This is a genomic window from Niveispirillum sp. CC-CTL257 (assembly GCF_059489915.1).
The window spans coordinates 288,358-403,700 of record NZ_JCAJXE010000004.1 but is presented as its reverse complement, the minus strand read 5'-3'; the positions used below and the strand labels follow the sequence as shown (position 1 = coordinate 403,700).

The window sequence follows — 115,343 nt, the reverse complement described above, 5'->3', positions numbered from 1 at the left end:
CGGCATCCCGCCGCCCGCCGCCGCGCAGAATATCCCGCTCCCCGATCAGGGCCGCGATGCGGCAGGCCAGCCGCGTGCGGCCCAGTTCCTTACCGCGCAGCACCAGATGCGCCAGTCGTGGATGCACACCCAGGCCCGCCATGGCCTTGCCATGGGCCGTGATGCGCAAGGCGTCATCGATGGCACCCAGCTGTTGCAGCAGCTTGCGCGCCTGGGTCAGGGTCGCGGCGGGTGGACTGTCCAGCCAGGATAGTTCATCGGCATCGACAATCCCCCATTGCGCCAGCTCCAACGCCAGCGGCGTCAGGTCGGCGCGCGTGATCTCGGCAGCGGTGAAGGGGATCAGGGCACGGTCGCTGGCCTCTGACCACAGCCGGTAACAGACACCCGCCGACAGACGCCCGGCGCGGCCCCGCCGCTGATCCGCCGACGCGCGCGATGATTTCACGGTTTCCAACCGGCCCATGCCGCTGCGCGGGTCAAAGCGCTGAAGGCGCGACAGGCCGCTGTCGATGACGATGCGGATACCCTCGATGGTCAGGCTGGTTTCGGCAATGCTGGTGGACAGCACCACCTTGCGCTGACCCGCCGGGGCCGGGCGGATGGCAATATCCTGCGCCTCCAGGCTCATATCGCCATAAAGCGGGGTCAGCAGGACATTGGCGGGCAGGGGGCCTTCGGCCAGCAGCCTCTCCACCCGCCGGATTTCCCCGCTGCCGGGCAGAAAGGCCAGGACGGAGCCATCTTCATCAGCCAGCGCCCGGCGGATCGTGCGGGCCATATGCTCGTCCGGCCGGTCATTCGGCCCCGGCTCCACCCAACGGGTTTCCACGGGAAAGGCCCGCCCCTCCGACGTCACCAGCGGCGCGCCACCCAGCAGGGCTGCCACCGGCCCGCCATCCAGGGTCGCCGACATCACCACCAGCCGCAGATCATCACGCAGCAAGTCGCGCGTCTGCAGGCAGAAGGCCAGCGCCAGATCGGCATCCAGGCTGCGTTCATGAAACTCGTCAAACAGCACCGCCGACACACCGTCCAGCGACGGGTCGGACTGCAGGCGGCGCAGGAAAATCCCCTCCGTCACCACCTCGATCCGGGTGGCCGCCGACACGCGGGCATCCATGCGCACCCGATACCCGACCGTCTGCCCCACCTCCTCCCCCAGCATCTGCGCCATCCGCCGCGCGGCACCGCGTGCGGCCAGACGGCGGGGTTCCAGCATAATGATGCGGCCATGGGCGGCCCAGGGCTGGTCCAGCAAGGCCAGCGGCACCCGCGTCGTCTTGCCGGCCCCCGGCGGGGCCTGCAGCACGGCGGTCGTACCAGCGGACAGGGCCGACAGCAGCGCCGGCAGGGCATCATCAATGGGAAGGGCGGGGAAGTCAGGCATGGGGCGATGCTATAGCGGGACCGCCATGACTTGTGTAGCGCGGATTAGCGAAGCGTAATCCGCGGAAACCCCGCTGACGTTGGCCCCCGGATTACGCTTCGCTAATCCGCGCTACATCCCCTGCACACCCCTCCAGGCCGTGATATCAAAATAAACCTTCACCCGCTGCGCCTCGACATTTTCCAGCACCAGCGTCTCTATACTCTTGCCGTCTTGCTGGGCAAAGGCACTGCCCACGAGCTCCCAGCCCGGATAGAGCACTGAGACCACCTTTGCTTCCAGCGGTAGTCCTCCCTCCATGAGGTCCACAGGTGGGGTGAAGACGATGGGATTGTTGAAATAATCGCCGGTGCCCGTACTGGGCGGCAGTTCGCCCTTGGCGCGGTATTCGGCCAGCAGTTTGTCATAGACTTCCACTGCCGTGGCGTCGCCTGACCGCCGGGCGATGTTGAACCAGTAAGGCGCATGCTGGTTCAGATTGCCTGACCGGGACAGCTTGGAGAGCCGCCACAGTGACATGGCCGCCTGACCGTGGCCCTGCTTTGCCAGATCCAACAGCATGTCGAACCCGTCACCGACCTTGTCCGGTCCGGCGGCACCAAAGGACAGCATGGTGGCAAACTGATACCGTCCTTCGGGGCTGCCCGCAGCCGCAGCCTTTTGCCAAAGAGCAAGCTGTGCAGGGGGATCGACACGGGTGTTGGACCCGGCCTTGGCCTCCGCCAACGCGGCGGCTGCGGATTCCGGTTCGGCGGGTGGGGTGATGGGGCCGTCGGGCAGGTTTGCCACAAAGCGGCTGTCGGGCGGGCGCTCGACCAGCGCCGCCGGCCTTGGCGCGGAACCGCAACCGCCCAGGGACAGAAGGGCAACAACGGCCAGCAACGGGGCCACACGGATTGGCACGTGTAAAACCTCCCTACCATCACGACTATCGTGACTGTTGCCCGCCCGCCCGTTACGGTCAATACGCCCCAAAGCCTATCCCAATGGGACGGAAATTGGCTCTGTCCCAGGAGTTTGACCATGGCGCTTCAAATCCGGGTCCCGACTGTCTAGTATGGGTATCTTGGGTCCACCATTAGCGGGTAGCCGCGAAAGATATGTCCGCGCTGAAAACCGTCATCGTCCCGATCAACAAGGCCGGCTGGCCTTTTATCGCCCTGTTCGCCGTGGTCTCGGCCCTGCTGGCCACCATCTCCCCGGCGCTGGGCTGGATCGGGCTGGTCCTGACCGCCTGGTGCGTCTATTTCTTCCGCGATCCCGACCGCGTGACGCCGACCAAGCCCGGCCTTGTCGTCTCCCCCGCCGATGGCCGCGTCACCTTGATCACCAAGGTCGCGCCGCCGGCGGAGCTGGGCATGGGTGAGGAGAAGCTGACCCGCATCTCCGTGTTCCTGAACGTCTTTGACGTGCATGTGAACCGCTGCCCCACCGATGGCGTCATCAAGGCGGCGGAATACAAGCCCGGCAAGTTCCTGAATGCCGACCTGGACAAAGCCAGCGAAGAGAATGAGCGGATGTCCATCCGCTTAGGATTGCCCGACGGGCGCGAGATCGCCTTTGTGCAGATCGCCGGTCTGGTGGCCCGCCGCATCATCTGGTGGGTGGCACCGGGGCAGTCGCTGAAGGCCGGCGAACGCTATGGCCTGATCCGTTTCGGCAGCCGCTGCGACATTTACCTGCCCGATGGCGTGCATCCGCAGGTCGTTGTGGGCCAGAAGATGATCGCCGGCGAAACCGTGCTGGCCGATCTGAACAGCACCGAGGAACAGCGCGAGGGCGAGGTCCGCTGATGCCGCCGGAGGAGAACCCGCCCCGCGCGGGTCACCGGCACCGGGTCCGGCGGCTGCGGCCGCCGCGCCTGAAGGGCCTGTCCATCAACAATATGCTGCCTAACATGCTGACGATGCTGAACCTGGCATCGGGCATGACGGGCATCCGATTCGCCATGGAGGGCAAGTGGCAGGAGGCGGTGATCGCCATCGCCGTCGGTGCCCTGTTCGACATGCTGGACGGGCGCATCGCCCGCATGCTGAACGCCCAGAGCAAGTTTGGCGAGGAACTGGACAGCCTGTCCGACGTGGTCAGCTTCGGCGTGGCCCCGGCCATGATCCTGTATCTCTGGTCGCTGGATGATGCCCGCACCCTGGGCTGGATGGCGGCTCTGTTGATGGGTGTCTGTGCCGCCCTGCGTCTGGCGCGGTTCAACACCATGCTGGGGGCGGCGGCGGAAAAGCCGGCCTTTGCCTATAATTACTTCACCGGCGTCCCGGCCCCGGCGGGGGCGTTCCTGGCGCTGCTGCCGCTGATCGCGACGTTGGAGGCGGGGCCGGGCTGGTTCGACAGTCCCTGGATCGTCGCCCCCTGGACCGTGGCGGTGGCGGGCCTGATGATCAGCGCCGTTCCCACCTTCTCCATGAAGGGCCTGCGCATCCCGCAGCGTTATGTCGTGTTCGTGCTGCTGGGGGTGGGGGCGACCGCCGCCGCCCTGGTCAGTGCGCCCTGGATGACGCTGTCGGTGGTGGGGCTGATCTATATCGCCTCCATCCCCTTCTCCGCCCGCCGGTACAAGGAACTGGCGGAAGCGGCGGCGAAGTTGCAGGAAGCGCCACTGGCGGCGGAACCAGAGGCTAAGGGCTGAACTTGGCGTCAGCGGGGGGCGGCAATGAACAGCCGCAATCCCCGCACCCCGCGCACCGGCTTTTCCACAAAGCCGTGGACCATGGCATAATCCAGAAGCGGCTGTTCCAGCGTCTGGCTTTCCCGTCCGATCAGGATGGCGGTCGGTGGCCTTGCCGCCAGCAGGGCGGGAAGGTCCCGCCGCCCGACGCTGTTCAGCGCCCCAAGCCGTTCCGTGCTGTACCGGTCGGCGGTGCGGTAGAAGAAGGGGCCGGTTGACAGCTCTGGATAAATATCCAGCCCCGCCTCCAGAACGGGAATGGGCGACAGGGTGGCGACGGGGCCGGTCACATTCGCACCCTGCATGGCGGCCCGGATGCTGTCCCCCGCCATCGCAATCCGGCTGACCATCCACTTTTCCGGCTGTAACAGCCGGGGTGCATTGGCCAGAAGGACCAGCATGCCGGGCAGGGCACCCAGCAGCACCACCGACGTCAGTAAGGCCCCCCGTACCCGTCCCATGGCCTTCAGGGCGGGCCAGACCGCCGCCACGGCCAGCAGGGTGAAGGCAGCGAAGGGCATGAAATACTGGATATAGGGCGGGCGGGGCAGCAGCCCGAAGATCAGCGCCCCCAGCATCAGAGCGGCCAGCACCCCCATCTGCCGGTCCCGCATCGCCGCCCGTATCCCCGCATCGCGCCGGCCCAGCGCCCAGGCTGTGACCACGAACAGCAGGCCCGCCAGTACCGCATCGGTGAAGACCCGCCGGTTCAGGAATTCCGCTAGATATTCCACCCCGAACCAATCGCTCAGGCCCGCTTCGGCATGCCAAAGGGCCGGTGTGACACGGTGATAGGTGAACACCCCCTCCACAAACCCGTTCCACCCAATCAGCGGCCAGGGCAGCAGCAGCGCCCCACCCAAAGCCCCGCCAAGGATCAGGCCGGGCAGCAACGCCCGTCCCCGCCAGCACAGCCACAGGATCAGCAGGAAAGGGGCGAATGCGTAGGACAGTTTCATGCCCACCGCCCCGGCCAGCAGCAGGCCCGCCAGCGCGGTCAGGGCCTGCCTGGGCCTCGGGCGTTCTCCCTCCCAGAGCAGCAGGACGACCGCCCAGAGCGCCAGGGCACAGGGGGCCATGTCATTGCGCATACTGTCGATGGCGGGCTGGATCGCGGTGCTGGTGGCGAACAGCAGGGTGACGGCCAGTGCCGGCCAAGTCTCCCCCGCCTGTCGCCGGGCGAAGCACCAGAGGGCGGCCAGCGCTGCCAGGGTGAAACCTAGATTGACCAGCCTTGCGACCAGGAAATAACCCTCGGTCAAACCCAGCAGCCGGAACAGGCCGGACAGCAAGGCCGGATAGGCCGGTGGTTGCAGATAGACAAAGTCGCGGTACGGAACCTGATCCATGGCCAGCACGGCGGCGGCCAGGAACTGTTCCTCATCATGGTTGTAACCCCGCCCCAGCACGAAGCCGGTCAGCAGCAAGCCAAGCAGCAGCCAATAGGCCAGGATCAACCGGGTCTGATCCACCCTCAGGCCGCCAGACGCGGGGGCGTGGGCTGGGGTTGACCCGCGATGCTCGACGGGCGTCCCGCCAGGGCCAGCAGCGCCTGTTCATATGCTGCCGTGGCTCCCGCCACGGTGAAACCACGCACCCGGTCGCGCAGGATAGATGCCGCCACCGGGTGGGACAGGGCCGCGTCCATGCCATCGGCCAGGGCCGCTGCATCATCGACCGGCACCAGCGGACCCAGTGCCCCATGGCGCAGCAATTCACGCGAACCGCCGGGACAATCGGTGGAGATGACCGGGCAGCCCATGGCCATCGCCTCCACCAGCACGCCCGGCATCCCTTCCCAGCGGGATGACAGTACGAACAAGTCCGCCGCCGCCATCTGCGCGAACGGGTCGGTCACAAGACCGGGGAAACTGACCTGCCCCTCGATCCCCAATTCTCGCGCCAGCGCCGCTAGGGCGGCACGGTCCGGCCCGTCGCCCGCCAGGATCAGGTGAGCATCCGCACGCGCGCGCAGCAGGGCAAAGGCCCGCAGCAGCGTATCGAACCCCTTCTGCCGCACGAACCGGCCCATGGACAGGATACGCAGCGGACCGCCCGCGCCATCACGCTCCGGGGTCAGGCCCGGCAACCGGTCGGGCAGGATAGGGCTGGGCACCGAAAACACCCGCTCCCCCGCGATCCCCGTGGTACGCACCACATCGCGGGCGACATCGTCGGACACGGCCAGCACCCCATCCGCCCGCCGCCACAGCAGGGCCTCTGCCGCACGGTGCAGGCTGGCCCCGCCATCCCGCCGCCGCGACAGATGGTTGCTGGCGCGCAGGATCAGGGATGTCTCCCGCCGCCCGGCCAGCCCATGGGCGAGGATGGTCGGGATCACCGCATGATTGGCCATGCCAACCAGCATCTCGGGCCGATGATCCCGTAGATAGCGGGACAGGGGCCGCACCGCCTGGATCAGATCGCCCGACCGTGCCCCACCACTGGCCACCGCCCGACCTTCGCCCGCCGCCAGCGGCAGGCGCATGACCGTGCCCGCCACCAGACCAACCTGCGGCCCGCCATCAATGGCGGTGACCAGATCGACCCGATGCCCCCGCGCCGCCAGCCCATTGGCCAGCATGATGCTGCGCCGCTGGGCACCGCCGGTACTAAGGGAATGCAGGAACAGGGCGATATGCATGGCATGGGCCGGTCAGGGGATAACCGGCCTATGCTAGCAACCATCGCTGACAGATTTCTGACAGTGATCTTGCGGTTGCGAGACGGGTGTGCGTCACCCTTGTCCGCCGGCCTTCTGCTGCTGTCGGAATTCCGTCACGGGCAGGCCGCCGATACCCCAATCCGCCATCTCCACCTCGTCGATGACGACAAAGGTGGTGGCTGGGCTCTTGTTCAGGACACGGACCAGGACATCCGTCATCTCCTTGATGATGGTGGCCTTTTGTGCTGCCGTGGTGCCGCCTTCGCGGGTGATCTTCACATTGACATAGGGCATATCGACCTCCTGTTTACCAGTGCCCGGTGTGGGTGCCGCCATCGACATGCAGCACCTCGCCCGTCACGAACCCGGCAGTTTCCAGGTACAGGACGGCATCCGTGATATCCGCGACCTCACCCATGCGACCCATGGGGTGAAGGCTTGCCAGGAAATCGTGACTGTCCGGCGCGTGCATCGGTGTCTTGATCAGGCCGGGAGAGACTGCGTTTACCCGCACGCCCTTGTCGGCATATTCCAGCGCCAGCGATTTCGTGACGGCGTTCAGCCCGCCTTTGGTCAGGGATTGCAGGGCGGATGGCACCTGCTTCATCGGCTGGCTGACCAGAGAGGTGGTGATATTGACGATATGACCCGTCCTCTGGCGCAGCATGGGCCGCACCGCCGCCTGTGTGGCATGGAAGAACCCGAACAGGTTCAGGTCGATCAGGGTGCGGAAATCCGCCTCGCTGTAATCGGTGAAGGCATTGGGAATGAAGATGCCGGCATTATTGACCAAACTGTCGACCCGCCCGAACGCGTCCAGCGCCGTCTGGGTCAATTGCTGTGCCACCGCCTTGTCGGCGATGTCGCCAGCGACGGTCAGCAGCGTGCCGCCATTGCCCGGACCGATGGACCGGGAATTGGCAACAACATTCCATCCCTTGGCCAGATAGGCCTGGACCAGGGCGGCCCCGATCCCTTGTGATGCGCCTGTGATCAGCGCGACTTTGCGCTCCGTATCCACAATCCAATCTCCATCTTCAGGACGCCGCGCCGTCGGCGCGCGTGATGGGGATTTGTACAACGCATCCAAAGCCGGCAGAATGCCCGGCATGTGAAAGATAATCTGCCGATTATCGGCATAATAAGGATGGGCTGGAATGGACCGGATCGATGCGATGCGGGTCTTTGTGACCGCGCTGGAGGAGGGCAGCCTGGCGGCGGCGGGCCGCCGGCTGGGTCATTCGCCCTCTGCCATTAGCCGGGCTGTGGCCCTGCTGGAGGGGCATGTGGGCACGCCGCTTCTGCACCGGACAACGCGGTCCTTGCGCCTGTCAGAGGCGGGGGAGCGGTACGCCGCCGCCTGCCGCCGCATCCTGACCGATCTGGAGGAGGCGGACCTGACGGCGGCGGGGGAACGGACGGCCCCGCGCGGCATGTTGACCATCACGGCTCCGCTGACCAGCGGGCGCATGCTGGTGCGTCCGCTGCTTGAGGAGTTTTTGGACCGGCATCCGCAGGTCCGCGCCCGGCTTCTGTTGCTGGACCGGCCTGTCAGTTTGGTGGAGGAGGGGATCGATGTCGGCCTGCGCTTTGCGCACCTGCCCGACAGTTCCCTGATAGCCGTGCGCGTCGGCGAGGTACGGCGCGTACTCTGCGCAGCACCTTCATATTTGGCGAAGGCACCACGGCTGACCAGCCTGTCGGATCTGCCGCAGCACCGGCTGATCGCCTTGGAACAGCAGGGCCGGGAAAGCTGGACCTTCGGTCCGGCACAGCCCGGCGGTGCCCCCCGGGTGGTGCAGATCACGCCGCAACTGTCGATCATCGGGGTGGAGGGCGTGGTGGATGCCGCCATCGCCGGTTTTGGCATCGCCCGTCTCTATTCCTCCCATGTCGCGGCGGCGGTGCGGGCGGGACAGTTGCGCATCCTGCTGCCGGAGGCCGAGCCGCCGCCCTTGCCGGTGCATCTGCTGACACCGGAGGGGCGGCTGGCACTGCCCAAGGTGCGGGCCTTTGTCGATTTCGCGGTGCCCCGTCTGCGGTCCGCGCTGGCTGGGCTGACCCTTGCCGGATCAGATATCCCTTAACGCAGCCTTCACCCCGCCATCCAGCAGGCCGTAGGCCCGTTCCAGCGCGGACCGGAAGGCGGCATTGCCCGTCAGCGTGGCCGGAAACACCTGTGACAGCGCGAAGAAGCCGCAGACATCGCGGTGCGCGTCGCCGGTGCAACCCCGCCCGATGGTCAACAGCGCCTCGGACAGCGGATCGGTCAGTTTGGTGCCATCGGCCACCTTGCCCCGAATGAAATGCATCCAGGCCGCCACGGGCAGGGCCAGATTATCGACCGCCGCCCCCGCCGCCAGCCGTTCGGCGATGGTGCCGAACAGGCGGAAGGGCAGCTTGGCCGACCCGTCCCAGGCAATCTGCGACAGGAGATGCCGGATGCCGGGATTGGCGAAGCGGGCCAGGATGGCATCAATATAGGCGGGGTAATCGATCCCGGCATCCGGGCTGAGTGTCGGGCTTATATCGTCCAGCATCAGACGGTGGACAAACCCGGCCAGATCGGCATCAAGCATCGCCTCGGCTACGGTTTCATACCCCGCCAGGGACCCCAGATAGGCCAGTGTCGAATGTGGCCCGTTCAAGAGGCGCAGCTTGGCGCGGTCATAGGCGCTGACATCGCTGGTCAGCGTGACGCCGATGGACGCGAAATCCGGGCGGATATTGCAGAACTTATCCTCGATCACCCATTGCGTGAACCGTTCCCGCTGGATCGGCCAATTGTCCGACAGTCCCGTCTCGCCAGCCACGCGGGTGCGCAGCGCGTCGTCGGTGGCCGGCGTGATGCTGTCCACCATGGTGCGCGGGAAGGCGACCTGATCACGGATCCAGGCCGCCAGCGCCGCATCTTGCCGTTCGGCCAGGGCCGCCACGGCGCGGCCCAGCTTATGGCCGTTATCGACAAGGTTATCGCAGGAGATCACGGTGAAGGGCTTGGTCCGCGCCTTGAACCGGCGGCGCAAGCCCTCGACCAGATGGCCGATCAGGCTGACGGGGTTCAGCGGCTCCGCCACGTCATGGGCAATGTCGGCATGGTCGAAATCAAGGCTGCCATCGCCCTTCAGGCAATATCCCTTCTCCGTCACCGTCATGGTGACGATGGCGGTCTCGGGGTTGGCGAGCCGGTCCAGCAGGGCCGCACGGTCGCCCGGACCGGCCAGCGTCTCCTTGATCGATCCGATCACCCGATACCGCGTCTCCCGCTCCAACTCCGCCAGGATATAGAGATTATCCTGGGGCCGCAGGGCATCGCGCACATCGGTGCTGCGCAGGGCGGCGGCGCAGATGGCCCAGTTGCCGCCCTGTGCCAGCGCCTCATCGAAGAAAAAGGCCTGATGCGCGCGGAAGAAGGCGCCGGGGCCGAAATGCACCACACCGATGCCGGCCGCGTCACGGTCATAGGCAGGACGGGCCACATCGGCGTGCAGCAGGTCCAGATTGGCGGTGGACAGGGTCGGCATTACAGGGTCACTCCGTTCTTCCAGATGGCGATTTCACGCTGGCCGTTCTTTTCCGCGCGGGTTTCCTTGCCCGATGCCGTGTCCAGGATCAGGGACCACATCGCATCGGCGGCCCCGTCCAGTCCGGCATCGGTCAGGGCCAGGCCCGCATCGAAATCGATCCAGTTCGGTTTCTGCCGGGCCAGCGCGCTGTTGGACGCGATCTTCAGGGTCGGTGCCGGGAAGCCCAGCGGCGTGCCACGCCCCGTGGTGAACAGGATCACCGTCGCCCCCGCCGCCGTCAACGCCGTGGAGGATACGCCATCATTGCCGGGCGCTTCCAGCAGGGTCAGGCCCTTCACACGGCGCATCTGACCGTAGGCGATGACATCGCACAGGGGCGCGCGGCCCCCCTTCTGCACGGCACCCAGCGACTTCTCCTCCAGCGTCGTGATGCCGCCGGCAATGTTGCCGGGGGATGGGTTCTCATAGACGGGCTGGTTGTGGTCCAGGAAATATTGCTTGAAGCCATTGACCACGTTGACGACGCCGTCAAACACCGTTTGATCAACGGCCCGGCGCATCAGAAGTTCCTCCGCCCCGAAAATCTCCGGGATCTCGGTCAGGATGGCGCTGCCGCCCGCCGCCGTCACCCGGTCGGCCATGCGGCCCACCAGCGGGTTGGCCGTCAGGCCGCTGAATCCATCCGACCCGCCGCATTTAAGGCCGATGACCAGATCGGATGCGGGGCAGGGGACCCGCACGTCGCCCGCCGCGATCTCCACCAGTTCGGCCACCGCGTTGATCCCATCCTCCACCTCGTCACTGCTGGCCTGGGCCGTGAAGGCGCGCAGGCGTGACCGGTCGATGCCGGGCGCGTCGCGCAACAGCTTGTCCAGCTGGTTGCTCTCACATCCCAGGCCCAGCAACAGGACGCCACCGGCATTGGGATGCTGCGCCAGGGCGGCGATGATGGATTTGGTATGGGCCAGATCGTCGCCCAGCTGTGAACAACCGAACGGGTGCGGGAAGGCCACCACCCCATCGACCTTGCCGGCAAAGCGCTGGCTGGCCAGCGTCGCGATGCGCTCCGCCGTGCGGCTGACACAGCCGACGGTACACAGGATCCAGATCTCGTTGCGCGTGCCCACCCGCCCATCGGCGCGGCGATATCCCATGAAGCTGTGGTCAGCCCCGGGCATGGCCCCCCAGGCGGCATCCGTGCCCGCCGGCGCGTACTGATAACTCAGCGTGCCCGACAGGCCGGTCGCCAGATTATGGCTGTGAACATGCGCGCCGGCATCAATGCCAGCGGTGGCAACGCCAATCGGCCAGCCATATTTGCGCACCGCATCACCCGCCTTCAGCGGACGCAGCGCGAACTTGTGCCCGCGCGGAATGTCGGACAGCAGGGTGACGCCGTGCCCACCCAGCTCGATCCGCGTGCCGGCCTCCAGCGCCTTCACCGCAATCGCCACATCATCGGCGGGATCGACGATATGGGCGGGCGGAAGCTCGTCATGCAGCGGTGCGGGTGGTTGCACGCAACTCATCTTGGCGTCATCCTTGGCATGCGGACAGCCGGCACCTTTCCGGCGCGTCCCGCGTCTGGCTGATTGAAACTGACACCGGTTACCGGATAGATCAAGAGGACAGGTGGCATCCAAGGCTGTCATCGCCGAAGGGGCGACCACCGATAAAAGCAGGGGAGGGGGCGTGGCGAAGGGTCGGGTACTGCTGCAAGGGGTGGTGAAAAACTTCGGCGCCGTCGATGTGATCAAGGGCGTGGACCTGGAAATCGCGCCAGGGGAACTGACGGTCTTTGTCGGCCCGTCGGGCTGTGGCAAATCCACCTTGCTGCGTCTGGTGTCGGGCCTGGAACTGCCGACCGGCGGGTCGATCATGATCGGTGACCGCGATGTCACCCTGGTTCATCCGTCCGAACGCGGCATCGCCATGGTGTTCCAATCCTACGCGCTGTATCCGCATATGAGCGTGGCGGAGAATATGGGTTTCGGCCTTAAGATCGCGGGCCTGCCCAAGCCGCTGATCAAGGAAAAGGTCGCCAAGGCGGCGGAGATTTTGCAGCTGACCCAATTGCTGGACCGCAAGCCGCGGGCCCTGTCGGGCGGGCAGCGGCAGCGGGTCGCCATCGGTCGCTGCATCGTGCGCGAACCGGAAGTGTTCCTGTTTGACGAACCCCTGTCCAACCTGGATGCGGCCCTGCGCGGCCAGATGCGGGTGGAAATCGCGCGTCTGCATGCCAAGCTGGGCGCCACCATGATCTATGTGACCCATGATCAGGTGGAGGCGATGACGCTCGCCACCCGCATCGTGGTGCTGAATGCTGGGCGGATCGAACAGATCGGCGCACCCATCGACCTTTACCGCCACCCCGCCAACCTGTTCGTGGCCGGCTTCATCGGCTCCCCAGCCATGAATTTCATGGATGGGATTGTGGAGGCGGTGGAAATCGACAGTGTCAGTGTGCGCCTGAACGGCGCCACCCTGCGCCTGCCCCGCCATGACGCGGCGGTGAGGCCGGGGGCCAAGGTCACGGTGGGCATCCGGCCCGAACATTTCCGCGTTGGTCCTAAGCCGGCGGATATGGACGATGATCAGGCGGTGGAGTTTGACGCCATCATTGATCTGGTCGAACGGCTGGGCGGGGAAACATTGGCGCATCTGCGCATGCCGTCGCTGTCGGACGGGGTGCTGATCGTGAAGATCACAGGCGATGTGCCCTTGCGCATCGGCACCGGCGTGCGCGTCGGCGTGCGGCTGGCGCAATGCCACCTGTTCGACGCTGAGGGCAGGGCGGTGGGTGAGCCGGCGGCACGCGCCGCCGTGGCGGCGTGAGGGCCAGCCCATGTATGACAACCGCGTCTCCGGCTACCTTTACATCGCACCCTTCCTGATCGGTCTGGCGACCTTCACCCTGTTTCCCTTCCTCTCCTCCTTCCTGCTGTCCTTTTCGGATTATCAGCTGCAGGACCCGGTGGAACAGGCGCGATTCCTGGGCTTGGGTAATTACACGCAGATGGCGGGCGACGACACGTTCCACGGCTCCTTGGGCGTCACCTTCCTCTATGTGTTCATCACGGTGCCGTTGAAACTGGCCTTCGCCCTGTTCATCGCCTTCGTGTTGAATTTCAAGCTGCGGGGCATCGGGTTCTTCCGCACCGCCTATTACGTGCCTTCCATCCTGGGCGGGTCGGTGGCCATCGCGGTTCTGTGGCGCTATGTCTTCGCGGGTGACGGGCTGATCAATCAGGTGCTGGTCTGGGCGGGGGGGGAGCCGTTGAACTGGCTGGGCGAACCGGCCTATGCCCTGTTCACCATCGTGCTGCTGCGGCTGTGGCAATTCGGGTCGGCCATGGTGGTGTTCCTGGCGGGGTTGCAGAACATCCCCACCGACCTTTATGAGGCGGCGACCATCGACGGGGCCGGCAAGGCCCGCATCTTCTTCACCATCACCCTGCCGCTGCTGACGCCGGTGATCTTCTTCAATTTCATCATGCAGATCGTGCAGGCATTTCAGGAATTTAACGGCCCCTACATCATCACGGGCGGCGGACCCCTGAAATCCACCTACCTGCTGCCCCTGATGATCTATGAGGAGGCGTTCAAATATTTCAACGTGGGTTATGCGGCAGCGTTGTCCTGGGTCTTGTTCCTGATCATCGCGCTGTTCACCATCATCGCCTTTGCGTCCGCCAAATACTGGGTCTTCTATGGGAATGAGCGGGAGGATGGGGAATGAGCCTGATCACTGGCACCCGCCGCGACGTCGCCTGGATCGCCCGTTTCAGCGCCCTGCTGCGCTATGGCGTGCTGATCGGGGTGGGGCTGGTCATGCTCTATCCCCTGTTCTGGATGGTGGCCGCCAGCTTCAAGCCAAATCATGAGATTTTCGGATCGGTCAGCCTCTGGCCGCAGGAACCGACCATGGATGGGGTGGTGAAGGGCTGGCGCACCGGCACGGAATACAGCTTCGCGACCTACCTGCTGAACAGCTTCGCCTTCATCATGCCGAAGGTGGTGTTGACGGTCGTGTCCTCGGTGCTGGTGGCCTATGGCTTCGCGCGGTTCCGCATGCCGGGCAAGCAGCTATGGTTCGCGCTGATGGTCGCCACCATCCTGCTGCCGAAAAGCGTGCTGCTGATCCCGCAATATCTGATGTTCCGGGAATTCGGCTGGCTGGACACCTATCTGCCGCTCTATGTCCCCTGCGCCTTCGCCACCGATGGCTTCTTCGTCTTCATGGTGGTGCAGTTCCTGCGCGGCATTCCGCCCGATATGGAGGAAGCCGCCGTCATCGATGGCTGCAACTCGTTGCAGGTGCTGTGGCATGTCGTGGTGCCGGTGATCATGCCGGCCATCATCTCCGTCGCCCTGTTTCAGTTCATGTGGAGCCTGAACGACTTCCTTTATCCGCTGATCTATCTGTCATCGGTGGGCAAATATCCGGTGGCCCTGGCCCTGAAAATGGCCATCGACGTGACGGAGGCCACGGCCTGGAACGAGGTCCTGGCCATGTCCACCATCGCGCTGCTGCCGTCGCTGATCGTCTTCTTCCTGGCGCAGAAATATTTCGTCGAAGGGATCACGTCGGGGTCGGTGAAGGGGTGATCACCCCACCGGCTGCTGCTGCGTGATGCAATGGATGCCGCCGCCGCCGCGCACAATGTCCAGGGCCGGGACGGGGATGATCCTGCGGTCGGGGAACAGCTTGCCGAACAGGCTGATGGCTTCGGCATCCATCGGGTCCTCGAACAGCGGCATGACGATGCCGCCATTGGCCATGTAGAAATTCGTGTAGGACAGGGTCAGGCGCACGCCATGCTGTTCCTGACGTGCGGGCGTGCGCAGGGTCACCACCTCCAGCGTCCGGCCCGCCGCATCGCGCGCGGCCTTCAACCGGGCGACATTGTCCTGGAACACGGGATAGTTCGGGTCGGACGTATCATCGGTGACCATGGTCAGCACCACGCCCGGCTTCACAAAGGCCGCGATCTCATCGATATGGCCGTCGGTTTCATCCTGCTCATAGCCCTTGTTCAGCCAGATGAACTCCCGCACACCCAGATGCGACGCCAGATGCGCCTCAATCTCGCCCCGCGACAGATGCGGGTTGCGGTTAGGGTTCAGCAGACATTCCTCGGTCGTCAGAAGCGTGCCTTCGCCATCGACATGGAATGACCCGCCTTCCATCACCAGCGGGGCCGCAAAGCGCTTCAATCCCTGGTTCTCCAGGATCAGACGCCCGACTTCCTGATCCAGCTGGAAATCGTCATAGTTCCGGCCCCACGCGTTGAAGCCCCAATGCACGCCCGCCACATCGCCCTTGCCGTTCACCACAAAGCTGGGGGCATTGTCGCGCAGCCAGCTGTCCGAACAGGGCACCGGCAGCACCGACACGCCCGGCCCGCAGGCCAGCGAGACATCGGCCAGGGCCCCGTCCGGGCACAGCATGGTCACCGGTTCGAACTGCGCGATAGCCTTCGCTACCTCGGCATAGGCGGCGCGGGCGGCGGAAAGGCCATTGGGGAACGTCTCTTCCCGCACCGGCCATGCCATCCAGCAGCGCGCATGCGGCGCCCATTCGGCGGGCATGAAAAAGCCTTCGGCGGCGGGATGGGTCATGATGCGATCCTTACTGCTGATCTGGGCCAAACATGAAAACGCCCCGGCGAGGGTACCCGCCAGGGCGCTGTCATGACAACCATGCCGGTCCAAAAACGGGGGCCAGCTGATGATTTTTGGTCAGACTGAAAAATGGGAACTGCTAAAAGAAGCAGGCCTTTCCGCCTCAATCACGGCGGTTGGCCGGGTACTGCTCAACCGAAGCGGCATAACGGGAAAAAGCGCCGAGCCGCAGCATAGGAAGCAGGAAAAAGTACCGCATGATGTGTCTCCATCGTTGTTTTCGATGGACGTAATATAGTTGCGCAGCGGATTTTAAGCCATCCGGGGGCCGCGCCGGGGCAAGACTGCGTGGCGCGCATGGCTGGCGGTGCCGTTGTTCCGCGGATTACGCTACGCTAATCCGCGCTACCCATGGCGCTGGACCGTAGCGCGGATTAGGCGCAAGCCGTAATCCGCGGAACAACGGCAGGCCCTTTTCACCGCTTCACATCCAGCCCTTCCTCATTCACCAGACTCATCACATCGGCCACCGACACCAGATTGGCGTCGCCCGGCACCGAATGTTTCAGGGCGGCGGCGGCGGCGGCGAAATTGATGGCCTGATCGGCGGCCCAGCCCTTGTCCAGCCCATGGATCAGGCCGGCGGCAAAGGCGTCGCCGCCGCCGATCCGATCAACAATGCCGTTCAGCGTGTAGGTGCGCGAATAATGCACCCGGTGGTCACGCGCCGCGACACGACCCGTCAGTTCCTGATGGTCCACGTCATGATGGCTGCGGATGGTGGAGGCCAGCCATTTCAGGCCCGGCCAGGTCTTGAACGCCAGTTCCGCCGCCGCCAGGAAGCGTTCCGACAGGGGGATGGCATGAAAATCGGCACCCAGGATCAGGGCGATGTCGCGCTCATTCCCGAACATCAGATCGGCGCAGGATGCCAGTTTGGCAAACACCGCCGGCGCATTGCCGCCCCGGTCGGCCCACAGCTTGGCGCGGTAGTTACAGTCGAAGGACACCTTGACGCCGGCTGCCTTCGCGGCCTCCGCCGCTGCCACGACGGCCTTTTCCGCCTCTTCACTGACGGCCGGCGTGATGCCGCCGACATGCAGCCATTCCGCGCCCTTCAGCAACGTGGGCCAGTCATAGGCAGTGGCTTCCGTCAGCGCGAAGGCGGACCCGGCGCGGTCATAGATGATCTCCGACGGGCGCTGCATGGCGCCGACCGTCAGGAAATACAGCCCCATGCGGCCATGGCGCATCTGGATGCCGTGCGTGTCGATGCCGTGACGACGCAGTTCGCCCCGGCAGGCCTCGCCGATGCCCTGGTCGGGCAGGGTGGAGATGACGGCGGCGTCCCAGCCGAATCGGGCCAGCGACACGGCGACATTGGCTTCCGCCCCGCCGAAAGTGACGTCCAGACGCGGGCTTTGCAGCAGCAGCTCCCGTCCCGGTGCCGTCAACCGCATCAGCAATTCACCGAAACACACGATACGCCCGGTCATCGGGTCTCTCCCTTCCACCTTGCAAACCCGCCTACTGCGGGATTTGTGCCACATCCTGTGACGAACTTGGACATCTCAATGCAAAAACGTATTGCCACCGGTGTCAGATCGGATCATTAATAGCCCTGTCACCGGTGTCAACGCCAACCGGCGCAGATACCGGCATAAAGACCCAAATCGTTCGATCTATCCTGAACCTTCTGCCCCCGGCAGTGGGCCGGACAGGTGCGGCCAGAACGATAGAACTGAAGGGGAAGGAAGCAATGATGAAGTTCGCGGGTACGCCCTGCATTCGCCGCCGCCTCGCCGGTGCCTCTGCTCTTGTCCTGCTGGCCGGCCTGATCCCGGCTGGCGCGAAGGCCCAGGATGCCCTGGAAGAAATCGTCGTCACGGGCTTCCGTGGCTCGCTGGCCAGCGCCATCAACAAGAAGCGCAACGAGAATGACATCGTCGATGTCATCAATGCCGAAGATATCGGCAAGTTCCCGGACACCAACCTGGCCGAATCGCTGCAGCGTATCCCCGGCGTCTCCATCGACCGCGATGGCGGCGAGGGCCGTTCGATCACTGTGCGCGGCCTGTCCTCCACCTTCACCCGCGTGCGTCTGAACGGGCTGGAAGCGCTGGCCACCACGGGCGGCAAGGACGGGTCGGGCGGTGCCAACCGTGGTCGCGGCTTCGACTTCCAGATTTTCGCTTCCGAACTGTTCAACAGCCTGACGGTGCGCAAGTCCACCTCGGCACAGACGGAAGAAGGCTCGCTGGGTGCCACGGTCGACCTGCAGACGGCCCGCCCCTTCGATTATAACAAGTTCGTTTTCTCGGCTTCCGGTAAGATCGGCTATAACGACCTGTCCAAGTCGAAGGACCCGCGCGGCACCCTGCTGATCTCCGACACGTTCGCGGACGGCAAGATCGGCGCCCTGTTCTCCGTCGCCTATTCGGAGACCAACCGTCTGGAGGAAGGCTCCTCCACGGGTCGTTGGGAACGCGGCATCGACACGATCGGCACCATTCCGGCCAGCGGCAATGGCAGCGCCACCGCCAACTTCCTGTTCGGTGGTGGTGGTGCGTCCAACACGCCGGGCAACCGTGCCTTGCCGGAACAGTCGGCCTGGCACCCGCGCATTCCGCGCTATGGCCGCCTGGACTATGATCAGGAACGCCTGGGTGCCACCGCCGCCCTGCAGTTCCAGCCGTTCGAGACCACGCGCATCACGCTGGACGGGCTCTATGCCGATCTGAAGGGCACGCGCCAGGAACAGTATCTGGAAGCCATCTCCTTCAGCCGCAATACCGGTGCGGGCGGCATGGGCGGCACCACCGTCACCCAGGCCACCTATGATGATCTGGGCAACCTGATCAAGGGCACCTTCAACGGCGTCGATATCCGCACCGAACAGCGCCGCGACCGCCTGCAGACCGAATTCCTGCAATATTCCTTCAATCTGGACCAGGAATTCACCGACACGATCCGCTTCAAGGGCATCGCCGGCTGGTCCTCCTCGGTGCAGGACAACCCGGAACAGACGACCCTGTCGCTGGAAGCCTATAACGTCCAGGGCTACAGCTACGACTATTCCGGCAACAAGAACCTGCCGGCCTTCAATTACGGCTTCGACGTCACCAATCCGGCCAATTATATTTTCAGCCCCTCGACCCGTCTGGTCCGCAACGGTGCCGTTGTCGGTGACCAGTCGCTGATCCGTATTCGTCCCAACAAGACGAATAACGACTTCCAGACCTTCCGCGGTGAGTTTGAATGGGATGCCCAGGATTGGGTGACCCTGAAGGCTGGTCTCGCCCACAAGGATTACAAGTTCAAGACCCAGGAATGGCGCCGCTACGGCACGCTGGACCCGGTCCAGGGAACCGGCAACCTGACCGAGGCCGCCGTGCGACTGCCGGCAGGCACCAATCTGGCCAGCCTGACCGAGCTGGTGTCCGGTTTCGGTCGTCATTTGGCTGTCCCGAACGGTACGCCCACCGCCTGGATCGTTCCCTCTATCGACAAGTTCGAGGAACTGCTGGGCTTCTACTGTAACTGCGTCAACCAGTATGGCGATTTCCGTGTCGCCAAGGATGGTCAGGGTGCCATCGGCAGCAACCGTCAGGCCCGCGAACGCAGCCTGAGCGCCTTTGTTCAGGCCGATTTCAACACCGAACTGGCGGGCATGCCGTTCCGTGGCAATGTCGGTATCCGTCAGGTGAAGACCAAGCTGTCCTCCACCGGCTATGTCGGCACCACGCTGGCGACCGTGGAGCGTGAATATGACGACACGCTGCCGGCCCTGAATCTGTCGCTGGAACCGATTGATGATTTCCTGGTCCGCTTTGGTGCCGCCAAGGTGATGTCGCGTCCCGATCTGCCGCAGCTGACGCCCGGTGGTTCGATCACCAACGCCAACCAGACGTTGAGCAGCGGCAACCCCTACCTGAACCCGATCCGCGCCAATACCGTCGATCTGTCCTTCGAATGGTATCCGGAGAAGGAAACGCTGGTGTCGGTCGGCCTGTTCTATAAGGACATCAAGAGCTACATCCAGAACATCTCCGAGACCATTCCCTTCCGTGAAACCGGCCTGCCGGAAAGCCTGCTGGCCAACGGCAACACGATGGACAGCATCTTCACCATCACGCGCGCCGGCAACACCAAGGGCGGCCCGCTGAAGGGCTTCGAAATCTCCGTGCAGAAGCCGTTCACCTTCCTGCCGGCGCCGTTCGATGATTTCGGTGGTATCGCCAACTTCACCTATGTGACGTCGGATATCGACTATCGCGTCGGCACCCGCACCGTGCGCGAGCCGCTGGTCGGCCTGTCGCCCAAGTCGTTCAATGCCACCCTGTACTATGAGAACGACGATTTCAGCGCCCGCGTCTCCGGCTCCTTCCGTGACGAGTATCTGACCCAGATCTCGCCCGGCAATGCCAACGACATCCGTGGCAAGGCCTCGACCTTCAACCTGGACTTCTCGGCCAGCTACAATATCAACGAGCAGATCTCGGTCACCTTCGAAGCCATCAACCTGACTGACGAGTTCGACGAGCGCTGGGTCGGTACCAGCACCCGCCAGAACTCCGAAGAATATGTGCATTACGGCCGCCAGTTCTTCCTGGGTGCCAAGTACAAGTATTGATGAGCGCTGCTTCCCCCGGTTCGATCAGGCCCGGGGGGAGACCCCACGGGGCCGCATCGCGGCCCGGCGTGGAAACCGGTGGCAATGCATGATCGCCTCCGCTATTGCCTTGATCTCCTGTTCCGAACTCATCACGGCCCCACCGGTACAGGCGGGGCCGTTTTCCTGTTGATGGGAGCCTACGACGTGAATATCCAGGCCTTCACCCTGCTGCTGAAAAGCTCGCCCGTCATTCCGGTCCTGACCATCGAAAGGGTGGAGGATGCCGCCCCCCTGGCCGTGGCCCTGAAGGAAGGTGGCCTGTCGGTGGTGGAGGTGACCTTGCGCACCCCCGCCGCCCTTGACGCCATCACCGCCATGAAGCGGGCCGTGCCCGGCCTGATCGTGGGCGCCGGCACCATCCTGAAGCCCTCGGACCTGGATGCCGCCATGTCGGCGGGGTCCGACTTCATCGTGACCCCGGCGACAACGGCGGCCCTGGTGGCGCCCTTGAAGGCCTGCGGCGTGCCGGTCATCCCCGGTGTCGCGACACCCAGCGAGGTGCTGGAGCGTCTGGATGACGGGTTTGAGGTGCTGAAACTGTTCCCGGCGGAGCAATATGGCGGGGCCGGCACCATCGCCGCCCTTTCCGGCCCCCTGCCGCAGGCCCGCTTCTGCCCCACGGGCGGCATCGGTCGCGATAAGGTTGCTGGCTATCTGGCGCTGAAAAATGTGGTCGGCGTCGGCGGCTCCTGGATCGCCACCAACAAGCAGATCGCCGATGGCGACTGGGCCGGCATCACCGAGAATGCCCGCGTGGCGGCTTCGTTCGCGACGCCCGGCGTATAACACCAACGCCTCAAACGGGGTAAGCCTGGAACCAGGGGCAGGGTGGTATCGTTAAGGCTGCATCCACTAACCGGAGGATGCAAACCATGAAGATGCTTCTCGGCACCGCCGCCCTGTCCCTGGTCCTGGTCTCGCCTGCCCTGGCCGCCAGCTCCGACAGCGACATCGCCGCCTTCCGTCAGGCCAAGGTTTCCCTGACTCAGGCCATCGCCCAGGCTGAACAGCAGGGCAAGGGCAAGGCGGTGGATGTCGATTTCGACACGAAGAACAGCGTCGGCCTGTATCAGATCGACATCGTGTCCGGCGAGACCGTGACCCGCTGGGACGTCGATGCCTCCAATGGCAAGATCGCGTCGGCTGACAAGCAGACCCTGGCCACCTGGGCACAGCAGCTGGGTGCGGGCGTGGAGCCGCGCGAACTGACCGCCGCCTCCACCAGCCTGGCGCAGGCCATCGGCATCGCCGAAAGCAAGGGCGGCGGCAAGGCCATTGAGGCCGAGGTCGGGCACGACAATGACCGCCTGACCTATGATGTTGAGGTGCTGAACGGAAACGGCACCCGCACCATCCGCATTGATGGTGCCACGGGTCAGGTCATGGCCGACAAGAGCTGATGATAAGTGGGGGCGGGGTGACCCGTCCCCCCTCACAACCCGTTCAGATATTCTTCCAGATTGGTATAACCGTCGCCATTGCGGTCGGTCGCGCCGTCCACCGGATCGGTCGGGTTCAGGCCGTGGGCCTTTTCCCAGGCGTCGGGCATGCCGTCCCGGTCGCTGTCAGTCGGCGCTGTCTCTGCGGCCAGCACCGGCCAGCCGCCGACATCATCCTGATTGTCGATGATCCGGCCTTCGCCCTTGGCGACGCCGGCGATGATCCGCTCATCCACGCTGTCGCGCACCCGTCCCGCCCCGGCCTTGCTCAGAACGGCGCGGAAGGCGGCATCGGCTGGTTCCGTCGTCACCGGCGCCATCGGGATCGGGGCAGACTGGCGGTAGCCATCGGCCTGCACACCGGTCACCAGCGACCAGGGGTCCGTCGGCTCCGCATGGTTCATCCAATTGCCGGCGAAATACGCCTTGGCCACGGGGCTTTTCTCATCAAAGGCATGCGCGCCCTTCGAATCCGGCCCCGCCACATAATAATTATTCACGAAATTATAGGCCGTAACGGCATCCGTATCGGCGTTATAGCCGGACGCCCCGCCCTTGCCCGTCCCCTTCCAATTGAAGAAGACATTGTTGCGGAAATCCATGAAGGCACCGGTCGGATCGTCCGCCTGTTTTTCGAAATTGCCGGGGCGCGGCATGCGGGCCGTGTGGCTGGCCCACAGATTATGGTGGAAGCTGTATCGGGACCCGAACGACCCGCGCGCCAGCGTGCCATAACCATGGTCGCCCTTGGCATGGACCGATTTGTTCAGGCTTTCGGCGATCACCGACCATTGCACGGTGACATTGTCCAGCCCCGTCATCCCTTCTTTCCATTTGAAGGACAGCGACAGGCTTTCATCGGTGGACCAGCTGGCGGAGACATGGTCCAGGATGATGTGCTTGCCATCGAAGACCGTGACAGCATCCGCCTCCTGTCCCGCCGCACTGCCCAGGCGGGAACGGATATGCCGGATTACCACATGGCTGGCCGTCACGATCAGCGGATAATCACGAAGCGTGATGCCGCCACCGGGGGCCGACTGTCCGGCGATGGTGATGAAATCATTCTTGATGCGCAGGTCGGATTTCAGCTGGATGGTGCCCGACACGGCGAACACCACCATGCGCGGCCCCTTGGCCTGCACCGCCTCGCGCAGGCTGCCCGGCCCGTCATCTTCCAGGCTGGTGACGATGAAGACCCGTCCGGCCCGTCCGCCCATCGCATAGGCCCCGGCCCCTTCCGCCCCCGGAAAGGCCGGGATGGCGGCGGGTGCCACATCGCGGCCAATGGCAGCGGCGGGCAGGGTGGGCAGCAGCGACAGCAAGGCGGCAAGAACGGTCGGGCGCATCTTCATGGGGGGCACTCCCTTCATCGCAGGAGCCGGCACTGGCTTTTGCGTACCGTCTTTACACATGTTTTGACACCGGTTACCATCATTCGCCAGGGTCCGGCAAATGAAAAGCATGGGCTCGATACCATGAAACCGGAACCATGGCCGATTAGGGGTTGCGCCATCCTGGCGCACAGTGCAGTACATTCCTATTGTCCCCTGGGGGGACAATTGATGCCGATAAACACATCAATGATGGGACAGCACCCTCCATGCCCCGTGCCCGCACCGCCGACGCTGCCGCCGTGACTGAACAGGCCGAAAAGCCGGAAGCGCCGAAGACCTATGTCTGGGACCTGAAGCGCCGGCCCACCATCAATGATGTGGCCCGTCTGGCGGAGGTGTCGAAGAAGACGGTGTCGCGGGTCATCAACCAGTCGCCGCTGGTGAATGAGGAAACCCGACAGAAGATCACCAAGGTCATTGATGATATCGGGTATGAACCCGACCCGCAGGCGCGCGGTCTGGCGTCGCAGCGTTCCTTCCTTCTGGGCATCATCTATGACAATCCCAACAGCCAATATGTGGTGAATGTCCAGGCGGGCATTCTGGAGGCCTGCCGCAAAAGCGGGTTTGAACTGGTGGTGCATCCCTGCATCCGCACCAGCCCGACCTATATGAAGGAGATGCGGCAGTTCGTGGAGCGGCAGAAGCTGGATGGCGTCATCCTGCTGCCGCCCCTGTCAGAGGATGAGGCCCTGGCCGCCATGCTGGTGGAAATCGGCTGCCGCTTCATCCGGGTGGCCTGCGTGCCACTGGATGTCGCCGCCCATCTGGTCGTGTATGAGGATTACAAGGGGGCGGCGGAAGTGGCCGACCATCTGGTCGAACTGGGCCACCGCCGCATCGGCTATATCGCTGGCACGCCGCAATATAAGTCCGCACAGGAACGCCGCCGTGGTTTCGCCGACGGACTGGCCCGCCACGGTCTGTCGCTGGACCCCGAGCTGTCGGCCCAGGGTGCCTACACGTTCGAAAGCGGTCAGGAATGCGCCGAGAAGCTGCTGTCGATGGCGAACCCGCCGACCGCCATCTTCGCCTCTAACGATGAAATGGCCGCTGGCGTCTATCGAATCGCCTATCAGAAGGGCATCGCCATTCCCCAGGACCTGACCGTCGTCGGCTTTGACGACAGTCAGCTGGCCTCTCGCCTCTGCCCCGCTTTGTCCACCGTGCGCTCCCCCGTCCGCGACATGGGCCGTGTCGCGGCGGAAAAGCTGATCCAGCGCATCGCGCAGCCCGACGCCAAGCTGCGGGAAACGATTTTTCAGCCGCATCTGGTCGTCCGCGAAAGCAGCGCCCCGCCCAAGGCCTGAGGCACCGCCGTGGCTATCCACGGCGGCAGCGCCTTGCATGGAAACCGGTGTCATCATAGGATGGCACCCGACGTATCCTACATTCCAGGAGTTATGACGGTGTCCACCGCCCAGGAAATCGCCCAGCGTTTTGTCGCTGCCCGCCGTGCTGCCACATCCCTGCCGGATTATCCCGGCACCATTCCCGACCACCTGACCCAATCCTATGACATTCAGGATGCGGCGCGGTCGCTGTGGCCGACGCCGGTGCGCGGCTGGAAGATTGGCATGGTGCCGCCCGCCTTCCGGGAGAAACTGGGGGCGATGCGTCTGGCCGGTCCCGTGTTTGACGGCAATGTCTGGGACTACAGCGAAGGTCAGGTGATCGACCTGCCCATCATTCCCGGCGGCTTCGCGGCGGTTGAGGGTGAGTTCGTGGTGAAGCTGGGGGCCAATATGCCGGCGGAAGGCCCGTCGGATGAGGCGGAGGCGCGGGGCCTGATCGCCTCCATCCATGCCGGCATCGAACTGGCCGGCAGCCCGCTGGCCACCATCAACAAGTTGGGCCCCACCGTTGTGGTCAGCGATTTCGGCAATAATGCCGGCCTTATCGTCGGCCCGGAACTGACGGGCTGGCAGGATGCGGCCCCGGAAAGCCTGACCGTGGAAACCCGGATTGAGGGTGAAGTGGTCGGCACCGGCAGTTTCGCCAGCATTCCCGGCACGCCGGTTCAAGCCGTCGCCTTCCTGCTGGCCCATTGCCGCGCGCGCGGCATCGCCCTGCCGGCGGGCACCCTGATCACCACCGGGGCCGTCACCGGCATCCACGATGTCGCACTGGGCCAGTCTTCCACCGTCACCTTCGCGCCGGGCGGGGAGATTAAGGTGCGGACCGTCCTGGCACAGCCGCGCTGAGATTTGCACGCTGGTTGGGGGCAGGCCTGTCTGTCCCTAACCAGCGCTTGACTTTCCTTTCGCCGTGAACAACGTTCAATTCAGCGGGGCGCACCACCTTCCCGGAATTGGCGCTCTAAGGCCCGGACGTCGGGTGCTATAGTGCGTCTGTCGGTTGAAGGGGCGTTTGTTCCATGAAGAAGATCATTCTGCTTGTCCTGGCCTTGCTGGTGCTGATCGGCGCCGGTGTCGGCGGCTATGTCATGTTCGGGCCGAAGCCGCACAAGGAAGGGGAGCACGCGGAAGAAGCGCCCAAGAAGAAGGAACGCACGGGTCCCCCAGTCTTCGTCGCCATCGGCCCGATGATTGTGCCTGTCCTGGGTGCCAAGACCGTGGAACAGAACATTATGGTCACCGTCAGTTTGGAAGTGGATGACGAAGTCGCCCGTGAACAGGTGTCTCAGCAGAAAGCGCGTCTGGTTGATGCTTACGTACAAGCACTATATGGCGGGCTTGATAGGGGGCAGGTCATTGACGGACAAGTTCTTAACATCCCAGCGGTGAAGAACAAATTGATGGAAGCCACAGTGAAGGTAATGGGTCCTGACGTCGTGCATGACGTGCTGATCCAATCGGTGAGTCAGCGCCCGGTTTATTAGGGGGTGTCAGGTTTAACTGGAATCGATTTTCCCTGCCCTCGCCGTCATCCCCGCGAAAGCGGGGACCCAGCGAGAGCGGCGATAGCCGCGACATGACTCATATCGGCGCTAACCGCGCCTCACGCTGGGCCCCCGCTTTCGCGGGGGTGACTGTGGAAGCAGTAACAATCCGTCCCCCATAAATCTGACAGTCCCTAAGAACAGCCCCCGCCGCGTCGACACTGCTGACCGCTCGCCGCCTTTCTGTTAGACTGCATCCATCAACGCCATATCTGCGCCTGCCCCCTTTGAAGCCACCGGCTTTCAGAGCGGGAAAGGCGCGTGCCCGTGAAACACCCCCTGATTTTCTGTTTCACTTGGTTGCACGGATGCTCCCGCATCCGCGTCCGAATCATCCCGCACTGCAATGCCGCAGTGCAAAGTGCAAGTCTGGTTAATGGTGGCGTATTGCCGCATTCAAAAACGCATGGCATGCTTGCGCCCGCCTAATGCCGCCGGCCGTCCGGTCATCAAAACAGAAGCGGCATCTTCAACAGGGTAAGGAAACGACATGACCACGCAAGTGCTGTACTTCGTGCTGGCATGTGGGGTGCTGGCCATTCTTTACGGGCTGGTCACAGCCCGCGCCGTGCTCTCCGCCAGTCCGGGCAATGCCCGCATGCAGGAAATCGCCCAGGCCATCCAGATCGGCGCGGGTGCCTATCTGAACCGTCAATACACGACCATCGGCATTGTCGGAGTCGTGATTGCGGTGCTGGTCGGCGTGCTGCTGGGGGCCAAGGTTGCCATCGGCTTCATCATTGGTGCTGTCCTGTCGGCCGCCGCCGGCTATATCGGCATGAACATCTCCGTGCGCGCCAATGTCCGCACGGCAGAGGCGTCGCGTAAGGGTCTGGCGCAGGGCCTGTCGCTGGCCTTCCGCGCCGGTGCTGTGACGGGCATGCTGGTGGCGGGCTTGGCCCTGCTGGGTGTCGCCGGCTACTATTTCGTGCTGACCTCCATGGGCGTCACGGGGCGTGAACTGATCGACGCGCTGGTGGCGCTCGGCTTCGGTGCCTCGCTGATCTCCATCTTCGCGCGCCTGGGCGGCGGCATCTTCACCAAGGGCGCTGACGTGGGTGCTGATCTGGTGGGCAAGGTCGAAGCCGGTATCCCGGAGGATGATCCGCGCAACCCCGCCGTGATCGCCGATAATGTCGGCGACAATGTTGGTGACTGCGCCGGCATGGCCGCCGACCTGTTCGAAACCTACGCCGTGACCGTGGTCGCCACCATGGTGCTGGCTTCCATCTTCTTCGCAGGTCAGGGGCTTTTGGCTGCGGCGCTTGTCTATCCGCTGGCCATTGGCGGGGCGTGTATCATCACCTCCATCATCGGCACTTACTTTGTGAAGCTGGGTTCGTCCAACAACATCATGGGCGCGCTGTACAAGGGCTTCATCGCCTGCGGTCTGCTGTCCCTGGTCGCCATCGGCGGGGTCACCCATTACGTGCTGCCGGACGGGTTCCAGACCGTCTTCACCACGGGTGACGGGGTGACCTTCACGGGCCGGCACCTGTTCTATTGCGGCCTGATCGGTCTGGCCGTGACCGGCCTCATCGTCTGGATCACCGAATATTACACGGGCACCAATTACCGCCCGGTGAAGTCGGTGGCCCAGTCCTCTACCACGGGCCATGGCACCAATGTCATTCAGGGTTTGGCCGTGTCGATGGAATCGACGGCCCTGCCGGCCCTGGTGATCTGCGTGGCCATCATCGCCTGCTTCCTGCTGGCCGGTCTATTCGGCATTGCCATTGCGGTGACCAGCATGCTGGCCGTCGCCGGCATGGTTGTGGCGCTGGATGCCTATGGTCCCGTCACCGACAATGGCGGCGGCATCGCCGAAATGGCTGACCTGCCCAAGGATGTGCGCGTCACCACCGACGCGCTGGACGCAGTGGGCAACACCACCAAGGCCGTGACCAAGGGCTATGCCATCGGTTCCGCCGGTCTGGGTGCCCTGGTGCTGTTCGCGGCCTATAATGAGGATCTGAAGTTCTTCATCGCCAATGCTGCCACCTACCCCTATTTCGATGGGGTGACGGTGGATTTCAGCCTCGCCAACCCCTATGTCGTCGTCGGCCTGATCCTGGGCGGCCTGCTGCCCTATCTGTTCGGCGCGATGGGCATGACCGCCGTGGGCCGCGCCGCCGGCTCCGTGGTGGAAGAGGTGCGCCGCCAGTTCCGGGAGGATAAGGGCATCATGGCCGGCACGTCCAAGCCGGACTATGGCCGCGCTGTGGACATGCTGACCAAGGCCGCCATCAAGGAGATGATCATCCCCTCGCTGCTGCCGGTGCTGGCCCCGGTGGTGCTGTACTTCATCATATCCGCCATTGCGGGCAAGGGGGCGGCGTTCAGCGCCGTGGGTGCCATGCTGCTGGGCGTGATCGTCACGGGCCTGTTCGTCGCCATCTCCATGACCTCGGGCGGCGGTGCCTGGGACAATGCCAAGAAATATATCGAAGAGGGCCATCATGGCGGCAAGGGTTCGGATGCGCACAAGGCGGCCGTGACCGGCGACACCGTGGGCGACCCCTATAAGGACACGGCCGGTCCCGCCGTGAACCCGATGATCAAGATCACCAACATCGTGGCACTGCTGCTGCTGGCCATCCTGGCCCACGGCTAAGCGTTACGGACTTTATTCAAACCCCGGTCTGGTGACAGGCCGGGGTTTTTTCATGCCCGCCCGTCATGGTCGATGATCGGCCCCTTGGCGACATCCTCCGCCTTGGCTGTGCTGACCGAATGCCCCTCCAGCCAGGCACGGGCCTGCTGCCGGTGCTCCTCGCGGATGGACCCAGCCGCCGTGCGCAGGGCCAGCGTCAGGACGGCCAGATCGTCGGTGAAGCCCAGCAGGGTGACAAAATCCGGCACCGCATCCACCGGCATGATGAAATAGGCCAGCGCGCCCAGCAGCACGGCCTTGTCCCGGATCGGCGTGGCCGGGTCGGTGGCGGCATAGCGAGCGGCGATGACGCGGTCGGCAAAGGGAATGCGCGCCAGACTGCCGCGCAGCTTGTCCCAGAAGCGCCGGCGGACAAGGTCGGCATCGCTGCGCATCTTGATCGGATCAATGCGCAGGGCCTCGGTCGAATATTTATCGCCAGGATCGCTCATGCCCTGGATATGGCGAAGATGGGCGGCGGCGGCAAGGGGTCAGGCGGGCCGCACCCCCGTATAGCGGGCGCGGGGCCGGATCAGTACGCCCGACCGCACCTGTTCCAGCAGATGCGCCACCCACCCCGCACTGCGCCCCAGGGTGAAGATCGTGATGGGTGCGTGCGGCGGCAGGCCCAGCCGGTCGGCCAGCAGGACCAGGGCGAAATCGATGGTGGGCGGCGTCCCCGCCATCTCCGTGGCAGCCCGGGCCAATGCCAGGGCGCGGCGCATGCGCATATCCGCGCCCCAGGTTGCCGCCATGCGTTTCAACAGCCAGGCCGCCCGCACATCGCCCTTAACGTAAAGCGGATGGCCGAAGCCCGGCAGCTCATCCCCCCGCGCCAGATAGGCGGCCAGGGCCTGGGCCGGATCGGGCGCGTCCAGCAGGCCCGGCAGGATGGCCGCTACCCGCGCCGTCATCCCGCCATGACGCGGCCCGCGCAGCGCACCGATCCCCGCCGACAGGGCCGCATAGGGGCTGGCCCCGGTGGACGCCACACAGCGGACGGTAAAGGCTGAGGCGTTCAGCTCATGATCGGCACACAGGACCAGGGCCGCCCGGATCAGCTCCGCCCCCGGCCCCGCCACGCCCCAGGCGTTGCACAGCTGCTGATGCAGGGGCAGGGCGGATGGGCCGGTCCCCGTCAGGATCGCCGCTGTCAGACGCAGGATGCGCGCACCGGTCCGCGCCAAACCGGCGGGTGTGCGGTTCACGGAACGCAGGTCCGTGGCTGCGGCCAGCGGCAGCAGCGACAGCAGCCGGTCCAGCGGGTCCAGCCCCGGCGGTAGGCTGGCAAAGGCGGGCAGGGCGGGCGGTTCCTCCGCGAACGCATCCTCCGTACTGTCCCACAACAGGCTGGCCACCGCTTCCAGCGTCGCACCCGCCGCCAGATCGCCGGCATCCCGCCCGCGATAATACAGCCCTTCGCCCGTGATCAGGGTGATGGCCGATTCCAGGACGGGCGCACCCCAGTCCAGTGCCCTGTCATTGCCCGCTTCCGCCGGGCGGTCGCGCTTCGTCGCCAGGGCGCGGACATCATCGGCCCGGTACAGCCGCGTGCGCCCGCCCGCCGGTGCTTCCGATCGGATCAGGCCCCGGCTGACATAGGCGTAAAGCGTGGGCAGGCTGACGCCCAGCTCGGCGGCGGCTTCCTTGGCGGACAGGGTCAGGGGTGCGGTCATGATGATATATTGATTTATTGAATCAATATTGACTGTATATCCGTCCCGTCCAACCCTGTCCAGGATGCAACAAGCTGGAAGGAGCCGGAAATGACGACCGGACTGGATGGGATCATCGCCGCTGAAACCGTGTTGAGCCATGTCGACGGCGTTGCGGGCGAACTGGTCCTGCGCGGTCTGCCCGTGGAACGCGCGGCGCAGACCCTGGATTTCGAAGGGATCACGGCCTTGCTCTGGCAGGGCTTTCACCCGCTGGGCGGTCGGCCCGATGCCCTGCGGGTGGCCATTGGTCAGGCGCGTGTGGCCGTGGCCGCCCACCTGCCCACCCTGCTGCCCGCGACCAACGGGTTGAGCGATGTGGAGGCACTGCGCCTGATGCTGTCATCGCTGCCCGATGGCGAGGCATCGGATGATGCGGTGCGCGTGGTCGCCGCCGTGCCCGTCTTCATCGCGGCCCGTACCCGCCATGCCCGGGGCCTGCCCCCCGTCGCCCCGGACCCGACCGCCGGCCATGCGGCGGATTTCCTGCGTATGATGACGGGGCGGGCTGCCGATCCGGCGCTGGCCCGCGCGCTCGACACCTATCTGGTGACGGTCAGCGATCATGGGCTTAACGCCTCCACCTTTGCGGCCCGCATCGTGGCCTCCACCCGCGCCGGCATGGTCAGCAGCGTGGTGGCCGGTCTCTGTGCCCTGAAAGGCCCGCTGCATGGCGGCGCGCCGGGTCCCGTGCTGGATATGCTGGATGCCATTGGCAGCGCCGATGCCGCCCCCACCTGGATCGCCAACGAACTGGCAGCGGGCCGCCGCCTGATGGGTTTCGGCCACCGCATCTACCGCGTCCGTGACCCGCGCGCAGAGGTGCTGAAGGTCGCCGTCCGCCCCCTGCGCAGCCCGCGCATCGATCTGGCTGAACAGGTAGAGCGGGCGGCCCTGTCGGCGCTTGCCACCCACCGGCCCGACCGTCCGCTGGAAACCAATGTGGAATTCTATACTGCCCTGCTGCTGGACGCGGTCGGCCTGCACCGCGACCTGTTCACGCCCATCTTCGCCATGGGCCGTGTTGCCGGGTGGAGTGCGCATGTCATGGAACAGGAAGCCACGGGTCGCCTGATGCGCCCTGCCTCGCGCTATGTGGGGCCGATGGCGGCTTAGAGCCAAGCCGCGGACGCGGCGCCGGCGTCTGAGGAACCGTTAAGCCGGTCGCCGGATTCCCGCCTTCGTCACTGCGCGGTCGAATTCCGCGATGGCGCAGATGATGTGATAAAAGCTGCTGGCCGGGGCCGGCTCGTCCACGAAGGTTCCGTCGGGCGACAGCCGGTCCCACCACAGGCCTTTGACGGGGGTGTTCAGGTAAAGCGACAGCCCATCCGCCGCCTGTACGGCCTGGGTCCAGTATTTCTCCTCGCCCGTGACCTCCGCCGCCAGCACCGCCGCCTTCAACCGCTCCGTCTGCGGCCACAGGCGGGCGGTGTGGTCATGAATGGTGAAATCATCCAGCAGGCTGTTGAACGCCACGCCCCGCCCGGGATCGACCCCGTGCGTCTCACCGATCTCCAGCAGGCGCAGACCGGCGTGCGTGCCATCGGCCCGCCCCCGTGACCGGCCCCAGCGCAGCAGTAGCCAGGCCCATTCGAACTGGTGCCCCGGCTCCACGATCCGGCCCGCCTCGCCCGGTGCCGGGTGCCAGCCGGCATCGAAGAACTCTCGCAGCGCGCCTGTGACCGGGTCGATGAAGCGTGCCAGGGCCAGTTCGGCGATACCGTCGGCCATGGCGGTCCATCGCATGTCCCCGCCCGCTTCTTCCCAGGCCAGTGACGCCTCCAGCAGATGCATGTTGGGGTTGGATTGCTGGGGTAATGCGTCGGGGTCCAGCAGTGCAAACCCGCCCTGCCGGCTACATCGCCCGATCAGCATGTCGCGCAATGCGGTGGCCATCGGCTCCAGCGCCGCCCGCCTGTTAAGCGCGCGCGCCCCATGGGCCAGCGCGAACAGGGCGAAGGCCTGATCATAGAGATCGACCCCGTCATCCGCCACCCCGCCATCCGCCGTCACCAGGGTACGGAACAGGCCATCCGCGCGGCGGTAACGGACCAGATAGGCATCCAGCGCCCGGTGTACGACACTACCCGCCGGCCCTTCCCAGCCCAGGCTGGGGGCGGTGGCATAGGCATAGATCTGGCGTGGCTGCACCCGCGCCCGCCGGGGCAGGTCCAGCGGCTGCCCCGTCTGGCTCAGTTTCTCGTGGAAACCATCGCGGGCATGATCGTACCCGGCATCCCACCACAGGGGAAAGGCATGCTCCACGGCCCAGGTCACCAGGGCGTCGCGGCGGCGGGCGGCCTCATACAAGGGGGATGCGAACATAGGCGTTGGTCCTTCGGGCTTCCGGTCGGATGGCGGTTTCTCGCCATCAACGGTGCATCGGCCCCATTGTTGCCTATTCTTCGGCGGTTTTCATCAAAACCGAACGGCCCGGCAGCAGACGCTGGTTGAAGGGCAGGATGGCGGCCCCCACGGCGGGCGCGTCGGCGGCCATGGCGGCACGGCGCATGGGGGCCAGGATCGGCACCTGCCCCCGGCCCGCCTGCATGCGGGCATTGACCGCCACGGTCAGTTCATCGACCAGCGGGGCCGGCAGCCGCCCGCCGACGAACACGGCCTGCGGATTGATCAGGCCGGATATGGCCAGCATCGGCCCCGTCAGCAGGTCCGCCGACAGGGTGATCCACTCGGCCAGCGCCGCCTTGCCGGCATCGTTCAGCGACAGAAGATCGTCGGGCTGCGTCACCCGCTGGCCGCGCGCCTCCATATGGTCGAACAGGGCCGACAGCGATACGGCATCCTGCAAGGCCGCCGCCTTGGTCGCCGGATGCTGCACGGGCAGGAACCCGATCTCGCCGGCGCGCCCGTCGGCCCCCCGGAAATATTGCCCGTCCAGGACCAGCCCGCCGCCCAGCCCCCGGCTGATCAGCAGATAGAAGAAGCTGGGATGGCGCAGGCCCAGGCCGAACTGCGCCTCGCCCAGCGCCGCCGCCGTCGCGTCATTCTCCACAAAGATGGGCAGGGGGGGCAGGCCCGTGAACAGCGACGGGATGTCGGTCTGGTTCCAGACCTCATATTCATCCGGCTGATGCGGCAGATGCACCCGGCCCAGATCGTCGGGCAGTGCGACACCCAGTCCGATCAGGCGCTTGGCCTTGATGGCCCCCTTGGCGAGGATGGCCGACAGTTCGGTGCGCACAAACTCCGCCACCTCATCCGGCAGGGCGAAATCCACCTCCCGTGTGGCCCGCGCCCGCACCTGGCCCAGCAGGTCCAGCACGACCAGGGTGATGTGGTCGCGGTCGATATTGACGCCCACGGAAAAGCAGCCGTCGGGATTGATGGCCAGCTTCATCGCCGGTTGCCCCCGCTGCCCCAGCAGCCTTCCCGCCTCGATAATCAACCCCTCGGACAGCAGGCGCTTGGTGATATTGGCGATGGCCGGTGCCGTCAGCCCCGTGATCTCCGCCAGATCGGCCCGCGTGATCGGCCCACCCACCCGAACCGCCTGCAACGTCACCCGCTGATTATGATCCCCCGCCCGCTCCAGGTTGGTGCCCGACAGGCTGGCCCCCACGGCGGCGGGGATGGTGGGGGAGGGGGCGGACGGCTGCGACATGAGCGGGGAGGGGGCTTTCGGGCGGGTGCGGCGACGGGTGCTCCTGGAATACGCTGGCGGGGGATGGAGGGCAATGGGGGGCGTTGTTTTCATTGACGCCTGTCAGCTTCAGCGCCCATATCGATAGAAGCAATGTTTCACGGCTGGGTGAGCGTGATGACGCCGTTGAGCGATGCGGAACTTCTATCGCTGTTGGATGATCTGGAGTCCGACCGGAGCGAGCGCAAGCAGGACTGGAAGGGCGACGTTCCCAACAAGGCTCGCCAAGCCGTCTGTGCTTTCGCCAATGACCTGCCCAATCACGATCTGCCCGGCGTGTTGTTCATCGGTGCCCGCGATGATGGCAACCCGGCTGGCATCGCCGTGACCGATCAGCTATTGCAGTCGCTGGCCCATATGAAAACGGACGGGCAGATCGTACCGCCCCCTACCTTGATCGTGGAGCGTCGGGTATTGAAGGGCGCGGAGATGGCAGTCGTCACCATCTATCCTGCTGATGCGCCGCCCGCTCGTTATGATGGTCGCATTTGGGTGCGCACGGGGCCCCGCCGCGACATCGCCACAGCACAGGATGAGCGGATACTGAACGAAAAGCGCCGCTTCCGGGACCGGCTGTTCGAAGCGCAACCGGTGCGCGGCAGCAGCCTGGATGATTTGAGCCGCGTTGATTTTGAACATGAGTACCTGACCAATGCGGTGGCCCCGGATATCCTGGCTGCCAATGGTCGCACCTATGAACAGCGGCTGGCCTCCTGCGGCATGGTCATCGCGGCGGACGAGCCGGTGCCGACCGTGCTTGGTCATCTGGTGCTGGGCATCACCCCGCGCACCTGGATACCGGGAGACTATATCCAGTTCCTGCGCATTGACGGAACGGAGCTGAGCGATCCCATCATTGATGATGCGGAAATCGATGGTACGCTGTCGATGAAGCTGCGTCAGTTGGATGAGAAACTGCGGCTGCACCTGACCAGTCGTATTGACTTTACGTCTCAGGATCGCGAGGTGCGGACCAGCGCCTATCCGCTGGCAGCGCTGCAGCAACTCGCGCGGAATGCTGTAATGCACCGAACTTATGAGGGCACCAATGCCCCGGTTCGCCTGTATTGGTTCAATGACCGTATTGAGATATTGAACCCTGGCGGACCTTATGGCGTCGTCACGCGTGAAAATTTCGGGCGGCCGGGATTCACCGATTATCGAAATCCGCAACTGGCCGCCGCGTTCAAGATTTTGGGGTATGCGCAGCGTTTCGGCGCCGGTATCGCCAATGCCAAGGACTTGATGGCGAAGAACGGCAATCCGCCGCTGGAATTCAATGTACAGGACAATTTTGTCCTGGCGACCCTCAGGAAAGCACCATGAGCGTTCCGGTTCTGACCTTCTTCAACAACAAGGGCGGGGTGGGCAAGACATCGTTGGTCTTCCACCTCGCCTGGATGTTGTCGGAAATGGGCAAGAAGGTGGTGGCCATCGACCTGGACCCGCAGGCCAACCTAACCAGCGCCTTTCTGCCAGAAGAGGTGCTGGAGGAAATCTGGGACCCGGACACCCCGGTGGGCCGCGGCACTACGATCTATCAATGCGTGCGGCCCTTGCTGCGGGTAGGCGATATTCTGCCACCGCAAACACAGGAGATAACCCCGAACCTGCATCTGGTGCCGGGCGATTTGGCGTTAGCCGGGTTCGAGGGGCCGCTGTCGGATGAATGGTCAAAGGCTTTGGGCGACAATGAAGACCTGTATCGCCCATTTCGCATTTTATCCTCATTCTGGCAGGTCGCTCAGATGGCGGCACGCCAGCACGGGGCCGATATCATCCTGGCCGATGTTGGCCCCAATCTGGGGGCCATCAACCGGTCAGCCTTGATCGCAACGGATTATGTGGTTGTGCCGCTGGCAGCCGACCTGTTTTCTTTGCAGGGGCTACGGAATCTTGGTCCCACCTTAAATGGATGGCGGACGGAGTGGGACCGACGCCGGGACAATTGGAAACAGCCGGATTTCGACTTGCCCTCGGGTGGCATGAAGCCTTTGGGATATGTCCTCATGCAACATGGGGAAAGGGTAGATCGCCCGGTGAAGGCTTACCGGAACTGGGCGGAGAAAATACCTGCTGCCTATCGGGCGCTAGTCTTGGATATGCCAGGCTCACGAGGGGGGCTGTTGAGCGATTACCTCGCGCAAGTTAAGCACTATCGAAGTCTAGCACCGATGGCGCAGGAGGCGCACAAGCCGATTTTTAAGTTAACAGCGGCTGATGGTGCTATCGGCTCGCATGCAGAGGCTGTTCGTCGGGTTGCAGAAGATTTTCGCTCTTTAGCAGCATCAATTCTCTTAAGGCTTGATGTGCTGGAATCCCCTTTTGGGGATTGACCAACACCCCCCAAAAGGCGGAACCTCCTGAAACTACATAAATCCTGATGTTGTTCCATGAGGCCGCCCATGAGCGCCACCCCCATCCCGCTTGCCCGCGAGCTGCTGCCTAAGCTGGTCACCACCCTGCGTGAAGGCTATGGCCTCGCCGCGCTGCGGGCCGATGCCATATCCGGGCTGACGGTCGCCATCGTGGCGCTGCCGCTGGCCATGGCGCTGGCAATCGCGTCGGGGACAACGCCGGATAAGGGGCTGGTCACCGCCGTGGTGGCGGGGTTCCTGATTTCGGCGTTGGGCGGCAGCCGGGTGCAGATCGGGGGGCCGACGGGGGCATTTGTCGTCGTCGTGGTCGGGGTGATCAACCAGCATGGCTATGACGGGCTGGTGCTGGCGACCTTGATGGCCGGCATCATCCTGGTGGCCGCCGCGCTGCTGCGCCTGGGGCAGTGGATCAAGTATATCCCCGAGCCCGTGGTGACCGGCTTTACCGCCGGTATCGCCGTTATCATCTTTTCCAGCCAGATCAAGGACCTGCTGGGTCTGTCGATGGGGCCGGTCCCGGCGGAATTCATCGATAAATGGCCCGCCTTCTGGGCCGCGCGCGATACGGTGGGGGTGGCGGCGCTTGTCGGGCTGGGGGCATTGGCCCTGATCCTGGGGCTGCGCCGCTGGGTGCCGAAAATCCCCGGCTTTCTGGTGGCGGTGGTGCTGGGTTCCGTCCTGGCCTTTGCCCTGGGCCTGCCGGTGGAAACCATTGGGTCACGCTTTGGCGGCATCCCCGACCATCTCCCCATGCCGACCATGCCTGATGTCACATGGCTGAAGCTGCGCACGCTGCTGCCCGCCGCACTCACCATCGCCTTTCTGGCGGGGGTCGAGTCGCTGCTGTCCGCCGTGGTGGCGGATGGCATGACGGGGCGGCGGCACCGGCCCAATGCCGAATTGCTGGCCCAGGGGGTGGCCAATACCGCCTCTGCCCTGGTCGGCGGGTTGCCCGCCACGGGGGCCATTGCCCGCACCGTGACCAATATCCGCTCCGGTGCCCGGTCGCCCGTGTCGGGCATGCTGCATGCCGTTTTCCTGCTGCTGTTCATGCTGGGTTTCAGCGGGTTGGCCGCCTTCGTGCCGCTGGCGGTGCTGGCCGCCGTGCTGGTGGTGGTGGCCTGGAACATGAGCGATGCGGGGCGCTTCCTGCATGCCCTGCGCACCGCCCCCATCAGCGACCGGGTGCTGCTGCTGACCACCTTCACCCTGACCATCGCCATCGACCTGACGGTGGCCATCGAGGTCGGGGTGCTGCTGGCCGCCGTTCTGTTCATGCACCGCATGTCGGAAAGCGTGGCCGTGTCGGACAGTGGCGAACAGCCCGGCCTTGCCAAGGGCCTGCCCGCCGGGGCCGCCCTTTACCGTATCGACGGGCCAATGTTCTTCGGGGCCGCACGTAAGCTGCTGGATGTGCTGGACCGTACCGGCGGGGCGCCTGCCGTCCTGATCCTGGATATGACGGGGGTGCCCATGCTGGACGCCACCGGTGCCGACGCGCTGTCCACGCTGGTGGTCCGCGCGGGCAAGCGGGGGGCGCATGTGGTGATGGCGGGGGTACAGCGTCAACCGCTGGGCGTGCTGCGCGGCCTGGGCCTGCGCCACCGCAGGGGGCCGGTGATCTTCGCCCCTGACATCGCGCGCGCCAAGGCGGAGGCAACGCACCTCCTGTCCGAAGGTTCCGGCACCAACGCGGGGGGCAGCCCGGCGAGCGGGGCGGATTGACAGCCGCGCCGCTTTCGCAGTCAATGCCGCGCTTGTACCGATCCCGATCCGGTTGATGATGACCAAGCTTGTTTACCTGTGCGACTGGCTGCCGCCCGATTTCGGCGCCGTCGGCCAATATGCCGTGATGCATTGCCGCGAACGCGCCGCCCTGGGCTATGACGTCACCCTTGTGGGCCTGACCTCTGGTTCGACGGCGAGCCTGGAAGAAGAAGCGGTCGGCCCCGGCACCGTTCGCACCCTGCGCCTGCCGGCCCCGCCGCTGGACCGCGCCAGCCTGGGGCGGCGTCTGGCCTGGACCGTGCGCACCAATGCCATGCTGATCAGCCGGGCCTGGAAATATCTGTCGGCGGCGGATGAGATCCTGTTCACGGGATCACCACCCTTCCTGCTGCATTTCCTGGTGCCGCTGAATGTGGTGCTGCGCAAGAAGCTGATCTACCGGATCGCGGATTTCCATCCCGAATGCCTGATCGCCTCGCGGACAACACCGTCCAAGGTGCTGGACGCGGCCCTGGCTCTGACCATCTGGCTGCGCCGCCGGGTGCAGATGTTTGAGGCATCGGGAGAGGATCAGGTCCGCCTGCTGCGCCGCTACGGCATCCCCGCCGACAATATCGTGCTGAAGCGGGACCCGCTGCCCGTCGAACTGACGGGCGATGAGGTGCCGCTGGCCGTGCCGACGGAACTGACGGGCAAGAAAATCCTGCTCTATTCCGGCAATTGGGGCGTGGCCCACGATACCGACACCTTTATCGACGCCTATATCCGCCACCATCGTTCCGGCAGCGGTACGGTCGGCCTGTGGCTGAACGCCATCGGGGCCGGTGCCGATGGCGTGGAACAAAGGCTGAAGGCGGAAGGCCTGCCCGTGGCACGCGGCCGCCCCGTGCCATTTGGCGATCTGGGCCGCCTGCTGGTCACACCCGATGCACACCTGATCACCCTGCGCGACGGGTTCGTGGCCTATGTCATTCCGTCCAAGACCTATGGCTGCATCGCGTCGGGCAAGGATGTGCTCTATATCGGCTCGCCAGAATCCGACGTCGACCTGATCTGCCGTGAAGGGCAACGCGACGGCCAGCGCTATATCCGCACGGATGTCGGCGATACGGACGCCGTGTTCCAGGCGCTGGAGACGTTGGGGGCGTAACGGCTTCGCGTTCGGTGCGGGTTCACAATTCTGCCGCGACGCGGTAGAAGCAGGGATTATTCGCCGCTGGCGGGGCGGTCAGGCGGTTCCTTTAACGGCGGTGGGCCAACCACCGCCCCGGAGAGTAAAAGCATGTCGCGTAAGGTTGCCTTGATCACCGGCGTCACCGGCCAGGATGGTGCCTATCTGTCGGAACTGCTGCTGTCCAAGGGCTATATCGTCCATGGTCTGAAGCGCCGTTCCTCCTCGCTGAACACCGCCCGCATTGACCACTTGTATCAGGACATCCATGAAAAGGATGTGCGGTTTCAGCTGCATTATGGCGACCTGACCGACAGCACCAACCTGATCCGCATCGTGCAGGAGACGCAGCCGGACGAGATCTACAATCTCGCCGCCCAGTCGCATGTGCAGGTCAGCTTCGAGACCCCGGAATATACCGCCAATGCCGACGGCATCGGCACGCTGCGCCTGCTGGAGGCCATCCGCATCCTGAAGCTGGAAGACAAGACCCGCTTCTATCAGGCCTCGACCTCTGAACTGTATGGTCTGGTGCAGGAAGTGCCGCAGCGGGAGACGACGCCGTTTTACCCGCGCAGCCCCTATGCCGCCGCCAAGCTCTATGCCTACTGGATCACGGTGAATTACCGCGAGGCCTATGGCATGCATGCCAGCAACGGCATCCTGTTCAACCATGAAAGCCCGATCCGCGGCGAAACCTTCGTGACGCGCAAGATCACCCGCGCCGTGGCATCCATCCATCATGGCAAGCAGGATTGTCTGTATCTGGGCAATCTGGACGCCAAGCGCGACTGGGGTCATGCCCGCGATTATGTTGAGGGCATGTGGCGCATCCTGCAGCAGGAAAAGGCCGAGGATTTCGTGCTGGCGACCGGCGAGACGCATACGGTGCGCGAATTTGTCGAACGCGCCTTCGGTCATGTCGGCAAGACCATTGAATGGAGCGGGGAGGGCGTGGACGAAATCGGCCGCGACGCCGCCACCGGCACTGTCCTGGTCCGCATCGACCCGCGCTATTTCCGCCCGACCGAGGTTGATCTGCTGCTGGGCGATCCGGCCAAGGCCAAGGAAAAGCTGGGCTGGACCCACACCACCTCCTTCCCCGATCTGGTGAAGGACATGGTTCTGTCCGACGTCAAGCTCCTGGCCTGAGTGGTCGCGAACGCCAAGGGTGCGGATGCACCCGCCCGGCGTCTGAGGGAACGGAGTATCGATCATGAGCGATCTGAAGCCCTATGACCTGATGGGCAAGCGCGTCTGGGTGTCCGGCCATCGCGGCATGGTGGGCGGTGCCGTTGTGCGCCGGCTTCAGTCCGAAGGCTGCACCATCCTGACGGCGGGCCGCGACACGCTGGACCTGACGCGTCAGACGGCGGTGGAGGAGTGGGTTGCCGCCAACAAGCCGGACGCTGTGGTCGTCGCGGCGGCCAAGGTTGGCGGCATCCTGGCCAACAACAATTACCCGGCCGATTTTCTGTATGAAAATCTGGTCATTGAGACCAACATCATCCAGGCATCGTTCCGCAACAATGTGGAAAAGCTGCTGTTCCTGGGTTCGTCCTGCATCTATCCGAAGCTGGCACCGCAGCCGATGACGGAAGATGCGCTGCTGACCGGCCCGCTGGAGCCGACCAATGAATGGTACGCGATCGCCAAGATCGCGGGCATCAAGCTGTGTCAGGCGTACCGCAAGCAGCATGGCTGCGACTATATCTCCGCCATGCCGACCAACCTTTATGGCATTGGCGACAATTTCCATCCCCAGGGCAGCCATGTCCTGCCGGCCCTGATGTCGCGCCTGCACGATGCCAAGCGCGACAAGCTGCCCGAGGTCACCATCTGGGGCACGGGCAAGCCGCTGCGCGAATTCCTCTATGTCGACGATCTGGCCGACGGTCTGGTCTATCTCTTGAAGAATTACAGCGGCTATGAGCATGTGAATATCGGCACGGGTCAGGAAGTGTCCATCCGCACCCTGGCCGAACAGGTGGCGGCCACGGTGGGCTGGCAGGGCCGGTTCCTGTTTGACGCGACCAAGCCTGATGGCACCCCGCGTAAGCTGATGGACAATTCCCGTCTGGCAAAGCTGGGCTGGACCGCCAGGACCAGCCTCGCCGAAGGTCTGCGCCTGACCTATGAATGGTTCCTGGAAGAAGGGGCCAAGGGCGGGTTGCGCGGTATTTGACCGCCTGCTCACGTCAACGGCGTCTCCTGCTGGGGACGCCGTTTCCACATGACAAAAATTTAAACAATTTTCCCCGCAGGGTCTTCGCATGTGCGGCGTATAAGGTGGTACGACAACCTGTTTGCCGAAGAAGCGAAGATGCAGCCTGCCGCCGCCACGACAAAGCCTCCCGCAAAGCCGCCCGGCACCCGTTCCAAACGCTCCCTTTTGCGTCCCCGCAACATCCTGCTGGCCCTGGTGATTCTGGCTGCTGCCACCGGTGTCTACTGGTGGCGGTCGGGTGGGTCGGCGGGCGGTGACGCCGGGGCCGATGTCCTGACGGCACCCGCGGATCGCGGCAATATCGAAGACAGCGTGACGGCGGTCGGCAATTTGCAGCCGCGTGACTACGTCGATGTCGGCACGCAGGTGTCGGGCCAGCTGCGCAAGGTGCATGTGGAAATCGGGCAGCAGGTCAAACAGGGTGACCTGCTGGCGGAGATTGACCCCACCGTCTATCAGACCCGGGTGGAGGCTGACCGCGCGCAGCTGGAGAATCTGGGCGCGCAACTGGGCCAGCGTGAGGCAGAGCTGGCACTCGCCCAGCAGCAGTACAAGCGGCAAAAGAACCTGCTGGCCGAAAACGCCACCAGCGAGGACGCGTTCCAGAACGCGGAGAAGACCCTGCGCGCCGCTGAGGCAGCGGTGAAGGCGGTGAACGCGCAGATCCGCCAGACCAACTCCACCCTGCGCGGGGATGAGGCGAACCTGGGCTATACCAAGATCTACGCCCCCATGTCGGGCACAGTCGTGTCGCAGAATGCCAAGCAGGGCCAAACCCTGAACGCCAATCAGCAGGCGCCCATCATCCTGCGCATCGCCGACCTGTCGGTGATGACGGTGACGACGCAGGTGTCGGAAGCCGACGTGTCGCGCCTGCGCATCGGCATGCCGGCCTATTTCACCACCCTTGGCCGCCCCGACCGCCGCTGGCGCGGCACCCTGGCCAAGATCAATCCGACGCCGGAGGTGGTGAACAATGTCGTGCTCTACAACGCGCTTTATGATGTGGAGAATCCGGGTGGTGAGCTGATGACCCAGATGACGGCGCAGACTTTCTTTGTTGTCGCGTCGGCGGACAATGTCATCCGTGTCCCCGTCGCCGCCTTCCAGCGCCCGCCCATGCGGGGGCCGGGTGGTCCTGGCGGTCCCACTGGCCCCCAGGCTGCCGGGCAGCCGCAGGCCAATGCCCCGGGCGGCCCTCCGCCCGCCGGGGCCAATGGTGAGCGTCGCCGCCCTGCCGGGACACCGCCCGCCGATGCCGGTGGCCCGCGCGAACGGCCGCGCATGGTGCAGGTGCTGAAGGCCGATGGCACCATCGAGGATCGCCGCATCATGATCGGCGTCAGCGACCGCGTGAATGCCGAGGTCGTGTCCGGCCTGAACGAGGGCGATCAGGTGGTGGTGGGCCGCAAGCCGTCTGCCGGCCAGTTGAAGGCCCAGCAGCAACAGCAGCAGCAGAACATGCAGCGCATGCGCCCGCCGGGGATGCTATGAGCACGCCGCACAGCAGGGGCGACGCCACCCCCCTGATCGAACTGGTGGACATCACCAAGACCTATTCCAACGGGGAGATGGCGGTACAGGTGCTGAAAGGCATCTCGCTGAAAATCTATCCCGGTGAATTCGTTGCCATCATGGGACAATCGGGGTCGGGCAAATCGACCCTGATGAACATCCTGGGCTGTCTGGACCGGCCGACGACGGGCAATTACCTGTTCGACGGGCGCGACGTTTCCACCTTCGACCGTGACATGCTGGCCATGTTGCGGCGGGAAGCGTTCGGCTTCGTGTTTCAGTCCTACAACCTGATCCCCATGTCCACCGCGGTGGAAAATGTGGAGGTGCCGGCCATCTATGCCGGTCTTCCCCGTGATGCGCGGCGGGAACGGGCGGAGGAGCTGCTGTCCACGCTCGGCCTGTCCGAACGCATGGACCACCGGCCCAGTCAGCTGTCGGGCGGTCAGCAACAGCGTGTCTCCATCGCCCGCGCCCTGGTCAATGGCGGTCAGGTGATCCTGGCCGACGAACCGACGGGCGCCCTGGACAGCCGCAGCGGTGTGGAGGTGATGAAGCTCCTCTCCGATCTGGCGGCCAGGGGCCATACCGTTATCCTGATCACCCATGACCGCGATGTGGCCAACAATGCCCGCCGTCTGGTGGAGATCAAGGACGGCCAGATCGTGGCCGACCATCCGACCGACCATGCCCTGGAAAGCCCCGCCCCGCCCCCCGTCGCTGCCCGCACCATCCAGGTGCCGGAGGAGGGGGAGGATACGGGTTGGACAGGGCGGGAGGTGCTGGAAGCCTTCATGATGGCGCGCCGCGCCCTGTCGGCCAATCTCTACCGCACCATCCTGACCCTGCTGGGCATCGTTATCGGCGTGGCATCGGTGGTCACCATGCTGGCCGTGGGCAATGGCTCGCAACAGGCCATGGTGGAGCGGATCAGCGCCATGGGCACCAACCTGCTGGTCATCCGGCCCGGTGCGCCGGGGCAGCGGAATGCCAATGGCCTTGCGACCCTGGTGCCGGATGACGCGGCGGCCATTGCCAAGGTGCCCAATGTGGTGGTGTCCGTGCCCGAATATACCGGCGGCATGACGGCGCGGGCCGGCAATCTGGACTATCAGACCCAGATTACGGCCACCAGTCCCGATGTCATGGCGGCCCGGTCCTGGGAACCGTCCAGCGGCACCTTCTTCGATCAGGAAGCCATGGCGCAATATGCGCCCGTGGCCGTGATCGGGCAGACGGTGGCCAATATCCTGTTCCCCGGACAGGACCCGGTGGGCCGTTACATCCTGTTGCGCAATGTGCCGTTTCAGGTGATCGGGGTGATGTCGCCCAAGGGCGCCAGCCCTGTGGGCCAGGATCAGGATGATGTCGTTTTCGTGCCCCTGACCACCGGGTCCTACCGCCTGTTCGGGCGGCGCGACCTGCGTTCCATCACGGTCCTGGTCGATGATCTGACCCTGATTGATGAAACCCAGGCGCTGATAACGACGTTACTGACCACGCGCCATCAGGCGGAGGATTTCCAGATCCGTAACACCGCATCGGTCATCGATACCTTGTCGGCCATACGCGAGACATTGACCATTCTGCTGGGTTCTGTCGCTGCCATCTCCCTGCTGGTGGGTGGCATCGGGGTGATGAACATCATGCTGGTCAATGTCACCGAACGCACGCGGGAGATCGGCATCCGCATGGCGACCGGTGCCCGCGCCCGCCATGTGATGCAGCAATTCCTGCTGGAGGCGCTGCTGGTCTCAGCACTGGGAGGCGTGATCGGCGTGGCGTTCGGGATCGGGGTGTCATTGTTCCTGACCCTGTTCAAGATCGATATCCAATTGACCTTGCCGCCCATGCTTCTGGCCTTCTCCTGCGCCTTCGCTACCGGCCTGATCTTCGGCTATGCGCCCGCCCGCCGGGCAGCATTGCTGGATCCCGTCGTGGCCCTGGCCGCCGACTGACCCCCTATTCGGGTGACCCCATGATCGTCAGACATTCCCGCCTGTATCTGTCACTGCTGCTGTCCGGCACCCTCCTGTCGGCCTGCGCGCAGGGTGATTATGGCAGTACGGGCAGCCCCGTGGCCCCGCCCGCCGCCTGGAAGCAGGCCGACGGCGCCAGCACAACGAACCCCTGGCCCGCCGCCGATTGGTGGGGCGGTTTCGGGTCGGCGGAGCTGGTCTCCATGCTGGCCGATGCGCGCAAGGCCAATCCCGACCTTGCCGCCGCTGCTGCCCGCCTGGTGCAGGCCGACGCCCGCGCCCGTGCCGCCGGTGCCGATCTGCTGCCCACGGTCAATGCCAGTGCGGGCCTCAGCCGGCAGGAAACCGACCTGTCGGGCAGCGGTGGCCGCTCGGGCCGCAGCAGCGCCAACGCCGGCCTGTCCGCCAGCTATGAGCTGGATTTCTGGGGTGCCAACCGCGCCGTCGCCGACAGTGCCGCCATCGGTGCGGCGATCAGCCGGCTGGATCAGGAAACGGTGGCCCTGACCGTCACCTCCACCGTCGCCAATACCTATTTCCAGGTTCTGTCCCTGCGTGACCGTATCCGCAGTGCCCAGGAAAATCTGGCCCTGGCCGAACGGGTGATGGCGGTCGTCGATGCCCGCTTCCGCAACGGGGCCGCCACCGCGCTGGAGGTGGCGCAGCAGCGCACGGCCCTGACCAGTCAGCGCGCCACCCTGCCATCCCTGCGGCAGCAGGAGCTGGCGGCCTCCAACAGCCTCGCCGTCCTGCTGGGCCGTACCCCCGCCGACCTGTCATTGGCCGCAACCGGTCTCGGCGGCCTCGGCCTGCCCGCCACCGGGGCTGGTACCCCCGCCGATCTTCTGGAACGCCGCCCCGATCTGAAGGCTGCATCGAAGCAGCTGGAAGCCGCCGGTGCCGACATCGTGGCCGCCCGCGCCGCCCTCTACCCGTCCGCGACCCTCAACCTGTCCGGCAACCTGACGGGTGGGGGCCTGTCCAGTCTGGTGAATGCCCCCACCGCCGTCGCCAATCTGGGCTTGTCGTTGGCGCAGAGCCTGTTCGATGGTGGCCGCCGCAGCGCGCAGGTGGAGGTGGCGCAGGCCCGCCGGGTGGAGCTGGTTGAAAGCTACCGCAAGGCCATCCTGACCGGCTTCTCCGATGTTGAAACCGCCTTGTCCGCCGCCCGCAACGCCGAACAGCAGCGGGTGCTGCAGGAAGAGGCGGTGCGTCTGGCCCGCGAACTGTTCCGTCTGGCCGAAACCCGTTACCGCGAGGGGGCGACCGATCTCCTGACCCTGCTGGACGCCCAGCGTTCCCTGCTGTCGGCCCAGGATCAGTTGACGCAGGTCCGCCTGTCGGAGCTGCAGGCCGCCGTGTCGCTCTATCGTGCGCTGGGTGGTGGCTGGTCTACGACGTGACCGATCACGCCGCAACCACGCGGTTGCGCCCGCAATGCTTGGCACGGTACAGCGCTTGATCGGCCCGTTGCAGGGCCGGTTCCACGCTGGCCTCCCCCGGCTTCACGATGGCGGCCCCCAGGCTGACGGTGATGCGGATCGGGCCCTTATCCGTCTGGACGGCGGTCTGCTCCACGATGCGGCGCAGACGCTCCCCGGTCTCGACGGCCTGGCTCAGGCTTGTATCCGGCAGGATCAGGGAGAATTCCTCACCACCTAAGCGGGCGAACACATCCTGCACGCGGATGGTCTGGGCGATCTGGTCGGCGAACTGTGCCAGCACCCGGTCGCCCGCGCTATGGCCATGTGTATCGTTGATCTTCTTGAAATGGTCGATATCCAGGACCAGAACGGCGACATCGCCCCCTGTCCGCCGCCGCCGTCCCATCTCCCGCTCCGCCAGGGAAAAGAAGGTGCGGCGGTTCAGCGACCCGGTCAGCGGGTCTGTCTGCGCCAGCACCGCCAGTTCCCGGTTCGCCAGCCGTAATTCCAGCTCATCCATGACGATGGCGGCCAGATCGGTCAGCGTCGCGTGTTCATCATCGTCAAAGCTGCGGGGAACACGGTCGATGACGCAGACGGTGCCAAGTGCTTGCCCATCGCGGGTGATCAGCGGCGCGCCGGCATAGAACCGGATACCCGGTTCCCCGGTGACCAGCGGATTGTCGCGAAAACGGATATCCAGGCGCGCATCCTCCACCACCATCACCCCGCGCCGACGGATGGCATGGTCACAGAAGGCCAGGGAGCGCGGGGTTTCCTGCACCGAAAGTCCTTCGCGTGCCTTGAACCATTGCCGCTCCTCATCCACCAGGGAAATCAGGGCGATGGGCACACGCAACGCCCGCTTGGCCAGGGTGACGATACGGTTGAACTGTGGCTCCGGCTGGCTGTCCAGCACCTGATAGCGATCCAGCGTCCGCAGGCGTAGCGCCTCATCCGTCTCCAGCCCGCAGGCAGAGGCAAGGGGCGGCGCGCCCAAGGGCTGGGTATCGATGATGGCCGTCATGGTCGCCCCGCCTCCGCCGTGGAACCGTTTCTCCCTTCGAAATGTATATGCACTTACGGTAGGGGCGATAGCTATCCGTTCGCTGTGACCATGCCGGTATTGGGACTATGGCGGATGGGTTACAGGTGAATGAACAACTTCTAATATGTCATGAAAAGCAAAGACTTGTTACTTGTTTACAGTGATCGCTGCCAGCTTCGCCCCCAGGACCCGGACAATATCCGCTGGTGCCGCCGCGATCTGCAATCCCCGCCGTCCGCCATTCATGATCATCTCTGCCAAGGTTCCGGCGCTGGCATCGATCAGGGTGGGCAGGCGCTTGCGCATGCCCAGCGGGCTGATCCCGCCGATCACGTAGCCGGACACCCGCTCCGCTGCCTTGGGGTCGGCCAGCGCCGCCCTTTTGCCGCCCGCTGCATTGGCCAGCGCCTTCAGGTCCAGCCGGGCCGGTGACGGGATGACCGCACAGACCAGCCCCACCCCTTCCACATCCGACACCAGCGTCTTGAACAGCATGGCGGGATCAACGCCCAGCGCGGCAGCCGCCGCCATGCCGATCGCGTCGGCATCCGGGTCATAATCATATTCCAGTAGCCGGTGGGCGACCCCGGCGGATTTCAGGGCGTTGACGGCTGGTGTGGCCTTGGCGGACATGGGGCGGTGTTCTTCATCATGGGTAGGCAGCCATCTTTTCCGCCCCGTCTCGTCGGGTCAAGCCCGCATGCCGCCACAAACCGATACAATTTGGTACGCGGTCACGCCTTCCCGTGCATGCCCTTGCGTGCCATCTTCCTGTAATCTTCATCCAGCCATTACCGATCCATGCAGGCCGCTGACAATCCCCACATCTTCCTGGTCGATGACCATCGCGACATCCGTGAGACGCTGACCCGCTTCCTGGAAAAACACGGGATGCGCGTCACCGCGGCAGAGGATGCGGCGGTGGCCCGTCGCCGATTGCGCGCCTGTGCCGCCGATCTGATCGTGCTGGACGTCATGATGCCGGGGGAGGATGGGCTGAGCCTGTTCCGCCATATCCGTGAAACCATGGACACGCCCGTCATCTTCCTGACCGCCATCGGGGAGGCGACGGATCGTATCGTCGGGTTGGAAATGGGGGCCGATGATTATGTGACCAAGCCGTTCGAACCGCGCGAACTGCTGGCCCGCATCCGCGCCGTTCTGCGCCGCAGTCATTCACTGCCCGTGACCGGTGCGCGGAAAAAGGCTGATGAAAGCCGACTTTCGTTTGATGGCTGGATGCTGGACCTGAACCGCCGCGAACTGACGGGGGCCGATGGCGTCGTCGTCTCGCTGTCGACGGCGGAGTTTTCCTTGCTGGAGGCGTTTGTGCGCCATCCCAACATGGTGCTGACCCGCGAACAGCTGCTGGACCTGACCAAGGGGCGGGAGGCGGATGTTTTCGATCGGTCCATCGATAATCAGGTCAGCCGCCTGCGCCGCAAGATCGAACCCGATCCCCGCAACCCGACCCTGATCAAGACGGTCTGGGGCGGTGGCTATTGCCTGGCGACAGAGGTGAAGGCCGCATGAACCGGGTGTTGTCCATCCTGCGCCACCCGCGCAGCCTGTTCACCCACATGGTGGCGCTGTTGATTGGTGCCATGCTGGTGGCGAAATTCGCCAGCTGGACCGCGTCGCTGGATGACAAGGCCGCCACGGTCCGCCGCACCCATGTGGAAGAGACGCTGCTGCGCATCGCGGCCACGACCCGCGTCATGGACACCTTGCCGCGGGAGCATCGCGCCGGCACGCTCGCGGCCATTCGCGCCCGCGAAACCCGCTATTCGGTCGATGACGCGCCCGCCATCGCGCCCGATTACCAACTGACTGACCCGCAGGCCATGGCTGTGCGCGATCGGCTGATCGATCTTCTCGACCTGCCGCCCAGTGCGGTGCAGTTCAAGATGTGGAACCGGGCGGAGAATGCGGAACCCTCCTGGTTCCATAATCCCTGGGCCGCCATCGAACCGGTGGAAATGGGGATGAAATTCTCCGTCCGGCTTGATGATGGGCAATGGCTGAACGCCGTCAACCGCCGCATGGTACAGCCGACCGTCTGGTCTTCCACGTCCACCTGGACCCTGCTGACCTCCATCCTGATGGTGGTGGCCGCCACATTCTATATCTCCCGCCGCCTGTCGCGTCCCTTGCGCGATCTGGCCGACAGCGCAGACCGGCTAGGCCGGGGGGAGACGGTGCCCGCCCTGGAAACCGAACGCGGGCCGGAGGAGGTGCGCCGCGCCGCCCATGCCTTCAATGCCATGGCGGCCCGCATCCGGCGCTTCGTGGATGACCGCACCCGTATCTTGGCCGCCGTCTCCCATGATCTGCGCACCCCCATCACCAATCTACGCCTGCGGGTGGAGTTGCTGGAGGAGGGGGAGACCAAATCCCGTATGCTGGAAACCCTGGACGAGCTGCGGGCGACCGTGGAGGCCACCCTCTCCTTCACGCGGGAGGAGTTGGGGGAGGAGGCGGTGCGCGCCGATCTCTCCACCCTGGTGGAAAGTGTCTGCGATGATTATGCCGATACCGGCCGCCCGGTGCATTTCACCGTGGCCGACCGTCTGCCCCTGATCTGCCGCACCGGTTCCCTGCGCCGGGCGCTGCGCAACCTGATCGACAATGCCCTGGCCTATGGTGCCACTGCCCGTGTCTCCATCCGCAGCGATGGGGCCGGGGCCGAAATCACCATTGCCGATGATGGTCCGGGCATTCCCGTCCATGACATGGAACGCGTTTTCGAACCTTTCGTGCGGCTGGAGGCATCGCGCAACCGCCGTACCGGTGGTGTTGGCCTGGGCCTCTCCATCGCCCGTTCCGTGGTGCGCGGCCATGGCGGCGACATCCGTCTGTCCAATCGGCCTGGCGGCGGGCTGGACGCCATTATCATGATCCCAATTGTGACCAGTCCGGATAAGGAAGGCATTATTCTGCGCAAGGTGGCGTGATCAGTCACGTCATCGTCGCCTGAACCCCTGGTCCCAGCCCCCCGCCACCCTGGCGTAACCCGCCGCATGGCGCAGGTCCGAAAGGGTCAGCGCCCGGTCCAGCCGCTCGGCATATTCGCGCGCCAGGGGCCGTATTTTCAGCCGCGCCACCGTATCGACATGCTGGCCGAACCCGATCAGCGGCAGGCTCAGCGACAGGCCCAGCCGGCTGGTGCGTGTGGTCGCCGTCACGTCCAGCCCCAGTTCGACCCCCCACCCGAATTGCCGCGTCAGGGTGAAACCCGCCCCCAGATCGCCGCCCAGATAGCGGCCCAGCGACAGCTCGCTGCGGCTGCCGCCGTCCTGCCCCTCCCAGCCGACGCTGACAAAGCCGGTCGTATGTCCGCTGCCGCGATACAGCGTCTCCACGCTGGGTGGGCGTTTCCAGACATGGTGTGCCGCCAGCCCCAGCGACCAGCGCGCCTTCAACGGCTGATACCGCAGTTCCCCGCCCCCTCCGCCATACATCGGGTCCAGATGCCCGGCCTCCGCCAGCAGGTCCAGCGACGGTGTCAGGGCGCGTACATAGGCCATCTGCGCTCGCTCCAGGCTGAACCGGCGATAGAGATACAATGCCGCATCGTCGCGCCCCTTCGATGGCGGATACCAGCGGGGTGGGGGAATGTTGATGGCCGTCGCCGCCCGTCCTTCGCCGGTCAGGATCAGGCCGGGCCAAGGCAGCAGATGCAGCCGCGCCCCCGCCGATGCCCGGCTGGCCCAGGGATAGCCGCGCGGCCCCGGTTCGGCCTCCAGGGTGGCGTCCAGCGTCATTTCCCAATGGTTGGCCAGACTGTCCGGCGTCGCGGCCCGGTCAAACCGTGTGCCCTGGCGGATTTCGGCTGCACTGATGCGGTGGCGTTTCCATTTCTTCAGATCGGGCGCGTAAACCCGTGCCGATACACCGGGCAGACCCAGCCGGTGACCGGCCACCATCACCCTATCCGACGTCGGATGTTGTTCGGCCAGCGCCTCATGCAGGGCGGCCCCCGGCGACATGAACGGCCCGATATCGTTCCAAGCCGCGCCATCGGGGCGGCGCGCTTGCCCGAAATAGGGCTCGGACAGGTTGTCGCCGGCAAATTGCTGCACCACATTCACCAACAGCCCGCGGTCGCGCTGCCAGTTGACACTGACATGGCGGCCGGGCTTGGGGGACCAGCCGATGCCCAGCATCGGCCCATAGACCCCGCCGAACCCCGCCTGGACGTCGATCTCGCCAATAGGGTGGATTTTGACAGGCAGGCGCAGGTTCAGGACCGGTCGTACCTGTCCGTCTCCTGCCCGCCCGACCCCGGCGCTTACCTCCACCCCGCCCGGCTTCCAGCCCAGAAGCAGACTGTCCAGCCGCTCCGTCATGGTCGCCCCATGCCCCTGGCTGTCCAGCACCAGATTGGGCATTAATCCGCGCCCCTCGTGCAGTTCCAGGCTGATATCGGCCTGCGCGCCCCCATCCCCCTGCCGCATCGTCACGGACAGGGGCTTGACGGGCCGCATACCGGCGCTGATCCCCGCCACCTCGTCTTCCGGCGTCTCCAGCCCGACCCAGAATGTCCCCTCCGCCGGCTGAAAGGCACTGGGCTGTCCCGCAATGCCCGGCACCCCCGCCCAACCGGGCAGGGCCAGCAACAGCAGCAAAATCAGAACCGGAAACAGGCGCATGCGGACGGTGCGATGAATAGTGCAGGCACACTATCCACATCGCCGCCACCAACATCAATCAAAAGGCGATGTTCAAACCTGATGAAGATATAAATGGTAGTCTGTGTCGGGAATGGAACCCGCGACACGAAACAGCTCCGCACGTTTTATCGCGATAAAGGATCGGTGCAGGTCCGGTCCCAGCGCGGATTTCATAAAATCCGACCTCTCTGCCTGCGCGATGGCGGCCCGCCAATCGGCGGGCATGGTGCGGGCGAAGGGCGTTTCCTGGGTAAAGCCCTGATATTCCGCCGCCGGTCCCGGATCGATGCCCTGCACCATGCCGTGCCGCATGCCCGCCAGGACGGTGGTCCCCACCATATAGGGGCAGGCATCCACCCCGGCGGGCCGGTGTTCAATGCGCCTCGACGTGACCGGTCCTGCTGGAATCCGTAACGCAACAGACCTGTCATTACTGCCCCATGTGGGCTGGACAGGGGCGTAAAGCCGGGCCACGAACCGGCGCCAGGAATTGGCGTGCGGGGCAAAGGCCAGCATACCGTCGCCCATGGTCGCGGCCAGTCCCCCGATGGCGCGCCGCAACAACGGATTAGGCGCGTTCTCCCCGTCGGTCTCCGCGAACAGGTTCCGCCCCTCGGCGTCGTTCAGCGACACATGCAGATGCATTCCCGATCCGGCCTGCGCCGCGAACGGCTTGGCCATGAAACAGGCCACCATCCCCTGCCGCCGCGCCATGGCCCGCACCAGCCGCTTCAGCATGACCAGATCGTCGGCGGCGCGCAGCAGGTCGCGGCGGTAATGCAGGGTCAGCTCATATTGACCCGGCGCATATTCGGAAATCAGGGTCTCCAACGGCAGGCCCTGCGTCTGCGCCGCCTGATAGACAGGTCCGAAAAACGGCTGCATCCCGTCCAGATCGTCCAAGCCATAGACCTGCACCTGCCCGTGCCGCCGCCCGTCCAGCGCCATGGCCACCGGGCGCGGCCGTCCATCGGCGCCGGGTTCGGCATCAAGCAGATAGAATTCCAGTTCGAACGCCCCGGCCGGATACCGCCCCTCCGCCGCCATGGCATCAATCTGCGCCGCCATGGCGTGGCGCGGGTCGGCCCCGTGGGGGCGTCCATCCAGATGGTAGAGGCTGACCAGAACCTGGGCCCGCAATGGCACCGTCCAGGGCAGCAGGACCAGGGTCCCGGCCAGCGGCCAGGCGCGCAGATCGGCGTCGCCGACCGACCAGACCAACCCCGTTTCCTCCACATCCTCCCCCGTCACATCCAGACCCAGGATGGAGGAGGGAAGGTGACGGCCCTGCTTGTACAGCGCCTCCAATTCATGCCGACGGATGATCTTGCCGCGCCCGATGCCGTTGGCGTCGGTCAGGACGATGTCGACGGCCTCAACATCTGGATGTGCGGCCAGAAAGGCCTGGGCCTCCGCCCATTCGCCGATGCGCATACTCATGCTGCTTTCCCCTGCGCCAGGATGCCAGCCACCTCCGCAAACGCGGCGATCAGCCCGTCTACCTGTTCCGCATTCGTGGCCGGACAGACCAGCATCATATTGTGAAAGGGCGCGATCAAAACGCCCCGGTTCAGCAGCGCCAGATGGATGGCCTGTTCCAGCGGCCCGGCATGCGCCGCCTCCGCCTCCGTCCCGTTGCGCAAGGGGCCGGGCGCACAGATGAATTCCACCCGCGCCCCCACCCGCACCACATGCCAGGGAAGGTCCAGTGCCGCGATCACCGCCGACAGACCGTCGGCCAGCCGTCCGGCCAGCGCCTCCATATGGGCATAGGCCGCATCCGTCATCACCTGCTCCAGAGTGGCGCGCATGCAGGCCAGGGCCAGGGCATTGGCCGAGAGGGTGGTGCCCATGCCTGAATGCCCCGGCGGCGTCGCGGCCCGTACCTCATCCAGCCGGCGCGCGACCTCATCGCTGAAGCCCCAGACACTGGCCGCCACCCCGCCCGCCACTGGTTTGCCCAGCACGAACAGGTCGGGTTCCAGCCCATGGGCGGCGGTATAGCCGCCAGGCCCGGTGGAGATCGTATGCGTCTCATCGATCAGTAGCAGGGTGCCCGTCTCCCGCGTGATCCGCCGCAGCCCCGCATGAAACCCCGGATCGGGCAGGACCATGCAGCAGTTGGTCAGCACCGGTTCGGTGATGACACAGGCCACCTGACCGTCGGCCAGCGCCGCTTCCAGGGCCGGCAGGTCATTGAACTCCACGACCCGCGTACCATCGGTCAGGTCGGTGAACTGGCCCAGAAGACCGGGCCGGTTGACGGGTACACCATCGATCAGGCGCACGAATGTCTCATCCACCGTCCCATGGTAGCAACCATTGAAGACCAAGATTTTGGGGCGACCGGTCACGGCGCGGGCCACGCGTAGGGCAAAACGGTTGGCATCCGTCGCTGTCGTCGCCACCTGCCAGTGCGGCAGACCGAACCGGTGGCGCAGGAGCGCGCCGACGGCCAGCGCATCATCGGTGGGCAACATATAGGTGAGGCCGCGCCCGGCCTGTGCCATCAGGGCCTGACGCACTGGTTCGGGTGAATGACCGAACATCGACCCGGTATCGCCCAGACAGAAATCAGCCAGCACATGCCCGTCACTGTCCGTAAGGGTGGAACCATGTGCGCCGGTGACCAGCATGGGGAACGGCATGGGCCAATCCCGCATCCAATGCATCGGCACGCCCTGATAAAATCCGGGCATACCCTGGCCTATGCGGGCTGCGGCGTCGGGATGGGCTGCGATGAATCGGGCGCGCTCGGTCCCCATCAAAGCTTCGATTGTGGCTGCATCGATGCCGCCCGAACCGCCCGCCATTCACGCTCTCCTGCCGTCGCTGACGGTCAACTGCCGCGGCTGGGACGCGCCGCCGTCAAGGGGCGGGCGGCACCGGTTGTATTTCACGCCGAAAAATCATTGCAAGCCGCTGTATTATAGCGCAGACGGAAAATCATTCGCAGCAGTTTGATGTGGGAGCGTTCTTTGCCTCGTTTTTCCATCCTTGTACCCACGCGTCGTCGTCCTGATACGCTGCGATATACGCTTGAGACTGCTGTGACGCAGCGTTTCCAGGATTACGAACTGGTGGTCGCCAACAACACCGGCGACAAGGCCACTTCGGAGGTTGTCGACCATTTTCGCAGCCAGAATTATCCGATCCGTGAGGTCTGTTCCGACCAGCTATTGTCAATGTCCAACAATTGGGAGATGGGCATCAACGCCTGTACTGGCGAATATGTGACAGTTCTGGGGGATGATGATGCCCTGCTGCCGGAAACCCTTTCCTATGCCAATTATGTCATCCAGGAAACCGGGGTGCGGCTATTGAACTGGCCCACACATGAATATTTTTGGCCTGGCGCCGCCACCGCCAGGTCGCAGAATCATTTAATGTTGCTTCTGGGTGAAGAGAACATTGTGACTCAAAATTCTTATGCAAAACTCGTCTCGATGTATAATTACTCGACACCCTTTAATACATATCCTATGATTTACAATGGGGTTGTACACCGCGATGTTATTACTGCCACTCAACGTCATTGTGGGGCTTATTTTGCCTCCGACAATCCCGACGTCTTCTCTGCGATTGCCAATTTGCATTTCACAAAGGAGTTCATCCGGATTGGCCGCCCGTTGGGTGTGCGCGGGACATCCCGTTACAGCAACGGTAACGCCATGGTTGCTGGTGGGGCGAGACGTGAAGAAGCTATGATGCAGTTCCAGTCAGAGGCTGGGAAGCTCGGGCAGGGCGTGCATCCGCTCGTTTTCGAGTCACCGGTTCTTGATATTCCGGTTGCTGGGACCTTCCTGACCGCCGCTGACTTCTTCTTTCCGGATGATCCTGTATTGCGGATCAACATGCGTCTTCTGATAGAGGTTATCCTCATCAAGGCGGCGCGATCTCCAGACATCTATGATCTGTCAGTTGAACACGTGCATAAACTGGCGCAGATGCACAATATTCCCGCTGACTCCTACGTGGTCCCGCCACGGCCGCCGCCGAAGACCGCATCAATCGCCAGGACCGGCCCTATGTATAACGAGGAGGGGCGCGTAATCGGGCTTGTCATAAACGGCGAACCATGTGGTTTGCGTACAGTCGCTGACGCGGCCCGGATGATCACGGCATCAGTGACACAGCCTTTTATATGATAGATTGGCACCACGCTGCCGCGATTGACCGCCGAGAAGTTATTGAAAGTCTCTTCATTATAGCGCGGACGGAGAAAAATTTTTGGCAGTCAGTTGCGGGAGCGAATATTGTCTCGGTTTTGCATTCTTCTGCCCACGGGGCGCTGTGGGTTTTACTTCGCCTCAGACCATCCAGATGTTTTCTCGGCGATTGCCAATCTACATAGCACCCGCGATTTCATCCGGGTTGGTCGCCCGTTGGCCGTGCGCGGCACCTCCCGCCACTGCATTGGCAATGCCATGGTAGGTGAGAGCAACCGGCGCGAAGAAGCCCTGAAGCTGTTCCAGACTGAGGCCGGAAAGCAGGGGCGGGGGGTGACTGGCCTTGTCATCAATGGCGAACTGTGTGGTTTGCGCACGGTCGCGGATGCAACGCGGCAGATCTCGGCATCCATGCGGTTGCCACTGGTATGATTTCGCATCCGATGCGGCTCTGATCGTCACAACCGCATCGTGCGACGGCTTAGTGCGGAAACCAGATTCCCACGACCTTGTGCAGCTTTTCCACCTCGTCGATGGAAATCTCTACCCGTCGGCGTGACAGGGTCATGCCATAAATCACACCCTCGTCATCCTGGCGCAGATAAAAGGCCAGGGGGCTGAAGTTCAGCCGGTTGATCACCAGATCGCCAACATTGGCAGGCGCATTGGGATTGACCAGCAACGTGGCCCCGATGCCGATGGCCGGCGCGTTTGACAGGTCATGGACCGTCACCCCATAAGCGCCGGCAATGCTGCGCATCTGCGGCGGACGGGGGATGGTGCCGGCGTTCTTCGCCTCTACCCCGTCGCGCCCCAGCTCGCGTCCCTCGTAAAGCGGCAATTCAGTGTCCGCCTTGTTCTCGCTCAACATCGTGCGCAGGGGGCTGGCCGGCGACAGCATTTCCGTCGGGCCGACGCCAAAAATTTTCGCCAGACGAATGACATGGTCGGGCCGGAACGGGCGGACACCGTTCTCCAGCTTGGATATCTCGCTTTTCGACAACCCGGCGGAGGCGGCCAACGCCGCCAGACTCATGCCCCGCGAGGTGCGCATCATACGCAGATGCACGCCGTCATGATGTTGCACTTGTGATGTCTCCCCTGACAGACTTCAAAGGAAACATACAGCAGCATTGTCGCCCGGAAAGGTCGCAGGACTAGTCCAAACGGATAGGTTGGTTTTTACGAAAGTTGGATTTTGTGGGTCACGAAGGCGGCCGGTGATGCCGCTTGCATCGCCGGGGCCGCCACGCCACAATCCGGTCCGGTTAACCAGGGTTGCAATGACCTGGCCCATGATCGCCTTCAATAAGGACCGGGAACGGAAATGGACGCTGCTGATCTTGTTCAGAAATTCAATCAGGGCGTGGCTCTCCATACCCAGGGGCAATTGGAACAGGCGCTCGCCATTTATGAAGGGGTTTTGCAACTATACCCGCAATTGGCGATGGCGCAGCATCATGCTGGTATGATCCACTGGGACCTTGGCGACAAGACGCTTGCATTGGATATGCTGCGCAAGGCGGTGGCACTTGAGCCGCAGAGCAGCTCCTATCGCCATTCTTTGCTTCTGCGCCTGATGCAGTCGGAAAAGCCGTTTGAGGCGACGCAGGTGCTGGAGGCGGGTGCTGCCCTGCATGGCTTCGTCGGCCGTCCCCAGGTGGAATGGAGCATGACGCTGTCGGCAGAACGGCAGAAGCTGCTGCAAGGGCAGGTGCTGCCGCTGCCCGATGTCGAGGACCCGGAATTCTACGCTATCCTCTCCCAGTGCTGGCCCTATTCGATGTCCAGCGTCTATGGCATGGTCGATGCGTTTTACTCGCTTTATGAGACGGTCCGGTACATCACGAAGTATAAGATACCGGGCGATATCGTGGAATGCGGCGTCTATGCCGGCGGCATGACGCTGCTGGCGGCCCTGACCCTGCTGCATATGGGCGATACCAGCCGCGATATCTATCTCTATGACACTTACGAAGGCATGCCCCCGCCCACGCCGGAAGATGGTGCCGAGGTGCAGGCCGCTTATGAGCGCAACACCGCTGGCGGCCAGGCCTGGGCACCGAAGAGCCTGGAAGAGGTGACGGCGGTTCTCTACGCCTCTGGCTACCCGCGCGAAAAACTGCATTTCGTTAAGGGGATGGTGGAAGATACGATCCCCGCCGTCGCTCCGGAGCGGATCAGCATCCTGCGCATCGATACTGATTTCTACAGTTCTGTCGGCCATGTGCTGCGGGAATTCTATCCGCGGCTCAGCAGCGGTGGCAGCTTGATCCTGGATGATTATGGCTATATGCCCGGCGCCCGTCAGGCGACGGATGAGTATTTTGCGGGCGTTGACCGCCCCATCCTGTTCAACCGTATCAACCTGCAGGTACGGGCGGGCGTAAAGCCCTGAGGTCTCGGTTCCTGTCGGGATCGCGGTTTATCTCCGCGTCCCTGACAGGAACCACCCCTATGTGGTTTGGCGCACATCCATTTGCGCCAAACCGCGCCTTGTCGTGCGCACGGCCCCGTGCCACCTTCCTTGCCAATAAGCCTGAGGGAGGATCACTTGGTCGAGAAGCTGTACCATTTCATCGGCGGCACCCGTGTCGAGGGCAAGTCTGGTCGTTTCGCCCCCATCTTCACCCCCATGACGGGTGAGATCTCGGCCGAGGTGCCGCTGGCCAGTACGGTGGAGCTGGCTGAAGCCGTCGCCAATGCCAAGGCCGCACAGCCCGCCTGGGCCGCGACCAACCCGCAGAAGCGGGCCCGCGTTCTGATGAAGTTCCTGGAGCTGCTGGCCCGCGATTTTGAGAAGATCGCGCTGAAGCTGGCGCTGGAACATGGCAAGACCCTGCCCGACGCACGCGGCGACATTCAGCGCGGCCTGGAGGTGGTGGAATTCGCAATCGGCGTCCCTCACCTGCTGAAGGGTGAGTACACGGAGGGTGCCGGCCCCGGCATCGACATGTATTCGATGCGCCAGCCGCTGGGCGTTGTGGCCGGCATCACGCCGTTCAACTTCCCCGCCATGATCCCCATGTGGAAATTCGCCCCGGCCATCGCCTGCGGCAATGCCTTCATCCTGAAGCCGTCGGAACGCGACCCCTCGGTGCCGCTGATGCTGGCGGAGCTGATGTATGAGGCGGGCCTGCCCAAGGGCATCTTGAATGTCGTCAATGGTGACAAGGAAGTGGTCGATGCCATCCTCGACCATCCCGATATCAAGGCCATTGGCTTTGTCGGCTCCACCCCCATCGGTGAATATATCTACACCCGTGGCACGGCCAATGGTAAGCGCGTGCAGGCCTTTGGCGGTGCCAAGAACCACGCCCTGATCATGCCTGATGCCGACCTGGACATGGTGGCCGACGCCCTGATCGGTGCCGGTTATGGGTCCGCTGGTGAACGCTGCATGGCCATTTCCGTGGCGGTGCCGGTGGGTGAGAAGACGGCGGACGCCCTGGTCGAACGGCTGGCCCCGCGTGTGCGCACCCTGCGCGTCGGTCCCTCCACCGATGAAAAGGCCGATTTTGGTCCCGTCATCACCCGCCAGCATATGGAGAAGGTGAAGTCCTACGTCGATATCGGCGTGCAGGAAGGGGCAGAACTGGTGGTTGATGGCCGTGAGGTGAACCTGCAGGGCTATGAAGGCGGCTACTATGTCGGCGGCGTCCTGTTTGACCGTGTGACCACCAACATGCGGATCTACAAGGAAGAGATTTTCGGACCCGTCCTCTCCGTTGTCCGCGCGCCGGATTACGAGACGGCCCTGTCGCTGCCCACCGACCATGAATATGGCAATGGCGTCGCCATCTTCACGCGTGACGGCGACACCGCCCGCGACTTCGCGGCACGGGTTGATGTCGGCATGGTCGGCATCAATGTGCCCATCCCGGTGCCGCTGGCCTATTACACCTTCGGCGGCTGGAAGCGGTCGGGCTTCGGTGACCTGAACCAGCATGGGCCGGACAGCATCCGCTTCTACACCAAGACCAAGACGGTGACGTCGCGCTGGCCGTCGGGCATCCGCTCCGGCGCGTCCTTCGTCATCCCGACCATGGGTTGATGGCCGCCTTTGCGCTGATCGGGCGGCCCCGGCATCATTGTCCGGGGCCGCCGCCATTGGCCCGTCTTTCATTCCAAGAACAGGATCGCCCGATGGATTTCGATCTTTCCGAGGATCAACGCGCCATCCAGGATCTGGCCCGGGGCTTCGCGGCCGAACATATGGCCCCGTTCGCCGGTGAATGGGACGAACACCATATTTTCCCTGTCGACACACTGCGCAAGGCGGCGGAACTGGGTTTCGCCGGCATCTATTGCTCGGAAGCGTCCGGCGGCACGGGCCTTGGCCGGCTGGACGCCTCGATCCTGTTTGAGGAATTGTCGGCGGCCTGTCCCTCTACGGCGGCCTATATCTCCATCCACAACATGGCCGCCTGGATGATCGACACGTTCGGCGATGCTGATCAGAAGTCCAGATGGCTGCCCGACCTGTTCTCCATGGCGAAGTTCGCCAGCTATTGCCTGACCGAACCCGGCTCCGGTTCTGATGCCGCCAGTCTGCGCACCAAGGCGGAGCGGGATGGCGACCATTACATCCTGAATGGCTCCAAGGCCTTCATCTCCGGCGGCGGGGCATCCGACATCTATGTCGTGATGGTGCGCACCGGCGGGCCGGGGCCGAAGGGCATTTCCTGTCTGGTGGTGGAAAAGGGCACGCCCGGTCTGTCTTTCGGCAAGCAGGAAAAGAAGATGGGCTGGAACAGCCAGCCCACGTCCCAGGTCATCTTTGAGGATTGCCGCGTCCCCGTCGCCAACCGTCTGGGTGCCGAAGGCGATGGCTTCAAGATCGCCATGAAGGGCCTGGATGGCGGCCGCCTCAATATCGCCTCCTGCTCCCTCGGCGGTGCCCGCGCCTGCCTTGAAGCTGCGAAAGCGCATATGGAGGTGCGGCAGCAGTTCGGGAAAAAGCTGAACGAGTTCCAGGCCTTGCAGTTCAAGTTCGCGGACATGGCGACGGAGCTGGAGGCTGCCCGCCTCATGGTCCATCGGGGTGCTGCGGCATTGGATGCCGGACACCCGGACGCCACGCTTTACTGCGCCATGGCCAAGCGCTTTGCCACCGATGCCGGATTTGCCGTCGCCAATGATGCGCTGCAACTTCACGGCGGCTATGGTTACATCCGCGAATATCCGGTGGAACGCATCTTACGCGACCTGCGCGTCCACCAGATCCTGGAAGGCACCAACGAGATCATGCGCGTGATCATCGCCCGCCGCCTGCTGGGTGGATGATGACGTGACACCCATAACGACGGAAGATGGTTAAATGCCCTATGTGAACCTACAGATTACAAAGGGTGCCAGCCGCGCTCAGAAAGAACAGATCGTGCGCGAATTTACGGCTACCCTTGTCAATGTTCTAGGGAAGCGGCCAGAACACACCCATATCGTTATCCAGGAAATCGCCGACGAAGATTGGGGGTTCGCAGGTATGCTGACAGATGACTACCGTCGAACTCAGCAAGGTTGATGAACGGATCAAAGAAGCGGGAAGGCAAATGACCGAGAGCTACGAAAACATCCTGGTGGAGACCAAGGGCGCCGTCGGCATCATCCGGCTGAACCGGCCCAAGGCGCTGAACGCCCTGTCCGACGGTCTGGTGACCGACATGGAAAAGGCCCTGAACGCCTTCGAGGATGATGGGGCGATCAGCGTCATCGTCGTCACCGGGTCGGAAAAGGCCTTCGCGGCGGGGGCGGACATCAAGGAGATGATGAGTTTCTCCTACATGGACGCCTATCTGAACGATTTCATCACCAAGAAGTGGGGCCGTCTGGCCACCTGCCGCAAGCCGACCATCGCCGCCGTCGCCGGCTATGCTCTGGGTGGCGGGTGTGAGCTGGCGATGATGGCCGATTTCATCATTGCCGCCGACAATGCCAAATTCGGTCAACCGGAAATCACCATCGGCACCATCCCCGGTGCGGGCGGGACCCAGCGCCTGACCCGCGCCATCGGCAAGGCCAAGGCCATGGAAATGTGCCTGACCGGCCGCATGATGGACGCGGCGGAGGCGGAGCGGTCGGGTCTGGTGGCCCGTGTCGTGCCCGTGGCCGACCTGATGGACGAGGTGATGAAGACGGCAGAAAAAATCGCTTCCATGTCGCGCCCTGCCGCCATGATGGCGAAGGAAGCCGTCAACCGCAGCTTCGAAGCCACCCTGACGGAGGGTCTGCTGTTCGAACGCCGCGTCTTCCACAGCACCTTCGCGCTGGCCGATCAGAAGGAAGGCATGGCTGCCTTCGCCGAAAAGCGCCCGCCCAACTTCACGGGCAAGTAAGGGGTTGCAGCAAGGGCGGGACGGCGAGAGCTTTCCCGCTCTTTGTTTTTGTAACGGTTGCAAGGTCACTACCGACGTCTTATTTATTGCGACGCAAAATAAATGAAATCGGAGGGTCCCCCTGTGAGCGCGTTGAATGAAGTGGTCATCGTTGCCGGCACCCGCACCGCGATCGGCGGCTTCGGCGGCAGCCTGAAGGATCATAGCCCGGCTGATCTGGGCACCCTGGTCATCAAGGAAGCGGTATCCCGCGCCGGCATTACGCCCGCCGATGTGCAGCATGTGGTGCTGGGGCAGGTGATCCCCAGCGGCCCGCAGGATGCCTATCTGGCGCGCGTCGCGGCGGTCAATGCCGGCGTGCCGGTGCAGACCCCGGCCCTGACCTTGAACCGGCTCTGCGGGTCGGGCGTTCAGGCCATCATCTCCGCCGCCCAGATGATCACGCTGGGTGAATGCAATGTCGCCGTCGCGGGCGGCGCGGAGAGCATGAGCCGGTCGCCGCACATCATGCCCTCGGTCCGCTGGGGCCAGCGCATGGGCGATGCCGCCGTGGTTGACGCGCTGGTCACGGCCCTGACCGACCCGTTCCACAAGATCCATATGGGCATCACGGCGGAAAATATCGCCGCCCGCCATGATATCGACCGCGCGACCCAGGATGCGCTGGCCCTGGAAAGCCACCACCGCGCCGCCCGCGCCACCGCCGAGGGTCGGTTCAAGTCGCAGATCCTGCCCGTGGAAGTGAAGGTCAAGGGCGGCACCAAGCTGTTCGACACGGACGAGCATTTCCGCCCCGACGCGACCGAGGCGGACTTCGCCAAGCTGAAGCCCGTGTTCAAGAAGGACGGCTCCGTCACCGCCGGCAACGCATCCGGCGTCAATGATGGTGCCGCCGCCGTCGTGCTGATGTCCGCCGCTGAGGCCGCCAAGCGTGGGGCCAAGCCGTTGGCCCGTATCGTCAGCTGGGGCCATGCCGGGGTGGAGCCGGAAGTGATGGGCCTGGGTCCCGTCCATGCCGTGCCGATCGCCCTGGAACGCGCGGGCCTGACCGTCGCCGACATGGACGTGATCGAAAGCAATGAGGCTTTCGCGGCGCAGGCCTGTGCCGTGTCCAAGCTGCTGGGCTTCCCCGCTGACAAGGTGAACCCCAACGGTTCCGGCGTCTCGCTGGGCCACCCCGTCGGTGCCACCGGCGCCATCATCACCGTCAAGGCCCTGTATGAGCTGGAACGTATCGATGGCCGTTATGGCCTGATCACCATGTGCATCGGTGGCGGCCAGGGCATCGCCATGGTCATCGAACGGCTGTAATCGGGATCATCCGTCGGTTAAGATTGGCCCACCTCGCTAAATGGCGGGGTGGGCCGTTTCGTTTCGGCCCCACAATAATCAAGATAAAGGTTGGGTCCATGCGCATCCGTAGTACTCTGGCGTCGCTTTCCCTGCTGCTGTCCCTGCCCGTCGCCGCCGCCCCGGCGGATGATTTCCTGGCCGCGCTGCAGCCCCATTGCGGCAAGGCGTTTGAGGGCACCATCACCCTGAATGAGGGTGGGGCCGCCAATGACCCGTTCGTGGGCAAGCGGCTGGTCATGCATGTGCGCGACTGCAAGGCGGGGGAGGTGCGTATTCCCCTGCATGTGGGGGAGGATCGGTCGCGCACCTGGATCGTCACCCGCACCGCCACGGGCCTGCGCCTGAAGCATGATCACCGCCATGCCGACGGGACGGAGGATAAGCTGACCCAGTATGGCGGCGATACCGTCGCCCCCGGCACCGCCACGCGCCAGGATTTCCCCGCCGACACCTTCTCCAAGACCCTGTTCGCCGACAATAAGCTGCCGCCCGGCGCGCAGCAGAATGTCTGGGCCTTGGAGCAGGGGCAGGGAACCTTCACCTATGAACTGTCCCGCCCCGGTCGGGTGGTGCGCATGGTCTTTGACCTGACCAAGCTGGTCCCCGCGCCGCCGGCCCCCTGGGGGCATGAGTGAGGCTTCCACACCGTCCCCGGACGCGCTAGGAAGGATCGTTCAACCAAGAGGGAAAACCCATGGCCCAGGTCACCGTCATCGGCTCCATCAATTACGATATCCTGTCCACCATGAACCGCGCGCCTCGGGCGGGGGAGACGGTGAATGGCGACACGGTACAGCTGATGCCCGGTGGCAAGGGCCTGAACCAGGCGGTCGCGGCGCGTCAGCAGGGCGTGCCCGTCTCCTTCGTGGGCAAGGTCGGGCAGGATATGTTCGGTGACCGTATCCTGTCCTTCTTTGCCGAGAAGGGCATCGACGCGACCCATGTCGGGCGCTCCGCCGACGAGGCGACGGGATCGGCCCTGATCCTGGTGGATGCCACGGCGGAAAACCGCATCGTCGTCATCCCCGCCGCCAACCGGCAGATCGTGCCCGCTGACGCCGATGGCCTGGACATCTCGCCCGGCGACATTCTGGTCAGCCAGTTCGAGGTGCCGCGCGCCACCATCGCCGCCTTGTTCGCCCGTGGTCGGGCCGCCGGTGCCCGCACCCTGCTGAACGCCGCCCCGGCGCTGGATGACGCGCCCGACAGCCTGTGGACCGACACCGACATCCTGGTGGTGAACGAGACGGAACTGGGCCATTTCGCGGGCGTGGAACTGTCGGGCGATGCGCCCGTGGCCACTATCGCTGCCACGGCCCGCCGCCTGCTGCGTCGCCCGGATCAGGTGGTCATCGCCACCCTGGGTGTGCGCGGGGCGCTGGCCGTGACGGCGCAGGACGAAACCCTGGTCCCGGGGCGCAAGGTTGTGGCCGTGGACACGACCGGGGCTGGCGATTGCTTCGTGGGCAGCCTGTCGGCCCGGCTGGCGGCGGGCGATGATCTGGCGACGGCCATGCGCTACGCCAATGTCGCCGCCTCCATCGCCTGCACGCGCATCGGCACCGGCACCGCCATGCCACAGGCAGCAGAGGTCCTGGCCGCCCTTTGATTTTGCTTGGGGATGACGGGTGGGCTTCGCTACTCTGTCGGCGTGAGACATCCAGGAGGACCGGGCCATGAGCGACACCTATGTCACGCTCAAGATCCGTGAGGCGTTGAAGGCCGCACAGGGCAGCCGCAGTCAGGCGCAGCGTGTGCTGATCGCCTGGGCGCTGGATGATGAGCAATTGCTGCGCGGCCTGTGCAAGCCGTTTCTGAAGGCCATTGCCGGCAGTGCCGTGGACCGCGTGGCCCGTGGCGGTTCCATCACCACGGCGGCGCCGGCCCCCGGTCAGGGCGTGGTGCGCGCCGCACGCCCCTCTTCAGGCCCGAAAAAACTGTCGCCGCAGATGATGGATGCCATCATTGCCCGTATGGGCACGGGCGGGGGTGGGGCGTCGGCCCCGCCCGACGACGGGCAGGAACAGGCCGATAATCTGAAGGCACTGGCCGCCGCCTTCACCCAGCGCAAGAAGCCGTGATGCGCGTCGCGTCGGTGGCCCTTCTGCTTGCCCTGTGTCAGCTCTCCGCCCTGCCGGCCCAGGCGCAGCAGGCAGAGGCGCGGGAGGCGGCGCAATCCGCGAACTGCAAGCCCACCAAGCTGGAAGTGTTGAAACAGGTCACGGGCCGGCTCGGCGAAACCCTATATAAGGTCACCTGCGCCACGCCCAAGGACGGTTTCGTCCTGATCCAATGCCGCGATCGCACCTGCGCCGTGATGCGGTAATTGGTGATCACACGGGACTGACCACCGGTCAGGGCGGCCCTCCGGTCAGCCCCGATCGGTGCCCTTCGTCACGCCACCTGGCTTTCCATCAGGGCGGCGGCCACCAGTTCATGCCGGTGTTCCTCCAGATAGGATGCCACCGCGCGGTAGATGGCCAGACCCATGCCCTCGACGAATCGTTCGCCGGGTGTACGGTGGGCCGTGCTGCCCTCCACTTCCAGGGTGGCGATCATATGGCGGTAATCGCTGATCCGGTCGCCGATGATCCGGTCCAGATGGCGCGGCGGCAGCAGATGCCCGAAGCTCAGGATGAACATCAGGTCGGAACGCAGCTTGTCCGCCGACGGCGTCTTGATCAGCGACTGATACAGCGCATGCCGCCCGGCAGGTGTGATGCGGTACAGCTTCTTGTCGGGCCGCCCGTCGCCATTATGCGGCAGCATCACGATATGGCCGTCATCCAGCAGCCGTTTCAGCGCCGGATAGATCGACCCGAAGCCCGCGTCACTGAAATGGCTCAGCGGGCCTTCTTCGAATTCCTTGCGAATTTCATAGCCGGAAGCATCGCCACGGCTCAACACACCAAGGCATAAGGTCTTAACATCAATCATCACACACCCGTCTGACAGTACCGGCACGATAGGGATTACCGGCCCATAGTCAAGGGATGCATCGGATCGATATATAACATTCCGTTAATCATGTTTCCAAGCGCAGCAGATGCACCTCCATCCGCACGGCAAACCGGCCCTGCTCATCGGCCCCTGTGGCAAAGTCGGCGGCGATCCGTTCATGCAGGGTGGCGCGCTGGTCCGGCGTCATCGGACGGACCAGTGGACTGAACGCCATTTCCAGCGTGGGCAGCCAGAATGGATGTTCCACCTTGGCCGGATTGGTCAATGTTAATGTCTCCACGCGGGCATGGCAGAAACCGGCCTTGTCGGCCAGGGACAGCAGGTTTCCCGGATCGGCGAAACGGAAAAGCGGGGAAAGCAGGGCGTCCGCCCGTTCCCCATGGTCCGCTGTCAGAATGCGTCCCAGTCGGTCAAACAGGCTGTTGCCGCTGCGCTGGCCCCACACGGCCAGGGCGGCGGCCCCGCCGGGGCGCAGAACGCGGCGCATCTCCGTCAACGCTGCCATCAGGTCGGGCACGAACATCAGGCCGAACCGGCACAGGACGCGGTCGAATCCGCCATCGGCAAAGGGCAGGGCCGTCATGTCGGCAGCCACGGGGCAGGGCGGATGCGGATGGCCCGCCGCGCGCCGCCCGAGTCCCGTCAGCATGGCCGGCACCAGATCACTTGCCACCACCAGGCCGCTGGGGCCCAGACGCTGTGCCTGGGTCAGGGATGGCTCGCCCACCCCGGCGGCCAGATCCAGTACCCGCGCGCCCGCCGGCGCATCACCAAGGTCCAGAAGCGGCTGGTTGATCCGGTCGGCGGGATTGGCCATGCCATCGGCCCAATGATCCCAAGCATTGGCGCTTTCGGTCCAACGCCGACTTTCAACTATCGCGACAGTTTCGCTCATGCTGTCCTTTCCCAGACCTGTTCACTGCTTGTTTAATCTTTTGTTTACGCCAATCGTTTTTATTGGAAACCCACATCGCTTCATAGGGTAGCATGGTTACCAGCGCATGGGTCATCATGTTAACACTATATAAATATCAACCTGATTAAATGCCGCCGCACTGGGGAACGCTGAACTTATGCTTTGGGTGATAGTCTCAGTGCTTGCTTTCGCTGTCGGTATGACGATAGCTGTAACGGCAGACCCCGCTCGGGGCGGCCTTGCGCGGAACGCCTGAACCGATGTCGAAACCTCCTTCCAGCGGCAAATTTTATCGGTTTGATGGTCTGTCCGTGTTGGTCGCGGACGACAACCGTTTCGTGCGCTCCATCATGGTGACGATCTTTAAGGCGCTGGGGATCGGCAAGGTTCTGCAGGCCGATAACGGGGAGGAGGCGATGGCCATCCTCGACGTTGCGGCGCAGATGGATAGTGTGGCCGGTCGCGACGTTGATATCATTTTTGCTGACCACCTGATGGAACCGATGGATGGCGTCGGCCTGCTGAAATGGGTGCGGGAGCATGAAAGCGACAAGATCCGTTTCCTGCCCTTCGTGATGATGAGCGGTGAAGCCGATGAAGCGGCGGTGCGTCTGGCCCGCGACAGCGGCGTGACCGAATATCTGGCAAAGCCGATGTCGGTGATCAATGTCGCTTCCCGTCTGCTGGCCATCATCGACAAACCGCGCGCCTTTGTACGGGCGCCGAACTATTTCGGCCCCGACCGCCGGCGTCAGACTTTGCCCCATGACGGCTCGGATCGTCGCCTGATGAGCCCGGAGGATGTGCGGGTTGTTGATGAAGGCGCGCACATGGTTATCGACAGCCAGGGTGGTTCTGTGGAGAATCCCCCTGAGAATGTCGAAGGGGGGACTGATGCCTCGGCGGTGGCCGAGGCTCAGCGGGCAAGCGCATGAATGACAACCTGAAACCCGACGCCCGCGTACCGGCGGTCGAGATCATCAAGCGGCCGAACAAGCTGCGGGAGAAGGTGGGCGGTTCCGCCGATGGCAAGCCGGGTATGATCGACCCGGCCGCCCTGGCACGCGCCAGCACCCATGTCGCCCGCATGTCCGACGCCCATATCGCCCAGACGCGGGTCGATCTCACCGAATTGCAGGATGCCTATCGCCGCGCCATGACGGATGTGGATAACCGCCCGGCCCATCTGAAGCGTGTGATCAAGGTCAGCGACGGCATCATGACGCTGGGCAAGACCTTCGGCTATGATCTGCTGTCGGATTTTGCCAATTCGCTGAACCATTTCCTGGTGCCCATCCCCAACCCCAGCGTGGCGCAGCTGGCCGTCGTCGGCCTGCATATCGACGCCATGCATGTGCTGGTGCGCGATGACATCAAGGGCGATGGCGGTCAGATCGGACAGGCTTTGTCCGTGTCCTTGAACATGGCGCGGGCCAAGCTGGGGGCAAAGCGCGGGGCCTGAGGGGCGTTTCCCTTGTCCGGTCACGGGGTGGTTCTGGCGTTTTGTTTCACAACTTGGTTATTTTATGCCCTGCTGCCCCGAAGGGAGTATGGTTTTTGACTAGGCAGACGCCCGGTTCGTGATAAAAGGCGGTCGTTATCGCCGGTGAAGTTTCACGCACGCGGGCGCATGGGACAAAGGGAGATGGCATTGCGGCAACCCTATTACGACAGCATCCTGCTTATCGAACGGCTGCATCGCCATTTCCTGGAAGTGCTGAAGATTGAGCTGGATCGTCTGGGCATGCAGGACATCAACAATGTCCAAAGCCTGATTCTCTACAATATTGGTGATGACGAGTTGACCGTCGGTGAATTGACGGCACGGGGCTATTATCTGGGCTCCAACGTTTCCTATAATGTGAAGAAGATGCATGAGAACGGGTACCTGACCCAGGAACGCTCAACGCATGACCGCCGCTCCGTCCGTGTTCGTCTGTCGGACAAGGGGCTGAAGCTGCGTGACCGGGTCTCCGAACTTTTCTCCCGTCAGGTTGACGCGCTGGACAAGTCCGGCTTGTCGGCGGATGAGCTGGCCCGCGCGAATGAGACGATGCGCACGCTCGAACGGTTCTGGACTTCATCCCTGTCCTACGGCGCCTATGCGCCGTCGGGGCCGCTCTGATCGCGGGGTGGGCCCATGCCGCGGCCGCCCCTGAATGAAAAGGATGTGCTGATCGAATTCCATCCGGTCGGCAACATCGTGCGGGTCAGTGCCATTGACCCCGTGACCAATACCGAAATCATCATTCAGGGCCCGGCCAGCGCCGGTAAGACGGTACTGGCGCGCAATGCCCTGGCCAAACTGAACTATGTCTTGCGCAAGGGCTAGAGCTGTTTCCGGTCAACCGAAAACAGCTCCGGCGGCGACTGCCGCCGCGCCGCACGCGCGGCGCAAGCCAAGCTGCGGATGCAGCGCCGGCGAGTGAGGAAAACGAAAGCCTGGAGCGTGTTTCCAGTCAACGGAAACACGCTCCATACCTGAACACGCGGACGTTTCGTGTCAGTTGATGTCACAACTGTTGTTTGAAAGAAAAAGGCCGCGCAGGAGAGATATCCTGCGCGGCCGTTTCAGTATTCGAGACCGTTATTACCCGCGATGGCGGTTGGCGCTACGCGTGTCGCCACGGCCCAGACCGATCTTCTTGGCGAACTCCGAACGCTGCGCGGCATAGTTCGGGGCGACCATCGGGTAATCCGGCGGCAGGCCCCACTTGGCGCGATACTCGTCCGGGGTCATGTCATAGGTGGAGCGCAGATGCCGCTTCAGCATCTTCAGCTTCTTACCGTCTTCCAGGCAGACGATATATTCCGGCGTGACCGACTTCTTGATCGGCACGGCCGGGCGGGCCGGCTCGCTCGGCGCTTCAACAGGTGCGCCCTGCAGCCCCGTCAGCGTGACATAGACGGAGTTGATGACCTCCGGCAGCTGCTGCGTCGGCAGTGCGTTCTGGCCGACATAAGCGGACACGATCTCCGCCGTCATGCGCAGCAGTTCCCCCGTCAACACCTCATTCCCATGCTGTTCCATCGTACCCAACATTCCTGAACGGTTAATCAACTATGAACGGACGCTTCGCATGGGTGCGTCCGCATGTCAACAAGGAAGCATCAAAGAGTGTGAAGTTTTTTACTATGTCTCATTGTCAAACATCAAGTCAGTCGCGTTAATGCTCGATAAGTCATTGATCTTTCATCTATGCCATTCAAATCGGCGAATGAACATTAATATGTGTCTAAAAGTTTATCAAAAAAGCACAGATCGAACATTTCCAATGTTTCATCATAATTCTTAAGATGCCTTTTCGATGTCGGAAATCGACAACGGAAACCGGTTCCCAACCATTTGCCGCCGCCATGTTTCAATTATTTCTATTACAAAATTACTTTCAATAACGCAACAACCGGATAAGGCGCGCGCCGGGGGCAAGGCGGGGCTGCTTTTCAGGCTTTGGGCGGGAACTGGTGTGGCGGCGACACTTCTGCTAGGGTCCTGCGCGTCGGCGACCCCCTAATGATGGGGTCGCTTCTCTGTTTCCAGGGGTGCCGGGCGTCCTTGCCCGGTTGAGGGTGGAATATGGGTGTCCAGACCATCGCGATTGCCGGCGATCATGCCAGCCCGGAACTGAAATCCGTCCTGACCGAACAGCTGCGTGCCGCCGGCCACACCGTCCTTGACCTTGGCACCAACGGGCCGGAATCGGTGGATTATCCCAGCTTCGCCGATGCCGTCGCCGCCGCCCTGGCCGATGGCCGCGCCACATCCGGCGTGCTGATCTGCGGCACCGGCATCGGCATTTCCATTGCCGCCAACCGTCACCGCCATGTGCGCGCCGCCCTGTGCCATACACCAACAGAGGCGCGGCTGACTCGCCTGCATAATGACGCCAACGTGCTGTGCCTGGGTGCGCGCACCATCGGCGTGGAGGTGGCGAAGGATTGTGTCGCCACCTTCTTCACCACGGAATTCGAAGGCGGCCGTCATGCCCGCCGTGTCGCGATGTTGGGCTGAAACGCCCGACCGGTACCAGAGGACCAGACGAACATGAGCATCCAGGGTTTCTTCACCGATAAGCTGTCCGACGCCGATCCCGAACTGTACGCCTCCCTGCGTCAGGAGTTGGGCCGGCAGCAGGATCAGATCGAACTGATCGCCTCGGAAAACATCGTCTCCACCGCCGTGCTGGAGGCCCAGGGTTCGGTTCTGACGAACAAGTACGCCGAAGGCTATTCGGGCAAGCGCTATTATGGCGGTTGCGAGTATGTGGACATCGCCGAGACGCTGGCCATTGAACGCGCGAAGAAGCTGTTCGGCTGCGAATACGCGAACGTGCAGCCCCATTCCGGCGCGCAGGCCAACCAGGCCGTGTTCATGGCCCTGCTGCAGCCGGGCGACACGTTCATGGGCATGGACCTGGCCGCCGGCGGTCACCTGACCCATGGTGCCCCCGCCAACCAGTCGGGCAAGTGGTTCAAGGTCGTGTCCTATGGCGTGACCCGCGACACCAACCTGATCGATTATGATGAGGTGGAGGCCAAGGCGCGTGAGCATAAGCCCAAGCTGATCATCGCCGGTGGCTCCGCCTATCCGCGCCAGATCGACTTCGCCCGTTTCCGCAAGATCGCGGACGAGATCGGGGCCTATCTGATGGTGGACATGGCCCATTATGCGGGTCTGGTCGCCGCCGGCGTCTATCCCTCGCCGCTGCCGCACGCCCATGTCGTGACCACCACCACGCACAAGACCCTGCGCGGCCCGCGTGGCGGCATGATCCTGTCCAATGACCTGGATCTGGGCAAGAAGTTCAATTCCGCCGTGTTCCCCGGCCTGCAGGGCGGCCCGCTGATGCATGTCATCGCCGCCAAGGCCGTGGCCTTCGGTGAGGCGCTGCGCCCGGAATTCAAGACCTACGCCGCCAATGTCGTCGCCAATGCCAAGGTGCTGGCCGACCGTCTGATCGCCGGCGGCCTGGACATCGTGTCCGGCGGCACCGACAGCCATATCGTGCTGGTCGACCTGCGTCCCAAGAAGCTGACGGGCAAGGCCGCGGAGCATGCCTTGGAAAATGCCGGCATGACCTGCAACAAGAACGGCGTGCCGTTCGACCCGGAAAAGCCGTTCGTGACCTCCGGTGTGCGTCTGGGCACCCCGGCGGCCACCACGCGCGGCTTCGGCACGGCGGAGTTCGCGCAGGTCGGCGACATGATCGTGGAGGTGCTGGACGCGCTCGCGGTCAGCAATGGTGATAATGCAGCGGCGGAAGAGCGGGTGCGTGCGCGGGTACAGGAACTGTGCCGCCGCTTCCCCATCTACCCGACGCTCTGACATTGACAAAGACCCCGGTTCCGGCCATGTCGGAACCGGGGTTTCCAGGTAGCAAATATAACAATTCTGGAGGGGTTTCATGCGCTGTCCGTTCTGCGGGAATGACGATACCCAGGTGAAGGACTCGCGCCCCACCGATGACGGGTCCGCCATCCGCCGCCGCCGTTTTTGCCCGGCCTGCGGCGCCCGCTTCACCACCTTTGAACGGGTGCAGCTGCGTGAGCTTTATGTGGTGAAGGCATCCGGTCAGAAGGAACCGTTTGACCGGGAGAAGCTGCTGCGCTCCATGCGTATCTCCCTGCGCAAGCGGCCCGTGGATGCCGACCGGATCGACCGCGTCGTGAACTCCATCGTGCGACAGCTGGAAAGCAGCGGGGAAACCGAAATCCCCTCCACCCAGATTGGCGAGATGGTGATGAACCAGCTGGCCGGCATCGATAAGGTTGCCTATATCCGCTACGCCTCCGTCTATCGCGATTTCCGCGAGGCGGCGGATTTCAACGATTTCGTTGAAAAGCTGCGGCCCGAAGATAACGATTGAGCGGGGATGGCGTGACCGACGCGGCCCCGTCCTTCAGCGCGGATGACGAGGCGCATATGCGCGCCGCCCTTTCGCTGGCCCGGCGCAATCTGGGCCGTGTCTGGCCCAACCCGTCGGTTGGCTGTATCGTGGTCAAGGATAGTCAGGTTGTGGGCCGGGGCGTCACCGCCCCCGGCGGTCGCCCCCATGGCGAACCGCAGGCCCTGGCTCAGGCCGGTGATGCCGCGCGCGGCGCCACCGTCTATGTCAGCCTGGAACCCTGCAACCACCATGGCAAGACCCCGCCCTGCTCTGAGGCGCTGATCGATGCGGGTGTGGCCCACATCGTGGTGGCGTGCGAGGACCCGGACCCCCGCGTTTCCGGCGGCGGCATCCGCCGTCTGCGCGACGCCGGCATTCAGGTCGATGTCGGCCTGTGTGCGGGGGAAGCGCAGGCGGTCAATCACGGCTTCATCACCCGCATCCTGAAGGGCCGCCCTGGCGTCACCCTGAAACTGGCGACCAGCCTGGATGCACGCGTGGCGACCTCGACCGGCCACAGCCAGTGGATCACCGGCCCTGACAGCCGGGCGCGCGGCCACCTGCTGCGCGCCAACCATGACGCCATCCTGATCGGCATCGGCACCGCGCTCGCCGATGATCCCGAACTGACCTGCCGTCTGCCAGGGCTGGAGGCGGCCAATCCCGTGCGCGTCGTCCTGGACAGCCATCTGCGCCTGCCCGTGACATCCAAACTGGCCCAGGGTGCCGCCAGCACGGCCCCCACCTGGGTCGTGACGCGGGCCGACGCCGACGCCCTTCGCGCGACCGCCTTGGAGACCCTGGGCGTGCGCATCCTGCGCGTCGCGCCTGACGACATAGGTCACCCGCCCATCGCCGCCATCCTGTCGGCCCTGGCAGGGCAGGGGATCACCCGCCTGCTGGTCGAAGGCGGCCCCACGGTCGCCACTGCGTTCCTGAAGGCCGGCTTGGTCGATCAGATCGAATGGTTCCGCGCACCGATGCTGATCGGCGGGGATGGTCTGCCGGCGGTGGGTGCCTTGGGTGTGGACGCACTGGAACAGGCTCGGCACCTGACACCGACGGCAGACGAAAACCGCCTGTACAAACAACCCTCGTAGCGCGGATTAGGCGCAGCCGTAATCCGCGGAAACCCGTCCCCGTCGCTCCGCGGAATACGCTTCGGCAGCCTCTTTCTGATTATATGGAATCGGATTGAATCTGCCCTCCACCGTCATCCCCGCGAAAGCGGGGATGACGGATAAGGGTGATCACATCAAAACCTGACCGCCTCTCACCCCTATCCCTGGAATATTTTCCCAGTTCATGCTAGGATCGCACTCCCACCTCCCCACGGAGCGCGCACCATGCAACCCAACCTCTCCGGCCTCTCCCTGCGTCAGCGTCAGGACGCGATCCGCGCCGCCATGGCTGCGGCAGCGACCGAACCGGACAATTCCCGCCCCGCCCCCAACGATTACGCGGCCAGCAGCCCGCGCCTGATGGCAGGATATAATTCCCGCGCGGCGGATGAACCCACCTGGGCTAAGATCGCCTTTCACCTTGCTGCCGGCGTGCCCATCATCAAGATCGCGGAACATTACAAGCTGTCGCGCACCACCATCTGGCGCGCCATCAGCCAGTCGCCCAATCTGCGCCGCCGCATCGCCGAGGAGCGCGCCCTGATGCGGCGGGAGGCCGACAGCCGCTTCGTCGCCATGCGCGAGTTGGTGGTGGACACGATCTATCGCGCCGTGGCCGACGGCAATATGCGCGCCACGCTCTGGGCCGCCGAACGGCTGGGCATTGGCGAGACCCTGCTGCAACAGGCGGAAAAGCCACCCAAGCCCGGCTATGCCCGCATCCCTCAGGGCTGGTGGCCCAGCGCCGCCAAGGAAGCCGCCATCCGGGCCGACCTCTCCGCCCCGCCCGGCCCCGACACGCCCCTGCCGATCATGGAGGAAAGCCCGGAACCAGACCCCCCCACCGGCCTGCGCCCGCCGGGACCGATCCGACCGGCGGTGACATCCCCGCCTCACCCGTCATCCCCGCTTTCTTCGTCATCCCGGCGAACGCCGGGACCCAGGGGCCACACGCCCGACCTCTCCCCTCAAACCGCCCCACCCAGGGCCGACGCACCGGATAGCGATGGTACCCCTGACCCCGGGGTCCCGGCTTTCGCCGGGATGACGAAGGGGAATGGGGAGGCGGCGACGGCACGCCCCGCCACCACCGCAAAACCACCCCGAAAGCGCACTCAACCCTACCGCGCGACCACCCGCCCCACTCCCAACCCACCCGACAACCCCCGCCGTGCCGCACCCATCCGCCGCCCGCAAGGCTCGGTCCGCCTGCTGGCCTGGCTGCTGCACAACAGCCGCCCTGACGCTGACGGCCCCGACGGCATCCCCGGCCTCACCGCCGCCCGCCTCGTGGCGCATGCGCGCTGGCTCGCCATGAAAGGCAAGCATCGCGACGACTGAAACCCGCCATTACCCCCGTTCCACATGTTTCACAGGGTTAACAGAATGGAAATTAGTCCCGCGTCAGCATCCCATTAACCCCATCCCGCCATGCGCCCCGTGCATCTATCGCCCCCTCGCACAAAAGCGCGGTAAGCCCTAGGTTATGGCCCATGTTTACCGGAATCATCACCGATGTCGGCCGCGTCGTGGAGATCGAGCGCCGTGGCGACCTGAGACTGACCATCCAAACGCGGTTCGACCTGAACAGCGTTGCCATGGGCGCGTCCATTGCTTCCAACGGGGTCTGCCTGACCGTCGTGGAAAAACTGGCCGACGCCTATAAGGTGGATGTGTCCGCCGAAACCATCGCCAAGACCACCGTCGGCGATTGGGTGGTCGGCACCCCCTTGAACCTGGAGCGCTCCCTGAAGCTGGGGGATGAACTGGGCGGCCATCTGGTCTACGGCCATGTCGATGGCGTGGGGGAGGTGGTGTCCGTCACCCCGGATGGCGACAGTCACCGCTGGCGCTTCCGCGTGCCGCAGACCCTGAAGCGGTTCATCGCGGCCAAGGGCTCGGTGGCGTTGAACGGCGTGTCGCTGACAGTGAATGAGGTCGATGACGATGTCTTCGGCGTCAACATCATCCCGCATACGGCGGAACAGACGACCTTCGGCCTGATCGGGCCGGGGGCGAAGATCAATCTGGAAGTGGACATGCTGGCGCGTTATGTCGCGCGGCTGGTGGGGAAGGACGCTTAACCTATGTCGGCTATCGAAACCCGTCTGACCGAGGATGACCGTCCCGTGCTGTCCAGCACCGAGGAACTGATCGAAGAGGCCCGCCAGGGCCGGATGTTCATCCTGGTCGATGATGAAGACCGGGAGAATGAGGGCGATCTGGTCATCCCCGCCTCTGCCGCTACGCCGGAAGCCATCAATTTCATGGCGCGTTTCGGGCGCGGCCTGATCTGTCTGGCCATCGACAGCCCCATGAATGAACGTCTGCGCCTGCCTTTGATGGCGCAGCAGAACGGTACCCGTCATCAGACGGCCTTCACCGTGTCGATCGAGGCGCGGACGGGTGTCACTACGGGTATCAGTGCCGCCGACCGCGCCCGCACCATCCAGGTCGCCATTGATGAGAATGTCGACAGCCGCGATATCGTGACCCCCGGTCACGTCTTCCCGCTGCTGGCCCGCGATGGCGGCACCCTGGTCCGCGCCGGCCATACCGAGGCGTCGGTGGACCTGTCGCGTCTGGCCGGTCTGCCCGCCGCCGGCGTGATCTGTGAGATCATGAATGATGACGGCACCATGGCCCGCATGCCGGATCTGGTGAAGTTCGCGCAGTTGCACGGGCTGAAGATCGGCACTATCGCCGACCTGATCGCCTATCGCCGCCGCACGGAGACCATCGTCGAACGTTCCTACCGTACCGTTCTGGACAGCCATTTTGGCGGCCGGTTCGAAATGATCGTCTATCGCAACCGCATCAGCGGGGCGGAGCATGTGGCCCTGGTCAAGGGCGACATCCATGATGATGTACCGGTGCCGGTGCGCATGCATTCGCTGAACATCGTCAAGGACCTGCTGGCCGACAGCCGCCATGGCCCCGTGGGCAGCCTGGAAGCCGCCATGAAGGCGGTGGGGGAGGAAGGGCGCGGCGTCATCGTCCTGATGCGCGATGCTCAGCCCTTCTCGCTGGCCGACCGGCTGCGCGCCATTGATGACGGTAATGCCGACCTGAATGGCGAGCTGCGTGATTACGGCATCGGAGCCCAGATTCTGAACGACCTGGGCGTGAAGAAGATGGTGCTGCTGAGCAATACCAAAAAGACGGTGGTGGGCCTCGAAGGCTATGGCTTGACCATTGTTGGCCAAAGGGCCATACCCACCCCCTTCTGATCTTTCAACATGACGGACTGGATGGCCCCCATGGCTGACGCGCCCCATATCATGATCGTCGAGGCCCGTTTCTACGACGACCTCGCGGACGAACTGGTCAAGGGCGCCGTGGCGGCCCTGGATGCGGTGGGTGCCACCTATGAGATTTTCCAGGTGCCCGGCGCCCTGGAAATCCCCGCCGCCATTCAGTTCTCCGTCCGCTCCATGGATTTCTATTCCGGCCGCCGCCGTTTCGACGGTTACGTGGCGCTGGGCTGCGTGATCCGGGGTGAGACGACACATTACGACTATGTCTGTCAGGAAAGCGCCCATGGTCTGGCGCAGCTGTCGCTGAACCATACGCTGGCCATCGGCAACGGCATTCTCACGACCGAGAATTATGAACAGGCCTGGGCGCGTGCCGCCGTCAATCAGAAGAACAAGGGCGGGTTCGCCGCCAACGCCTGCCTTCAGATGATCGAGCTGAAGAAGCAGTTCCGTCTCTATTCACGCTGAGTTTCCAGGTTTCAATATGCCCCCGCGCAAGAAGATCACCCCCCCTGCCGCCACTGAACCGGCGCCGAAGATCAAGCCCACCGGGTCTGCCAAGGCCCGCCGTTCGGCTGCCCGACTGGCCGCTGTCCAGGGTCTGTACCAGATCGATCTGGCCGGGGCGTCAAGCGATACGGTGATCCATGAATTTGCGCGTCACCGCATCGGCCAGGAACAGGATGGGGAGGAGTTTGTGACCGCCGACCCGACCCTGTTCGCCGATATCGTGCGCGGGGTGCAGGGCCGTCTGGCGGAGGTGGATCAGCATCTGGGCGGGCTGCTGGACCGGCAATGGTCGCTGGAGCGGATGGAGCTGCTGCTGCGGGCCATCCTGCGGGCCGGTTCCTGGGAATTGCTGGCCAATACGGCTGTGGCCCCGCACATCATCATCAATGACTATATCGACGTGACCCACGCCTTCTTCGCGGGCCGCGAGCCGGGCATGGTCAATGGCGTTCTGGACAAGCTGGCCCGCACCTTGCGCGCCGCCGAAATGAACGCCAAGCCGGCGGGCAAGGGCGACGCGTCGTGAGCGGGCAGGGCGGTGCCGTCAGCTTGGGTGAATTCGGCCGGATCGAACGTTTCTTCCGGCCCTTGGCCGTGGGCGTCCCCGGTGCCTTCGACCTGACCGACGATGCCGCCGTCCTGGATGTGCCTCATGATCAGCAGCTGGTGGTGACCACCGATGCCATGGTCAGCGGCGTGCATTTCCTGCCCAATGACAATCCCGCCGACCTAGCCTGGAAGATCCTGGCCGTCAACATGTCGGATCTGGCCGCCAAGGGGGCTGAACCGCTCGCCTATTCCCTGGTCACCAGCCTGCCCAAGGCCATTGGCGATGACTGGGTGGAGGCGTTCGCCAAGGGGTTGGGGGAGGCGCAGCGCGCCTTCAAGGTCAATCTGCTGGGCGGCGATTCTGTCTCGACATCCGGTCCCTTGTCGCTGACCATCACGGCCCTGGGTCTGGTGCCGCGCAATCGCATGATCCGGCGCAAGGGGGCGAAGCTGGGCGATGCCCTGTTCGTCACCGGCTCCATCGGCGATGCCGCCCTGGGCTTGAAGCTGGCGCAGGGTGCCCTGACCCAGCCGGTGGCAGAGGCCGACCGCGCCTATCTCCTGTCCCGCCTGCGCCGTCCCACGCCGCGCCTGGACCTTGTCGCCTCGCTGCGCGTGTTCGGCACGGCGGCGCTGGATATTTCCGATGGGCTGGTCGCCGACCTGCGCCATCTGGCGCTGACCAGCAAGGTGCGCCTGGCCCTGGATGTGCAGTCGGTACCGCTGTCCGGCCCGGCCCTGCGCCTGCTGGTCGGCACGCCCGCCCTGCGCCGTACCATCCTGACCGGTGGCGATGATTACGAAGTGGCCTTCACCGCCCCTGCTGATAAGGCCGAAGACATCGCCGCCGCCGGTCAGAATGCCGGTATCAGCGTGACGCGTATCGGCAAGGTGGTGGAGGGCGAACCGGGCCTGGACATTCTGGGCCTGGACGGGGCCGAAACAGATCTCGGCCCCGGCGGCTGGCGTCATTTCTGAGGGCGCAGAACCAGCACCGCCCCGCCGGCCCCGGCCAACTGGACCGGTATCAAATCGCCGGCCGTCACCTTCCGGCTTTCGCGCGTGATCGCGGCAGGCTCCTTGCCATCCCTGATGATCTCCGCCCGGTAGTCGCCCTTGCCCAGGAAGGTCAGCGGCAAGTCCACCGCCCGCCCCTCCTCATTATTGATAACACCCAGGTACCAGACATCTCCCTTGCGCCGGGCCAGGGCGATATACTGCCCGACCTCGCCGGCCACAAACCGGACCTCATCCCAACTGGTGGGTACGGCGCGGATGAAGTCCAGCCCGTCTTGCCCCTGATAGGCCTCGGGACTGTCGGACACACAGGCAAACGGGCTGTCATAGACCACATACAGCGCCAACCCATGGGCCCGCGTCGTCTGGACCATCGGCCCCTTGAAGCGTGGCTCGAACGTCGTCGGGCTGGCATGGCGAAAGCCGCCGGGCGTATAATCCATGGGCCCCAGCAGCAGGCGCGTATAGGCCAGCATGACATTATGGCTGGGCGTGATCCGGCTCGACCATTTATTATACTCCGCGCCCAGCACCCCCTCCTGGGTCAGGTAATGCGGGTATGTCCTGATCAGGCCCGTCGGGTGATAGGCCCCGTGCAGGTCCACCATCAGCTTATGCTTGGCGGCCACGGTCAGCAGCCGGTGATAGAAATCCACCATCCATTGATCATCGCGGTCCATGAAGTCGACCTTGATGCCCTTGATGCCCATCCTCGCATAATGGGCCAGCACCGCCTCCATCCTGGGTTCCAGCAATTCCCAGTGCATCCACAGCCAGAGGCCGATCCCTTTCCTGCGGCCATACTCGATCATGCCGGACAGGTTCAGGCCTGGGGTCACCGTCATCAGGTCGGCCCCCGGCTTCACGCTGCCTTCCCCGCCGGAATTCAGATACCAGCCATCATCGACCAGCATATAGTCCAAACCCTGGGCTGCGGCCTGATCGATGAAGGCGGTGACGGTGGCGTCATTGGCCTGGACCTCATTCTGGGCACCCGCCGCCCGCCAGCCATTCCACCAGTCCCACGCCGCCTTGCCCGGCTTGATCCAGCTTGTATCCTTGAAGGCCGGGTCGGGGTTCAGCGTCGTTATCAGGTTTGTCTCGTTCAGCGCGCCGGCATGCCGCGCCAGCATGATGATCCGCCAGGGGCTATAGGCCCCTTCCGCCGGGATCGTCCGCCGGACGGCAATCTTCGGCTCGTCCAGGCGCGGTGACAGCACGCTTTCCACGCCCAGGCTGCCATCGCCGGGCCGTGTCAGATACAGGCCGGCATAATCCTTCAGGTCGGCCTCCGCGATGGCGAAGGCCGGGCCATTGGCCGATGTCTGGCAGACCAGCGGGGCGTCATACAGATGGCTGGGCCGGATACGCCCGGCGGGGATGGGGTCAAACTCCCCCTCATGCGCGGTGCGGAAATGCCCCAGGTTCAGGCCCCAGCAATCGAAATCGCCAGCAAAGCTGAAGCGGGTGCGTTCCTGCCGCAGGGCCATCTCATTCATCCCCGCCTGCTGCGGCAGACGATAGCGCAGGGCCACCCCATCATCATAGACGCGGATGATCACCTCCAGCTTGCGCCCCGGCGCGTCCTTCTCCGCCAGACTGACGGTCACCTCGTTGAAGTGATCCCGCGCCGTGGAGACCTTGCCGGCCACCAGCCGATAGGTGCTGTCACTGGTCCGCGTCGCGGTCCCGGTGACAGTCAGCCCACCCACCAGCGCTTTGCGCTGCCCCTCCATATCCAGCCCCAGGATGGATGGCGACAGGATCGCCACATCGCCATAGCGCACGGCATAGGTCAGCCGCTCGGCGCTATCCTGGTCAATACGGACCGCCACCTTGCCATCGGGTGATGTCAGGTCGATGGGGGCCGCCGCCACGGGGGCCGTGCTCAGCAGAAAGGTCAGCGCCAGGGTGCGCAATCGGCTCATTCGTTCCTCCCGTTTGGTTCTTATTCCGGCCTCAAACCAGACCCCGCCCGTTCAGGCGCAGGGCCAGCATCGGGGTCGTGTTGGGCTGTTCAGGCAGGGTGATCTCCAGCCCTGCTTCCGTCTGGCGAAAGGGCAGGGGGGTGCCATCACGGCCCAGCAGCTCCACCCGCTCCACCACGCCCTGGCTGCTGCCAGCCAAGCTTGCCACGATCAGCCGACCGTCAGCAGGCCAGGCCATGGCCAGCACATAAAGCGCCCCCGCCTTGGTGGTGAAGCGCAGGTCGGCGGCGGTAAAGGGCTCCTGCTTCGCCTCATCCTTCGCGAACTGCGTCGGCCCCTCACCAAACCGGCGCCACGGCCTTGTGCCGAAAATCGCCTCGCCATTGCTGGCGGTCCAGGCGGCCAGCCCGTCCAGAAAGCGGATTTCCAGATCATCCAGACTGCCATCACCACGCAAGGGCACCGACAGTAGCAGATTGCCGTTCTTGGAGACGATGTCCGTCAGGCTCTGGACCACCTGGGTGAGGGATTTGTAGCTGCCGCGGTCATAGAGGCCCCGGTCGTAATGCCATTGCCCGATGCAGGTACAGGTCTGCCAGGGATCAGGCCGGATATCGTCCACAAAGCTGCGTTCATGGTCCTCCACTATTGCCTTGCGCTGCCGGTCATCGGTTAGCCGCTTGCCATTGACCACCACCTCCATCCGGCCGTCATGCCACTGCCGGGACAGGTTGTAGTACCGGGCCGCCACATCCAGGCCGACTTGACCGAAGGGCAGGCCGTAATTGTCGAAATAGACCAGATCGGGCCGGTACTTCTCGATCACGTCCAAGGCGCGCAGGTACCAGGATTTGACAAAGGCCGGGTTGCCCGGCGGGGGCGTTTCCAACCACTGGCCGGTATGGGCGTCGTGCCATTCATCCATGGCCTTGATGGTGGTGATCCCTGCCGGCGGCACCATCATCGGGCCGCCATAGAGGTCCTGCGGGTCCAGCCCATCCCACCATGTGCCCTTGCCATCGGCGCGGGTCAGGCGGTGGGCGTCATAGCGGATGCCGGCCCGCGCCCCCTCCGGATCATAGCCATAGGCCGTCTGGAACCAATGCCAGGCATGGGCACCATGGTTGGAAATGCCAAAGCGCAGGCCGGCCCGCCGTGCCAGCCTTTCCCAGATGCCGACAATGTCGCGCTTTGGCCCCACCCGTGTGGCGTTCCAGGCGTGCCAGCGGCTGTCGAAATTATCGAAATTGTCATGATGCTGGGCCATTGCGACGAAGTAGCGGGCCCCCGCCTTCTGATATCGGGCCATCAGGTCGCGCGGGTCCCATTTCTCCGCCTTCCACCGCCCGATAATCTCCATGAAGCCCGTCTCGGCTGGGTGACCGTAGGTCTTCAAATGGTGGTCGTACATGCGGTGGCCCTGCATATACATGAAGCGGCCATACCAGTCGCCTGCCTCCGGCACGCATTGCGGCCCCCAATGCGCCCACAAACCCAGCTTGGCATCGCGGAACCAGTCGGGCGTGCGGTAACCGGCGGCCAAACTATCCCAACCGGGCTGGAACGGGACATTTTCATCCGCCAATGCGGGTAAGGCGGCCAGGCCGGCCGCCGGCATCGCCCCCAAAACGTGGCGTCTTGTGATCATCATCCCGTCGTTTCCCCGCCAATTTTCTTGATTTCGTGCCAAACGGCGTGCAGCGACATATTGATAGGATAAATCATTTATACACCCTTGCGCTCTGTCTTTGATAGCGCTATCATCGAATTAATAAAACAAACATCCGAATTCATGTCGGGTGTAATCGCGGGGGAAATCGGGCGCGGAAGGCGGCAACCGAGAAGGCCGCGCCGATGCCTGCTGGGAAGGCGTCCAATGAAGCTGCACTCCATCCTTATGGTCGGCATTGCCGGCGGACTGGTGGCAAACATGTTTATTGCTACCGGTATCATTGCATCCTCGGTGCCGCCCGGCTCCGATGGGCAGACCGGCATCGCCGACCCTGCGCGCTGGCCCACGGTCAAGGCACCGAAGCTGGCCGATGCCGCGACGGAGGCGAAGATCACCGATCTTCTGTCGCGGATGAGTGTGGAGGAAAAGGTGGGCCAGATGATCCAGGCCGACCTTCCCTCCATCAAGCCGTCGGATCTGCGCGATTATCCGCTGGGTTCCGTCCTAGCCGGGGGTGACAGCGCGCCGTTCAATGCGCCCGACCGGTCTGGCATCGGCCCCTGGGTCGATACGGCCCGCGCCCTGCGTGCCGTGGCCTTGGAAAAGCGGCCGGGCCACGAACCGATCCCCCTGATCTTTGGCATCGATGCGGTGCATGGGAACAGCAATGTCGTGGGGGCCACGCTGTTCCCGCACAATATCGGTCTGGGTGCCGCCAACGATCCCGACCTGATCCGCCGCATCGGTGCCGCGACGGCACTGGAAACGGCGGCGTCTGGTATCGATTGGGCCTTCGCCCCCACGCTCGCCGTGCCGCAGGATGATCGTTGGGGTCGCACCTATGAAGGCTATTCCGAAGACCCGGACCTTGTGCGCCGCTATGCCGGCGCCATGGTTGAGGGCCTGCAGGGCGCCTATGCTAATGCCGGCACTGACAGCGCTGTCCAGAAGGGAAGGGTCGCGGCCTCAGCCAAGCACTTCCTGGGCGATGGCGGTACCATCGGCGGCATCGATCAGGGCGACGCTGCCATCAGTGAGGAAGAACTGATCCGCGTGCATGCCGCCGGCTACTCGCCGGCCATTGAGGCGGGGGCCATGACGGTGATGGTCAGCTTTTCCTCCTGGCAGGGGGTGAAGATGCACGGCAATGGCCCGCTGCTGAACGGCGTGCTGAAGGATCGCTGGGGCTTTGACGGGTTTGTGATCAGCGACTGGAACGGCCATGCCCAGGTGCCAGGCTGCAAGGAGGATGATTGCGTCGCCTCAATCATGGCCGGCATCGACATGCTGATGGCACCCTATGGCTGGAAGGCGCTGTTCAAGAACATGGTTGCGCAGGTCAAGGCCGGGACCATTCCCAAGGCCCGCTTGGATGATGCGGTCCGCCGCATCCTGCGCGTGAAATTCCGGCTGGGCCTGTTCGAAGCGGCTCGTCCGCTGGAGGGGAGGGCGGAACTGCTGGGCAGTGCCGATCACCGCGCCCTGGCACGGGAGGCGGCGGCCAAGTCGCTGGTGCTGCTGAAGAACCAGGACAATGTCCTGCCCCTGAAAGCCAGCGCCCGGGTCCTGGTGGCCGGCAGCGGGGCGGATGATATCGGTCGGCAGTCGGGTGGCTGGTCTCTATCCTGGCAGGGAACCGGCAACAAGAACAGCGACTTCCCCAACGCACAGTCGATCTTTGCCGGCCTTAAGGAAACATTGTCCGCGCAGGGTGGGGACGCCATCCTGTCCGTTGATGGCAGCGCCAAGGACAAGGTCGACGCCGCCATCGTGGTGTTCGGCGAAATGCCCTATGCCGAGGGGCAGGGCGACATCCCGACGCTGGAATATCAGCCGGGGGATAAATCCGATCTGGCCCTGCTGAAAAGCCTGCGGGCGCGCGGTATTCCGGTTATTTCCGTGTTCCTGTCGGGCCGCCCGCTCTGGGTGAACCCGGAAATCAATGCATCCAACGCCTTTGTCGCCGCCTGGCTGCCGGGCAGTGAGGGCGGGGCCATTGCCGATCTCCTGATCGGGGACCGGACGGGCAAGCCGCGCCGCGACTTCAAGGGTCGTCTGTCCTTCTCCTGGCCCGCCAATGCCGCACAGGCGGTGCTGAACAAGGGGCAGCCGGGCTATACGCCGCTGTTCCCGCTTGGCTATGGCCTTGATTATGCGGGCATGCCGGCCGCCGTACCCATGCTGTCCGAACAGTCGGGCGTGTCGCCAGCGGCGGCCAATACCGATATCTGGTTTGTGCGGGGCCGTAACCCGGCACCCTGGAAATTCACGCTGCGCCAGGGGGCGGTGCAGGTGCCCGTCGGCAATGATGGCAGCGTCGTGACGGTGGGCGGGGCCCTGTCCCTGCGCCCCGTCGATGCCGGCGGGCTGCAGGGGGCCGGCCGGGCGCTGACCTGGACAGGCAAGGGTGATGCAGCCCTGACCGTCACGGGTGGGCCGGTGCTGGACCTGGATCGCCTGTCCCTGGGCAATGCCCTGCTGCTGGACTACCGGGTTGATCAGGTGCCAGAGGGACCGGTGCGGATCGAAATGGGGCAGGGTGCCGCCCTGGACCTCACGCCAACCTTGGCCGCATCGCCCATAGGCCAATGGCGGTCGGTGAAGCTGCGCCTGTCCTGCTTCAAACAGGCGGGTGCCAATCTGAAAGCGGTCGAGACACCTTTCACCCTGGCCACGGGGGCACCCGCCGGCCTTTCCATCGCGACGGTCAGGATCATGTCGGACGTATCCGACGCCATCTGCCCAACCGCCATCCCGCGTCCTTGATCCGGGCACGCGGCACATCGCATCCACCGGCATGGCGGTTCCATGCCGGTCACGGTCAAGAAATCTACAGGGGGGTATTGAGATGAGTGCAAGCAAGGCCCGCAGGGGCATTCGCCGTGGTGCGTCGCTACTGGCATTGACAGCGCTGTTTCCGGTGCAGGCGGTACTGGCCCAGACCGCCGATAATGGTGGTCAGCTGGATGAAATCATCGTCACCGGCATCCGTGCGCAGGTGCAGTCGGCCCAGGCCATCAAGCAGAACGCTGAACAGCTGGTCGACAGCGTCACTGCCGTGGATATCGGCGCCCTGCCGGACCGGTCGGTGACGGAGGTTCTGCAGCGCATCCCCGGCATCACCATTGGCCGCACCGCCAATGGCCGCGACGCCGACCGTCTGTCCATCGAAGGCAGCGGCGTGCAGATCCGTGGCCTGTCGCTGGTGCGCGGTGAATTCAATGGCCGTGACAGTTTCGGTGCGAATAATGGCCGCGCCCTGGGGTTTGAGGATGTGCCGCCGGAACTGATGGCCGGGGTCGATGTCTATAAGAACCCGTCCGCCGACCTGATCGAGGGCGGCCTGGGCGGCGTGGTCAATCTGCGCACCCGCACGCCGTTCGATGCCAAGGGCCGCATCATCGCCGGCTCCGTCGATTATTCCTATACCGACCTGCGCAAGGAGGCGAAGCCGTCCGGCTCCGTGCTTTATTCCGACCGCTGGGAAAGCAACAAGCTGGGCGAATTCGGCGTGCTGGTCGATCTGGCCTATTCCGAGCTGTCCACCCGCGCCGACACCTTCTCCGTCAATGCCTATCGTGAACGCGTGGGGGCCGACCCGAACGCCACCAACAAGCCGGGCAACTACATTGCCGGCGTGGCACCGGGCAAGACGGTCTATGTGCCCGATGGCTGGGGCTACCGTACCCTGGATTTCGAGCGTGAGCGGTTCGGCGTGGCCGGCGTGGTGCAATGGCGGCCCGACGCGCGCTGGGACATTACCGCGCAATATCTGCGCTCCGCCGCCGAACAGGCAGCGCTGGAGCATGTGGTGGGCTTGAATACCGGATCGGCCAACGGCCCGGCGGCGGGCACCAGTTTCACCTATGACGACCGGGGCTATTTTATCAAGGGCACCATCGCCAATCAGGCCGACGGTACCGGCACGACCCAGGATATCGACCTGCTGGATGCCCGCTGGAACCGCCGTTATTCGACCACCGAAGACGCCTCGCTGAATATCAAGTTCAATCCCAACGACCACTGGTCGTTCAGCGGCGATGTGCAATATGTGAAGTCCAAGACCAAATCGATTGACTTCACACTGTTCGATGCCATGCCGGGTGGCACCGCCATTCCGGCCTCCACCCTGGACCTGACGGGCGGCCTGCCGAAGGTCACGCTGTCCATCGCCGACAGCTACCGCAACAACCCCGCCAATTACTATTACAGCGCCGCGATGGACAACCATCAGCGCAATCAGGCGGATCAATGGGCCGAGCGGTTCGATACCGAATACACGTTCGATGATGACTGGCTGTCTTCCGCCCGGTTCGGCGTGCGCCATAACAAGCGCGAGGCCGTGACCCGCGACAGCAATTACAACTGGGGCTGGATCAGCCAGAACTGGACCGGTGCCGGTCTCGCCACCCTGGACAAGGCGGGTTCCAAGGTTCCCTATTACAGCTATGGCGACGATGATTTCATGCGCGGCGCCATTCAGCTGCCGGGCAATTTCCTGGTCCCCGATGGCCGCTTGGCCAAGGACTATGTGAAGGGTGCCGCCGCCATCCGCTCGGTTCAGCTCGAACCCGACTGGGGCACGGGCTGGCGTCCCTTCAATGGCGATTATGAGGCGCAGACCGGCGGCGGCGGTGGTGTCAACCGTCAGTCGGAGGAAAGCTGGGCTGCCTATGGTCTGGTCCGTTTCGCCAATCAGGTGAAGCTGTTCGGCGAGGACAAGGACGTCGATGGCAATATCGGCCTTCGCTATGTCCATACCGAAACCAAGGGCCAGGGCTTCTCCGTGGTGCAATCGGCCACAGGTATCAACATCAACCCGAACAGCGCGCTTGCCGATGATCTGCGCTTCCTGAACGGGGCGCGGTCAACGATAGAGGGCGGGCGAAGCTATGATTACTTTCTGCCCAGCCTGAATGTGCGTGTGAAGCTGACAGACGAACTGCAATGGCGCTTCGCCGCCGGCAGCTCTATCGTGCGTCCCGACCTGCAGCAGCTGCAGGCCACGGCCAACATCTCCGCCGATGGCGGGCATCTGGTCGGCAATACCTGCCAGAGCGGGGCTGGTCCCGGCGATGTCACCGACTGCGTCTATCAGTTCAAGGGCAGTGCCGGTAACCCGGACCTGAAACCCCTGCGCTCCAACCAGTTCGACACCTCGCTGGAATGGTACTTTGCGCCGACGGGCAGCCTGACGGGCGTGGTCTTCTACAAGGACATCTACGATTTCATCACCAACACTTTGCAGACGGTGAAATTCACCAATAACGGCGTGACCCGCGATGTCTTCGCGACCCGGCCTTATAACGCCGGCAAGGGCAGCATCAAGGGCTTCGAGCTGGCCTATTCGCAGTTCTACGACTTCCTGCCTGACCCGTTCAGCGGACTGGGCCTACAGGCCAACATCACGCATATCGAGTCCAAGGGTACGCGCAACGCCGCCGTCAACCCGTTTGACGCCAACCAGCAGGCCAATGTCCAGGGTTCGACCAACCTGCCGTTGGAAGGCATGTCGAAATGGGCCTACAACATCCAGGGCCTGTACGAAAAGGGCCCCATCTCCCTGCGTCTGGCCTGGAACTGGCGTGAGCGTTATCTGCTCACCACCACGGCGGCGAATATCAATATTCCGGCCTGGGCGGATGATTATGGGCAGCTGGATGCGTCTGCCTTCTTCACGATCAACGACCATATCAAGGCCGGTGTCGAAGCGGCGAACCTGTCCAATTCCCGGACCAAGGTCCTGGTCGGGTTCCCGGGCAAGCTGACCATGCATAATTGGGTGGATGCCGACCGGCGCTACACCTTCGTGCTGCGCGCCAATTACTGATCTTCACGGTCCCCATGCCCCTCCCAGGGCTGGAAACTTCCGGGCCGGTGGCAACACCGGTCCGGGCTTCTTTTTCTTCTGATCACGGATCGTGTTACCGTTACCGCAGACGCCGACAAGGCGCAGGTGGTAGGGGGGAGGAGGGATGATGCAGACAAAGCCTCTGGACATCACCATCGTCGGCGGTGGCACCGCCGGATGGATGACGGCTGCCCTTCTGGTCAAGGCAACCAAGGGCCGCCTGGGCCGCATCACCCTGATTGAATCCGCCGAGATCGGCACGGTTGGCGTGGGCGAGGCCACCATCCCGCCCATCCAGTTCTTCAACCAGTTGCTGGGCATTGACGAACGCGACTTCGTGGCGCGCACCCAGGCCAGTTTCAAGCTGGGCATCGAATTCCGCAATTGGACCCGTACTGGGCACAGCTATATCCATCCGTTCGGCAGTTATGGTGCCAATATCGATGCCGTGTCCTTCCACCATTACTGGCTGCGTGCACGCGCGTTGGGCGACGGCACCGATATCGGCGATTACTGCCCCGCCATCGTGGCAGCCCGACAGGGCCGGTTCGCGCCGGAGATTCCGCAGGGGCCGGCCTCGGCCCCGCTTCTGTCCTACGCCTATCATTTCGACGCCGCCCTTTACGCCGCCTACCTGCGCGATTTCGCCACGAGGCTGGGTGTGGCGCGGATTGAGGGGCGGATAACGGGTATCCGGCAGCGGGCCGAAGATGGTTATATCATCAACTTTGACCTGGCCGATGGCGGCAGCGTCGGGGGTGACCTGTTCATCGATTGCTCCGGCTTCCGCTCTCTGCTGCTGGGTCAGACGCTGGGGGTGGGGTTCAAGGACTGGAGCCGCTGGCTGCCCTGCGACCGCGCGCTGGCGATCCCTTGTGAGGGCGGGCGGGACATCACGCCCTACACCCGCTCCACCGCCCATACCGCCGGCTGGCAATGGCGTATCCCGCTGCAGCACCGGATCGGCAATGGCCATGTCTATTCATCGGCTTTCATGTCGGATGCAGAGGCAGAGGCGCTTCTGTTGGGCCATCTGGACGGAAAGCCTCTGGCTGATGCCCGTCCGCTGCGTTTCACGGCGGGGCGGCGGGAAAAGGCCTGGGTGCGCAATGTCGTGGGGATCGGGCTTGCCGGCGGGTTCCTGGAACCGCTGGAAAGCACGTCGATCCACCTGATCCAGACGGCCCTGTTCCGCCTGCTGGCCCTGATGCCCACTGACATCAAGGATCAGGCGACGCGGGACGAGTTCAACCGGTTGAGCGAGATTGAGTATGAGCAGATCCGCGACTTCCTGATCCTGCATTATAACGCGACCGAACGGGACGACAGCGACTTCTGGAACTATTGCCGGACCATGCCGATCCCGGACAGCCTGCGGCACAAGATCGACCTGTTCCGCGCCCGTGGCCGCGTCGCCCGCTTTGATGGGCAGTTGTTCGCAGAGGCAAGCTGGCTTGCGGTTTTCCTGGGCCAGGGCGTTGACCCGGTTGGGTATGACCCGATGGCCGACATCATGTCGGAAGCGGAGTTGCACCAGCGCCTGTCCCGCCATCGCGATTATGTGCAGCGGGCCGTCGCCACCATGCCGGCCCACCGTGAATTCATCGACCGCCATTGCAAGGCCCCGGCCACTGCGGCCTGACCCTGTTTGCACCCGCCCCCGATTGGAGCCGTGATGCCGTTTCCCCGTTTTTCCCGTCTGCTGGCCGTCGGCCTGCTCTCATTTGGTGTCGCCACCGGCCCGACCCTTGCCGCCGAAGCACCCTTGCCGCGCATGGTCCGCGAACAGGGGCGCCATGCCCTGCTGGTCGATGGCAAGCCGTTCCTGATCCTGGGCGCGCAGGTCAATAATTCAAGCAATTATCCCGCCGCCTTGCCCTATGTCTGGCCGGCGGTGAAGGAGGTCGAGGCCAACACGCTGCAGGTGCCCATCGCCTGGGAACAGATCGAACCCAAGGAAGGACAGTTTGATTTCAGCTTCGTCGATCATCTTCTGGAACAGGCCCGCGCTAATAATGTGCGGCTGATCCCGCTCTGGTTCGCGACGTGGAAGAATAACGGCCCCAATTACGCGCCCGCCTGGGTCAAGCTGAACAATGACCGGTTCCCACGCGTGGTTGAGGCTAAGGGCATCATCCGCAATTCCCTGTCGCCGCACGCCAAGGAAACGCTGGAGGCCGACAAACGCGCTTTCGCTGCCCTGATGCGCCACCTGAAGAAGGTGGACCCACAGCGCACCGTGATCATGGTGCAGGTGGAGAACGAGGTCGGCACTTATGGTGCCATCCGCGACCATGGCAAGGCTGCGGAAAAGCTGTTCAACGGCCCGGTTCCGGCCGATCTGACCAAGGCCATGGGCAAGAAGCCGGGGACATGGGCGCAGGTTTTCGGCAAGGATGCGGACGAATTCTTCCATGCCTGGCATATTGGCCGCTTCGTGGATCAGGTGGCCGAGGCCGGCAGACGAGAATACGACCTGCCCCTCTATGTGAACGCCGCCCTGCGTGACCCGTTCAAGGACCAGGACCCCTATACCTATTCCGCCGGCGGCCCCACCTGGAACGTCCTGGATGTGTGGAAGGCAGCAGCCCCCCATATCGATTTCCTGGCGCCGGACATCTACATGGATGGTTATGCGCCCTACACGAAGACGCTGGAGCAATATGGCCGGCCCGACAATGCCCTGATGGTGGCAGAGATGGGCAGCAAAGCTGTCTATGCCCGCTACCTGTTCGCGGTGCTGGGCCGGCAGGGCATCGGGTTCAGCCCGTTCGGCCTGGACTATACCGGCTATGCCAACGCGCCGCTGGGAGCGGAGAAGGTGACGCCGGAAACCCTGGCCCCCTTCGCCCTGGCCTACCGCGCCGTCAGCCCCATCGCCGACCTGATCGCTGAACGCAGCCTGAAAGGCAAGGTGTGGGGCGGGTCGGAGCCGGAGGCGGTACATGCCGAACAGATCATCCTGGGCACTGCACCCTGGAAGGTCGAACTATCCTATGGGCTGGGGCAGTTCGGCATGGACAAGCCGCCCGGCAATCCGGTGCCCAAAGGCGGGGCCGTGATCATCGAGATGGGCAAGGATGATTACCTGATCACCGGCATGCATGCGCGGGTGAATTTCATCAGCACGCGTGAAGGGCGGGGCCGGATTTATGACCGGGTGGAGGAGGGGCGCTTTGTCAACGGCACCTGGGTCGCGGATCGCGTCTGGAATGGTGACCAGACCGATTACGGCCTGAACCTGACCGACCGCGCGCAAATCCTGCGCGTCACGCTGGCCACATATCCGATCAGGTGAGGGGCGAAGGCCCCCTTCAACGACATTGGCAGTTTGTGAGGGAGATAGAGACGCATGACTTTCCGATCCATGATGCTGGCCCGTGCCGCCCTTTTGCCGCTGCTGCTGCTGGCGGGATGCGATGGGGGACCCAAGTCTGGCAATGACACGGTAGTCCAGGCCATTCAACCGGGTGCCGTGCAACAGACCCAGGATGGTCTGATCGCCACCCTGTCCACCGGCCCGGTGAAGAAGCTGCGTCTGCAGGTCATCAATGACCGTACCATCCGTGTGACGGCGGTGCCGACCGACAGCCTGGATATCCCCGCCAGCCTGATCACTGTCACGGGCCCCGCCAATGGCGGCTTCACGGTGGAACAGGATGGCAAGGTCGCGCGCCTGAAGGCGGCATCAGTATCGGCGGAACTGAATCTGGCCACGGGGGCCGTCCGCTTCCTGGACAAGTCCGGCAAGGAATTGCTGGCCGAGAAGGATCGCGGTGCCATCGCCCCTGTGAAGGTGTTGGACCGCGATTACTATACGATCAGCCAGACCTTCAACCCCGGCACCGATGAGGCCTTCTATGGCCTGGGCCAGCATCAGAACGGGGTGCTGAACTGGAATGGCGAGGACCTGCGTCTGGCCCAGCATAATATGGACATTGCCGTCCCGTTCGTCGTCTCCAGCCGCAATTACGGCCTGCTGTGGGACAATAATTCCATTACCCGGTTTGGCGTACCGCATGATTATGCCGATCTGGATGGCAGCCTGAAGCTGTTCGATGCCGATGGCAAGGAAGGCGCATTGACCGCCACCTATACCAAGGACGGGGAGAGCAAGCTGGTCCGCCGGGAAAGCAAGATCGACTGGCGCGACCTGGACGATCTGCTGAACTGGCCGGCGGAGGTGGGCGGCAACCGCCGGCCTGACAAGACCCGCGACACGCCGGGCCAGAAGGTCACCTGGGAAGGCAAGATCAGCACGGACAAGGCCGGCACCCACAAGTTCCAGCTTTATTCATCGGGCTATGCCACCGTTTTCATCGATGGAAAGGAAGTGATCCATCGCTGGCGCCAGAACTGGAACCCCTGGTTCCATAATTTCGAGGTGGCCCTGAAGGCTGGCAAGCAGCACGACATCCGTATCGTCTGGCAGCCCGATGGCGGCTATATCGGCGTGTCGCACCAGGACCCGCTGCCGGATGCCGAGCGCCACGCCCTGACCCTGTCGTCAGAAGTCGCCAACGCGCTGGATTACTATGTCATCGCCGGTGATGATATAGACGGGGTCATCGCTGGTTATCGGCAACTGACGGGCAAGTCGGTGATGCTGCCGCGCTGGGCCTATGGTTTCTGGCAAAGCCGGGAACGGTATAAGACCCAGGAAGAGGTGGTTGGCACCGTCAAGGAATACCGCAAGCGCGGCATCCCGCTGGATAATATCGTCCTGGACTGGAACTACTGGCCCGAAGACAGCTGGGGCAGCCATGATTTCGACAAGGCCCGCTTCCCCGATCCGGCCGGCATGGTGGAACAGGTCCACAAGCTGAATGTCCGCTTTATGATCTCCGTCTGGCCGAAATTCTATCCCAATACGGCGCATTACAAGGAGCTGGATGCCAAGGGCTATATCTACCGCCGCAATGTGGAGAAGGGGGAGCGGGACTGGATCGGCGATGGCTATCTGAACGCGCACTATGATCCCTATAGCCAGGAGGCGCGCGACATTTACTGGCGGCAGATGCGCGACAAGCTGAACGTGCTGAAGGTCGATGCCTGGTGGCTGGACAATACCGAGCCGGATGTCCATTCTAACCTGCCGATTGAAGAGGTGAAGCTGCGCATCGGGCCGACGGCGATGGGGCCGGGGGCGGCGTTCTTCAACTCCTACCCCCTGATGCAGACCAAGGCGGTGTATGAGGGCGAGCGCCGCGATGATGGCGGTCAGCGTAGCTTCATCCTGACCCGTTCCGGCTTTGCCGGGCAGCAGCGCCATGGCATGGCGGTCTGGTCGGGCGACGTGGTTTCCCGCTTTGTCGATCTGGAACACCAGATCGCGGCGGGCATCAATACCAGCCTGTCGGGCCTGCCCAACTGGACCACCGATATTGGCGGCTTCGCCCTGGAAAGGCGGTTTGAGGCCCAGCCGATGAAGGCGGAGGATCAGGCGGAATGGCGGGAGCTGAACCTGCGCTGGTTCCAGTTTGGGGCCTTCAGCCCGCTATTCCGCTCCCATGGGCAGTTCCCGCTGCGCGAGATTTATAATATCGCGCCGGAAGGGTCGGACGTTTACCAGTCCATGGTCTGGTACACCAAGCTGCGCTACAGCCTGCTTCCCTATATCTACACGCTGGCCGGTGACACCTGGCACAAGGATGGGACGATCATGCGCGCCCTGGCGCAGGATTTCCCCGCTGATGCCAGGGTGAAGGACCTGGGCACGCAATACCTGTTCGGCCCCAGCATCCTGGTCGCCCCGGTCTATACCCAGGGGGCCACCACCAAGGCGGTCTATCTGCCCGCCGGGGCCAATTGGGTGAATTTCTATACGGGTGAAAAGCTGACGGGTGGGCAAGAGGTGACGGTGGATGCACCGCTGACCCGTCTCCCGCTGTTCGTGCGGGAAGGCTCCATCATCCCCACCGGCCCGGCGGTGCAGTCCACGGCGGAGAAGCAGGATGGCTCCCTGCTGATCAATATCTATGCTGGGGCCGATGGCAGCTTCGACCTGTACGAGGATGAAGGCACCACCTATGGCTATGAGAAGGGTGAGTTCAGCCGCATTAAGCTGTCCTGGAACCAGGCCAGTGGCGAACTGACCATCGCGGACCGCCACGGGAGCTTCCCCGGCATGGTGGAGAAGCGCACCATCCGCGTCCGCTGGATCGACGGCCCGAACGCCAAGGCCGCCGATTTCAACGTGAAGGGCGAGCGTGAGGTGGTGTACGAAGGCAAGCAGCTTGTCGTGAAGCGTTGACCGTCATGTCACAGGTCAGGTCGAGCCGGCGGCTTGACCTGACCTATAGTTTTTAGCAAAGGGATCACCATGAAGCGCCGTCATCTCCTCGCCGCTGCTCCCGTGCTGCCGATGCTGGCCAGCCTGCCGGCGCGCGCGGCGGAACCGGTGCAGGCGCTGGATTGGGCCAACCGCGCCCGCTACGCCGCCGCGAATGCCGCCGACAAGGCCCTGCCCGCCGACAAGCGCCGGGTGGTGTTCATGGGGGACAGCATCACGGAGAACTGGGCGCGGCCCGAACATGACGGTGCGTTCTTCCCCACCAACGGCTTCATCGGGCGCGGCATTTCGGGGCAGACGACATCGCAGATGCTGCTGCGCTTCACGCCCGATGTGCTGGAACTGGCCCCGCGCGCTGTCCATATCCTGGCCGGGACCAACGATGTCGCCGAAAATGGCGGCACTTATGACCCGGCCCTCACCCACGACAATCTGGCCGCCATGGCTTCCCTGGCCAATGCCGCGGGAATAAAGGTCTTCATCGGATCGGTGCCGCCCGCCCGTGATGTCTATTGGCGCAAATCAGTGGGCGACCCGACGGGACGTATCCTGGCGCTGAATGCCTGGATCGCCGGCTTCTGCCGAGATCAGGGGCACACCTATATCGATTACTGGCCCGTGCTGGCCGATGCGAATAAGGGCCTGAAGGTGGAACTGGGCCTGGACCCGGTCCATCCCAATCGCGCCGGCTATCTGGTCATGGGGCCATTGGCGCTGAAGGCTTTGACCGGGCTTTAAGCTGGTGCCTTCAGTTCCACGTTATTGCCCTCCGGGTCGGTCAGATAGATCGACAGCCCTTCGCCACCCGCCCCATACCGCTCTCCCGTGCTGCCGATGCTGACACCGTGTTTGGTCAGGTGGGCGCGGATTTCCGCATCGTCGAAGCGGCTGATCTCCAGGCAGAAATGCTCCAGGTTCCGGCCTTCCGCCCCCGGACCTGCCCCGCCCATGCTTCCCAGCTTGCCATCCAGCGGCACCAGATCAATCAGGCTGCGCCCGGCGCGCAGCTGATACAGCCCGATTTCCGCCTGCACCTTCTCCAGCGTGCAACCCAGGACATCCCGGTAAAAGCCGATCATCCGTTCCACATCGCGCACCCGCAGCACAATATGGTCCAGTCCCAGAAGATCGAACGGCGGCGCCATCACTTCTCCCCTCACCATTACAGCTATTGCGACACGACGACGCAGACAGGCCCGTATAGCGCTGGATAGTTCATCATCGGCGACCTCAATTTGGTCACCCGGCAACGGTGAATCAAGAGCTTAGCAGCTGGGTTAATGCAGTTTAAACCGGACGAATAATCATCCCCGCCTAATTGTGAATTGCCGCCTACGCCCCCTTCATGGATACAGGGACAGCAAAAAACCTGAATGATAATTCAGGAATGCAGAACTACGCGACGGTGGCAAAATGATGCGGTTGGCGAATATTTCCAGTTGGATTCACAATAGTTCCATCTCGAAGCGTCTGGGGCTGATCGTTCTGATTTCAGCACTCGGCCTCGTCTGCTTTGCGTTCCTGACCAGCGAACAGCAATATGCGCAGCTCCAGGACCGCTACAGCAGCAGTGCGCGTGCCGCCGTGGAGGGGGCGACCAGCGTCGTCCATGCCTATGCAGCGCAGGAAAAGGCCGGCACCCTGACGCGGGAGGAGGCGCAGGCCCGCGCCCTGGCCGCCGTGAAGGCCATGCGCTTTGCCGGTGAATATATCTGGGTCAACGACACCGCCCACCGCATGGTCATGCACCCGATCAAGGCGGAACTGGACGGCAAGGACATGTCGGATTTCAAGGATCCGGCGGGCACCCTGATGTTCCGTGACATGGTCCGCACCGCCACCGGGCCGGACAAGGCCGGCTTCGTCCCCTATAAATGGCCAAAGCCCGGCTTTGATCAGCCCGTGGACAAGATTTCCTTTGTGGCCCTGGTCCCGGAATGGAACTGGGTTGTCGGCTCCGGCGTCTATCTGGACGATGTCAGCCGCAAGCATCGCGAATTGCTGCTGATCCAGGTGGTGGCCGTCATCATCCTGGGCGGTCTGTCGGCGGCCTGTTCCAGCGCCATCGCCCGTACCCTGGCGCGGCCCCTGTCGGCCCTGACCGCCATCATGCGCGATCTGACGGAGGGTCGGCTGGAGGTGGAGGTGCCGGAGGCCAAGGCCGCCAATGAGATCGGGGCCATGGCCCGCGCCATCGCCATCTTCCGCGACAATGCAATGCGCGCCCGCGCGCTGGAGGCGGAAAAGCAGCGGGAGGAGGAAGCGAAGGAACGCCGTCGCCGTGCGCTTGAGGTGCTGACGCGTGATTTCAAGCTGGCCGTGGCCGGAAAGCTGCGCACCGTCGCCGCCGCCGCAACAGAACTGGAAGCCACGTCCGGCGGGTTGCAGCAGCAGGCGGAAATGACGGGGCAGCGCTCGGCCGCCGTGGCGGCAAATGCTGGCGTCGCGCGCGACAATGCTCAGACCGTGGCCGCTGCGACGGAGGAACTGTCCGCCTCCAGCGCGGAGATTGGCCGGCAGGTCAGTGTCACGGCTCAGATCACGGCGGAAGCGGTAGACAAGGCCCACAATGCCCGGCGCATCGTCGCCGAACTGTCCGATGTGGCCGCCAATGTGCAGGGCGTGGTCGGCCTGATCAACGAGATTGCCAGCCAGACCAACCTCCTGGCGCTGAACGCCACCATTGAGGCGGCGCGGGCAGGGGAGGCGGGCAAGGGCTTCGCCGTGGTTGCGGGCGAGGTGAAAAGCCTGGCCGGACAGACAGCCCGCGCCACTGACGACATTGCCCGCCAGGCCCGCGCGGTACAGATGGCGGCGGAGGATGCGGTCGGCATGATCGGCGCCATCGCCGACATCATCGACAGTATCGGCCAGAATTCCGGCACCATCGCCAGCGCCGTCACCCAGCAGGGAGCCGCCACCGCCGAAATCAGCCGCAACGTGCATGAGGCGGCGCGCCGCACCGGCGAAGTCTCGGAAAGCATCAGTGCCGTCCGCGAAGGCGCGCAATTCACCATGTCCGCCTCGACCCAACTGCACGGGGCGGCCGGCGAATTGTCGGAGCAGGCTGAACAGTTGCGTCAGGAGGTAGAGGAGTTTCTGCTGGCCATCGACCGTGCCGGGGAGCGCCGTGCCTTTGAACGGCAGAATGTCGATCTAGCAGTGACCCTGACCCCACGCGGCAAAGGCAACCGGAGCCCGGCGGCGGGCCGCATCACCGACCTGTCGGCGGGCGGTGCCGCCATCCGCACCGACCTTGCCGTCACGGTGGGGGACGAGTTGGAACTGTCCGGCCTGCGCGGCGTCACCCTGGTGGGCCGGGTGGTGACCGCAGGCGATGGCGTGCTGCGGGTGCAGTTCCGTCTGGACGAGGCAACAACACGGCAGGTGGAAACAGTGCTACAGGAAGCGGCCTGACCCCGCGCTTCTAATGACCGCCCGGCAATCGCTGTCATCCAGCAGCCGGGCGGACAGCAGTCCGTCGGCATCCGCCCCTTCCAGGGCTGCCGCACCTGGCGGCGGATCAAACACCCGGACCATGCCCATCACCTGTGTTGCCGGCTCTCCCGCCCGTACCGCCACGGGCAGCAGCAGCCGGTTGAAACCACGCCAGCCCTTGCCCGCCGGCACCAGGAACCCGCGATAAAGCAGGGGAAGCCCGCTATCCAGGGCGCGATGGAACAGGGCACTGCGCCCCGGCACGCTTTGCGGCGCGATCATCTGATCCAGGAACAGGCCGGTCCCGTCCCCGCCGAACAAATCCCGCATCCGGGTCCCGGACAGGCGGCAGCGCAGCCGGTCGTCCAGCCGCTCATAGATGAACATGATGGGCAGGATGGACCGGGGCAGATCACACGGGTCCATCTGCGCCCGGAACGGCAGGGCACCATTATTGGCGGCACTGGCCTGACACCAATGGCGCAGCAAGGCCACCATGCCCCGGTCACGGGCCAGCGCCGTCAGGTCCGCGTCGAAATCGTTCTCCCGATCAGGCTGCATGCCCATCCCTGTATGGTAAACCAGCAGCTTATGCGCGAGCAGGCCGTATCAGCAAACAAACAATCAAGCAGGCGACGCGGCCCACCGGCGTGATAGGATCGCCAGGACGGCCCGTTCCCGCCTGAGGATGAAGATGATCCGCCGCCTGTCCGCACCCTGCCTTGCCCTGTCGCTTCTGCTTGTCCTGCCGGGCTGCCTGACTCCGCGCTGGGCACAACCCGTGAACCCTTTCATGAATGACGACAGCGACCGGGGGCGCGCCGCACTGAAGGCCAGGGACTATGTCATGGCCCTGGAATTCTACGGAAGGCTGGTTGAGGAAGATCCGGAGAATATGGAGGCCCGCTATCAGCTGGCTCTGGTCAATCAGGAGATCGGGCGGCTGGAGGATGCTTACGGCCTTTACCGTGTCGTCTACGTCTCCGGCAGCGATGAAGACACGCCGCTGCTGAATGGCGGCAGTGTGGAGGAACCTTTGTTTCAGTCCGCCGAACGGCAATTGATGCGGTTAAGTGGCCGGTTGGGCAAGGATACAGAACTGCGCGATTTGCAGGCCGAGCGGGCGCGAGGGATGGCGGCGGAACAGGCCGCAAAGGAAGCGGCCAAGAAGAAGGCGGAACAGGAAGGGGCTACCGGCCCTGTTGAATGTTCCATCCGCAATATCGGTATCTGCCCGCATTGACAGATGGCACTGGCCGGCGGCCTTATTCGGCGGCGATGGCCGGGGCCATATGGGCTTCGCAATTGGCAGCCTTGGCTTCGCCCACCATCTCGCGGATGGTGGTGAAGCAGCGGCCGCATTGCGGGGTCTTGCCACAGGCCTTGAACACACTGGCGATGCTGCTGGCCCCGTCCTCAACAGTCCGGCGTACCGTCTTGCAGTTGATGGCATTGCAGATGCAGACATACATGATCGGCGCAAAACCCCGGACCAGCGTGTGATGCTGAATGGATACTGCAAATCACTCGCATGCGCCAGGAGAAAATGCGAATGCATCGCAGCTGCGTTCGCTGAAGAGACACCATTGCGAACCTCAGGTGTCGTAACCCCTCCTTAATGCCCCATCACACCATCTCCCGCATTCCGCCCTGCGTAACGATAGGGCGCCTGTCGTCTACATAATTTCCATTTATCCGAAGCGGTTTGGCTGGGTGTCCAGCATTGTGGCGCATGTCGGTGATGATGTGACGATAAACGGCGGAGTGATACTGTCTGCGGGATATAACACCGCCAGGGTCCGCAATGATGATGTCGTCCTCCCGTCCGAATCCACCACCGGTCGGCTGCAGTAAGGCAAAGGCGTTCGGAGCCGGCGCTTTGGTTGGCACCCTCGGCGGACTCATCGGTCTTGGAGGAGCTGAGTTTCGGCTCCCATTGCTAATTGGATGGTTTCATTTCGCTGCCCTGGAAGCAGTCATCCTCAACAAGGCTATGAGTCTGGTCGTGGTGACGGCCGCGTTGCCATTCCGTACCGGCACCGTTCCTCTCGACGCAGTATTCGCGTCTTGGTCGGTGATCCTCACGCTGCTCGCCGGCAGCCTGCCCGGGGCCTATGTGGGCGCAGGATTAGCCCTGCGACTGGACAGTGCATCGCTCCACCGGACGATGGCCATCCTGCTTGTACTGATCGCCGGCGCGCTGCTTCTTGGGCATGACCGGACTGGTGACCAGGTGCTGTTGACCGGCACCGGATTGCTGCTTGGCGGCATCGTGGCTGGTTTCGGCATCGGCGTGGTGGCTTCTTTGCTGGGGGTAGCAGGTGGGGAGCTGTTGATCCCGACTCTGGTGTTGCTGTTTGGCGTAGACGTGAAACTTGCCGGCAGCCTGTCGCTGGCCGTAAGCTTACCGACCATGCTGGTTGGCTTCGCACGCTATTCCAGGGACCGTAGTTTCGCGGTGTTGCGAACCCATGCTCCCTTCGTCATCACCATGGCGGCGGGTTCGCTGGTCGGCGCTTGGTTGGGCGGACAGTTGCTGGGAATCGCGCCACATGCATTGCTTCTGCCGGGCTTGGCGCTGATCCTGGTGGTGTCGGCGGTGCGGGTGGCCCGTCATCATTGATGTTCGCCACCAAAGGCTGCTCGGCAACCAAGCTCCTTGCAGTATTGCGCCTCTCCCAGTGCCCCTTTCAGGGCATCGCGGCACCGCGTGGTAGTCGCCAGAGGCAGCCTTCAGTTCCTCCTCCAACGCTTCGATCTTGGTGCGTAGCCCGTTGATGATCCGGTCTTTGCTGCATTCGGTTATCTCGCCATCAATAGTCAGCTCCGTGTGATAAACAGCGTCAAGATTTACAAGCCCAGCCTAACGGCTGGGTCCGGGTCGCGGTTTACAACGTCGTGCGGCGACGACCGGTCCCGGCGCGCTTGCGTCGCTGGAGCGCCGCGCGCCGGACCTCGGTCGCGCATGCTAACCATCATGAGCACTATGAGTATCCATGTCCACGGCGTGTCCGAACATGGCAATATCTTCATGCCGTATACGTAACGGGCCGATTGCGCTGATCAGGTGATCAGATCACCCATAACGCAACACTTCTAGAATTGCCTAAAGTTTCCATAACATATCTTAGCGCGCTTTTGTATGTAGACGGGGTAGATTCTATCGGATGCGCCCCTTACAGCCGCGCGGCGTGCCAGCGCAGGTGATCTTCCATGAAGCTGGAGATGAAATAGTAGGAGTGATCATAGCCTCCCTGCATCCGTAGGGTCAGGGCAATCCCGGCCTTGACGCAGGCATCGGCCAGCAACTGCGGGCGCAGCTGATTTTCCAGGAACCCGTCCGCAGCACCCTGATCGACCAGGATTTCTGGCACCCTCGCCCCATCCTCGATCAAGGCGACGGCATCATGCTGACGCCAGGACGTCTGGTCATCACCCAGATAGGCCGGAAAAGCCTTCTGTCCCCACGGCACCTGCGCCGGGGCCACGATGGGCGCGAAGGCCGATACGGATTTGAACCGCCCCGGATGGCGCAGCGCCACCGTCAAGGCCCCATGCCCGCCCATGGAATGGCCGGTGATGCCCTGACGGTCCATATCCACCGGAAAATGCGCCGCCACCAGGGCCGGCAGTTCTTCCGTCACATAGGTCCACATGCGGAAATGCGGTGCCCACGGGGCCTCTGTGGCATCGACATAGAAACCTGCCCCTTGGCCCAGGTCCCAACCGGCATCATCGGCCACGTCCTGCCCTCGCGGGCTGGTATCGGGGCAGACGATGATCAGGCCCAGTTCCGCCGCCCAACGCCGGAACTCCCCCTTCTCCGTCACATTGGCATGGGTGCAGGTCAGGCCCGACAGGTACCAGACCACGGGGCACTTGGCCCCGTCCGTTGCTTGCGGCGGCGTAAAGACGCTGAACACCATGGGCGTGCCGGTGGCGGTGGAGGCATGGCGATATACGCCCTGCACCCCGCCATGCGACCGGGTGGTGGAAACGGTTTCCAGCGTCATGGTCAGTAGACCACCACGCTGCGGATGCTTTCGCCGGCATGCATCAGGTCGAAGCCCTTATTGATCTCTTCCAGGGTCAGGACATGGGTGATCATCGGGTCGATCTCGATCTTGCCTTGCATGTACCAGTCCACGATCTTGGGCACATCGGTGCGACCGCGCGCACCGCCGAAGGCTGAGCCCTTCCAGACGCGGCCGGTGACCAGCTGGAACGGACGCGTCGAAATCTCCTTGCCAGCCTCTGCCACGCCGATCACCACCGACACGCCCCAGCCGCGATGGCAGGCTTCCAGCGCCTGACGCATCACCAGGGTGTTGCCCGTGCAGTCGAAGGTGTAATCGGCCCCGCCCTCGGTCAGCGCTACCAGATGCTGAACGATATCGCCCTCGATCTTCTGCGGGTTCACGAAATGGGTCATGCCGAAGCGCTGGCCCCATTCGGCCTTGCGGTCATTGATATCGACGCCGATGATCTTGTCGGCCCCTACCATGCGCGCCGCCTGGATGACGTTCAGGCCGATGCCGCCCAGGCCGAAGACGACGACGTTGGAACCGGGTTCCACTTTCGCCGTGTTGGTCACGGCCCCCACGCCCGTGGTGACGCCGCAGCCGATATAGCAGGAGGACTGGAACGGCGCGTCCTCTCGGATTTTGGCGACCGCAATTTCCGGCAGGACCGTGAAGTTGGAGAAGGTGGAGCAGCCCATGTAATGATAGATTGGCTGCCCCTTATAGCTGAACCGCGTGGTGCCGTCGGGCATCAGGCCCTTACCCTGCGTGGCGCGGATGGACGTGCACAGGTTGGTCTTGCGCGACAGGCAGCTTTTGCACTGGCGGCATTCGGGTGTGTAGAGCGGGATGACATGGTCGCCCGGCTTCAGGCTGGTGACCCCTGCCCCCACTTCCCGCACGATCCCGGCCCCTTCATGGCCCAGGATGGAGGGGAAGATGCCTTCGCTGTCGAACCCGTCCAGCGTATAGGCATCGGTATGGCAGATACCCGTCGCCATGATCTCGATCAGAACCTCACCGGGCTTCGGCCCTTCCAGGTCCAGTTCGACAATCTCCAGCGGCTTCTTGGCCTCGAAAGCGACGGCGGCGCGGGTCTTCATGGCGGTTCTGTTCCGGTTCCTGGTCGATAAAAGGGTCTGGCCGGGCAGCGTGGCACGGACAGCATGGGGGCGACAATAGCTTGAATGTCCCGGCAACGATCATGCATTTTGGCAAATGATTATTGCTGTGCAGGAACAATCATGGGCTCCTGGGACGGGATCGACAGTTTCATTGCCGTCTGTGAGACGGAGAGCTTCTCTGCCGCCGCCGCCCGCCTGGGTGTTTCCACCTCCCATATCAGCCGGGAGGTGGCGCGGCTGGAAGACCGGCTGCAGGTCCGCCTGCTCTACCGCACCACGCGGCGGGTCAGCGTCACCGATGCGGGCCGCACCTTCCTGGAACGTTGCCGCCGGCTGGTGGAGGAGCGGGAGGAGGCATTTGCGGCTGTCAGTGAAAGCGACGGTGCCCCGCGCGGGCATTTGCGCCTCACATGCTCCATCGCGTATGGCGAACGTTTCATCGTGCCGCTGGTCAACCGCTTCCTGCTGACCCATCCGCAGCTGTCGGTCAGCATCGACCTGACCAACCGGCTGGTCGATCTAGTGGGCGAAGGTTTCGATCTGGCGGTGCGCACTGGCGCCAGCCTGGATGACAGTCGGTTGATCGCCGTCCGTCTGGCGTCGCGTCGCCGCTATCTCTGCGCCTCTCCGTCCTATCTGGAACGTCATGGCGCGCCGGTCGGCCTGGATGACCTGTCACACCATCAATGCCTGACGGGCACTGCCGATCTCTGGCATTTTGATGATCAAGAGCGGCAGGTGTCGTTCAGGCCCATCGGCAGCTGGCGCTGCAACAGCGGCTTTGCCGTGCTGGATGCCGCGCGCCAGGGGCTGGGCCTCTGCCAGCTACCTGATTTCTATGTGGAAACCGATCTGGTCAGCGGAACGCTGATCAGCCTTCTGGACCAACACCGCCCGCCCGATGAAGGCATCTGGGCCGTTTATCCCCACCGCCGGCATTTGTCACCCAAGGTGTCGCTGCTGGTGGATTATCTGAAATCCCATGTCGGACGATTGTGACATTTATCAGGATGGCGCCTAAAAATATCAGTCGGAATTGATAAAACATGGCCTAATATAATAGTAGAAACAGAGTCCTAGAACCATCGGCAGGATTGACGGAAAAGTCCGGTCGCCGATGATAGCGCCTCCTCTCCCCATTTTCCGCGGGAAACCCGACTTGACCGGTACCATGCACCATCTGGCCGCCGATAGTCTGGCGGGGGAACGGCACCTGCGCGTGCTGATCGAAAGTGTGCATGATTACGCCATCTATATGGTGGACCCCAACGGCATCGTGGTCAGCTGGAATGGTGGGGCGCAGCGCTTCAAGGGCTATCGCGCCAGCGAAATCATCGGTCAGCATTTCTCCCGCTTCTTCCGGACGGAGGATGTGCGCGACGGCCTGCCCGCTCGCGTCCTGGCGACCGCGCTGGCCGAAGGACGGTTCGAGGCCGAGGGCTGGCGCGTGCGCAAGGATGGCGGGCATTTCTGGGCCAGCGTCGTGGTCGAACCGGTGCGCGATGATGACGGCACCCTGATCGGCTTTGCCAAGGTCACCCGCGACATCACCGAACGCCGTCAGGCGCAACTGGCGCTGGAGGAAGCGCGTGAGGCTTTGTTCCAGGCGCAGAAACTGGAAACCGTCGGGCGGCTGACCGGCAGCGTGGCGCATGATTTCAACAATCTTTTGCAGGTGATCGGTAACAGCCTGGAACTGGTATGTGCCCGCCTGCCCCCGGATCAGCCCGATATCCATCGCCATATGGCAACAGCGCGGTCGGCCCTGGAAACGGCGGGGGCGGTGACCCAGCGCCTTCTAGCCTTCGCCCGGCGTCAGCCGTTACGGCCCGAAGCAGTCGATCTGAACGCCCTGGCCCGTGGCATGGCCGAGCTGGTGCGCCGGTCGGTGGGAGAGGATGTGCTGCTGCGCCTTGATCTGGAAGAGGATATCTGCTCCGCCTGGGCCGATCCGCATCAGGTGGAAAGCGGCATTCTGAACCTCGCCGTCAATGCCCGCGACGCCATGCCGGGTGGCGGCACCCTGACCATTGCTACCCGCCTGCGCCATGTTGATCGCACCGCCGCCGCTGCGAACGAGGTGGAGGAAGGCGATTATGCCACCCTGTCCATCGCCGATACCGGTATCGGCATGTCGGCGGAGGTTCTGGCCCGCGCGGTGGAACCTTTCTTCACGACCAAACCCGTGGGCCACGGCACCGGCCTGGGTCTGTCGCAGCTATACGGATTCGCGCGGCAGTCAGGCGGCTTTCTGACCCTGGACAGCCGGGAGGGACAGGGAACGAAGGTGACCTTGCACCTGCCCTGCCATACCGCAGCCGCAAGCGCCCCCGAACCCAAGGAGACCCCGGCCCGATCCGCCCCCGATACGTCCTCGTCCAGCTATCGCCTGCTGCTGGTGGAGGATGAGGTGCTGATCCGGCTTGTCCTGGCCGAGGCGCTGGAGGAGCAGGGGCATGTGGTGCATCAGGCCGGCAATGCCGACGCCGCCCTGGATATCCTGTCCGACCATCCCGACATCCAGTTCCTGGTGACCGATGTCGGCCTGCCCGGCACCAATGGAAGGCAATTGGCGGAACTGGCGATAGGCCGCTGGCCAGGGCTGAAGGTGCTGTTCCTGACCGGCTATATCGACCGGGCCGACACCTCCCGCCTGCCGCCCGGCACCCATATGCTGACCAAGCCGACCAGTATTGACGCCCTGCTGACCAAGCTGCGGCAGATGGCGGCGGGCTGATCGGCGAAACGCCAGCTCTTCCTGCGAAACGCCGCCATTTAACCTGCATATCGACAGATCGCCGCCTTCCGATCGGCGGCGCCGGGCGTCACCATCCCCGTAAACACCTTTCGGGAAACGGGGAGCAATATGAAGAACATCCTGCTGCTGGGCGCCGGTAAGATCGGCATCGCCATCACCCTGCTGCTGCGCCGCACCGGTGATTACAGCGTGACCGTCGCCGACCACAGCGCCGACGCCCTGAAGCGCTTCACCGATCTGGGTGTGGACACGGTCCAGCTGGATATCAATGACGGTGCCGCCCTGCGCAAGGTGATGGCCGGCAAATATGCCGTGCTGAACGCCCTGCCCTTCCACACCACCTCCACCGTCGCCTATGGTGCCTATGATGCCGGCATCCATTATTTCGACCTGACCGAAGATGTGGCCAGCACGCGCGTCGTGAAGGAAGTGGCCGCCAAGGCCGGCAGCGCCTTTGTCCCGCAATGCGGTCTGGCCCCCGGCTTCGTCTCCATCGCGGCCCATGGTCTGGCCGCCGGGTTTGACAGCCTGCGCGACGTGCAGCTGCGCGTCGGTGCCCTGCCCCGCTATCCCACCAACGCCCTGAAATATAATCTGACCTGGTCCACCGACGGCTTGATCAACGAGTATCTGAACCCGTGCGAGGCGGTGCAGGACGGCAAGAATGTTGAGCTGCCGCCCCTGGAGGATCTTGAGGAATTTGTGCTGGAAGGTGTCGCTTACGAGGCGTTCAACACCTCGGGCGGCCTGGGCTCCCTGACCGAGACCTTGGCCGGCAAGGTGGAGAACCTGACCTATAAATCCGTCCGCTATCCCGGCCACTGCGCCATCATCAAGCTGCTGGTGGAGGACCTGCGTCTGGCCCGCCGCCGCGACCTGCTGAAGGAAGTGCTGGAAGAAGCCCTGCCCATCACCATGCAGGACGTGGTCCTGGTCTTCTGCACCGTCAGCGGCAAGCGCCATGGCCGTCTGGAACAGGAAAGCATCGTCCGCCATATTCATGGCGAGGAAGTCGAAGGCCAGTTCCTGTCGGCCATTCAGATGAGCACGGCCGCCGGCATCTGCGCGATGCTGGACCTGCAGGCAGCAGGCCACCTGCCCGCCAAGGGCTTCGTCCGCCAGGAACAGATGCCGCTGGACCTGTTCCTTTCCAACCGTTTCGGAAAGGTTTATGCGTGAGGCGAACCGGTGGAGGGTGCAACACCCTCCACCGGTTCCTAAAAAGCATAAACAAGCAGCATCCATTCCACACCGGAGTTCCGCCCCATGTCCGCCACCGCCGCCCTTCTGGACCGTCTGGGCATTGCCCATCTCGTCGCGGAGGGGGATATCATCTCCCGCTCCCCCATTGATGGTGCCCGTCTTGGTGCCGTGAAGGCGAACAGCGCCGCTGAGGTTGATACAGCGCTTGCCCAATCCGCCGCCGCCTTCAAGGCGTGGCGCACCGTCCCGGCGCCGCGCCGGGGGGAGTTGATCCGCCTGTTCGGTGAGGTGCTGCGCGAGCATAAGGCCGACCTGGGCGCGCTTGTCACCTTGGAAGCCGGCAAGATCGTCCAGGAAGGCCTGGGCGAGGTGCAGGAAATGATCGATATCTGCGACTTCGCCGTCGGCCTGTCGCGGCAATTGCATGGCCTGACCATCGCATCGGAGCGTCCCCGCCACCGCATGGTGGAAACCTGGCAGCCGCTGGGCCCCGTCGCCATCATCACCGCCTTCAACTTCCCCGTCGCCGTCTGGGCCTGGAACGCGGCCCTGGCCGTGGTCTGCGGCGATCCGGTGATCTGGAAGCCCTCGGAGAAGACGCCGCTGACGGCGCTTGCCACCCACGCCCTGTTTGAAAAGGCCCTGGCCCGCTTCGGCGATGCCCCTGCCGGCCTGTCGCATCTGCTGTTCGGCCTGCGTGACGTGGGGGAGCAGATCGCCGCCGATCCCCGCGTGCCGCTGGTCAGCGCCACCGGCTCCACCCGCATGGGCCGCGAAGTCGCTCCAGTGGTCGCCAAGCGGTTCGGCCGGTCGATCCTGGAGCTGGGCGGCAACAATGCCATGATCGTCACGCCGTCGGCCGACCTGAAGCTGGCCGTGCGCGCCATCCTGTTCGCCGCCGTGGGCACCGCCGGTCAGCGCTGCACCACCCTGCGCCGCCTGATCGTGCATACCGATTGCTATGACAAGGTGGTGTCGGCGGTGAAGACCGCCTTTGCCGCCATTCAGCCGGGCGATCCGCGCCATGCGGGCACCCTGATGGGTCCGCTGATCGACAAGGCCGCCTTTGACGCCGTGACCAAGGCGCTGGAGGCTGCCAAGGCCCAGGGTGGCACCGTCCATGGCGGTGGCCGCGCCCTGGCCGATACGTTCCCGGATGCGTATTACGCCTATCCTGCCATCGCGGAAATGCCGGCCCAGACGGAGATCGTGAAGCACGAGACCTTCGGCCCCATCCTTTATGTCCTGCGTTACAGCGACTTTGAGGAAGCCGTGGCGATGCAGAACGATGTGCCGCAGGGCCTGTCATCCAGCATCATCACCCGTGACCTGCTGGAGGCCGAGCGCTTCCTGGCACCCGATGGCTCCGACTGCGGCATTGCCAATGTCAATATGGGCCCCAGCGGTGCGGAAATCGGCGGTGCCTTCGGTGGCGAGAAGGAAACCGGCGGCGGCCGCGAAAGCGGGTCGGACAGCTGGCGGCAATATATGCGCCGCCAGACCTCTGCCATTAACTACGGCACCTCCCTGCCGCTGGCCCAGGGGATTGAGTTCCCGGAGCTGTGATAGGGTGTTGGGGCGGATGGGCAACCATCCGCCCCAACACGTCTTTTCGTTTTGCCAAGGCCCCCGATGGACGCCACCGACGCTCAACAGGATGCCGTTGATACGGCCCTGCTCGCCCTGCTGAAGGCCAATGCCCGTGAACCGGCAGCGTCACTGGCGCGCAAGCTGGGGCTGGCCCGGTCGTCGGTACAGGCCCGCATCGCGCGGCTGGAACGGCTGGGCGTCATCCAGGGCTACACGCTGCGTCAGGACCCGGGCAGCAGTCGCCTGATCCGCGCCTATGTCCTGCTGTCCACCAATCCCAAGATGCTGTCGCGCATCGTGGCGGAGGTGAAACGGATCACCGAGGTGGAAAGCCTGTCCGCCATTTCCGGCACCTATGACATGATGGCCGTCATCGCGGCCCAGTCGGTGCAGGATATCGACCGGGTCCTGGACCTGCTGGGTCAGGTGCAGGGTGTGGAACGCACCATGTCTTCCTTGGTCCTGTCGGACAAGTTCAGGCGATAGCGCGGCGCGTCAGAACCCCAACAATATGCGCCCGGTACGCCGCATCTGCATGCATGTCGCTGTTCAGGCCATCCGCGTCCAGCACCAGCCCATCCAGCGCATCCGCACTGAACCGCCCGGTCAGTGCCGCTTCCGCTGCGTCCCAGCGAAAGACGGAAGGCCCGGCACCTGTCACAGCCACTCGCACCACATCCCCCCGTCGGGCCACGAACACGCCCGCCATGGCGTAACGGCTGGCCGGGTTGGGGAACTTCGCATAGCTTGCATGGGACGCGGTGGGGAAGAAAACGGACGTCACAACCTCCCCCGGCTGCAACGCTGTCTCAAACAGACCCGTGAAGAACGCCCCGCCCGCAATCTCCCGCCGGTCGGTGCGGATCATCGCATCCAACGCCACCACGGCCGCCGGATAATCCGCCGCCGGGTCGGCATTGGCGATGGACCCGCCGATGGTGCCTCGGTTGCGCACCTGTGGATCGCCGATATGGGCCGCCAGATCGGCCAGCCCCGGCAGCACTGCGCGCACCACCTCACTGCCCGCCACGGCGGCATGTGTCGCCATCGCACCGATGCGGACCCCGTCGCCCTCGGCCACAATCTCCCGCAATCCGGGAACGGCAGACAGGTCCACCAGGGATGTCGGCATGGCCAGACGCTGTTTCAGGGTCGGGATCAGGGTTTGGCCGCCGGCCAGAAGCTTGGCGTCTTCATCCGCGCTCAGCAGATCGACAATCTCGGACAGGGCGGCAGGGCGGTGATAGTCGAACCCGTACATGGCCTTACCCTTCCCGCATGGCCTGCGCGCCGGCGCGCAAGGCCCTGACGATATTCTGATAACCGGTGCAGCGGCAGAGATTACCTTCCAGACCCTCGCGGATCGTCGCCTCCTCCAGGTCGGGTGCGGTGCGGGCCAGTTCGATGGCCCCCATCACCATGCCCGGCGTGCAGAAGCCGCATTGCAGGCCATGATGCTCCCGGAACGCCGCCTGCATCGGGTGCAGCGCCCCATCCGGTCCTGCGATCCCTTCGATGGTCAGCACACCCGCCCCATCGGCCTGTACCGCCAGAACGGCACAGCTTTTCACCGAGGCGCCATCCAGGTGAACCGTGCAGGCCCCGCACTGGCTGGTATCACACCCGACATGGGTGCCGGTCAGGCCCAGCTCATCGCGCAGCAACTGCGACAGCAGCAGACGCGGGTCCACCTCACGGCTCAACCGGACGCCATTGACGGTCAGGGTAATCGCGACGGACATCATGCCCCCTTCAATCTCTTGGCCCTTATCTGTGCCGCCGTTGGTCACTGCGTCAAGCGGCAGCACACCCGACACAATTGTCACCGCTTCGTAACAGGCTTGTTACAGCCCTATCGGGCTACCCCCATCGCTGGCATCCTGCGCCCCAAAATCCAGTCGGACGGAGGATAAGAAATGCGTTTTGGGTCTTTCGCGCGTGTGGGTCTGTTGCTGGGGGCCGCGTCGGTGGCGTTTGCCGCCCCGGTCATGGCCCAGGAGAAGAAGGTGATGACCGCCACGGACATGTGGGGTCTGAAGCGGGTGGCCTCGCCCGCCCTGTCGCCCGATGGCAAGTCGGCGGTGGTGTCGGTTTCCGTCTTTGACTTGAAGACGGACAAGCGCGCCGCCGACCTGTGGTTGTTCCCCGTCGATGGCGGCCCGGCCCGGCAGCTGACCACCGATCCGGCGGCAGAGGCCGACGCGGTGTGGAGCCCGGATGGCAAATATATCGCCTTCACCGCCAAGCGCGACGATGACAAGGCCCCGCAGATCTATGTCCTGCCCGTGGGCGGGGGCGAGGCCAAGCGGGTGACGACTGTCCCCACCGGTGCCCGCACCCCGAAATGGCTGGCCGATGGTAAGGGCCTGGTCTTCATGACCCGCGTCTGGACCGACCTGCAATCCTGGGACGATCAGGCCAAGCGCCTGAAGGACCGGGAAGAGACCAAGATGTCGGCCAAGGTCTGGGACAAGGCTCCCATCGCCTATTTCGACCATTATCTGGACGACCGCGAGAACCATCTCTACGCCACCGACATTGACGGTGCATCCCCGCGCGCTATCACGCTGGGGTCTGGCGTGTCGGTGCAGTATAACGAAGGCGGCGCGCCGTTCGACATCTCCCCTGATGGCAAGGAAATCGCCTTCCCGGTCAATGTCGACAAGGTCGGCAACCGCCCCAATATCGACCTGTTCACCATTGCCGTTGCTGGCGGTTCCGCCACCAACATCACACCCGACAACAAGACCGGGCCGGACAGCAATCCCGTCTATTCCCCGGACGGCAAGTCGCTTGCCTATAATCAGCGCACTATTTTCGGCTTCTATGGCGAGAATGCGAAGCTGATGGTCCGCGACCGTGCCACGGGTGCCACCCGCAATATCACCGACGGCTTCGACCGGTCGGCCAGCGATTTCTCCTGGACCGATGACAGTGCCGCCCTGTATGGCGCGGTGGACGATGCATCAGTTCAGCGTGTCTATCGCTATGACCCCAAGGGCAAGGACAAGCCGCGCCGCATCACCGATGGCTCCACCGGTGATGTGACGGATGTGGAAGTGGCCGGCAAGTCGCTGGTGGCCCTGCGTCAGTCGATCAGCGCGCCTGCCGAGTTGGTCGCCATCGACGCGAAGTCCGGCAAGGTCCGCGATATCTCCGCCGCCAATGCCCAGGCCCTGACGGGCTTCCAGATGGGCAAGGTGGAAAGCGTCACCTACAAGGGGGCGAACAACGCCGACATTCAGATGTGGGTGGTCTATCCGCCCAATTTTGATCCCACGAAAAAGTATCCGGCCATGATGCTGGTCCATGGCGGCCCGCACAATGCCATCAGCGATGCTTTCAGCTATCGCTGGAACGCGCAGGTGTTTGCCGGCTGGGGTTATGTTGTCACCTGGCATAACTTCCACGGGTCCAGCGGCTTTGGCCAGGCCTTCACCGACAGCATCAACCCGGAATGGGGTGAGGTGCCCTATCAGGACACGATGAAGGCCGCCGAATGGCTGGCCGCCAAGCCCTTCATTGATAAGGACCGCATGCTGGCCGCCGGTGCCTCCTATGGCGGCTACCTGAACAGCTTCATCCTGGGCCGTGAACATCCGTTCAAGACCCTGGTCATCCACGCGCCGGTCTATAACCTCTATACCCAGTACGCCGCCGATTTCAGCGGCAGCCAGGCGCGGTTCAAGGAGTTCTGGGACGATCAGGCCAATATCGCCCGCAATTCCCCGCATATGCAGGCGGGCAACTTCAAGACCCCGTCCCTGATCCTGCATGGTGAACAGGACCTGCGCGTGCCGATCAATCACGGCATCGAACTTTTCAACACGCTTCAGCGCCGGGGCGTGGAAAGCCGTCTGGTCTATTTCCCGGACGAAAACCACTGGGTCCTGAAGCCGCAGAACAGCGTCTTCTGGTACAGTGAGGTGGAGCGCTGGACCAAGGCGCATGTGACTCCGGGACCGGCCAACTAAGCTGACGATCCAAGGGCGGGGCCAAAAGGTTCCGCCCTTTTTGTTTCAACACTATTTCACCCGATGAAATAATGAACTGCTCAGGCAGCGGATTAACGTCATCACCTTCATGATCCATTCTCCCCTGGAAGGCCGGGACCGCCGGCCCCATGAAACCAGGGATCAGAACCATGAAGCTCCATTACCATCCCCTGTCGGGCAATGCCCACCGCGCCCGCCTGTTTCTGTCACTGCTGGCCCTGCCGCATGAACTGGTAGAGGTCGATCTGATGGCCGGCGCGCATAAGCGCCCGGAATTCCTGGCCCTGAACCCGTTCGGTCAGGTGCCGGTGCTGGAAGATGACGGGGTCGTGATCCCCGACAGCGTCGCGATCCTGATCTATCTGGCCAAGAAACATGGCGGCAATTGGCTGCCCGAGGATGCCGAAGGGGCCGCTGCGGTTCAGCGCTGGTTGTCCGTCACCACAGGCGATCTGGCCTTCGGCCCGGCGGCGGCTCGGCTGATAACCTTGCTGGGCGCGAAGCTGAACCCCGACGAGGTGATCGCCCGCGCCCACACGCTGCTGACCCGGCTGGAGGCTCATCTGAAGGACCGTGACTGGCTGGTCGGCACCCGCCCCACCATTGCCGATGTCGCCCTCTACTCGTATCTGTCCAGTGCGCCGGAGGGTAATGTGGACCTTACTACCTATCCGCGCGTAAAGGCCTTCCTGAGCCGTATCGAGGGGCTGCCCGGTTTCGTGCCGTTTGCCCGCAACAAGGTCGGCCTGTTCGCCTGATCTCTGACCCCCAAGCGATGGAGGGGATGATGAGCAGCAAGCTGCCCGTCTGGCACGAAGGTGAAACGGCGCTTCAGGAAAAGCTGGGCGTGGCTGCGCGGATGCAGGATGTGGGGCAGCGGGTGATCCGCGATTTCATGCCCCAGCAGCATCGCGACTTC

Annotated in this window: 101 protein-coding genes (2 of these 101 only partly in view); 68 read left to right on the top strand and 33 right to left on the bottom strand. The window is 63.9% G+C overall.

Going from position 1 to position 115,343, the window contains the following annotated elements; genetic code table 11:
* Positions 1-1,390, bottom strand: partial view of an ATP-dependent helicase HrpB gene (hrpB, locus tag ABC729_RS22385; protein ID WP_495609826.1) — the 5' portion only. It extends 1,106 nt beyond the left edge of the window; 1,390 of the gene's 2,496 nt are visible here — the first part of the coding sequence; it begins with the start codon at positions 1,388-1,390; the stop codon falls past the left edge of the window.
* A 111-nt stretch (positions 1,391-1,501) separates the two neighbouring features.
* Positions 1,502-2,293: an SEL1-like repeat protein gene (locus ABC729_RS22380; protein ID WP_495609825.1), complete on the bottom strand. Its 792-nt coding sequence runs from the start codon at positions 2,291-2,293 to the stop codon at positions 1,502-1,504.
* 197 nt (positions 2,294-2,490) lie between these two features.
* Between ABC729_RS22380 and ABC729_RS22375 the strand changes: the two genes are divergently transcribed.
* Entirely contained in the window at positions 2,491-3,183 is a 693-nt protein-coding gene (locus ABC729_RS22375) for a phosphatidylserine decarboxylase (RefSeq protein WP_495609824.1), read from the top strand.
* Positions 3,183-4,031 (top strand): CDP-diacylglycerol--serine O-phosphatidyltransferase, encoded by an 849-nt coding sequence (gene pssA / locus ABC729_RS22370; protein WP_495609823.1) that lies wholly within the window; start codon positions 3,183-3,185, stop codon positions 4,029-4,031. The genes ABC729_RS22375 and pssA overlap by 1 nt, the downstream gene beginning before the upstream one ends.
* A gap of 8 nt (positions 4,032-4,039) precedes the next feature.
* Here pssA and ABC729_RS22365 read toward each other — a convergent pair whose 3' ends face one another.
* From ABC729_RS22365 to ABC729_RS22350, 4 genes are all read right to left on the bottom strand, one after another.
* Complete coding sequence (locus ABC729_RS22365) at positions 4,040-5,542, bottom strand: hypothetical protein (RefSeq protein WP_495609822.1); 1,503 nt, start codon at positions 5,540-5,542, stop codon at positions 4,040-4,042.
* Positions 5,543-5,544: 2 nt separating this feature from the next.
* A complete protein-coding gene (locus tag ABC729_RS22360) occupies positions 5,545-6,714 on the bottom strand; it encodes a glycosyltransferase (RefSeq protein ID WP_495609821.1) in 1,170 nt (389 codons plus the stop codon).
* Between the two features lie 93 nt (positions 6,715-6,807).
* Complete coding sequence (locus ABC729_RS22355; RefSeq protein WP_495609820.1) at positions 6,808-7,029, bottom strand: tautomerase family protein; 222 nt, start codon at positions 7,027-7,029, stop codon at positions 6,808-6,810.
* Positions 7,030-7,042: 13 nt separating this feature from the next.
* The gene (locus tag ABC729_RS22350) at positions 7,043-7,756 is read right to left on the bottom strand and encodes an SDR family NAD(P)-dependent oxidoreductase (protein ID WP_495609819.1); all 714 of its coding nucleotides are present in this window, start codon (positions 7,754-7,756) and stop codon (positions 7,043-7,045) included.
* Between the two features lie 136 nt (positions 7,757-7,892).
* Between ABC729_RS22350 and ABC729_RS22345 the strand changes: the two genes are divergently transcribed.
* On the top strand, positions 7,893-8,822 hold the full coding sequence (locus ABC729_RS22345) for a LysR family transcriptional regulator (RefSeq protein ID WP_495609818.1): 930 nt from the start codon (positions 7,893-7,895) through the stop codon (positions 8,820-8,822).
* Here ABC729_RS22345 and ABC729_RS22340 read toward each other — a convergent pair.
* The gene (locus tag ABC729_RS22340; RefSeq protein WP_495609817.1) at positions 8,808-10,259 is read right to left on the bottom strand and encodes a mannitol dehydrogenase family protein; all 1,452 of its coding nucleotides are present in this window, start codon (positions 10,257-10,259) and stop codon (positions 8,808-8,810) included. The genes ABC729_RS22345 and ABC729_RS22340 overlap by 15 nt on opposite strands.
* Complete coding sequence (locus ABC729_RS22335; protein WP_495609816.1) at positions 10,259-11,791, bottom strand: UxaA family hydrolase; 1,533 nt, start codon at positions 11,789-11,791, stop codon at positions 10,259-10,261. Before ABC729_RS22335 ends, ABC729_RS22340 begins: the two co-directional genes overlap by 1 nt.
* A gap of 163 nt (positions 11,792-11,954) precedes the next feature.
* Between ABC729_RS22335 and ABC729_RS22330 the strand changes: the two genes are divergently transcribed.
* The 3 genes from ABC729_RS22330 to ABC729_RS22320 are packed head-to-tail and all read left to right on the top strand — an operon-like array spanning position 11,955 to position 14,870.
* Positions 11,955-13,097 carry an ABC transporter ATP-binding protein gene (locus ABC729_RS22330; protein ID WP_495609815.1) on the top strand — a complete coding sequence of 381 codons (1,143 nt, stop codon included), beginning with the start codon at positions 11,955-11,957 and terminating at the stop codon, positions 13,095-13,097.
* Between the two features lie 10 nt (positions 13,098-13,107).
* On the top strand, positions 13,108-14,001 hold the full coding sequence (locus ABC729_RS22325; RefSeq protein ID WP_495609814.1) for a carbohydrate ABC transporter permease: 894 nt from the start codon (positions 13,108-13,110) through the stop codon (positions 13,999-14,001).
* The gene (locus ABC729_RS22320; protein ID WP_495609813.1) at positions 13,998-14,870 is read left to right on the top strand and encodes a carbohydrate ABC transporter permease; all 873 of its coding nucleotides are present in this window, start codon (positions 13,998-14,000) and stop codon (positions 14,868-14,870) included. The genes ABC729_RS22325 and ABC729_RS22320 overlap by 4 nt, the downstream gene beginning before the upstream one ends.
* Here the strand turns inward: ABC729_RS22320 and ABC729_RS22315 are convergent, their stop codons facing one another.
* Positions 14,871-15,884 (bottom strand): agmatine deiminase family protein, encoded by a 1,014-nt coding sequence (locus ABC729_RS22315; protein WP_495609812.1) that lies wholly within the window; start codon positions 15,882-15,884, stop codon positions 14,871-14,873.
* A gap of 109 nt (positions 15,885-15,993) precedes the next feature.
* Here ABC729_RS22315 and ABC729_RS22310 point away from each other — a divergent pair, with 109 nt between their 5' ends.
* On the top strand, positions 15,994-16,185 hold the full coding sequence (locus tag ABC729_RS22310; protein WP_495609811.1) for a hypothetical protein: 192 nt from the start codon (positions 15,994-15,996) through the stop codon (positions 16,183-16,185).
* Positions 16,186-16,363: 178 nt separating this feature from the next.
* Here the strand turns inward: ABC729_RS22310 and ABC729_RS22305 are convergent, their stop codons facing one another.
* Positions 16,364-17,383: a PfkB family carbohydrate kinase gene (locus tag ABC729_RS22305; protein WP_495609810.1), complete on the bottom strand. Its 1,020-nt coding sequence runs from the start codon at positions 17,381-17,383 to the stop codon at positions 16,364-16,366.
* A 263-nt stretch (positions 17,384-17,646) separates the two neighbouring features.
* Here ABC729_RS22305 and ABC729_RS22300 point away from each other — a divergent pair, with 263 nt between their 5' ends.
* The 3 genes from ABC729_RS22300 (at position 17,647) to ABC729_RS22290 (ending at position 21,962) form a co-directional block, all read left to right on the top strand.
* Entirely contained in the window at positions 17,647-20,520 is a 2,874-nt protein-coding gene (locus ABC729_RS22300) for a TonB-dependent receptor (RefSeq protein ID WP_495609809.1), read from the top strand.
* 84 nt (positions 20,521-20,604) lie between these two features.
* Entirely contained in the window at positions 20,605-21,348 is a 744-nt protein-coding gene (eda, locus tag ABC729_RS22295) for a bifunctional 4-hydroxy-2-oxoglutarate aldolase/2-dehydro-3-deoxy-phosphogluconate aldolase (protein ID WP_495609808.1), read from the top strand.
* A gap of 86 nt (positions 21,349-21,434) precedes the next feature.
* The gene (locus ABC729_RS22290) at positions 21,435-21,962 is read left to right on the top strand and encodes a PepSY domain-containing protein (protein ID WP_495609807.1); all 528 of its coding nucleotides are present in this window, start codon (positions 21,435-21,437) and stop codon (positions 21,960-21,962) included.
* A 32-nt stretch (positions 21,963-21,994) separates the two neighbouring features.
* Here ABC729_RS22290 and ABC729_RS22285 read toward each other — a convergent pair whose 3' ends face one another.
* Positions 21,995-23,356 carry a pectate lyase family protein gene (locus ABC729_RS22285; protein ID WP_495609806.1) on the bottom strand — a complete coding sequence of 454 codons (1,362 nt, stop codon included), beginning with the start codon at positions 23,354-23,356 and terminating at the stop codon, positions 21,995-21,997.
* A 248-nt stretch (positions 23,357-23,604) separates the two neighbouring features.
* Here ABC729_RS22285 and ABC729_RS22280 point away from each other — a divergent pair, with 248 nt between their 5' ends.
* The 4 genes from ABC729_RS22280 to ABC729_RS22265 all read left to right on the top strand — a co-directional run bounded on the left by ABC729_RS22280 (position 23,605) and on the right by ABC729_RS22265 (position 28,914).
* Positions 23,605-24,708: a LacI family DNA-binding transcriptional regulator gene (locus ABC729_RS22280; protein WP_495609805.1), complete on the top strand. Its 1,104-nt coding sequence runs from the start codon at positions 23,605-23,607 to the stop codon at positions 24,706-24,708.
* Between the two features lie 99 nt (positions 24,709-24,807).
* Complete coding sequence (locus ABC729_RS22275; protein ID WP_495609804.1) at positions 24,808-25,602, top strand: 2-keto-4-pentenoate hydratase; 795 nt, start codon at positions 24,808-24,810, stop codon at positions 25,600-25,602.
* 173 nt (positions 25,603-25,775) lie between these two features.
* On the top strand, positions 25,776-26,240 hold the full coding sequence (locus ABC729_RS22270) for a flagellar basal body-associated FliL family protein (protein WP_495609803.1): 465 nt from the start codon (positions 25,776-25,778) through the stop codon (positions 26,238-26,240).
* Between the two features lie 550 nt (positions 26,241-26,790).
* On the top strand, positions 26,791-28,914 hold the full coding sequence (locus tag ABC729_RS22265) for a sodium-translocating pyrophosphatase (RefSeq protein ID WP_495609802.1): 2,124 nt from the start codon (positions 26,791-26,793) through the stop codon (positions 28,912-28,914).
* Positions 28,915-28,964: 50 nt separating this feature from the next.
* On the opposite strand, the gene ABC729_RS22260 is transcribed toward ABC729_RS22265, so the two are convergent.
* Together ABC729_RS22260 and ABC729_RS22255 are read right to left on the bottom strand one after the other, a co-directional pair.
* Positions 28,965-29,405 (bottom strand): YkvA family protein, encoded by a 441-nt coding sequence (locus ABC729_RS22260; RefSeq protein ID WP_495609801.1) that lies wholly within the window; start codon positions 29,403-29,405, stop codon positions 28,965-28,967.
* A 39-nt stretch (positions 29,406-29,444) separates the two neighbouring features.
* Positions 29,445-30,629, bottom strand: coding sequence for a citrate synthase (locus ABC729_RS22255; RefSeq protein WP_495609800.1), 1,185 nt, complete (start codon positions 30,627-30,629; stop codon positions 29,445-29,447).
* Positions 30,630-30,719: 90 nt separating this feature from the next.
* On the opposite strand from ABC729_RS22255, the gene ABC729_RS22250 reads away from it, so the two are divergent.
* Positions 30,720-31,784 (top strand): citrate synthase/methylcitrate synthase, encoded by a 1,065-nt coding sequence (locus ABC729_RS22250; protein ID WP_495609799.1) that lies wholly within the window; start codon positions 30,720-30,722, stop codon positions 31,782-31,784.
* Positions 31,785-31,823: 39 nt separating this feature from the next.
* Here ABC729_RS22250 and ABC729_RS22245 read toward each other — a convergent pair whose 3' ends face one another.
* Complete coding sequence (locus ABC729_RS22245) at positions 31,824-32,996, bottom strand: AGE family epimerase/isomerase (RefSeq protein WP_495609798.1); 1,173 nt, start codon at positions 32,994-32,996, stop codon at positions 31,824-31,826.
* A 73-nt stretch (positions 32,997-33,069) separates the two neighbouring features.
* Positions 33,070-34,293 carry an ROK family transcriptional regulator gene (locus ABC729_RS22240; protein WP_495609797.1) on the bottom strand — a complete coding sequence of 408 codons (1,224 nt, stop codon included), beginning with the start codon at positions 34,291-34,293 and terminating at the stop codon, positions 33,070-33,072.
* Positions 34,294-34,449: 156 nt separating this feature from the next.
* Here ABC729_RS22240 and ABC729_RS22235 point away from each other — a divergent pair, with 156 nt between their 5' ends.
* The 9 genes from ABC729_RS22235 (at position 34,450) to ABC729_RS22195 (ending at position 46,733) form a co-directional block, all read left to right on the top strand.
* Positions 34,450-35,658: an ATP-binding protein gene (locus tag ABC729_RS22235; protein WP_495609796.1), complete on the top strand. Its 1,209-nt coding sequence runs from the start codon at positions 34,450-34,452 to the stop codon at positions 35,656-35,658.
* Entirely contained in the window at positions 35,655-36,668 is a 1,014-nt protein-coding gene (locus ABC729_RS22230; protein WP_495609795.1) for a ParA family protein, read from the top strand. The genes ABC729_RS22235 and ABC729_RS22230 overlap by 4 nt, the downstream gene beginning before the upstream one ends.
* A gap of 69 nt (positions 36,669-36,737) precedes the next feature.
* Positions 36,738-38,435, top strand: coding sequence for a SulP family inorganic anion transporter (locus ABC729_RS22225; protein ID WP_495609794.1), 1,698 nt, complete (start codon positions 36,738-36,740; stop codon positions 38,433-38,435).
* A gap of 55 nt (positions 38,436-38,490) precedes the next feature.
* Positions 38,491-39,588 (top strand): glycosyltransferase family protein, encoded by a 1,098-nt coding sequence (locus tag ABC729_RS22220; RefSeq protein WP_495609793.1) that lies wholly within the window; start codon positions 38,491-38,493, stop codon positions 39,586-39,588.
* Between the two features lie 132 nt (positions 39,589-39,720).
* Positions 39,721-40,761, top strand: a complete 1,041-nt coding sequence (gmd, locus tag ABC729_RS22215; RefSeq protein WP_495609792.1) for a GDP-mannose 4,6-dehydratase — start codon at positions 39,721-39,723, stop codon at positions 40,759-40,761.
* A 64-nt stretch (positions 40,762-40,825) separates the two neighbouring features.
* Positions 40,826-41,794 (top strand): GDP-L-fucose synthase, encoded by a 969-nt coding sequence (gene fcl / locus ABC729_RS22210; protein WP_495609791.1) that lies wholly within the window; start codon positions 40,826-40,828, stop codon positions 41,792-41,794.
* A 90-nt stretch (positions 41,795-41,884) separates the two neighbouring features.
* Positions 41,885-43,330, top strand: a complete 1,446-nt coding sequence (locus tag ABC729_RS22205; protein ID WP_495609790.1) for an efflux RND transporter periplasmic adaptor subunit — start codon at positions 41,885-41,887, stop codon at positions 43,328-43,330.
* Positions 43,327-45,309, top strand: a complete 1,983-nt coding sequence (locus ABC729_RS22200; RefSeq protein WP_495609789.1) for a MacB family efflux pump subunit — start codon at positions 43,327-43,329, stop codon at positions 45,307-45,309. Before ABC729_RS22205 ends, ABC729_RS22200 begins: the two co-directional genes overlap by 4 nt.
* Positions 45,310-45,329: 20 nt before the next feature.
* The gene (locus ABC729_RS22195; RefSeq protein WP_495609788.1) at positions 45,330-46,733 is read left to right on the top strand and encodes an efflux transporter outer membrane subunit; all 1,404 of its coding nucleotides are present in this window, start codon (positions 45,330-45,332) and stop codon (positions 46,731-46,733) included.
* A 4-nt stretch (positions 46,734-46,737) separates the two neighbouring features.
* Here ABC729_RS22195 and ABC729_RS22190 read toward each other — a convergent pair whose 3' ends face one another.
* Both ABC729_RS22190 and ybaK read right to left on the bottom strand, forming a co-directional pair.
* Positions 46,738-47,781 (bottom strand): GGDEF domain-containing protein, encoded by a 1,044-nt coding sequence (locus ABC729_RS22190; protein WP_495609787.1) that lies wholly within the window; start codon positions 47,779-47,781, stop codon positions 46,738-46,740.
* A gap of 168 nt (positions 47,782-47,949) precedes the next feature.
* On the bottom strand, positions 47,950-48,435 hold the full coding sequence (ybaK, locus tag ABC729_RS22185) for a Cys-tRNA(Pro) deacylase (protein WP_495609786.1): 486 nt from the start codon (positions 48,433-48,435) through the stop codon (positions 47,950-47,952).
* Positions 48,436-48,603: 168 nt separating this feature from the next.
* Between ybaK and ABC729_RS22180 the strand changes: the two genes are divergently transcribed.
* Complete coding sequence (locus ABC729_RS22180) at positions 48,604-49,335, top strand: response regulator (RefSeq protein ID WP_495609785.1); 732 nt, start codon at positions 48,604-48,606, stop codon at positions 49,333-49,335.
* Complete coding sequence (locus ABC729_RS22175; RefSeq protein WP_495609784.1) at positions 49,332-50,756, top strand: sensor histidine kinase; 1,425 nt, start codon at positions 49,332-49,334, stop codon at positions 50,754-50,756. The genes ABC729_RS22180 and ABC729_RS22175 overlap by 4 nt, the downstream gene beginning before the upstream one ends.
* A gap of 9 nt (positions 50,757-50,765) precedes the next feature.
* Here the strand turns inward: ABC729_RS22175 and ABC729_RS22170 are convergent, their stop codons facing one another.
* The 3 genes from ABC729_RS22170 to ABC729_RS22160 form a co-directional block, all read right to left on the bottom strand.
* Complete coding sequence (locus tag ABC729_RS22170) at positions 50,766-52,454, bottom strand: YjbH domain-containing protein (protein ID WP_495609783.1); 1,689 nt, start codon at positions 52,452-52,454, stop codon at positions 50,766-50,768.
* A 72-nt stretch (positions 52,455-52,526) separates the two neighbouring features.
* Positions 52,527-53,915 (bottom strand): glutamine synthetase family protein, encoded by a 1,389-nt coding sequence (locus ABC729_RS22165; protein ID WP_495609782.1) that lies wholly within the window; start codon positions 53,913-53,915, stop codon positions 52,527-52,529.
* Complete coding sequence (locus tag ABC729_RS22160; protein ID WP_495609781.1) at positions 53,912-55,288, bottom strand: aspartate aminotransferase family protein; 1,377 nt, start codon at positions 55,286-55,288, stop codon at positions 53,912-53,914. The genes ABC729_RS22165 and ABC729_RS22160 overlap by 4 nt, the downstream gene beginning before the upstream one ends.
* Before the next feature lie 150 nt (positions 55,289-55,438).
* Between ABC729_RS22160 and ABC729_RS22155 the strand changes: the two genes are divergently transcribed.
* Complete coding sequence (locus ABC729_RS22155) at positions 55,439-56,623, top strand: glycosyltransferase family 2 protein (RefSeq protein ID WP_495609780.1); 1,185 nt, start codon at positions 55,439-55,441, stop codon at positions 56,621-56,623.
* A gap of 502 nt (positions 56,624-57,125) precedes the next feature.
* On the opposite strand, the gene ABC729_RS22150 is transcribed toward ABC729_RS22155, so the two are convergent.
* On the bottom strand, positions 57,126-57,731 hold the full coding sequence (locus ABC729_RS22150) for a helix-turn-helix domain-containing protein (protein ID WP_495609779.1): 606 nt from the start codon (positions 57,729-57,731) through the stop codon (positions 57,126-57,128).
* A 240-nt stretch (positions 57,732-57,971) separates the two neighbouring features.
* On the opposite strand from ABC729_RS22150, the gene ABC729_RS22145 reads away from it, so the two are divergent.
* The 10 genes from ABC729_RS22145 to ABC729_RS22100 all read left to right on the top strand — a co-directional run bounded on the left by ABC729_RS22145 (position 57,972) and on the right by ABC729_RS22100 (position 66,658).
* On the top strand, positions 57,972-59,042 hold the full coding sequence (locus ABC729_RS22145) for a TylF/MycF/NovP-related O-methyltransferase (protein ID WP_495609778.1): 1,071 nt from the start codon (positions 57,972-57,974) through the stop codon (positions 59,040-59,042).
* A gap of 156 nt (positions 59,043-59,198) precedes the next feature.
* Entirely contained in the window at positions 59,199-60,698 is a 1,500-nt protein-coding gene (locus tag ABC729_RS22140; protein WP_495609777.1) for a CoA-acylating methylmalonate-semialdehyde dehydrogenase, read from the top strand.
* A 92-nt stretch (positions 60,699-60,790) separates the two neighbouring features.
* Complete coding sequence (locus ABC729_RS22135) at positions 60,791-61,930, top strand: isobutyryl-CoA dehydrogenase (protein ID WP_495609776.1); 1,140 nt, start codon at positions 60,791-60,793, stop codon at positions 61,928-61,930.
* Between the two features lie 34 nt (positions 61,931-61,964).
* Positions 61,965-62,168 carry a tautomerase family protein gene (locus ABC729_RS22130; RefSeq protein ID WP_495609775.1) on the top strand — a complete coding sequence of 68 codons (204 nt, stop codon included), beginning with the start codon at positions 61,965-61,967 and terminating at the stop codon, positions 62,166-62,168.
* 28 nt (positions 62,169-62,196) lie between these two features.
* A complete protein-coding gene (locus ABC729_RS22125; protein ID WP_495609774.1) occupies positions 62,197-62,979 on the top strand; it encodes an enoyl-CoA hydratase in 783 nt (260 codons plus the stop codon).
* Positions 62,980-63,102: 123 nt separating this feature from the next.
* Complete coding sequence (locus tag ABC729_RS22120) at positions 63,103-64,290, top strand: acetyl-CoA C-acyltransferase family protein (RefSeq protein ID WP_495609773.1); 1,188 nt, start codon at positions 63,103-63,105, stop codon at positions 64,288-64,290.
* A 98-nt stretch (positions 64,291-64,388) separates the two neighbouring features.
* Positions 64,389-64,967 carry a hypothetical protein gene (locus tag ABC729_RS22115; RefSeq protein WP_495609772.1) on the top strand — a complete coding sequence of 193 codons (579 nt, stop codon included), beginning with the start codon at positions 64,389-64,391 and terminating at the stop codon, positions 64,965-64,967.
* Between the two features lie 59 nt (positions 64,968-65,026).
* On the top strand, positions 65,027-65,941 hold the full coding sequence (locus ABC729_RS22110) for a ribokinase (RefSeq protein ID WP_495609771.1): 915 nt from the start codon (positions 65,027-65,029) through the stop codon (positions 65,939-65,941).
* 67 nt (positions 65,942-66,008) lie between these two features.
* A complete protein-coding gene (locus ABC729_RS22105; protein ID WP_495609770.1) occupies positions 66,009-66,413 on the top strand; it encodes a hypothetical protein in 405 nt (134 codons plus the stop codon).
* A complete protein-coding gene (locus tag ABC729_RS22100) occupies positions 66,413-66,658 on the top strand; it encodes a hypothetical protein (protein ID WP_495609769.1) in 246 nt (81 codons plus the stop codon). The genes ABC729_RS22105 and ABC729_RS22100 overlap by 1 nt, the downstream gene beginning before the upstream one ends.
* A gap of 68 nt (positions 66,659-66,726) precedes the next feature.
* Here the strand turns inward: ABC729_RS22100 and ABC729_RS22095 are convergent, their stop codons facing one another.
* Positions 66,727-67,269 carry a PadR family transcriptional regulator gene (locus ABC729_RS22095; RefSeq protein WP_495609768.1) on the bottom strand — a complete coding sequence of 181 codons (543 nt, stop codon included), beginning with the start codon at positions 67,267-67,269 and terminating at the stop codon, positions 66,727-66,729.
* A gap of 88 nt (positions 67,270-67,357) precedes the next feature.
* Entirely contained in the window at positions 67,358-68,188 is an 831-nt protein-coding gene (locus tag ABC729_RS22090) for a class I SAM-dependent methyltransferase (protein ID WP_495609767.1), read from the bottom strand.
* 281 nt (positions 68,189-68,469) lie between these two features.
* On the opposite strand from ABC729_RS22090, the gene ABC729_RS22085 reads away from it, so the two are divergent.
* The 4 genes from ABC729_RS22085 to ABC729_RS22070 all read left to right on the top strand — a co-directional run bounded on the left by ABC729_RS22085 (position 68,470) and on the right by ABC729_RS22070 (position 70,541).
* Positions 68,470-69,144 (top strand): response regulator, encoded by a 675-nt coding sequence (locus ABC729_RS22085; protein ID WP_495609766.1) that lies wholly within the window; start codon positions 68,470-68,472, stop codon positions 69,142-69,144.
* Positions 69,141-69,671: a hypothetical protein gene (locus tag ABC729_RS22080; protein ID WP_495609765.1), complete on the top strand. Its 531-nt coding sequence runs from the start codon at positions 69,141-69,143 to the stop codon at positions 69,669-69,671. Before ABC729_RS22085 ends, ABC729_RS22080 begins: the two co-directional genes overlap by 4 nt.
* A 189-nt stretch (positions 69,672-69,860) precedes the next feature.
* Complete coding sequence (locus ABC729_RS22075) at positions 69,861-70,334, top strand: MarR family winged helix-turn-helix transcriptional regulator (protein WP_495610181.1); 474 nt, start codon at positions 69,861-69,863, stop codon at positions 70,332-70,334.
* Between the two features lie 15 nt (positions 70,335-70,349).
* On the top strand, positions 70,350-70,541 hold the full coding sequence (locus ABC729_RS22070; RefSeq protein ID WP_495609764.1) for a DUF6898 family protein: 192 nt from the start codon (positions 70,350-70,352) through the stop codon (positions 70,539-70,541).
* Positions 70,542-70,799: 258 nt separating this feature from the next.
* Here ABC729_RS22070 and ABC729_RS22065 read toward each other — a convergent pair whose 3' ends face one another.
* Complete coding sequence (locus tag ABC729_RS22065; RefSeq protein WP_495609763.1) at positions 70,800-71,240, bottom strand: Ros/MucR family transcriptional regulator; 441 nt, start codon at positions 71,238-71,240, stop codon at positions 70,800-70,802.
* Between the two features lie 546 nt (positions 71,241-71,786).
* Here ABC729_RS22065 and rpiB point away from each other — a divergent pair.
* From rpiB to thiL, 10 genes are all read left to right on the top strand, one after another.
* Entirely contained in the window at positions 71,787-72,221 is a 435-nt protein-coding gene (rpiB, locus tag ABC729_RS22060) for a ribose 5-phosphate isomerase B (RefSeq protein ID WP_495609762.1), read from the top strand.
* A gap of 33 nt (positions 72,222-72,254) precedes the next feature.
* Positions 72,255-73,535, top strand: coding sequence for a serine hydroxymethyltransferase (gene glyA, locus ABC729_RS22055; protein WP_495609761.1), 1,281 nt, complete (start codon positions 72,255-72,257; stop codon positions 73,533-73,535).
* Between the two features lie 79 nt (positions 73,536-73,614).
* Positions 73,615-74,076, top strand: a complete 462-nt coding sequence (nrdR, locus tag ABC729_RS22050; RefSeq protein ID WP_054168191.1) for a transcriptional regulator NrdR — start codon at positions 73,615-73,617, stop codon at positions 74,074-74,076.
* The gene (ribD, locus tag ABC729_RS22045) at positions 74,073-75,197 is read left to right on the top strand and encodes a bifunctional diaminohydroxyphosphoribosylaminopyrimidine deaminase/5-amino-6-(5-phosphoribosylamino)uracil reductase RibD (RefSeq protein WP_495609760.1); all 1,125 of its coding nucleotides are present in this window, start codon (positions 74,073-74,075) and stop codon (positions 75,195-75,197) included. Before nrdR ends, ribD begins: the two co-directional genes overlap by 4 nt.
* A 246-nt stretch (positions 75,198-75,443) precedes the next feature.
* Entirely contained in the window at positions 75,444-76,559 is a 1,116-nt protein-coding gene (locus ABC729_RS22040) for a transposase family protein (protein ID WP_495609759.1), read from the top strand.
* A gap of 152 nt (positions 76,560-76,711) precedes the next feature.
* The gene (locus tag ABC729_RS22035; protein ID WP_102114866.1) at positions 76,712-77,302 is read left to right on the top strand and encodes a riboflavin synthase; all 591 of its coding nucleotides are present in this window, start codon (positions 76,712-76,714) and stop codon (positions 77,300-77,302) included.
* 3 nt (positions 77,303-77,305) lie between these two features.
* Positions 77,306-78,448, top strand: coding sequence for a 3,4-dihydroxy-2-butanone-4-phosphate synthase (gene ribB / locus ABC729_RS22030; protein WP_495609758.1), 1,143 nt, complete (start codon positions 77,306-77,308; stop codon positions 78,446-78,448).
* A gap of 30 nt (positions 78,449-78,478) precedes the next feature.
* The gene (locus tag ABC729_RS22025) at positions 78,479-78,943 is read left to right on the top strand and encodes a 6,7-dimethyl-8-ribityllumazine synthase (protein ID WP_054168221.1); all 465 of its coding nucleotides are present in this window, start codon (positions 78,479-78,481) and stop codon (positions 78,941-78,943) included.
* 16 nt (positions 78,944-78,959) lie between these two features.
* A complete protein-coding gene (nusB, locus tag ABC729_RS22020; protein ID WP_495609757.1) occupies positions 78,960-79,511 on the top strand; it encodes a transcription antitermination factor NusB in 552 nt (183 codons plus the stop codon).
* Complete coding sequence (gene thiL / locus ABC729_RS22015; protein ID WP_495609756.1) at positions 79,508-80,512, top strand: thiamine-phosphate kinase; 1,005 nt, start codon at positions 79,508-79,510, stop codon at positions 80,510-80,512. The genes nusB and thiL overlap by 4 nt, the downstream gene beginning before the upstream one ends.
* Here the strand turns inward: thiL and ABC729_RS22010 are convergent.
* Positions 80,503-82,479, bottom strand: coding sequence for a glycoside hydrolase family 97 protein (locus tag ABC729_RS22010; protein ID WP_495609755.1), 1,977 nt, complete (start codon positions 82,477-82,479; stop codon positions 80,503-80,505). The genes thiL and ABC729_RS22010 overlap by 10 nt on opposite strands.
* Before the next feature lie 31 nt (positions 82,480-82,510).
* Entirely contained in the window at positions 82,511-84,130 is a 1,620-nt protein-coding gene (locus ABC729_RS22005) for an alpha-L-fucosidase (RefSeq protein WP_495609754.1), read from the bottom strand.
* A 225-nt stretch (positions 84,131-84,355) separates the two neighbouring features.
* On the opposite strand from ABC729_RS22005, the gene ABC729_RS22000 reads away from it, so the two are divergent.
* The 6 genes from ABC729_RS22000 (at position 84,356) to ABC729_RS21975 (ending at position 97,032) form a co-directional block, all read left to right on the top strand.
* Positions 84,356-86,917: a glycoside hydrolase family 3 protein gene (locus ABC729_RS22000; RefSeq protein ID WP_495609753.1), complete on the top strand. Its 2,562-nt coding sequence runs from the start codon at positions 84,356-84,358 to the stop codon at positions 86,915-86,917.
* 82 nt (positions 86,918-86,999) lie between these two features.
* Positions 87,000-89,981, top strand: a complete 2,982-nt coding sequence (locus ABC729_RS21995; RefSeq protein ID WP_495609752.1) for a TonB-dependent receptor — start codon at positions 87,000-87,002, stop codon at positions 89,979-89,981.
* Positions 89,982-90,126: 145 nt separating this feature from the next.
* Complete coding sequence (locus ABC729_RS21990) at positions 90,127-91,644, top strand: tryptophan halogenase family protein (RefSeq protein WP_495609751.1); 1,518 nt, start codon at positions 90,127-90,129, stop codon at positions 91,642-91,644.
* 33 nt (positions 91,645-91,677) lie between these two features.
* Positions 91,678-93,300, top strand: a complete 1,623-nt coding sequence (locus ABC729_RS21985; RefSeq protein ID WP_495609750.1) for a DUF5597 domain-containing protein — start codon at positions 91,678-91,680, stop codon at positions 93,298-93,300.
* A gap of 54 nt (positions 93,301-93,354) precedes the next feature.
* Positions 93,355-96,255: a glycoside hydrolase family 31 protein gene (locus tag ABC729_RS21980; protein WP_495609749.1), complete on the top strand. Its 2,901-nt coding sequence runs from the start codon at positions 93,355-93,357 to the stop codon at positions 96,253-96,255.
* A gap of 69 nt (positions 96,256-96,324) precedes the next feature.
* On the top strand, positions 96,325-97,032 hold the full coding sequence (locus tag ABC729_RS21975) for a GDSL-type esterase/lipase family protein (protein ID WP_495609748.1): 708 nt from the start codon (positions 96,325-96,327) through the stop codon (positions 97,030-97,032).
* On the opposite strand, the gene ABC729_RS21970 is transcribed toward ABC729_RS21975, so the two are convergent.
* Positions 97,029-97,439: a VOC family protein gene (locus ABC729_RS21970; protein WP_495609747.1), complete on the bottom strand. Its 411-nt coding sequence runs from the start codon at positions 97,437-97,439 to the stop codon at positions 97,029-97,031. The genes ABC729_RS21975 and ABC729_RS21970 overlap by 4 nt on opposite strands.
* Before the next feature lie 268 nt (positions 97,440-97,707).
* Here ABC729_RS21970 and ABC729_RS21965 point away from each other — a divergent pair, with 268 nt between their 5' ends.
* On the top strand, positions 97,708-99,711 hold the full coding sequence (locus ABC729_RS21965) for a cache domain-containing protein (protein WP_495609746.1): 2,004 nt from the start codon (positions 97,708-97,710) through the stop codon (positions 99,709-99,711).
* Here the strand turns inward: ABC729_RS21965 and ABC729_RS21960 are convergent.
* Positions 99,694-100,293: a PAS domain-containing protein gene (locus tag ABC729_RS21960; RefSeq protein ID WP_495609745.1), complete on the bottom strand. Its 600-nt coding sequence runs from the start codon at positions 100,291-100,293 to the stop codon at positions 99,694-99,696. The genes ABC729_RS21965 and ABC729_RS21960 overlap by 18 nt on opposite strands.
* Positions 100,294-100,426: 133 nt before the next feature.
* Here ABC729_RS21960 and ABC729_RS21955 point away from each other — a divergent pair, with 133 nt between their 5' ends.
* The gene (locus tag ABC729_RS21955) at positions 100,427-100,975 is read left to right on the top strand and encodes a tetratricopeptide repeat protein (RefSeq protein WP_495609744.1); all 549 of its coding nucleotides are present in this window, start codon (positions 100,427-100,429) and stop codon (positions 100,973-100,975) included.
* Between the two features lie 22 nt (positions 100,976-100,997).
* Here ABC729_RS21955 and ABC729_RS21950 read toward each other — a convergent pair whose 3' ends face one another.
* The gene (locus ABC729_RS21950; RefSeq protein WP_495609743.1) at positions 100,998-101,204 is read right to left on the bottom strand and encodes a (2Fe-2S)-binding protein; all 207 of its coding nucleotides are present in this window, start codon (positions 101,202-101,204) and stop codon (positions 100,998-101,000) included.
* Positions 101,205-101,536: 332 nt separating this feature from the next.
* On the opposite strand from ABC729_RS21950, the gene ABC729_RS21945 reads away from it, so the two are divergent.
* Positions 101,537-102,355, top strand: coding sequence for a sulfite exporter TauE/SafE family protein (locus ABC729_RS21945; protein ID WP_495609742.1), 819 nt, complete (start codon positions 101,537-101,539; stop codon positions 102,353-102,355).
* A 553-nt stretch (positions 102,356-102,908) separates the two neighbouring features.
* Here ABC729_RS21945 and fghA read toward each other — a convergent pair.
* Both fghA and ABC729_RS21935 read right to left on the bottom strand, forming a co-directional pair.
* Positions 102,909-103,745, bottom strand: a complete 837-nt coding sequence (fghA, locus tag ABC729_RS21940; protein ID WP_495609741.1) for an S-formylglutathione hydrolase — start codon at positions 103,743-103,745, stop codon at positions 102,909-102,911.
* Positions 103,746-103,747: 2 nt separating this feature from the next.
* Positions 103,748-104,857 (bottom strand): S-(hydroxymethyl)glutathione dehydrogenase/class III alcohol dehydrogenase, encoded by a 1,110-nt coding sequence (locus ABC729_RS21935; protein WP_495609740.1) that lies wholly within the window; start codon positions 104,855-104,857, stop codon positions 103,748-103,750.
* A gap of 141 nt (positions 104,858-104,998) precedes the next feature.
* Between ABC729_RS21935 and ABC729_RS21930 the strand changes: the two genes are divergently transcribed.
* The 5 genes from ABC729_RS21930 to ABC729_RS21910 all read left to right on the top strand — a co-directional run bounded on the left by ABC729_RS21930 (position 104,999) and on the right by ABC729_RS21910 (position 110,915).
* Complete coding sequence (locus ABC729_RS21930) at positions 104,999-105,877, top strand: LysR family transcriptional regulator (protein WP_495609739.1); 879 nt, start codon at positions 104,999-105,001, stop codon at positions 105,875-105,877.
* Positions 105,878-106,037: 160 nt separating this feature from the next.
* Positions 106,038-107,615 (top strand): PAS domain-containing hybrid sensor histidine kinase/response regulator family protein, encoded by a 1,578-nt coding sequence (locus ABC729_RS21925; protein WP_495609738.1) that lies wholly within the window; start codon positions 106,038-106,040, stop codon positions 107,613-107,615.
* A 129-nt stretch (positions 107,616-107,744) separates the two neighbouring features.
* The gene (locus ABC729_RS21920) at positions 107,745-108,815 is read left to right on the top strand and encodes a saccharopine dehydrogenase family protein (RefSeq protein WP_495609737.1); all 1,071 of its coding nucleotides are present in this window, start codon (positions 107,745-107,747) and stop codon (positions 108,813-108,815) included.
* Between the two features lie 87 nt (positions 108,816-108,902).
* Positions 108,903-110,405: an L-piperidine-6-carboxylate dehydrogenase gene (gene amaB, locus ABC729_RS21915; protein WP_495609736.1), complete on the top strand. Its 1,503-nt coding sequence runs from the start codon at positions 108,903-108,905 to the stop codon at positions 110,403-110,405.
* A 66-nt stretch (positions 110,406-110,471) separates the two neighbouring features.
* The gene (locus ABC729_RS21910; RefSeq protein WP_495609735.1) at positions 110,472-110,915 is read left to right on the top strand and encodes an Lrp/AsnC family transcriptional regulator; all 444 of its coding nucleotides are present in this window, start codon (positions 110,472-110,474) and stop codon (positions 110,913-110,915) included.
* Here ABC729_RS21910 and ABC729_RS21905 read toward each other — a convergent pair.
* Positions 110,905-111,690 carry an FAD binding domain-containing protein gene (locus tag ABC729_RS21905; protein ID WP_495609734.1) on the bottom strand — a complete coding sequence of 262 codons (786 nt, stop codon included), beginning with the start codon at positions 111,688-111,690 and terminating at the stop codon, positions 110,905-110,907. The genes ABC729_RS21910 and ABC729_RS21905 overlap by 11 nt on opposite strands.
* Before the next feature lie 4 nt (positions 111,691-111,694).
* A complete protein-coding gene (locus ABC729_RS21900; protein ID WP_495610180.1) occupies positions 111,695-112,171 on the bottom strand; it encodes a (2Fe-2S)-binding protein in 477 nt (158 codons plus the stop codon).
* Between the two features lie 174 nt (positions 112,172-112,345).
* Here ABC729_RS21900 and ABC729_RS21895 point away from each other — a divergent pair, with 174 nt between their 5' ends.
* From ABC729_RS21895 to ABC729_RS21885, 3 genes are all read left to right on the top strand, one after another.
* Complete coding sequence (locus ABC729_RS21895) at positions 112,346-114,403, top strand: alpha/beta hydrolase family protein (protein WP_495609733.1); 2,058 nt, start codon at positions 112,346-112,348, stop codon at positions 114,401-114,403.
* A 170-nt stretch (positions 114,404-114,573) separates the two neighbouring features.
* Positions 114,574-115,182, top strand: a complete 609-nt coding sequence (locus ABC729_RS21890) for a glutathione S-transferase family protein (protein WP_495609732.1) — start codon at positions 114,574-114,576, stop codon at positions 115,180-115,182.
* A 26-nt stretch (positions 115,183-115,208) separates the two neighbouring features.
* A protein-coding gene (locus tag ABC729_RS21885) for a 2Fe-2S iron-sulfur cluster-binding protein (protein ID WP_495609731.1) crosses the window boundary here: on the top strand, positions 115,209-115,343 show its 5' portion. The gene runs 1,914 nt beyond the window's last position; only the first 135 of its 2,049 coding nucleotides appear in the window; the start codon lies at positions 115,209-115,211; its stop codon lies beyond the right edge, outside the window.

Bases quoted from the DNA above. Each gene is read 5' to 3' on its own strand.
- ABC729_RS22375 (WP_495609824.1), top strand. From the start codon at position 2,491: ATGTCCGCGCTGAAAACCGTCATCGTCCCGATCAACAAGGCCGGCTGG.
- pssA (WP_495609823.1), top strand. From the start codon at position 3,183: ATGCCGCCGGAGGAGAACCCGCCCCGCGCGGGTCACCGGCACCGGGTC.
- ABC729_RS22360 (WP_495609821.1), bottom strand. From the start codon at position 6,714: ATGCATATCGCCCTGTTCCTGCATTCCCTTAGTACCGGCGGTGCCCAG.
- ABC729_RS22355 (WP_495609820.1), bottom strand. From the start codon at position 7,029: ATGCCCTATGTCAATGTGAAGATCACCCGCGAAGGCGGCACCACGGCA.
- ABC729_RS22345 (WP_495609818.1), top strand. From the start codon at position 7,893: ATGGACCGGATCGATGCGATGCGGGTCTTTGTGACCGCGCTGGAGGAG.
- ABC729_RS22340 (WP_495609817.1), bottom strand. From the start codon at position 10,259: ATGCCGACCCTGTCCACCGCCAATCTGGACCTGCTGCACGCCGATGTG.
- ABC729_RS22335 (WP_495609816.1), bottom strand. From the start codon at position 11,791: ATGAGTTGCGTGCAACCACCCGCACCGCTGCATGACGAGCTTCCGCCC.
- ABC729_RS22325 (WP_495609814.1), top strand. From the start codon at position 13,108: ATGTATGACAACCGCGTCTCCGGCTACCTTTACATCGCACCCTTCCTG.
- ABC729_RS22320 (WP_495609813.1), top strand. From the start codon at position 13,998: ATGAGCCTGATCACTGGCACCCGCCGCGACGTCGCCTGGATCGCCCGT.
- ABC729_RS22315 (WP_495609812.1), bottom strand. From the start codon at position 15,884: ATGACCCATCCCGCCGCCGAAGGCTTTTTCATGCCCGCCGAATGGGCG.
- ABC729_RS22310 (WP_495609811.1), top strand. From the start codon at position 15,994: ATGATTTTTGGTCAGACTGAAAAATGGGAACTGCTAAAAGAAGCAGGC.
- ABC729_RS22305 (WP_495609810.1), bottom strand. From the start codon at position 17,383: ATGACCGGGCGTATCGTGTGTTTCGGTGAATTGCTGATGCGGTTGACG.
- ABC729_RS22300 (WP_495609809.1), top strand. From the start codon at position 17,647: ATGATGAAGTTCGCGGGTACGCCCTGCATTCGCCGCCGCCTCGCCGGT.
- eda (WP_495609808.1), top strand. From the start codon at position 20,605: ATGCATGATCGCCTCCGCTATTGCCTTGATCTCCTGTTCCGAACTCAT.
- ABC729_RS22290 (WP_495609807.1), top strand. From the start codon at position 21,435: ATGAAGATGCTTCTCGGCACCGCCGCCCTGTCCCTGGTCCTGGTCTCG.
- ABC729_RS22285 (WP_495609806.1), bottom strand. From the start codon at position 23,356: ATGAAGATGCGCCCGACCGTTCTTGCCGCCTTGCTGTCGCTGCTGCCC.
- ABC729_RS22280 (WP_495609805.1), top strand. From the start codon at position 23,605: ATGCCCCGTGCCCGCACCGCCGACGCTGCCGCCGTGACTGAACAGGCC.
- ABC729_RS22270 (WP_495609803.1), top strand. From the start codon at position 25,776: ATGAAGAAGATCATTCTGCTTGTCCTGGCCTTGCTGGTGCTGATCGGC.
- ABC729_RS22265 (WP_495609802.1), top strand. From the start codon at position 26,791: ATGACCACGCAAGTGCTGTACTTCGTGCTGGCATGTGGGGTGCTGGCC.
- ABC729_RS22260 (WP_495609801.1), bottom strand. From the start codon at position 29,405: ATGAGCGATCCTGGCGATAAATATTCGACCGAGGCCCTGCGCATTGAT.
- ABC729_RS22255 (WP_495609800.1), bottom strand. From the start codon at position 30,629: ATGACCGCACCCCTGACCCTGTCCGCCAAGGAAGCCGCCGCCGAGCTG.
- ABC729_RS22250 (WP_495609799.1), top strand. From the start codon at position 30,720: ATGACGACCGGACTGGATGGGATCATCGCCGCTGAAACCGTGTTGAGC.
- ABC729_RS22245 (WP_495609798.1), bottom strand. From the start codon at position 32,996: ATGTTCGCATCCCCCTTGTATGAGGCCGCCCGCCGCCGCGACGCCCTG.
- ABC729_RS22240 (WP_495609797.1), bottom strand. From the start codon at position 34,293: ATGTCGCAGCCGTCCGCCCCCTCCCCCACCATCCCCGCCGCCGTGGGG.
- ABC729_RS22235 (WP_495609796.1), top strand. From the start codon at position 34,450: ATGACGCCGTTGAGCGATGCGGAACTTCTATCGCTGTTGGATGATCTG.
- ABC729_RS22230 (WP_495609795.1), top strand. From the start codon at position 35,655: ATGAGCGTTCCGGTTCTGACCTTCTTCAACAACAAGGGCGGGGTGGGC.
- ABC729_RS22225 (WP_495609794.1), top strand. From the start codon at position 36,738: ATGAGCGCCACCCCCATCCCGCTTGCCCGCGAGCTGCTGCCTAAGCTG.
- ABC729_RS22220 (WP_495609793.1), top strand. From the start codon at position 38,491: ATGATGACCAAGCTTGTTTACCTGTGCGACTGGCTGCCGCCCGATTTC.
- gmd (WP_495609792.1), top strand. From the start codon at position 39,721: ATGTCGCGTAAGGTTGCCTTGATCACCGGCGTCACCGGCCAGGATGGT.
- fcl (WP_495609791.1), top strand. From the start codon at position 40,826: ATGAGCGATCTGAAGCCCTATGACCTGATGGGCAAGCGCGTCTGGGTG.
- ABC729_RS22200 (WP_495609789.1), top strand. From the start codon at position 43,327: ATGAGCACGCCGCACAGCAGGGGCGACGCCACCCCCCTGATCGAACTG.
- ABC729_RS22195 (WP_495609788.1), top strand. From the start codon at position 45,330: ATGATCGTCAGACATTCCCGCCTGTATCTGTCACTGCTGCTGTCCGGC.
- ABC729_RS22190 (WP_495609787.1), bottom strand. From the start codon at position 47,781: ATGACGGCCATCATCGATACCCAGCCCTTGGGCGCGCCGCCCCTTGCC.
- ybaK (WP_495609786.1), bottom strand. From the start codon at position 48,435: ATGTCCGCCAAGGCCACACCAGCCGTCAACGCCCTGAAATCCGCCGGG.
- ABC729_RS22180 (WP_495609785.1), top strand. From the start codon at position 48,604: ATGCAGGCCGCTGACAATCCCCACATCTTCCTGGTCGATGACCATCGC.
- ABC729_RS22175 (WP_495609784.1), top strand. From the start codon at position 49,332: ATGAACCGGGTGTTGTCCATCCTGCGCCACCCGCGCAGCCTGTTCACC.
- ABC729_RS22170 (WP_495609783.1), bottom strand. From the start codon at position 52,454: ATGCGCCTGTTTCCGGTTCTGATTTTGCTGCTGTTGCTGGCCCTGCCC.
- ABC729_RS22165 (WP_495609782.1), bottom strand. From the start codon at position 53,915: ATGAGTATGCGCATCGGCGAATGGGCGGAGGCCCAGGCCTTTCTGGCC.
- ABC729_RS22160 (WP_495609781.1), bottom strand. From the start codon at position 55,288: ATGGCGGGCGGTTCGGGCGGCATCGATGCAGCCACAATCGAAGCTTTG.
- ABC729_RS22155 (WP_495609780.1), top strand. From the start codon at position 55,439: ATGTGGGAGCGTTCTTTGCCTCGTTTTTCCATCCTTGTACCCACGCGT.
- ABC729_RS22145 (WP_495609778.1), top strand. From the start codon at position 57,972: ATGGACGCTGCTGATCTTGTTCAGAAATTCAATCAGGGCGTGGCTCTC.
- ABC729_RS22135 (WP_495609776.1), top strand. From the start codon at position 60,791: ATGGATTTCGATCTTTCCGAGGATCAACGCGCCATCCAGGATCTGGCC.
- ABC729_RS22130 (WP_495609775.1), top strand. From the start codon at position 61,965: ATGCCCTATGTGAACCTACAGATTACAAAGGGTGCCAGCCGCGCTCAG.
- ABC729_RS22125 (WP_495609774.1), top strand. From the start codon at position 62,197: ATGACCGAGAGCTACGAAAACATCCTGGTGGAGACCAAGGGCGCCGTC.
- ABC729_RS22115 (WP_495609772.1), top strand. From the start codon at position 64,389: ATGCGCATCCGTAGTACTCTGGCGTCGCTTTCCCTGCTGCTGTCCCTG.
- ABC729_RS22110 (WP_495609771.1), top strand. From the start codon at position 65,027: ATGGCCCAGGTCACCGTCATCGGCTCCATCAATTACGATATCCTGTCC.
- ABC729_RS22105 (WP_495609770.1), top strand. From the start codon at position 66,009: ATGAGCGACACCTATGTCACGCTCAAGATCCGTGAGGCGTTGAAGGCC.
- ABC729_RS22100 (WP_495609769.1), top strand. From the start codon at position 66,413: ATGCGCGTCGCGTCGGTGGCCCTTCTGCTTGCCCTGTGTCAGCTCTCC.
- ABC729_RS22095 (WP_495609768.1), bottom strand. From the start codon at position 67,269: ATGATTGATGTTAAGACCTTATGCCTTGGTGTGTTGAGCCGTGGCGAT.
- ABC729_RS22090 (WP_495609767.1), bottom strand. From the start codon at position 68,188: ATGAGCGAAACTGTCGCGATAGTTGAAAGTCGGCGTTGGACCGAAAGC.
- ABC729_RS22085 (WP_495609766.1), top strand. From the start codon at position 68,470: ATGTCGAAACCTCCTTCCAGCGGCAAATTTTATCGGTTTGATGGTCTG.
- ABC729_RS22080 (WP_495609765.1), top strand. From the start codon at position 69,141: ATGAATGACAACCTGAAACCCGACGCCCGCGTACCGGCGGTCGAGATC.
- ABC729_RS22070 (WP_495609764.1), top strand. From the start codon at position 70,350: ATGCCGCGGCCGCCCCTGAATGAAAAGGATGTGCTGATCGAATTCCAT.
- ABC729_RS22065 (WP_495609763.1), bottom strand. From the start codon at position 71,240: ATGGAACAGCATGGGAATGAGGTGTTGACGGGGGAACTGCTGCGCATG.
- rpiB (WP_495609762.1), top strand. From the start codon at position 71,787: ATGGGTGTCCAGACCATCGCGATTGCCGGCGATCATGCCAGCCCGGAA.
- glyA (WP_495609761.1), top strand. From the start codon at position 72,255: ATGAGCATCCAGGGTTTCTTCACCGATAAGCTGTCCGACGCCGATCCC.
- nrdR (WP_054168191.1), top strand. From the start codon at position 73,615: ATGCGCTGTCCGTTCTGCGGGAATGACGATACCCAGGTGAAGGACTCG.
- ABC729_RS22040 (WP_495609759.1), top strand. From the start codon at position 75,444: ATGCAACCCAACCTCTCCGGCCTCTCCCTGCGTCAGCGTCAGGACGCG.
- ABC729_RS22035 (WP_102114866.1), top strand. From the start codon at position 76,712: ATGTTTACCGGAATCATCACCGATGTCGGCCGCGTCGTGGAGATCGAG.
- ribB (WP_495609758.1), top strand. From the start codon at position 77,306: ATGTCGGCTATCGAAACCCGTCTGACCGAGGATGACCGTCCCGTGCTG.
- ABC729_RS22025 (WP_054168221.1), top strand. From the start codon at position 78,479: ATGGCTGACGCGCCCCATATCATGATCGTCGAGGCCCGTTTCTACGAC.
- nusB (WP_495609757.1), top strand. From the start codon at position 78,960: ATGCCCCCGCGCAAGAAGATCACCCCCCCTGCCGCCACTGAACCGGCG.
- ABC729_RS22010 (WP_495609755.1), bottom strand. From the start codon at position 82,479: ATGAGCCGATTGCGCACCCTGGCGCTGACCTTTCTGCTGAGCACGGCC.
- ABC729_RS22005 (WP_495609754.1), bottom strand. From the start codon at position 84,130: ATGATGATCACAAGACGCCACGTTTTGGGGGCGATGCCGGCGGCCGGC.
- ABC729_RS22000 (WP_495609753.1), top strand. From the start codon at position 84,356: ATGAAGCTGCACTCCATCCTTATGGTCGGCATTGCCGGCGGACTGGTG.
- ABC729_RS21995 (WP_495609752.1), top strand. From the start codon at position 87,000: ATGAGTGCAAGCAAGGCCCGCAGGGGCATTCGCCGTGGTGCGTCGCTA.
- ABC729_RS21990 (WP_495609751.1), top strand. From the start codon at position 90,127: ATGATGCAGACAAAGCCTCTGGACATCACCATCGTCGGCGGTGGCACC.
- ABC729_RS21985 (WP_495609750.1), top strand. From the start codon at position 91,678: ATGCCGTTTCCCCGTTTTTCCCGTCTGCTGGCCGTCGGCCTGCTCTCA.
- ABC729_RS21980 (WP_495609749.1), top strand. From the start codon at position 93,355: ATGACTTTCCGATCCATGATGCTGGCCCGTGCCGCCCTTTTGCCGCTG.
- ABC729_RS21975 (WP_495609748.1), top strand. From the start codon at position 96,325: ATGAAGCGCCGTCATCTCCTCGCCGCTGCTCCCGTGCTGCCGATGCTG.
- ABC729_RS21970 (WP_495609747.1), bottom strand. From the start codon at position 97,439: ATGGCGCCGCCGTTCGATCTTCTGGGACTGGACCATATTGTGCTGCGG.
- ABC729_RS21965 (WP_495609746.1), top strand. From the start codon at position 97,708: ATGATGCGGTTGGCGAATATTTCCAGTTGGATTCACAATAGTTCCATC.
- ABC729_RS21960 (WP_495609745.1), bottom strand. From the start codon at position 100,293: ATGCAGCCTGATCGGGAGAACGATTTCGACGCGGACCTGACGGCGCTG.
- ABC729_RS21955 (WP_495609744.1), top strand. From the start codon at position 100,427: ATGATCCGCCGCCTGTCCGCACCCTGCCTTGCCCTGTCGCTTCTGCTT.
- ABC729_RS21950 (WP_495609743.1), bottom strand. From the start codon at position 101,204: ATGTATGTCTGCATCTGCAATGCCATCAACTGCAAGACGGTACGCCGG.
- ABC729_RS21945 (WP_495609742.1), top strand. From the start codon at position 101,537: ATGATGATGTCGTCCTCCCGTCCGAATCCACCACCGGTCGGCTGCAGT.
- fghA (WP_495609741.1), bottom strand. From the start codon at position 103,745: ATGACGCTGGAAACCGTTTCCACCACCCGGTCGCATGGCGGGGTGCAG.
- ABC729_RS21935 (WP_495609740.1), bottom strand. From the start codon at position 104,857: ATGAAGACCCGCGCCGCCGTCGCTTTCGAGGCCAAGAAGCCGCTGGAG.
- ABC729_RS21930 (WP_495609739.1), top strand. From the start codon at position 104,999: ATGGGCTCCTGGGACGGGATCGACAGTTTCATTGCCGTCTGTGAGACG.
- ABC729_RS21920 (WP_495609737.1), top strand. From the start codon at position 107,745: ATGAAGAACATCCTGCTGCTGGGCGCCGGTAAGATCGGCATCGCCATC.
- amaB (WP_495609736.1), top strand. From the start codon at position 108,903: ATGTCCGCCACCGCCGCCCTTCTGGACCGTCTGGGCATTGCCCATCTC.
- ABC729_RS21910 (WP_495609735.1), top strand. From the start codon at position 110,472: ATGGACGCCACCGACGCTCAACAGGATGCCGTTGATACGGCCCTGCTC.
- ABC729_RS21905 (WP_495609734.1), bottom strand. From the start codon at position 111,690: ATGTACGGGTTCGACTATCACCGCCCTGCCGCCCTGTCCGAGATTGTC.
- ABC729_RS21900 (WP_495610180.1), bottom strand. From the start codon at position 112,171: ATGTCCGTCGCGATTACCCTGACCGTCAATGGCGTCCGGTTGAGCCGT.
- ABC729_RS21895 (WP_495609733.1), top strand. From the start codon at position 112,346: ATGCGTTTTGGGTCTTTCGCGCGTGTGGGTCTGTTGCTGGGGGCCGCG.
- ABC729_RS21890 (WP_495609732.1), top strand. From the start codon at position 114,574: ATGAAGCTCCATTACCATCCCCTGTCGGGCAATGCCCACCGCGCCCGC.